Annotated in this window: 104 protein-coding genes, 1 other RNA gene and 2 pseudogenes (2 of these 107 cut by a window edge); 66 read left to right on the top strand and 41 right to left on the bottom strand. The window is 68.1% G+C overall.

Annotated features, from left to right (window positions below; all coding sequences use genetic code 11):
- Positions 1-191, bottom strand: the 5' end (the start) of a protein-coding gene (gene yczR, locus ABIB25_RS16780; protein WP_354529625.1) for a MocR-like transcription factor YczR. It extends 1,312 nt beyond the left edge of the window; the window shows 191 of its 1,503 coding nt (coding positions 1-191); its start codon is at positions 189-191; the stop codon falls past the left edge of the window.
- 192 nt (positions 192-383) lie between these two features.
- On the opposite strand from yczR, the gene yczE reads away from it, so the two are divergent.
- The 9 genes from yczE to ABIB25_RS16825 all read left to right on the top strand — a co-directional run bounded on the left by yczE (position 384) and on the right by ABIB25_RS16825 (position 9,487).
- A complete protein-coding gene (gene yczE / locus ABIB25_RS16785; RefSeq protein ID WP_354529626.1) occupies positions 384-1,064 on the top strand; it encodes a membrane protein YczE in 681 nt (226 codons plus the stop codon).
- Positions 1,065-1,171: 107 nt separating this feature from the next.
- The gene (locus ABIB25_RS16790) at positions 1,172-1,930 is read left to right on the top strand and encodes a YebC/PmpR family DNA-binding transcriptional regulator (protein ID WP_354529627.1); all 759 of its coding nucleotides are present in this window, start codon (positions 1,172-1,174) and stop codon (positions 1,928-1,930) included.
- Between the two features lie 249 nt (positions 1,931-2,179).
- Positions 2,180-2,779, top strand: a complete 600-nt coding sequence (ruvC, locus tag ABIB25_RS16795; protein ID WP_354529724.1) for a crossover junction endodeoxyribonuclease RuvC — start codon at positions 2,180-2,182, stop codon at positions 2,777-2,779.
- On the top strand, positions 2,776-3,387 hold the full coding sequence (gene ruvA / locus ABIB25_RS16800; RefSeq protein ID WP_354529628.1) for a Holliday junction branch migration protein RuvA: 612 nt from the start codon (positions 2,776-2,778) through the stop codon (positions 3,385-3,387). Before ruvC ends, ruvA begins: the two co-directional genes overlap by 4 nt.
- 41 nt (positions 3,388-3,428) lie before the next feature.
- A complete protein-coding gene (gene ruvB, locus ABIB25_RS16805; protein WP_502919834.1) occupies positions 3,429-4,436 on the top strand; it encodes a Holliday junction branch migration DNA helicase RuvB in 1,008 nt (335 codons plus the stop codon).
- Positions 4,437-4,800: 364 nt separating this feature from the next.
- Positions 4,801-5,232: a preprotein translocase subunit YajC gene (gene yajC / locus ABIB25_RS16810; RefSeq protein WP_354529630.1), complete on the top strand. Its 432-nt coding sequence runs from the start codon at positions 4,801-4,803 to the stop codon at positions 5,230-5,232.
- Between the two features lie 134 nt (positions 5,233-5,366).
- Entirely contained in the window at positions 5,367-7,355 is a 1,989-nt protein-coding gene (gene secD, locus ABIB25_RS16815) for a protein translocase subunit SecD (protein WP_354529631.1), read from the top strand.
- Position 7,356: 1 nt separating this feature from the next.
- Positions 7,357-8,922: a protein translocase subunit SecF gene (gene secF / locus ABIB25_RS16820; protein ID WP_354529632.1), complete on the top strand. Its 1,566-nt coding sequence runs from the start codon at positions 7,357-7,359 to the stop codon at positions 8,920-8,922.
- Positions 8,923-8,968: 46 nt separating this feature from the next.
- Entirely contained in the window at positions 8,969-9,487 is a 519-nt protein-coding gene (locus ABIB25_RS16825; RefSeq protein ID WP_354529633.1) for an adenine phosphoribosyltransferase, read from the top strand.
- An 83-nt stretch (positions 9,488-9,570) separates the two neighbouring features.
- Here the strand turns inward: ABIB25_RS16825 and ABIB25_RS16830 are convergent, their stop codons facing one another.
- Positions 9,571-10,257 carry a hypothetical protein gene (locus tag ABIB25_RS16830; protein ID WP_354529634.1) on the bottom strand — a complete coding sequence of 229 codons (687 nt, stop codon included), beginning with the start codon at positions 10,255-10,257 and terminating at the stop codon, positions 9,571-9,573.
- Here ABIB25_RS16830 and ABIB25_RS16835 point away from each other — a divergent pair.
- On the top strand, positions 10,238-12,487 hold the full coding sequence (locus tag ABIB25_RS16835) for a RelA/SpoT family protein (RefSeq protein ID WP_354529635.1): 2,250 nt from the start codon (positions 10,238-10,240) through the stop codon (positions 12,485-12,487). The two genes, ABIB25_RS16830 and ABIB25_RS16835, sit on opposite strands and share 20 nt — an antisense overlap.
- A gap of 283 nt (positions 12,488-12,770) precedes the next feature.
- Here ABIB25_RS16835 and ABIB25_RS16840 read toward each other — a convergent pair whose 3' ends face one another.
- A complete protein-coding gene (locus ABIB25_RS16840; protein WP_354529636.1) occupies positions 12,771-13,709 on the bottom strand; it encodes a peptidylprolyl isomerase in 939 nt (312 codons plus the stop codon).
- Between the two features lie 186 nt (positions 13,710-13,895).
- Here ABIB25_RS16840 and ABIB25_RS16845 point away from each other — a divergent pair, with 186 nt between their 5' ends.
- From ABIB25_RS16845 to ABIB25_RS16870, 6 genes are all read left to right on the top strand, one after another.
- The gene (locus ABIB25_RS16845) at positions 13,896-14,573 is read left to right on the top strand and encodes an MBL fold metallo-hydrolase (protein WP_354529638.1); all 678 of its coding nucleotides are present in this window, start codon (positions 13,896-13,898) and stop codon (positions 14,571-14,573) included.
- 97 nt (positions 14,574-14,670) lie between these two features.
- A complete protein-coding gene (gene hisS / locus ABIB25_RS16850) occupies positions 14,671-15,942 on the top strand; it encodes a histidine--tRNA ligase (protein ID WP_354529725.1) in 1,272 nt (423 codons plus the stop codon).
- A 79-nt stretch (positions 15,943-16,021) separates the two neighbouring features.
- Complete coding sequence (locus ABIB25_RS16855; protein ID WP_354529639.1) at positions 16,022-16,540, top strand: RNA polymerase sigma factor; 519 nt, start codon at positions 16,022-16,024, stop codon at positions 16,538-16,540.
- A complete protein-coding gene (locus ABIB25_RS16860) occupies positions 16,537-17,901 on the top strand; it encodes a sialidase family protein (protein ID WP_354529640.1) in 1,365 nt (454 codons plus the stop codon). The genes ABIB25_RS16855 and ABIB25_RS16860 overlap by 4 nt, the downstream gene beginning before the upstream one ends.
- A gap of 61 nt (positions 17,902-17,962) precedes the next feature.
- On the top strand, positions 17,963-18,406 hold the full coding sequence (locus ABIB25_RS16865; RefSeq protein WP_354529641.1) for a VOC family protein: 444 nt from the start codon (positions 17,963-17,965) through the stop codon (positions 18,404-18,406).
- An 80-nt stretch (positions 18,407-18,486) separates the two neighbouring features.
- Positions 18,487-19,545 (top strand): Rv2578c family radical SAM protein, encoded by a 1,059-nt coding sequence (locus ABIB25_RS16870; protein ID WP_354529642.1) that lies wholly within the window; start codon positions 18,487-18,489, stop codon positions 19,543-19,545.
- Positions 19,546-19,597: 52 nt separating this feature from the next.
- Here ABIB25_RS16870 and ABIB25_RS16875 read toward each other — a convergent pair whose 3' ends face one another.
- From ABIB25_RS16875 to ABIB25_RS16885, 3 genes are all read right to left on the bottom strand, one after another.
- The gene (locus ABIB25_RS16875) at positions 19,598-20,053 is read right to left on the bottom strand and encodes a tellurite resistance TerB family protein (RefSeq protein WP_354529643.1); all 456 of its coding nucleotides are present in this window, start codon (positions 20,051-20,053) and stop codon (positions 19,598-19,600) included.
- A 141-nt stretch (positions 20,054-20,194) separates the two neighbouring features.
- Positions 20,195-21,262: a D-2-hydroxyacid dehydrogenase gene (locus tag ABIB25_RS16880; RefSeq protein WP_354529644.1), complete on the bottom strand. Its 1,068-nt coding sequence runs from the start codon at positions 21,260-21,262 to the stop codon at positions 20,195-20,197.
- A gap of 156 nt (positions 21,263-21,418) precedes the next feature.
- Positions 21,419-23,380 (bottom strand): DEAD/DEAH box helicase, encoded by a 1,962-nt coding sequence (locus ABIB25_RS16885; RefSeq protein ID WP_354529645.1) that lies wholly within the window; start codon positions 23,378-23,380, stop codon positions 21,419-21,421.
- Between the two features lie 375 nt (positions 23,381-23,755).
- On the opposite strand from ABIB25_RS16885, the gene ABIB25_RS16890 reads away from it, so the two are divergent.
- Together ABIB25_RS16890 and ABIB25_RS16895 are read left to right on the top strand one after the other, a co-directional pair.
- A complete protein-coding gene (locus ABIB25_RS16890; RefSeq protein WP_354529646.1) occupies positions 23,756-24,112 on the top strand; it encodes a YciI family protein in 357 nt (118 codons plus the stop codon).
- 62 nt (positions 24,113-24,174) lie between these two features.
- Positions 24,175-25,389: an RNA polymerase sigma factor gene (locus ABIB25_RS16895; protein WP_354529647.1), complete on the top strand. Its 1,215-nt coding sequence runs from the start codon at positions 24,175-24,177 to the stop codon at positions 25,387-25,389.
- A gap of 18 nt (positions 25,390-25,407) precedes the next feature.
- Here ABIB25_RS16895 and ABIB25_RS16900 read toward each other — a convergent pair whose 3' ends face one another.
- Positions 25,408-25,626 (bottom strand): YdeI/OmpD-associated family protein, encoded by a 219-nt coding sequence (locus ABIB25_RS16900; protein ID WP_354529648.1) that lies wholly within the window; start codon positions 25,624-25,626, stop codon positions 25,408-25,410.
- 223 nt (positions 25,627-25,849) lie between these two features.
- Between ABIB25_RS16900 and ABIB25_RS16905 the strand changes: the two genes are divergently transcribed.
- Positions 25,850-26,350 carry an RNA polymerase sigma factor gene (locus ABIB25_RS16905; protein ID WP_354529649.1) on the top strand — a complete coding sequence of 167 codons (501 nt, stop codon included), beginning with the start codon at positions 25,850-25,852 and terminating at the stop codon, positions 26,348-26,350.
- Complete coding sequence (locus ABIB25_RS16910) at positions 26,347-27,402, top strand: PASTA domain-containing protein (protein WP_354529650.1); 1,056 nt, start codon at positions 26,347-26,349, stop codon at positions 27,400-27,402. Before ABIB25_RS16905 ends, ABIB25_RS16910 begins: the two co-directional genes overlap by 4 nt.
- An 18-nt stretch (positions 27,403-27,420) precedes the next feature.
- Here the strand turns inward: ABIB25_RS16910 and ABIB25_RS16915 are convergent, their stop codons facing one another.
- Positions 27,421-30,009 carry a glycosyltransferase gene (locus tag ABIB25_RS16915; RefSeq protein ID WP_354529651.1) on the bottom strand — a complete coding sequence of 863 codons (2,589 nt, stop codon included), beginning with the start codon at positions 30,007-30,009 and terminating at the stop codon, positions 27,421-27,423.
- Positions 29,993-31,069, bottom strand: coding sequence for a GDSL-type esterase/lipase family protein (locus tag ABIB25_RS16920; protein ID WP_354529652.1), 1,077 nt, complete (start codon positions 31,067-31,069; stop codon positions 29,993-29,995). The genes ABIB25_RS16915 and ABIB25_RS16920 overlap by 17 nt, the downstream gene beginning before the upstream one ends.
- Positions 31,070-31,505: 436 nt before the next feature.
- Here ABIB25_RS16920 and ABIB25_RS16925 point away from each other — a divergent pair.
- The 8 genes and pseudogenes from ABIB25_RS16925 to ABIB25_RS16960 all read left to right on the top strand — a co-directional run.
- Positions 31,506-32,198: pseudogene (locus tag ABIB25_RS16925) on the top strand (glycosyltransferase family 2 protein); the annotation flags it as partial.
- Between the two features lie 200 nt (positions 32,199-32,398).
- Entirely contained in the window at positions 32,399-33,622 is a 1,224-nt protein-coding gene (locus ABIB25_RS16930) for a glycosyltransferase (RefSeq protein WP_354529653.1), read from the top strand.
- Positions 33,619-35,673 carry a putative glycosyltransferase family protein gene (locus ABIB25_RS16935; RefSeq protein ID WP_354529654.1) on the top strand — a complete coding sequence of 685 codons (2,055 nt, stop codon included), beginning with the start codon at positions 33,619-33,621 and terminating at the stop codon, positions 35,671-35,673. Before ABIB25_RS16930 ends, ABIB25_RS16935 begins: the two co-directional genes overlap by 4 nt.
- The gene (locus tag ABIB25_RS16940) at positions 35,670-36,620 is read left to right on the top strand and encodes a hypothetical protein (RefSeq protein WP_354529655.1); all 951 of its coding nucleotides are present in this window, start codon (positions 35,670-35,672) and stop codon (positions 36,618-36,620) included. The genes ABIB25_RS16935 and ABIB25_RS16940 overlap by 4 nt, the downstream gene beginning before the upstream one ends.
- On the top strand, positions 36,617-38,029 hold the full coding sequence (locus ABIB25_RS16945; RefSeq protein WP_354529656.1) for a lipopolysaccharide biosynthesis protein: 1,413 nt from the start codon (positions 36,617-36,619) through the stop codon (positions 38,027-38,029). Before ABIB25_RS16940 ends, ABIB25_RS16945 begins: the two co-directional genes overlap by 4 nt.
- Positions 38,030-38,031: 2 nt before the next feature.
- On the top strand, positions 38,032-39,276 hold the full coding sequence (locus ABIB25_RS16950) for a glycosyltransferase family 4 protein (RefSeq protein WP_354529726.1): 1,245 nt from the start codon (positions 38,032-38,034) through the stop codon (positions 39,274-39,276).
- 279 nt (positions 39,277-39,555) lie between these two features.
- The gene (gene aspS / locus ABIB25_RS16955; RefSeq protein WP_502919829.1) at positions 39,556-41,460 is read left to right on the top strand and encodes an aspartate--tRNA ligase; all 1,905 of its coding nucleotides are present in this window, start codon (positions 39,556-39,558) and stop codon (positions 41,458-41,460) included.
- A 10-nt stretch (positions 41,461-41,470) separates the two neighbouring features.
- Positions 41,471-42,409, top strand: coding sequence for a DUF389 domain-containing protein (locus ABIB25_RS16960; RefSeq protein ID WP_354529657.1), 939 nt, complete (start codon positions 41,471-41,473; stop codon positions 42,407-42,409).
- Here the strand turns inward: ABIB25_RS16960 and ABIB25_RS16965 are convergent.
- The 3 genes from ABIB25_RS16965 to ABIB25_RS16975 are packed head-to-tail and all read right to left on the bottom strand — an operon-like array spanning position 42,406 to position 45,895.
- Positions 42,406-43,821: a pyridoxal phosphate-dependent decarboxylase family protein gene (locus ABIB25_RS16965; protein WP_354529658.1), complete on the bottom strand. Its 1,416-nt coding sequence runs from the start codon at positions 43,819-43,821 to the stop codon at positions 42,406-42,408. The genes ABIB25_RS16960 and ABIB25_RS16965 overlap by 4 nt on opposite strands.
- Positions 43,822-43,840: 19 nt before the next feature.
- Positions 43,841-45,643 (bottom strand): AfsR/SARP family transcriptional regulator, encoded by a 1,803-nt coding sequence (locus ABIB25_RS16970; protein ID WP_354529659.1) that lies wholly within the window; start codon positions 45,641-45,643, stop codon positions 43,841-43,843.
- A gap of 12 nt (positions 45,644-45,655) precedes the next feature.
- On the bottom strand, positions 45,656-45,895 hold the full coding sequence (locus tag ABIB25_RS16975; RefSeq protein ID WP_354529660.1) for a tautomerase family protein: 240 nt from the start codon (positions 45,893-45,895) through the stop codon (positions 45,656-45,658).
- 185 nt (positions 45,896-46,080) lie between these two features.
- Between ABIB25_RS16975 and ABIB25_RS16980 the strand changes: the two genes are divergently transcribed.
- From ABIB25_RS16980 to ABIB25_RS17005, 6 genes are all read left to right on the top strand, one after another.
- The gene (locus tag ABIB25_RS16980) at positions 46,081-49,455 is read left to right on the top strand and encodes a transglutaminase family protein (RefSeq protein ID WP_354529661.1); all 3,375 of its coding nucleotides are present in this window, start codon (positions 46,081-46,083) and stop codon (positions 49,453-49,455) included.
- Between the two features lie 187 nt (positions 49,456-49,642).
- Positions 49,643-52,258: a circularly permuted type 2 ATP-grasp protein gene (locus ABIB25_RS16985; RefSeq protein WP_354529663.1), complete on the top strand. Its 2,616-nt coding sequence runs from the start codon at positions 49,643-49,645 to the stop codon at positions 52,256-52,258.
- Positions 52,255-53,148: a transglutaminase family protein gene (locus tag ABIB25_RS16990; RefSeq protein ID WP_354529664.1), complete on the top strand. Its 894-nt coding sequence runs from the start codon at positions 52,255-52,257 to the stop codon at positions 53,146-53,148. Before ABIB25_RS16985 ends, ABIB25_RS16990 begins: the two co-directional genes overlap by 4 nt.
- 598 nt (positions 53,149-53,746) lie before the next feature.
- A complete protein-coding gene (locus ABIB25_RS16995; RefSeq protein WP_354529665.1) occupies positions 53,747-54,748 on the top strand; it encodes a zinc-binding metallopeptidase family protein in 1,002 nt (333 codons plus the stop codon).
- Positions 54,749-54,887: 139 nt separating this feature from the next.
- Positions 54,888-56,327, top strand: a complete 1,440-nt coding sequence (locus ABIB25_RS17000; protein ID WP_354529728.1) for a replication-associated recombination protein A — start codon at positions 54,888-54,890, stop codon at positions 56,325-56,327.
- 5 nt (positions 56,328-56,332) lie between these two features.
- On the top strand, positions 56,333-57,298 hold the full coding sequence (locus tag ABIB25_RS17005) for a quinone oxidoreductase family protein (RefSeq protein ID WP_502919835.1): 966 nt from the start codon (positions 56,333-56,335) through the stop codon (positions 57,296-57,298).
- Between the two features lie 34 nt (positions 57,299-57,332).
- Here the strand turns inward: ABIB25_RS17005 and ABIB25_RS17010 are convergent, their stop codons facing one another.
- Positions 57,333-57,863, bottom strand: a complete 531-nt coding sequence (locus ABIB25_RS17010; protein ID WP_354529667.1) for a hypothetical protein — start codon at positions 57,861-57,863, stop codon at positions 57,333-57,335.
- Positions 57,864-58,030: 167 nt separating this feature from the next.
- On the opposite strand from ABIB25_RS17010, the gene ABIB25_RS17015 reads away from it, so the two are divergent.
- The 7 genes from ABIB25_RS17015 to ABIB25_RS17045 all read left to right on the top strand — a co-directional run bounded on the left by ABIB25_RS17015 (position 58,031) and on the right by ABIB25_RS17045 (position 65,222).
- Positions 58,031-58,381 carry a hypothetical protein gene (locus tag ABIB25_RS17015; protein WP_354529668.1) on the top strand — a complete coding sequence of 117 codons (351 nt, stop codon included), beginning with the start codon at positions 58,031-58,033 and terminating at the stop codon, positions 58,379-58,381.
- A gap of 79 nt (positions 58,382-58,460) precedes the next feature.
- The gene (gene alaS, locus ABIB25_RS17020) at positions 58,461-61,139 is read left to right on the top strand and encodes an alanine--tRNA ligase (protein ID WP_354529669.1); all 2,679 of its coding nucleotides are present in this window, start codon (positions 58,461-58,463) and stop codon (positions 61,137-61,139) included.
- Positions 61,140-61,186: 47 nt separating this feature from the next.
- A complete protein-coding gene (gene ruvX, locus ABIB25_RS17025; protein ID WP_354529670.1) occupies positions 61,187-61,633 on the top strand; it encodes a Holliday junction resolvase RuvX in 447 nt (148 codons plus the stop codon).
- A 100-nt stretch (positions 61,634-61,733) separates the two neighbouring features.
- Complete coding sequence (gene mltG, locus ABIB25_RS17030) at positions 61,734-63,053, top strand: endolytic transglycosylase MltG (protein WP_354529671.1); 1,320 nt, start codon at positions 61,734-61,736, stop codon at positions 63,051-63,053.
- On the top strand, positions 63,050-63,922 hold the full coding sequence (locus tag ABIB25_RS17035; RefSeq protein ID WP_354529672.1) for a shikimate dehydrogenase: 873 nt from the start codon (positions 63,050-63,052) through the stop codon (positions 63,920-63,922). Before mltG ends, ABIB25_RS17035 begins: the two co-directional genes overlap by 4 nt.
- Complete coding sequence (locus tag ABIB25_RS17040) at positions 63,919-64,494, top strand: hypothetical protein (protein WP_354529673.1); 576 nt, start codon at positions 63,919-63,921, stop codon at positions 64,492-64,494. Before ABIB25_RS17035 ends, ABIB25_RS17040 begins: the two co-directional genes overlap by 4 nt.
- Positions 64,495-64,571: 77 nt before the next feature.
- Positions 64,572-65,222 carry a prepilin peptidase gene (locus tag ABIB25_RS17045; protein ID WP_354529674.1) on the top strand — a complete coding sequence of 217 codons (651 nt, stop codon included), beginning with the start codon at positions 64,572-64,574 and terminating at the stop codon, positions 65,220-65,222.
- 28 nt (positions 65,223-65,250) lie between these two features.
- Here ABIB25_RS17045 and ABIB25_RS17050 read toward each other — a convergent pair whose 3' ends face one another.
- The 3 genes from ABIB25_RS17050 to ABIB25_RS17060 all read right to left on the bottom strand — a co-directional run bounded on the left by ABIB25_RS17050 (position 65,251) and on the right by ABIB25_RS17060 (position 67,324).
- Positions 65,251-66,168 (bottom strand): metallophosphoesterase family protein, encoded by a 918-nt coding sequence (locus ABIB25_RS17050; RefSeq protein ID WP_354529675.1) that lies wholly within the window; start codon positions 66,166-66,168, stop codon positions 65,251-65,253.
- Positions 66,165-66,953 (bottom strand): HAD family hydrolase, encoded by a 789-nt coding sequence (locus tag ABIB25_RS17055; protein WP_354529676.1) that lies wholly within the window; start codon positions 66,951-66,953, stop codon positions 66,165-66,167. Before ABIB25_RS17055 ends, ABIB25_RS17050 begins: the two co-directional genes overlap by 4 nt.
- Positions 66,954-67,051: 98 nt before the next feature.
- Complete coding sequence (locus ABIB25_RS17060) at positions 67,052-67,324, bottom strand: GlsB/YeaQ/YmgE family stress response membrane protein (protein WP_354529677.1); 273 nt, start codon at positions 67,322-67,324, stop codon at positions 67,052-67,054.
- A gap of 165 nt (positions 67,325-67,489) precedes the next feature.
- Between ABIB25_RS17060 and ABIB25_RS17065 the strand changes: the two genes are divergently transcribed.
- Positions 67,490-69,262, top strand: a complete 1,773-nt coding sequence (locus ABIB25_RS17065) for an IS1634 family transposase (protein WP_354529678.1) — start codon at positions 67,490-67,492, stop codon at positions 69,260-69,262.
- Between the two features lie 600 nt (positions 69,263-69,862).
- Here the strand turns inward: ABIB25_RS17065 and ABIB25_RS17070 are convergent.
- Positions 69,863-70,768, bottom strand: a complete 906-nt coding sequence (locus ABIB25_RS17070) for an LLM class flavin-dependent oxidoreductase (RefSeq protein ID WP_354529679.1) — start codon at positions 70,766-70,768, stop codon at positions 69,863-69,865.
- Positions 70,769-70,872: 104 nt separating this feature from the next.
- Here ABIB25_RS17070 and ABIB25_RS17075 point away from each other — a divergent pair, with 104 nt between their 5' ends.
- Positions 70,873-71,709 (top strand): aldo/keto reductase, encoded by an 837-nt coding sequence (locus tag ABIB25_RS17075; protein ID WP_354529680.1) that lies wholly within the window; start codon positions 70,873-70,875, stop codon positions 71,707-71,709.
- A gap of 56 nt (positions 71,710-71,765) precedes the next feature.
- On the opposite strand, the gene ABIB25_RS17080 is transcribed toward ABIB25_RS17075, so the two are convergent.
- Positions 71,766-72,911, bottom strand: coding sequence for a Kelch repeat-containing protein (locus tag ABIB25_RS17080; protein ID WP_354529681.1), 1,146 nt, complete (start codon positions 72,909-72,911; stop codon positions 71,766-71,768).
- A gap of 302 nt (positions 72,912-73,213) precedes the next feature.
- On the opposite strand from ABIB25_RS17080, the gene ABIB25_RS17085 reads away from it, so the two are divergent.
- Together ABIB25_RS17085 and ABIB25_RS17090 are read left to right on the top strand one after the other, a co-directional pair.
- Positions 73,214-73,462, top strand: coding sequence for an RNA polymerase subunit sigma-70 (locus tag ABIB25_RS17085; RefSeq protein ID WP_354529682.1), 249 nt, complete (start codon positions 73,214-73,216; stop codon positions 73,460-73,462).
- 2 nt (positions 73,463-73,464) lie between these two features.
- A complete protein-coding gene (locus ABIB25_RS17090) occupies positions 73,465-74,010 on the top strand; it encodes a Clp protease N-terminal domain-containing protein (RefSeq protein WP_354529683.1) in 546 nt (181 codons plus the stop codon).
- A gap of 27 nt (positions 74,011-74,037) precedes the next feature.
- Here ABIB25_RS17090 and ABIB25_RS17095 read toward each other — a convergent pair whose 3' ends face one another.
- The 4 genes from ABIB25_RS17095 to ABIB25_RS17110 form a co-directional block, all read right to left on the bottom strand.
- On the bottom strand, positions 74,038-74,652 hold the full coding sequence (locus ABIB25_RS17095; protein ID WP_502919830.1) for a peptide deformylase: 615 nt from the start codon (positions 74,650-74,652) through the stop codon (positions 74,038-74,040).
- A 406-nt stretch (positions 74,653-75,058) separates the two neighbouring features.
- Positions 75,059-76,165: a glycoside hydrolase family 76 protein gene (locus ABIB25_RS17100; protein ID WP_354529684.1), complete on the bottom strand. Its 1,107-nt coding sequence runs from the start codon at positions 76,163-76,165 to the stop codon at positions 75,059-75,061.
- A 2-nt stretch (positions 76,166-76,167) separates the two neighbouring features.
- On the bottom strand, positions 76,168-77,256 hold the full coding sequence (locus ABIB25_RS17105; protein ID WP_354529685.1) for an SURF1 family cytochrome oxidase biogenesis protein: 1,089 nt from the start codon (positions 77,254-77,256) through the stop codon (positions 76,168-76,170).
- Complete coding sequence (locus ABIB25_RS17110; protein WP_354529686.1) at positions 77,253-77,744, bottom strand: low molecular weight protein-tyrosine-phosphatase; 492 nt, start codon at positions 77,742-77,744, stop codon at positions 77,253-77,255. Before ABIB25_RS17110 ends, ABIB25_RS17105 begins: the two co-directional genes overlap by 4 nt.
- Before the next feature lie 137 nt (positions 77,745-77,881).
- Between ABIB25_RS17110 and ABIB25_RS17115 the strand changes: the two genes are divergently transcribed.
- The 3 genes from ABIB25_RS17115 to ABIB25_RS17125 are packed head-to-tail and all read left to right on the top strand — an operon-like array spanning position 77,882 to position 80,705.
- Complete coding sequence (locus ABIB25_RS17115; RefSeq protein WP_354529687.1) at positions 77,882-78,763, top strand: Nif3-like dinuclear metal center hexameric protein; 882 nt, start codon at positions 77,882-77,884, stop codon at positions 78,761-78,763.
- Positions 78,764-78,768: 5 nt separating this feature from the next.
- On the top strand, positions 78,769-79,494 hold the full coding sequence (locus ABIB25_RS17120) for a zinc ribbon domain-containing protein (RefSeq protein WP_354529688.1): 726 nt from the start codon (positions 78,769-78,771) through the stop codon (positions 79,492-79,494).
- Positions 79,495-79,517: 23 nt separating this feature from the next.
- On the top strand, positions 79,518-80,705 hold the full coding sequence (locus tag ABIB25_RS17125) for a bifunctional RNase H/acid phosphatase (RefSeq protein WP_354529689.1): 1,188 nt from the start codon (positions 79,518-79,520) through the stop codon (positions 80,703-80,705).
- Positions 80,706-80,726: 21 nt separating this feature from the next.
- Here ABIB25_RS17125 and ABIB25_RS17130 read toward each other — a convergent pair whose 3' ends face one another.
- The gene (locus ABIB25_RS17130; protein WP_354529690.1) at positions 80,727-81,983 is read right to left on the bottom strand and encodes an ArsB/NhaD family transporter; all 1,257 of its coding nucleotides are present in this window, start codon (positions 81,981-81,983) and stop codon (positions 80,727-80,729) included.
- Between the two features lie 81 nt (positions 81,984-82,064).
- Between ABIB25_RS17130 and rnpB the strand changes: the two genes are divergently transcribed.
- An RNA gene (gene rnpB / locus ABIB25_RS17135) (RNase P RNA component class A) lies at positions 82,065-82,511 on the top strand.
- Positions 82,512-82,609: 98 nt separating this feature from the next.
- Here rnpB and ABIB25_RS17140 read toward each other — a convergent pair.
- Entirely contained in the window at positions 82,610-83,470 is an 861-nt protein-coding gene (locus ABIB25_RS17140) for an ATP-grasp domain-containing protein (RefSeq protein WP_354529691.1), read from the bottom strand.
- Between the two features lie 231 nt (positions 83,471-83,701).
- On the opposite strand from ABIB25_RS17140, the gene ABIB25_RS17145 reads away from it, so the two are divergent.
- Positions 83,702-84,508 (top strand): hypothetical protein, encoded by an 807-nt coding sequence (locus ABIB25_RS17145; RefSeq protein WP_354529692.1) that lies wholly within the window; start codon positions 83,702-83,704, stop codon positions 84,506-84,508.
- A gap of 32 nt (positions 84,509-84,540) precedes the next feature.
- Here the strand turns inward: ABIB25_RS17145 and ABIB25_RS17150 are convergent, their stop codons facing one another.
- A complete protein-coding gene (locus ABIB25_RS17150) occupies positions 84,541-84,792 on the bottom strand; it encodes a hypothetical protein (protein ID WP_354529693.1) in 252 nt (83 codons plus the stop codon).
- A 70-nt stretch (positions 84,793-84,862) separates the two neighbouring features.
- Between ABIB25_RS17150 and ABIB25_RS17155 the strand changes: the two genes are divergently transcribed.
- From ABIB25_RS17155 to ABIB25_RS17170, 4 genes are all read left to right on the top strand, one after another.
- Positions 84,863-86,374 carry an RNB domain-containing ribonuclease gene (locus ABIB25_RS17155; protein ID WP_354529694.1) on the top strand — a complete coding sequence of 504 codons (1,512 nt, stop codon included), beginning with the start codon at positions 84,863-84,865 and terminating at the stop codon, positions 86,372-86,374.
- Positions 86,375-86,378: 4 nt separating this feature from the next.
- Positions 86,379-86,585: a hypothetical protein gene (locus ABIB25_RS17160; protein ID WP_354529695.1), complete on the top strand. Its 207-nt coding sequence runs from the start codon at positions 86,379-86,381 to the stop codon at positions 86,583-86,585.
- Between the two features lie 7 nt (positions 86,586-86,592).
- Positions 86,593-87,594, top strand: coding sequence for a DMT family transporter (locus ABIB25_RS17165; protein ID WP_354529696.1), 1,002 nt, complete (start codon positions 86,593-86,595; stop codon positions 87,592-87,594).
- A gap of 64 nt (positions 87,595-87,658) precedes the next feature.
- Complete coding sequence (locus ABIB25_RS17170) at positions 87,659-89,407, top strand: alpha/beta hydrolase (RefSeq protein WP_354529698.1); 1,749 nt, start codon at positions 87,659-87,661, stop codon at positions 89,405-89,407.
- Positions 89,408-89,426: 19 nt separating this feature from the next.
- On the opposite strand, the gene ABIB25_RS17175 is transcribed toward ABIB25_RS17170, so the two are convergent.
- The 3 genes from ABIB25_RS17175 to ABIB25_RS17185 are packed head-to-tail and all read right to left on the bottom strand — an operon-like array spanning position 89,427 to position 92,480.
- Positions 89,427-90,674, bottom strand: a complete 1,248-nt coding sequence (locus ABIB25_RS17175; RefSeq protein WP_354529699.1) for an ATP-grasp domain-containing protein — start codon at positions 90,672-90,674, stop codon at positions 89,427-89,429.
- 13 nt (positions 90,675-90,687) lie between these two features.
- A complete protein-coding gene (locus tag ABIB25_RS17180) occupies positions 90,688-91,434 on the bottom strand; it encodes an esterase family protein (RefSeq protein WP_354529700.1) in 747 nt (248 codons plus the stop codon).
- A complete protein-coding gene (locus ABIB25_RS17185; RefSeq protein ID WP_354529701.1) occupies positions 91,431-92,480 on the bottom strand; it encodes an alpha/beta hydrolase in 1,050 nt (349 codons plus the stop codon). Before ABIB25_RS17185 ends, ABIB25_RS17180 begins: the two co-directional genes overlap by 4 nt.
- A gap of 97 nt (positions 92,481-92,577) precedes the next feature.
- Between ABIB25_RS17185 and ABIB25_RS17190 the strand changes: the two genes are divergently transcribed.
- The gene (locus tag ABIB25_RS17190; RefSeq protein ID WP_354529702.1) at positions 92,578-93,918 is read left to right on the top strand and encodes a glutamine synthetase family protein; all 1,341 of its coding nucleotides are present in this window, start codon (positions 92,578-92,580) and stop codon (positions 93,916-93,918) included.
- Here the strand turns inward: ABIB25_RS17190 and ABIB25_RS17195 are convergent.
- A pseudogene (locus ABIB25_RS17195) lies at positions 93,903-94,771 on the bottom strand (helix-turn-helix transcriptional regulator). The gene ABIB25_RS17190 and the pseudogene ABIB25_RS17195 overlap by 16 nt on opposite strands.
- Before the next feature lie 97 nt (positions 94,772-94,868).
- Between ABIB25_RS17195 and ABIB25_RS17200 the strand changes: the two are divergent.
- Together ABIB25_RS17200 and ABIB25_RS17205 are read left to right on the top strand one after the other, a co-directional pair.
- On the top strand, positions 94,869-95,237 hold the full coding sequence (locus tag ABIB25_RS17200; protein ID WP_354529703.1) for a glyoxalase superfamily protein: 369 nt from the start codon (positions 94,869-94,871) through the stop codon (positions 95,235-95,237).
- Between the two features lie 280 nt (positions 95,238-95,517).
- Positions 95,518-95,724: a YdeI/OmpD-associated family protein gene (locus ABIB25_RS17205; protein WP_354529704.1), complete on the top strand. Its 207-nt coding sequence runs from the start codon at positions 95,518-95,520 to the stop codon at positions 95,722-95,724.
- Between the two features lie 48 nt (positions 95,725-95,772).
- On the opposite strand, the gene ABIB25_RS29225 is transcribed toward ABIB25_RS17205, so the two are convergent.
- Together ABIB25_RS29225 and ABIB25_RS29230 are read right to left on the bottom strand one after the other, a co-directional pair.
- Positions 95,773-95,937: a hypothetical protein gene (locus ABIB25_RS29225; RefSeq protein WP_502919831.1), complete on the bottom strand. Its 165-nt coding sequence runs from the start codon at positions 95,935-95,937 to the stop codon at positions 95,773-95,775.
- On the bottom strand, positions 95,928-96,212 hold the full coding sequence (locus tag ABIB25_RS29230; protein ID WP_502919832.1) for a DJ-1/PfpI family protein: 285 nt from the start codon (positions 96,210-96,212) through the stop codon (positions 95,928-95,930). Before ABIB25_RS29230 ends, ABIB25_RS29225 begins: the two co-directional genes overlap by 10 nt.
- Positions 96,213-96,426: 214 nt before the next feature.
- Between ABIB25_RS29230 and ABIB25_RS17215 the strand changes: the two genes are divergently transcribed.
- Positions 96,427-97,836, top strand: a complete 1,410-nt coding sequence (locus tag ABIB25_RS17215; protein ID WP_354529705.1) for a glucose-6-phosphate dehydrogenase — start codon at positions 96,427-96,429, stop codon at positions 97,834-97,836.
- Here the strand turns inward: ABIB25_RS17215 and ABIB25_RS17220 are convergent, their stop codons facing one another.
- The 3 genes from ABIB25_RS17220 to ABIB25_RS17230 are packed head-to-tail and all read right to left on the bottom strand — an operon-like array spanning position 97,837 to position 99,334.
- The gene (locus ABIB25_RS17220) at positions 97,837-98,397 is read right to left on the bottom strand and encodes a TetR/AcrR family transcriptional regulator (RefSeq protein WP_354529706.1); all 561 of its coding nucleotides are present in this window, start codon (positions 98,395-98,397) and stop codon (positions 97,837-97,839) included.
- Positions 98,397-98,699, bottom strand: a complete 303-nt coding sequence (locus ABIB25_RS17225; protein WP_354529707.1) for a DUF2087 domain-containing protein — start codon at positions 98,697-98,699, stop codon at positions 98,397-98,399. The genes ABIB25_RS17220 and ABIB25_RS17225 overlap by 1 nt, the downstream gene beginning before the upstream one ends.
- Before the next feature lie 2 nt (positions 98,700-98,701).
- On the bottom strand, positions 98,702-99,334 hold the full coding sequence (locus ABIB25_RS17230; protein WP_354529708.1) for a DUF3043 domain-containing protein: 633 nt from the start codon (positions 99,332-99,334) through the stop codon (positions 98,702-98,704).
- A gap of 248 nt (positions 99,335-99,582) precedes the next feature.
- Between ABIB25_RS17230 and ABIB25_RS17235 the strand changes: the two genes are divergently transcribed.
- Together ABIB25_RS17235 and ABIB25_RS17240 are read left to right on the top strand one after the other, a co-directional pair.
- The gene (locus tag ABIB25_RS17235) at positions 99,583-99,984 is read left to right on the top strand and encodes a HesB/IscA family protein (protein ID WP_502919833.1); all 402 of its coding nucleotides are present in this window, start codon (positions 99,583-99,585) and stop codon (positions 99,982-99,984) included.
- 267 nt (positions 99,985-100,251) lie between these two features.
- Complete coding sequence (locus ABIB25_RS17240) at positions 100,252-101,196, top strand: carbohydrate kinase family protein (RefSeq protein ID WP_354529731.1); 945 nt, start codon at positions 100,252-100,254, stop codon at positions 101,194-101,196.
- Between the two features lie 223 nt (positions 101,197-101,419).
- Here ABIB25_RS17240 and asnB read toward each other — a convergent pair whose 3' ends face one another.
- A complete protein-coding gene (asnB, locus tag ABIB25_RS17245) occupies positions 101,420-103,342 on the bottom strand; it encodes an asparagine synthase (glutamine-hydrolyzing) (protein WP_354529732.1) in 1,923 nt (640 codons plus the stop codon).
- A 317-nt stretch (positions 103,343-103,659) separates the two neighbouring features.
- On the opposite strand from asnB, the gene ctaC reads away from it, so the two are divergent.
- The 3 genes from ctaC (at position 103,660) to ABIB25_RS17260 (ending at position 105,706) form a co-directional block, all read left to right on the top strand.
- On the top strand, positions 103,660-104,613 hold the full coding sequence (ctaC, locus tag ABIB25_RS17250) for an aa3-type cytochrome oxidase subunit II (protein WP_354529709.1): 954 nt from the start codon (positions 103,660-103,662) through the stop codon (positions 104,611-104,613).
- Positions 104,613-105,071 (top strand): cytochrome c oxidase subunit 4, encoded by a 459-nt coding sequence (locus tag ABIB25_RS17255; RefSeq protein WP_354529710.1) that lies wholly within the window; start codon positions 104,613-104,615, stop codon positions 105,069-105,071. The genes ctaC and ABIB25_RS17255 overlap by 1 nt, the downstream gene beginning before the upstream one ends.
- A gap of 182 nt (positions 105,072-105,253) precedes the next feature.
- A complete protein-coding gene (locus ABIB25_RS17260) occupies positions 105,254-105,706 on the top strand; it encodes a type VI secretion system tube protein Hcp (RefSeq protein ID WP_354529711.1) in 453 nt (150 codons plus the stop codon).
- Between the two features lie 197 nt (positions 105,707-105,903).
- Here the strand turns inward: ABIB25_RS17260 and qcrB are convergent, their stop codons facing one another.
- The 4 genes from qcrB to ctaE form a co-directional block, all read right to left on the bottom strand.
- Positions 105,904-107,517: a cytochrome bc1 complex cytochrome b subunit gene (qcrB, locus tag ABIB25_RS17265; protein ID WP_354529712.1), complete on the bottom strand. Its 1,614-nt coding sequence runs from the start codon at positions 107,515-107,517 to the stop codon at positions 105,904-105,906.
- Positions 107,517-108,653, bottom strand: a complete 1,137-nt coding sequence (qcrA, locus tag ABIB25_RS17270; protein ID WP_354529713.1) for a cytochrome bc1 complex Rieske iron-sulfur subunit — start codon at positions 108,651-108,653, stop codon at positions 107,517-107,519. The genes qcrB and qcrA overlap by 1 nt, the downstream gene beginning before the upstream one ends.
- Positions 108,650-109,477 (bottom strand): cytochrome bc1 complex diheme cytochrome c subunit, encoded by an 828-nt coding sequence (qcrC, locus tag ABIB25_RS17275; protein WP_354529714.1) that lies wholly within the window; start codon positions 109,475-109,477, stop codon positions 108,650-108,652. The genes qcrA and qcrC overlap by 4 nt, the downstream gene beginning before the upstream one ends.
- Before the next feature lie 115 nt (positions 109,478-109,592).
- Positions 109,593-110,210 (bottom strand): aa3-type cytochrome oxidase subunit III, encoded by a 618-nt coding sequence (ctaE, locus tag ABIB25_RS17280; protein WP_354529716.1) that lies wholly within the window; start codon positions 110,208-110,210, stop codon positions 109,593-109,595.
- A 249-nt stretch (positions 110,211-110,459) separates the two neighbouring features.
- On the opposite strand from ctaE, the gene ABIB25_RS17285 reads away from it, so the two are divergent.
- On the top strand, positions 110,460-110,879 hold the full coding sequence (locus ABIB25_RS17285) for a hypothetical protein (protein WP_354529717.1): 420 nt from the start codon (positions 110,460-110,462) through the stop codon (positions 110,877-110,879).
- Between the two features lie 3 nt (positions 110,880-110,882).
- The gene (gene trpD / locus ABIB25_RS17290; protein ID WP_354529718.1) at positions 110,883-111,938 is read left to right on the top strand and encodes an anthranilate phosphoribosyltransferase; all 1,056 of its coding nucleotides are present in this window, start codon (positions 110,883-110,885) and stop codon (positions 111,936-111,938) included.
- 83 nt (positions 111,939-112,021) lie between these two features.
- Here trpD and ABIB25_RS17295 read toward each other — a convergent pair whose 3' ends face one another.
- Together ABIB25_RS17295 and ABIB25_RS17300 are read right to left on the bottom strand one after the other, a co-directional pair.
- Positions 112,022-112,303 carry an Lrp/AsnC family transcriptional regulator gene (locus tag ABIB25_RS17295; protein WP_354529719.1) on the bottom strand — a complete coding sequence of 94 codons (282 nt, stop codon included), beginning with the start codon at positions 112,301-112,303 and terminating at the stop codon, positions 112,022-112,024.
- A gap of 563 nt (positions 112,304-112,866) precedes the next feature.
- A complete protein-coding gene (locus ABIB25_RS17300) occupies positions 112,867-114,633 on the bottom strand; it encodes a DEDD exonuclease domain-containing protein (protein ID WP_502919836.1) in 1,767 nt (588 codons plus the stop codon).
- A gap of 217 nt (positions 114,634-114,850) precedes the next feature.
- Here ABIB25_RS17300 and ABIB25_RS17305 point away from each other — a divergent pair, with 217 nt between their 5' ends.
- Positions 114,851-115,343: the 5' portion of an NYN domain-containing protein gene (locus tag ABIB25_RS17305; RefSeq protein WP_354529720.1), read on the top strand. It continues 806 nt past the right edge of the window; 493 of the gene's 1,299 nt are visible here — the first part of the coding sequence; the start codon lies at positions 114,851-114,853; the stop codon falls past the right edge of the window.

Genomic DNA, 115,343 nt, shown 5'->3' on the forward strand with positions numbered 1-115,343 from the left:
AGTTGCAGTCCGCTGGCCAGGTCGCGCTCGCTCGGCAGTCCCGAGGTGACGGCAAGACGGCCGTCCAGCACAGCGCTGCGAATCCGGTGGGCCAGCAATCGATAGGCCGGGCCGGCGGCATCCACCGGTTCCGGTCCGAGCCGCCTGGCCAGAGTGGCTGCGGAGATCCTGGCAGTGGACTCGGGGGTCATAGGGCCACTTTCCGCCAATTGGCTATAGAAGTCCAGGCCACTATCGGAAAGGCTTGCCCAGTGACACCACCAGAACACTCCAGCCCGCCGGACTCCGGCGCTCCGATTTCCTGCCCTCCGGACCCGAGTGCTGAGGGCTTCAGCGCCGAGAACTCACCGCCTGTCCGTCGACCGGGCCGCCGATTGCCGTCTTTGCTCATCCCGATCCCGGCCGACCGTCGCGGGCGTCGGTTCAGCCAGTTGATCGTCGGACTACTGCTGTACGGGTTGACCATGGGGCTGATGGTCAGGGCCGTCCTCGGTCTTGACCCGTGGGATGTCTTCCATTCCGGACTGACCCACGTGCTCGCCCGATGGGTCGACATCTCCTACGGCACGGTCATCACCATCGTGTCGGTTCTCGTCCTGCTGCTCTGGATCCCGCTCCGGCAGCGGCCCGGCGTTGGCACACTGCTGAACGCCGCGATCATTGGTTGGACCACCGATGCGACCCTGTCGATCGTGCCGCCGATGGACAACCTGAGCGTGCGCATCGGCCTGCTGGTGCTGGCGGTGCTCGGCAACGCCGTCGCCGGCGGCCTGTACATCGGCGCCGGGCTCGGACCCGGTCCGCGCGACGGTCTGATGACCGGGCTCGTCGCAAGGGGGGTGGGCTCGGTGCGGCTGGTCCGGACCTGTCTGGAGCTCTCGGTGCTCGGCGCCGGGGCTCTGCTGGGCGGTCAGATCGGTTTCGGAACCGCCGTGTACGCAGTGGCGATCGGACCGCTGCTGCAACTCGTGCTCCCCAGACTGACGATCGGTACGGTGCCGATGGACCTCGTCCGGAGGGTGCGCAGGTCTCGGCGGACCCGGCCCGAGCCGTCGGAGACGTAGGATTTCCGGGTTCGGCCGTGGTGACTGACTCACCGGCCGGCTCCATGACCAACTCGCCGGTGATCGATGCTGATCACCCGCACAGATGCGCAAGGGGTACTTCGCACATGAGCGGCCACTCCAAATGGGCTACCACCAAGCACCAGAAGGCGGCCAAGGACGCCAAGCGGAGCAAGGCGTTCGCCAAGCTGATCAAGAACATCGAGGTCGCGGCCCGGATGGGCGGCGGTGACGTCGACGGCAATCCGACGCTGTTCGATGCGATCCAGAAGGCGAAGAAGACCTCCGTCCCGATCGACAACATCAACCGAGCGGTGAAGCGCGGGTCCGGCGCCGAGGCCGGTGGCGCCGAGTACCTGGCGATCACCTACGAGGGATACGGCCCGAACGGTGTCGCCATGATGATCGAGTGCCTCACGGACAACAAGAACCGTGCGGCCAGCGAGGTCCGGGTGGCCGTGACCCGTAACGGCGGTAACATGGCCGACCCTGGATCGGTGGCATACCTGTTCTCCCGCAAGGGACTTGTCGTCGTGCCGAAGGCCAGGGACCTGACCGAGGACGACCTGCTGCTGGCCGTCCTCGATGCCGGCGCCGAGGAGGTGCTCGACTCCGGTGACGTCTTCGACGTCATCTCCGAGGCCACCGACCTGATTGCCGTCCGGACCGCGGTCCAGGACGCCGGCATGGAGTACGACTCGGCCGACCCGACGTTCATCCCGTCCCTCAACGTCCCGCTCGACGCCGAGGGCGCCCGCAAGGTGATGAAGCTGATCGACGCCATCGAGGACCTGGACGACGTGCAGAACGTCTACACCAACGCCGAGATCCCCGACGAGGTACTTGCCGAACTCGACGAGGACTAGGCGCCGCAGGACGAGGCGCTCGCAGCCCCTCAAGCACGTCGGCTGCGGCGGGTTCGTCGCGCTTGTCAACTTCGCCGGCGCTCATGAACGGGTTGACTCGCGTCCCACCAGGCAAATTGTCGGCACCTTCGTCAGCGCATTCGATGTTGATGAGCGCGGGCGTGGCGCGGGCGATCCGGCCGGGCGGGCCGGGTAACGTCCCTCGGACAAGTGTTCGGGCGGGTGCGCCCGACGGTGAGGGTGGTGTCTGTGCGAGTGCTCGGTGTCGACCCAGGGCTGACCCGGTGCGGAGTCGGGGTCGTCGACGGCGGGCCCGGCAAGAAGCCGACCCTGGTCGAGGTGCTGGTGGTCAGGACCCCCGCCGAGGACGACATCGCCCACCGTCTACTCGCGGTCGCCGTGCGGATCGAGGCGATGATGGACCTCCATCGACCGGACACCGTCGCGATCGAGCGTGTCTTCAGCCAGTCCAACGTCCGGACGGTGATGGGGACCGCGCAGGCTGCCGGGGTGGTGGCTCTGGCCGCGGCGCGGCGCGGCATCCCGGTCGCCTGGCACACGCCCAGCGAGGTGAAGGCGGCGGTCTCCGGCAACGGGAATGCCGACAAGGCACAGGTCACGGCGATGGTCACCCGCCTGCTCCGACTGGACGCCGCCCCCAAACCGGCTGACGCGGCCGACGCCCTTGCCCTTGCCATCTGCCACCTCTGGCGGTCGCCGATGCAGGCCAGGCTGGCAGCCGCACTCGCCGGCCCCGCACTCGCAGCGCGGCCCGCCGGACTGTCGGGGCGGACTGGACCATCGGGTCGGACCGGACTGTCGGGCCGGACCGGAATGATGGGCCGATGATCGCCTCCGTCCGCGGCACCGTCACCGCCATCACCCTCGACCATGCCGTCATCGAGGTGGGCGGCGTCGGACTGGCGATCCGGGCGACGCCGTCCACCCTCGCCGGCCTGCGCCGCGGCGAGCAGGCCCGACTGGCGACGACGCTGGTCGTCAGAGAGGATTCGCTGACTCTCTTCGGGTTCGCCTCCGATGCCGCGAAGGAACTCTTCGAGCTGGTCCAGTCGGTCTCCGGCGTTGGCCCGAAGATCGCGCTCGCACTCATCGCCGTGCTCGAACCGGAGGAGTTGCGCCGTGCCCTGGGCTCCAGCGACTACCCGACCCTGATGCGTGCGCCCGGGATCGGTCGCAAGGGCGCCGAACGGCTGGTCCTGGAGTTGCGCGACAAGGTCGGCGTCGTGGCCGGCAGCGCCACTACCAGCGGCCCCGGGCCGGCCGCGGCCTGGCGGCCCAAGCTGTCGGAAGCGTTGGTAGGACTGGGTTTCAGTACGAAACAGGCCGACGACACGATGGCCGTCCTGGCCTCCGATACCGAGGATCCCGCCGTGGTCGACGGCGATGTCGGGCTGCTGCTCCGTCGTGCCCTCGGGCTGCTCGGGCGGCATCGGTGACGGTTCCGGAGGAGGGTGAGGGGCAGCTCGATCCGGGCCGGCTGCCCGGTGACGCCGAGGTCGAGGCCTCGCTCCGCCCGCGGACGTTGGGGGAGTTCGTCGGTCAGGTCCGGGTGCGCGAACAGCTGGAACTCGTGCTGTCCGCGGCCAAGCTCCGCGCCGCCGTGCCCGATCACATCCTGCTGGCGGGCCCGCCCGGTCTCGGCAAGACCTCGCTCGCGATGATCATCGCTGCCGAGTTGGGCGCTGCCATCCGGCTCACCTCCGGCCCAGCGCTCGAACGGGCCGGCGACCTGGCTGCGATGCTCTCCAACCTCGTCGATGGCGACGTCCTCTTCATCGACGAGATCCACCGGATCGCCAGACCCGCCGAAGAGATGCTGTACCTCGCGATGGAGGATTTCCGGGTCGACGTGATGGTCGGCAAAGGCCCCGGAGCCACGTCCATCCCGTTGGACATCGCGCCCTTCACCCTGGTCGGCGCCACCACGAGGTCGGGTCAGCTGACCTCGCCCCTCCGGGATCGTTTCGGTTTCACGGCGCACATGGAGTTCTACTCACCGGCCGAACTGCTGCGGGTGATCACCCGGAGTGCCGGCATCCTGGGCATCGACCTGCCTGCCGACGCCGGTGCCGAGATCGCCAAGCGATCGAGGGGCACCCCCCGGATCGCCAACCGTCTGCTGCGTCGGGTTCGGGACTTCGCGCAGGTCAGGGCCGGTGGGGTAGCCAATCTGCACGTGGCCCGCGCCGCGTTGAAGGTCTACGACGTCGACGAGCTCGGACTCGACCGCCTTGACCGTGCTGTCCTGACGGCCCTGTGCCGGTCGTTCGGCGGGGGACCGGTCGGCCTCACCACGCTCGCAGTGGCCGTCGGCGAGGAGCCGACCACCGTGGAGGAGGTGTGCGAGCCGTTCCTGGTCCGCCTCGGAATGCTGGCCCGCACGCCTCGGGGCCGCGTCGCCACGCCGCTCGCCTGGTCGCACCTGGGCCTCAAACCCACCGGCGCGACTGCCTTCACGGGTGTGCTGTTCGACGACGAAGGTTGATCCGGGCAGGTCAGGCCGCATGACGATGAGCGATTCCCGCTGTGAAGGTCGGTCGCGGCTGCACGCTGACGTGATCTGCATCGGCTACCCTGGCAATAGTCCGGATGTGGCTGTCGGCTGCGTGTGGTCGAATTGTTGCTGGGCGTCGCCCGGCGGAACTTCGTCCGGACGCCGATCGTTGGGTGTGCACGCTCGCCGTACGCCGGCCCTCGTGTACCTCGCGATCCAGGCGCGGGCGGGGGAACCACCCTCAGATCGACAACGGGCCGGGTCGGCCCGCAGTTCGTGACTCACAGCTCTTCAGCAGTTCCAGAAGACAGCGGCCCCTCGGTCGTCGTCAAGGCAATCTCTTGCAAGGAGAAGCATGCAGAACTTCGCGCTCTTGATCCTGATGTTCGGCGCAATCGGCGTGATGATGGTTTTCGGCTCCCGCAACAAGAAGAAGATGGCCGCCAAGGCCGCCGAATTGCAGGCCTCCATGGTCCCGGGCACCAGGGTGATGACCACCTCGGGCATGCATGCGACCGTCACGGCGATCGCCGACGACACCATCGAGCTGGAGATCGCACCCGGTATCTACACCACCTGGGTGCGAGCCGCCGTGCGTGAGATCGTCGTCGCCGCCCCCGAGGACCTTGAAGATGCCGATTTCGCCGAAACCGAGTACAGCGAGCTCGACGAGGCCGACCTGAACCAGCTGTCCGGCCAGGACGTCGAACCGATCCACGACGATCACCCCTCCTTGGAGAAGCGCACCAACGCGTCGTTGGAGAAGCGGACCAACGACGTCGGCTAGGCTTCCCGACCGCACCGAGCGGTGCCGGGTCCGACAGTCGGGATTGCATCGACAGTGGGGCGCCGGTCTGACGAACGACTCCCGGCTGGATGGCCGCTGGTCGCGAACTAACGCATTGAGGAGATTGGCGCGACGTGGCAAGCCCTGCTGGTCAGTTCCGACCATGGCGGTTGATCACCGCTTTTGTGATCGTGACGGCCGTTCTGTACGCCCTGGTGTTCTTCACGAAGGGCTCCAACGCTCCGAAGCTCGGCATCGACCTCCAGGGTGGCACCCAGATCACCCTGACGGCAGAGACGTTGGACGGGAAGGCTCCGTCGTCCTCCTCCATGCAGCAGGCGCAACAGATCATGGTCAGGCGGGTCAACGGCTCCGGTGTGGCCGGCGCCCAGGTGCAGATCGACGGGTCCAACCAGCTTGTCGTCACCGTTCCCGGCAACAACGATCTGCCAGGACTGACGGCATCAGCGCGGCTGAACATCCGCCCCCATGTGGCGCAGGGCTACGACTACGCGCTCGTGTCGGCGGCTACGGCCACCACCACGGGTGCAAAGGCCAGCGGAGCAGCGACGTCGGGGGCAGCCTCTTCGGTCCCGGCCCTATCGGGGGCTGCGACCTCCAAGGCCGGTGAGACGGTCGCGGGTCAGTCCGCCCCGGCCACCTCGGCCCAGGGTCTCCGTGCTGGCGCCGCTGCCACGACGGGTGCTGCGACCAAGCCTGCTGCGACCAAGCCTGCTGCGACCAAGCCTGCTGCGACCAAGCCTGCTGCGACCAAGGCCGCGACCGCTTTGGCCACTCCCACGACTGCTCCCTCGACCCCGAAGTCGGCGGGCGCTGCTGCGTCGTCGGCACCGGCGTCCTCCGGCGCTGCCGCATCGGGCGCGGTTTCGTCGGGTGCCGTGTCGTCGGGTGCCGTGTCCTCTGGCGCTGCGGCATCCTCCGCAGCAGTGCCGCCCAAGTCGGCCTGGCCGATCGCCGGTAGTGACCCGGCGAACCCGAACCAGCCCCTCGCCAAGGACGCGACCGGGTGGACGGCCTGGCTGACCGCTGCGCAGACGGCTGTCACCAACAGCACCGTCAGCTGCGCGGACATCAAGAAGAAGGAGGGCCAGGACGATCTGTCGCGCCCCCTGCTGGCCTGCGGCTCCGACTCGGATACGAATCTGAAAGCTGCGGTCTTCCTGCTCGGACCGACACTGATCCCGGGGGACCAGATCTCGGGTGCCACGGCGGGGCTGGACCAGACCGGCAGCAGCGGCTGGGTCATCAACGTGACCTTCGATTCCGCCGGCTTCAAGACCTGGTCGACCTATACGGCCAACAACGTCGGCAAGCAGACCGCGTTCACCCTGGACGGCGTGGTGATTTCCGATCCGTCCATCAGCGGCCCGATCAACACGGTGACCACCCTGATCACCGGCACCTTCACCCAGGCCAGCGCCACCAGCCTGGCCAACTCGCTGAACTTCGGCGCCCTTCCCTTGAACTTCGTGCAGGGCACCTCGACCAGCATCAGCGCCGAACTCGGATTCCAGTACCTGCAGGCGGGTCTGATCGCCGGAGGCATCGGGTTGCTCCTGGTGATCGTCTACTGCATCGCCTACTACCGGCTCCTGGGCCTGATCACCATCGGCTCGCTGGTCCTGTCGGGTGGTCTGGTCTACGCGATCATGGTGCTGCTCGGACGCTGGATCGATCTCAGTCTCGACCTGGCCGGGGTCGCCGGTCTGATCGTGGCCATCGGTATCACGGCCGACTCGTTCGTCATCTACTTCGAACGATTGAAGGACGAGGTCCGGGAGGGCCGCACCTTCCGATCGGCGGTCCCGCGTGGTTGGGAGCGGGCGAAGCGCACCATCCTGTCGGCCGACGCCGTGTCGTTCCTGTCCGCCATCGTCCTGTACCTGGTCGCAGTCGGCGACGTGAAGGGTTTCGCCTTCACGTTGGGTCTGTCCACGGTGCTCGACCTGGTGGTCGTCTACCTGGTGACGCATCCCCTTGTCGCGCTGGCGTCCGGTAGCAAGATCTTCAACTCGGCCCGGTACTCCGGGCTGGGCGCCGTGGCTGCCGCCGGTGCCCGTCAACGAGCCGCCACTGCGCGACTGACCGCGAAAGAGGCCTGAGATGGCACCCGAGGCCACCGCCACCAAGCCCGGTGAAGAAGTCAGCCACGACGAGATAGTCAGGCTGAACAAGGCGATCCACACCGGCAGTTTCATCTCCCGGCTGACCACCGGGACCGGTGCGTTCGACATCCTGGGCAAGCGCCGCTACTACTACATGTTCTCCGGCTTCCTGGTGGTCGCCTCGATCCTGGTCATCATCATCCGGGGCTTCCATCTGGGCACCGACTTCGCCGGCGGTACCAAGTTCACCTTCATCCCCAGTTCCAACGTGGCGGGCGCGAACACCGAGCGGGTGACCGAGGTGCTCGACAAGGCCATCGGATCCGACCTGGTCGAGAAGGTCCAGACTCTGGGCGGCAACACCGTCCAGGCCACCCTCAAGGCGCTGACCGGCCAGCAGGTCATCGCCGGCAAGGACGCCCTCAACACGACGTTCACCCCAGTGGGTGGAGTGTCCGCGTCCGATGTCTCGTCAACCTGGGGCGCCCAGATCTCAGACCGGGCAATCCTGGCCGTCATCATCTTCCTCATCCTGGTCGGGGTGTTCATCTGGGTCAGGTACGAGAAGCGTGCCGCAGCGGCCGCAGTGCTGTCCACCGTGCACGACGTCCTGGTGACAGCAGGGATCTATGCTCTTGCCGGCTTCGAGGTGACTCCTGCCACCGTCATCGGCCTGTTGACCATCCTCGGGTTCTCGCTCTACGACACCGTCGTCGTCTACGACAAGGTGCAGGAGAACGCCAAGGGCCTCACCTCGCTGCTGCGCCGCAACTATGCGGAGTCGGCGAACCTGGCCTTGAACCAGACCATCATGCGATCGCTCAACACCTCGCTGATCGCGCTGCTGCCCGTGGCCGGTCTGCTCGTCGCGGGTGTGGCCGTGCTCGGCGGCGGCACGCTCAAGGATCTGGCGCTCGTGCTGCTGGTCGGCATGCTGGTCGGCGCCTACTCCTCGATCTTCGTCGCGGTCCCGGTCGCGGTCGACCTGAAGATCCGGGAGCCGGTGATCAAAGCCCACACCGCACGGGTGCTCGCCAAACGCCGGGCCGACGGCACCATCGTCGACGCCGACGGAGATCCGGTGGGACACAAGACGTCCACTGGTACGGAGCACGTTCGGCGTTCCACCGTTGTTGCTCCGCCCGTGGTGCCGGGGATGAAGGCCGGAGCTCCGCCCAAGCCTGGCGTCAAGCCGCAGCGGGCCGGTCGTCCGGTGGTAGCGAAGCCCCTGGTTTCACCGGTGGCGCCGAAGATCGCCTCCAAGCGGCTTGGCGCCAAGCCCGCAGGTCCGTCCGGTGCGGCTGCGTCGACCTCGTCAAACTCCGCGGCCTCTGCGCGAGCCGAGCGGCCCGCGCACGGAGAGGCATCGGATGCTTCGGCGTCCCTCGTCGATACTGCCCCGGCTGTAGGCGCTCCGGCTGTCGACGCCGCGACCGATACGGCGATCGACGCGGCCGTCGGCGGATCGGTGAGCAGTCGTAGCCCGGGTTCCGCCAAGAGCACCGGCAAGGTTGCCCGTCCATCGGGCAAGGCAACTCGGCCCACGGGCAAGCGTGGTCGCTGATCGACCGGGCACGTCCGGTCGCCAGGCCGCGACCGGTGTTGGTTCGGTGAGCGCGGGAGAGGCGATCGATCGGCTGACCCGCGTCCAGCAGGATTTTCCGGTACCGGGCGTGTTGTTCCGCGACCTGACTCCGGTGCTCGCTGACGCCGCTGCCCTGCGGGCCATCGGGGCCGAGCTGCCGATCGGTTTCGGGCCGGTCGACGTGGTGGCCGGGCTCGAGTCGCGAGGATTTCTGCTGGCCACCGCGGTGGCGATGACGCTGGGGACCGGCGTGCTCGCGGTCCGCAAACCCGGGAAGCTGCCGGGGGTGCTGCTGCGCGAGGAGTACGAGCTCGAGTACGGCACTGCTGCGCTGGAGCTCAATCCGGATGACGTCGTTTTCGGCTCCAGGGTCCTCGTGGTCGACGACGTGCTCGCCACCGGAGGAACCGCCGCCGCCGCCTGCCGGCTGCTGCGGGCTGCCGGCGGGACTGTTGTCGGGGTGGCGGTGGCCATCGAGTTGGTCGGGTTGAAAGGTAGATCCCAGCTATCCGGAATTCCGGTGCATGCCCTCCGCGTGTGCTGAGCACGGTGGGTACCGGCGGGGGGGTTCCCACGCTGCGGAATGGTCGGTCACCCCGGCGGCGTTAAACTCGACAAGGTTCTCGTTCATCCGACGGGTCCGTTCGAGGGGGGTGTCCCGATGAGTTCCGAACCGGTGGAAACCCCGAAGCCGGGCCACCCCGCGCCCGCGCTTGCGGTGGTCCCGCCGATCCGGAGGGCATGGCCTGACGGCGCGGCGACTGATGCTACGACGCTCGACGTCGTCGAAACCGAGTCTCCCCCTCCCGAACTCGCAGGTGCTGCGTCGCGGGCACCCGCCCCGAAACCCGCACCGGCGCCCCTGGTGCCGCCGCGTTCTGCCCCGACGGCCGCTGCGCGGTCGAAGACCGTCGCGACGCCCCCGGGGCAGCCAGCAGCGCAGTCGGAGACCACGGCCGCGCCGTCGGAGACCACGGCCGCGCCGTCGGAGACCACGGCCGCGCCGTCGCGGGCCATCGCGACGCGGTCGGAGGTGACGGCGCTGGGGTCGGAGACCGCGGCAGGTCCGTCGCGGACCACCTCACCGTCCGGCTCGGCGCTGACCTCGGCAACCCCGGTCGTCCGGACTGCTGCATCCGGGTCGGTCGTCGCGCGATCGTCGACGCACGCGCCCGTGGCGAAGGCCCCGCCAACCGGGCCCATCGTGTCGGCAGCGACCCGGCCGCGCCCGGGAGCCGTGCCGGTGAAGGTGGCCGACGAGGTCGATCCGTCACCGGACAGTCCACCACAGGCGATGTCGGCCACGAGACGCATGCGGTCCCGGCTGACGCGCCGTATGAGCGGCCAGCGCACCCCGGCTGCGACCGGCCGTACCGTGCTGGAGCCCTTGTTCGCCGTTCATCGATCGCTACACCCGAAGGCCGACCTGAAGGTCATCCAGCACGCCTACGAGGTCGCCGAGGTGGCGCACCGCGAGCAGTTCCGCAAGTCGGGCGACCCGTACATCACCCATCCACTCGCGGTCGCGACGATCCTTGCGGACCTGGGCATGGACACCACGACGCTGGTCGCCGCGCTGCTGCACGACACGGTCGAGGACACCGACTACACGCTAGACATGGTCAAGAGCGATTTCTCCGAGGAGGTCGCGCACCTCGTCGACGGCGTCACCAAGCTCGACAAGGTCCACTTCGGCGATGCAGCCGAGGCTGAAACCATCCGCAAGATGATCATCGCGATGGCGCAGGACCCCCGGGTGCTGGTCATCAAGTTGGCCGACCGTCTGCACAACATGCGGACCATGCGTTTCCTCGCGCCGGACAAGCAGGCTCGCAAGGCGAAGGAGACCCTGGAGGTCCTGGCCCCGCTGGCCCACCGTCTCGGCATGGCGACCGTCAAGTGGGAGCTCGAGGATCTGGCGTTCGCGATCCTGCACTCGAAGCGGTACGACGAGATCGTGCGGCTGGTCGCCGATCGTGCCCCTTCGCGTGACACCTACCTTGCGGCGGTGACCGAGGAGCTGAATGCCGAGCTCGGTGCGGCCAAGATCCCGGCCGAGGTGGTCGGTCGCGGCAAGCACTACTACTCCATCTACCAGAAGATGCAGGTGAGGGGTCGTGAATTCGACGAGATCCACGACCTCGTCGCCGTCCGGATCCTGGTCAGTACGGTCCGGGAGTGCTATGCCGTGATGGGTGTCGTCCATGCCATGTGGGCGCCGATGCCCGGCCGGTTCAAGGACTACATCGCCCAGCCGAGGTACGGCGTCTACCAGTCGCTGCACACCACCGTCATCGGACCGCAGGGAAAGCCGCTCGAGGTCCAGATCCGCACGCTCGAGATGCACCACACCGCCGAATACGGGATTGCATCGCACTGGCGGTACAAGGAGACGAAGGGGACGCATACCGGCGCCGGGGCCTCGGTCGACGAGATGGCCTGGATGCGTCAGTTGCTCGACTGGCAGCGGGAGGCCGGCGACGCCGGCGAATTCCTGGACAACCTGCGGTACGAGATCGCCTCGAACGATATATTCGTGTTCACGCCGAAGGGCGATATCCATACCCTCCCGGCGGGTTCCACGCCAGTGGATTTTGCGTACGCGGTGCACACCGAGGTCGGAAATCGATGTATCGGCGCAAAGGTCGACGGTCGACTCGTCGCATTGGAACGCACGCTGACCAATGGTCAGATCATCGAGATCTTCACCTCGAAAGCTGCCGGCGCCGGACCGAGTCGGGACTGGCTGAACTTCGTGGTGTCGTCCCGGGCAAAGACGAAGATCCGTCAGCATTTCGCCAAGGAGCGGCGGGAAGAGGCCGTCGATCTCGGTAAGGAAGCGATTACCAAGGCTGCCCGCCGCGAAGGACTCCCGGTGCAGCGGCTGATCTCCCACGATGCCCTTGCCGCAGCCGGGCACGATCTCGGATTCAAGGACATCGCTGCCCTGTACGCGGCCGTCGGTGAGAATCACGTATCTGCGAAAACTGTTGTCGCCAAGGTTGTGTCGATTCTCGGCGGGGCAGAGGAGGCCGGCGACGCGATCGCCGAACGTTCCGTTCCGTCGGTCGCGCGACGACCACGGCCGACCACCGACGTCGGCGTCCTCGTCAAGGGAATTTCCGATATCCAACTGAAACTCGCACGCTGCTGCACCCCGGTGCCCGGGGACAAGATCCTCGGATTCATCACCAAGGGTGGGGCGGTATCGGTGCATCGCGTCGATTGCACGAATGCCGATGCGCTACGGGCCGAATCCGCCCGTCTTGTGGACGTCAGCTGGGATCCGAATTCGGCATCCGTTTTCCTGGTCACCATTCAGGTTGAGGCGCTGGACCGCCATCGTTTGCTGTCCGACATCACCAAAACCTTGGCCGATGAGAAGGTCAACATCCTGTCTGCCAATCTGTCCATGTCGAAGGACAGAATGGCGATCTCGAGATTCTCATTCGAGATGGCCGACCCCAAACACCTGGGGCACCTGCTACGGACCGTCCGCGGTGTCGAGGGCGTCTACGACGTCTACAGGGTCACCAGCGCCTGACGCCCGGCCGGGGCCGCTCGGCGCCAAGTCCGCCACTCCGGTCCCTGTCCAGACGGGTGCTCCGGTCCGTTGCGGACCCACAATCGCCCGGCGCATACCGAAGTGACCGAAATAGGCCGTTTTGGTGCACATTCGGTCACTTCGGTATGCGCCGGGCAGTCCGGTATGCGCCGGCAAGGCATGAATGCCCACCTGGCCTGTATGCGCACCAGGACGCGCAACGTCTGTCCCGGTCCTGACCCGCCGGGCGGCGGGGTTGGTCGATACCGTGCGCCCGGCGGTGCTACTTGGTGGCAGCAGTCACCGGAGCAGTGGCAGCTGTTGCGGGGGCGGTGGCACCAGACCCGACGACCGCCGTCTCGGGCGCGCCCGCGCTGGAGGACGTCACGTACGTCCCGGTGGCGGTCAGGGCGTCGGACGGGACCGTCACGGAGTCGATGACGGCTTTGCCGACCGGTGCGCCGTCCTGGGCGTTGTTCTTCACGCCCTGGGCGGCGATCGCCTCGACCACGGCCATGCCGGCGTCGGAGACCTTGCCGAACACGGTGTAGTTGGGCGACAGCGTCGAGTCCTTGTAGACGATGAAGAACTGCGATCCGTTGGTGTTCTGACCGGAGTTCGCCATCGCGATGGTGCCCTTGGGATAGGTCTTCGTCTTGGTCAGCTCGTCGGCGAAGGTGTAGCCAGGCCCGCCGTTGCCGACCCCGGACGGGTCGCCGCACTGCAGGATGTCGAGGGCCGAATTGCCGGTCAGGCGCCAGCACGGGGAGTTGTCGTAGAAGCCCTGCGAGGCCAGGGAGGCGAACGAGTTGACGGTGCAGGGAGCGGCCGCGCGGTCGAGGGTGACGTCTACCTTCTGGCCGTTCACGTTGATGGTGGCGGCCAGGGTGCCCGTGTTCGCGGGGGACAGGTTGGTCGGCGCCTTGACCGCCTTGGCGGCCTTGCCGGCGGTCGTGTACGTGCACGGCGTCTTCGGCACGGCCGCGCTACTGGACACGGTCGGCGTCGTCGTGCCGCTGTCGGTGTTGCCGGTCGCGGTGTTGTCGGTGTTCCGACTGGTGAAGTACCAGATACCGCCAGCCACCACGAGGACCGTGGCGACGACACCGATGACGATCAGGCGCTGGCGACGGCTCTGCTCCCGCTCCTGGCGGCGGACGAGTTGGCGCTCAAGCTTCCGCTTGGCTGCTTCGCGTCGCTGCTGGTTGCTCGGCACTGTCATCCTCCTGCGAAGTTCACGTCAGCCTGGTCGAACGTGACAGGCCCCGGCGGGTGAGTCTAGGTGACGCGCAGACAGGGCTCTGGCGCAAACCGATGTGAACCGGCTGTGCGTGGCTGCACCACCAGCGGAAAATGCCTCCCGCCCACCACGGGCAAAGCCGTTGAGCAGCCGCGTTAGGGTGGAGCGGTGTTCATCGCAGGGTTTCCAGCTGGGTCGTTCCAGGCCAACTGCTACGTCATCGGTACCGACCGCGGCGGCGACGCGCTGGTGGTCGACCCAGGCCAGGACGCCTTCGAGCAGCTGACCGCGGTCCTGGCCGAGCACCGGATGAGGCCGGTCGCTGTGCTGCTGACACACGGTCATCTCGATCACACCGCCTCGGCGGCGCAGATCTGCGCGAGCCTGGACATCCCGGCCTACCTGCACGGCGCCGACGAGTTCATGCTCGACGATCCGCTGGCCGGCCTGTCCCCCCAGGCGAGGGTGATGCTGGTTGATTTTGACCTCACCGGTCTGCGCCCCGACACCGTGACCAGCCTGACCAGCGTCGACGAACTCCAGCTGGCGGGCCTCACCATGGCGGTGGATCACACCCCGGGCCATACCGGTGGCTGCGTGACCTATCGGTTCGCCGCCGCCGATGGCCGCCCCGAGGTCCTGCTCACCGGCGACACCCTGTTCGCCGGGTCGGTGGGTCGGACCGACCTGCCCGGTGGCTCGACCGACCAGCTGATGATCTCCATCGAGCGACATCTGCTGACCCGCGCCGACGACGCCGTCGTGCTGCCGGGTCACGGGCCCACCAGCACCATCGGCGACGAACGCCGCACCAACCCCTTCCTGACCGGCCTGGCGCTCAGCTGACCGGACGGCAAACGGCCGGCCGCACAGCTGACCGGCCGGCACCGAACAACCGGGGCCCGCGAACGGGCCGCCACCGAAGAAACGACGGATGACGAAGATGGCAGTCAAGAACGCTCTCACCGCGCCCAAGGGCGTGCCCGACTACGTGCCACCGGCCTCTCGGACGTTCGTCGCCGTCCGCGATCGGTTGGTGGCAGCGGCCGACCGCGCCGGCTACTCACCCATCGAACTGCCGATCTTCGAGGACACCGCGCTGTTCACCCGCGGCGTCGGCGAATCGACCGACGTCGTCTCGAAGGAGATGTACACGTTCGCCGACCGTGGTGACCGTTCGGTGACCCTCCGGCCCGAGGGCACCGCCGGCGTCATGCGCGCGGTGATCGAGCACGGCCTCGACCGCGGTTCGCTGCCCGTCAAACTGGTCTACTCGGGGCCGTTCTTCCGGTACGAACGACCACAGGCCGGTCGCTACCGGCAGCTGCAGCAGGTGGGCATCGAGGCGATCGGGTCCGATGATCCTGCTCTGGACGCCGAGGTCATCGCCGTCGGGCACGAGGCCTTTCGTTCGGTGGGTCTGACCGGCTACCGGCTGGAGCTGACGTCGCTCGGCGACTCCGGGGACCGTCCGGCCTACCGGGAGAAGCTCCAGGCCTTCCTGGCGGACCTCCCGCTGGACGAGGCCACGCGGCAGCGTGCCGCGTTGAACCCGCTCCGCGTGCTCGACGACAAGCGTCCGGAAGTCCAGGCCATGCTGGTCGACGCGCCGCTGATGCTCGACCACCTCTCGGTCGAGTCCGGCGAGCACTTCCGGGAGGTGCTGGCGATCCTGGACAGGCTGGCCGTGCCCTATGTGATCAACCCGCGGATGGTTCGTGGCCTGGATTACTACACGCGGACGACCTTCGAGTTCGTGCACCCGGGACTCGGCGCGCAATCAGGCATGGGCGGCGGCGGTCGCTACGACGGGCTGATGGCCGAACTCGGTGGACAAGCGTTGTCCGGCATCGGTTTCGGGCTCGGCGTCGACCGGACGGTGCTGGCTGCGAAGGCCGAGGGCCTGACGGTCGGCGACGAGGCGCGGTGCGAGGTCTACGGGGTACCGATGGGTGCCGCTGCCTCCCGGGAGCTCGCGGTGATCGCCGGGCAACTCCGGTCCGCCGGCATCCGGGTCGACCGCGCCTACGGCGGGCGTGGTCTGAAGGCGGCCATGAAGTCCGCCGATGCCTCGGGTGCCCGGGTGGCGCTGGTGCTGGGGGACCGGGACCTCGAGCAGGGCACCATCATGGTCAAGGACCTCCTCTCCGGCGACCAGCAGCCGGTGGCGCTGATGGACGTCGGTGCAGCGGTGGCGCAGATCCTCCTCCGGTAGCCGGTCTCGGAGTTCGGGAACCTTTCGCGACCGCGGTGACTCATGTGGGGAGAGGGTCGAACCCGGGAAGGGGACAGAGGTGGCGGATCGAGCGTGGTTCGACGAGCTCTACCGATCCTCGCGGGACCGGCTTCTGATGATTGCGCTGGCCTTCACCCGGGATCTGCCGGAGGCCCAGGACGTCGTGCACGAGGCCTTCGTCCGGGGTTGGGCCGCTCGGGACAAATTGGCCCGGCTCGACAAGCCCGAGGCGTGGCTGTGCACGGTAGCGCTCAATGTCGCCCGGCGGCGCGCCCGCCGGCGGGCGATGCGCCGCCCGTTCGCCGGGGCCGCCGACCCGCTCGAGGGCGAGTCCGGCTTGGACACAGCTGACCTGATCGACCTGCATCGTGCCGTCGATTCCTTGCCAGCCGACCAGCGCACGGTGGTGGTACTGCACCACCTGGCCGACCTTCCGCTCGAAGAAGTGGCTGCCGCCCTTCATGTCCCGGTCGGAACGGTGAAATCCAGATTGTCCCGCGGGCGGGCTCAACTACGACTGGATCTGGACCTGCCGAGCGATCAGTTCGCGACCGTCACCGAGGAGGGCCTGACATGAACGAGGACGATCTGGACTTCGGCCGCCTTCGCCGTGGTTACCTCCTGTCGGCACCGCCGCGACCTCCGGTCCAGGAACTCATCGACCGGGCGGAAGGGCGCCGGACCCGGCGCCGGGCCCAGAGCGCGGTGTTTGCCGTGGTGTTGCTGGTCGCGGTCGCGCTGCCGATCTGGGTGGGCGGCCGGCACCGTGACGCGACGCCGGCGGTGCCGCAGACCCCGACTGTCTCGGCAAGCCAATCGGTCCTCCCGCCCCGCACCGCCGCAAGGACCACGACGACGCGCGGGACGGTGACGTCGGCGCCCGTCGTGGCACCGACGACGACGTTGCTCGGCCCGTGGGACATCGCCTACCCGGCCGTTCCGGTCAGTTCCAACGACTGGTATGTCGCCGGCATCAGTTTCATCGACTCCACCCATGGCTACGCCCTCCGCAAGAACTGCACCGAAACACTCTGCCGCACCCAACTTCTTCGAACTACGGACGGACGGACCTGGACCCGGCTGAAGTCCCCGGTCCCGGACCGCAGTCCCCAAGGCCCCAGCAGCGTCGGGGTGGTCGCCCTCGACCGAACCAGTGTGCTCGTGGCCGGCGAAGGTATCGGATCGGCCGGCCCGACCTGGTTCAGCGGTGACTCCGGCGCCACCTGGGCGTCGGTACCGGCGTACGCCACAGCGGTGGTGACGGGCGCAGGGGTGAACGAGCGATTGTTCCTGCAATGTCAGGTCGTAGAGCAGGGCATCGACGTCTGCGATCGCAGGGTGGCGGTGTGGTCCACGGCAACCGGACGCCCGTCGGTGTTGGCCGATCAACCGCCGCTGACCGTCGCCCAGGTCGACCCGCCGCGGCCGGACGGCAGCATCTGGGTCACCGGCACGTCTGCAGATGGCCATGAGTCGGTGGCGGTGACGAAAGACGGGGGCCGGACCTGGACCATGACCGAGTTGGGACAGTTCCCGGCCGGCACCTTCGGGACGACGATCTCCGGGAACGGCAGGTACCTGTACGCCCTCGTCAACGGCCAACTCGAGGGGGTGAAGAACGGACTGCTCGCCCTGTACCGCAGCAGCGACAACGGGTCGACGTGGTCACAGACCTGGAAGGCCCATGGCCAGGCTCAGCCGCGAGCCGCACTGGGTCAGCTGTTGGTCCGACCGGACGGCTCGTTCATCCTGTTCGGCGAGACCAACCCACCCCTGCTCAGTGCCGATGCTGGACTGACCTATCGGCCGATGACGGAGGCCTCCGCTTGGGGTCTGGCCTGGGACTCGGGTGCCACACTCGTGCTGAACGGCCCGGGACTGATCCGGGTCAGCACCGACGGCGTCAGCTGGCGCACCATCGTGTTTCCCGCCGCCTGAGACGTCGTCCCGCCACCTTCAGGCAACAGGGCTGTCGGTGTCCGTCGGTAAGTTCCCCGCCATGAACATTCGAGAAGTTCAGGTGACGTTCGACTGCGCGGACCCTGCGGCGCTGGCAGGGTTCTGGTGCGAGCTGCTCGGCTATCAGGTGCAACCGCCGCCGGCCGGTTTCGACAGCTGGGATGCCGCGCTCGATGCCTGGGGCGTCGACGCGAAGGAGCGCAACAGCCGCTCGGCTGCCACGCCGCCCGACGGTGCGTCCGGCCCCCGGTTGTTCTTCCAGCGGGTACCGGAAGGGAAGGCGGCCAAGAACCGTGTCCACCTCGATGTACGAACGGCTCCCGGCATCGCGGGTGACGAACGGATGGCCGCTCTGGAGGCCGAGGCGGACCGGCTGCTCGGGTTCGGCGCGACGCGTGTGCGCCGGGTCGATCCGGACGGGCGGATGGAGACAGGCTTCGTGGTCATGCAGGACCCTGAGGGCAACGAGTTCTGCCTGGACTGACCAGGCCGTTGCGGGCGTGGTCGTCGATGCAGGTCGTGCAAACAGGTTGCCCGTTGGTCAAACGTATGTTCGAATGAACTATGCGATGGAACAGCCAGACGCTCGACGCGGATGACGAGTCGGCACTCCCCGGGCTCGGGCGGATGGCCGGATTGGTCCGAACGGTGCGGACACCGGAGTTCGCCGGGGTGACCTTCCACGAGGTGCATTCGAAGTCCGCGCTGAACCGCGTGCCGAGCACTTCGCCGATGCCGTTCCCGTGGACCATCAATCCATATCGGGGGTGCACGCACGGCTGCGTCTACTGCTTCGCCCGCGGCACGCATTCCTACCTCGACTTCGATACCGGTCACGACTTCGATACCCAGATCGTCGTGAAACTCAATGTGGCACAGGTGCTCCGGCGTGAGCTGGCACGCAAGAACTGGGCGCGAGAGCACGTCGCGATGGGGACGAACACCGACCCCTACCAGCGGGCCGAGGGTCGCTACCGCCTGATGCCGGGGATCATCGACGCCCTCGTCGACAGCGGCACGCCGTTCTCCATCCTCACCAAAGGCACCGTGCTGTCCCGGGACCTCCCGCTGCTGACGGCGGCCCAAGAGCGGGTGCCGGTCGGGCTGGGCATCTCGCTGGCCCTGCTCGATCCGGAGCTGCAGGCACTGCTCGAGCCGGGCACTCCGACACCGAAGGCTCGGCTGGATCTCATCAGGCGGATCACCGACGCCGGCCTGCCGTGCGGGGTCCTCGTGGCGCCGTTGCTACCGCACCTGACGGACAGCACCGAGCAGCTCAGGGACCTGGTCGGGAAGCTGGCCGACGCGGGCGTCACCGGGGTCAGCGCGGTGGTCCTGCACCTGCGTCCCGGGGCCAGGGAATGGTTCTTCCCTTGGCTGGCGCGGACTCGGCCGGAGTTGGTGCCGATCTACGAGCGCCTGTACGCACGCGGCTCCAGCGCAGCCCCCGGGTTCCGGAAGATGCTGTCGGAGCGGTTCCGGGCCGTGCGCGCCGAGTTCGGCCTGGACAAGGGCGATCCGCCGACCCTGCGGGGGCTACCGGGCGACCCGGGCGCGTCGTTCCCAGCCGGGAGCCTGCCGGCACCGGCCACGCCGGCCGTCGACCAGCAATCCCTGTTCTGACCGCACAGAACCGTCCGACGGCCGAAGGTGGCCGGTGAGCTGGGCCGGACCTCTACAGGTCGAATTCGGTCGGGGCGATCCCGACGGCGTAGCAGGCATCGCGGACGGTGGTCCGCTCGTGCTCGTCGAAATTGCCGTCGGCCCCGCCGATGATGATGCCGATCTGGATGACGGCCCTGGCCTGCTCGGGCTTGGACTTGAGCTTCCCGATGGTGGCGATGGCCTCGACCTTGCCGAAGTCGTAGTCGCGGGTCAGCTTGTCGCAGTAGAAGTTGAACTTCTCCTGCAACTCGGCCGGCGGGAAGATGGAGAGCACGTCGTTGGCCACGATCAGGCCGGCGGTCTTCTGGCGTTCCGTCGGGTCGATGGTGCCGTCCGCCGCTGCGATCAACGCGCACATGGCCATCGAACCGGCCGCGAACTCCTTGTTCTTGAACTGCCCGGCCTTGAGCTTCAGGGAACTGTTCATCTCCTGGGTCTTGGACTTGAGCGAATCCCAGAATGCCATCGTGTTTCCTCCAGTGAAGAGAACTGCTCGCATGCACCTCGCCGGTCCGGCGGTGCCCTCGTTCAACGGTCGGCCCTGCTGATCAGTTCCTGGCCGTTGTCCGTCCCAACCTAGGGGATCGCTGATCCGGACCGCGGTCGGTCAGTAGAACTCTCCCGGTTCGACCACGTTGAGCAACCGTTCGCCGGCGAGGAACAGCTTCATGTTCTTGGCAAACAGTTCGGCGATCCGCTGGTCCTCCTTGTCGTTCAACGCGGCTGTATGGGGCGCGAGGACGACATTCGGCAGGTCCCAGAGCGGCGAGTCGGCCGGCAGCGGCTCGACGGCTGTCACGTCGAGGTAGGCCGAGCCGAGCGGGCCGGTGGTCAGACCGTCGATCAGGGCGGGTTCGTCGATCACGGTGCCGCGTCCCACGTTCACGATCACCGCCCCCGGCTTGGTGGCCGCGATCAGGGCCGCGTCGTAGAGTCCCGCGGTCGCCTCGGTGCCGGGGAGCGTGAAGACGATGGCGTCGGCCCTACCCACCAGTTGGGGCAGAGCGTCGATCGCATGCACCTCGTCGACGTGGTCGACCGGACCGACGGTCCGCTTGACACCGAGCACCGTGGCCCCGAAACACTTGAGCAGGCGGGCGGTCTCGCCGCCGATGCCGCCCAGCCCGACAATGAGGACGGTCTGCTCGCCGACCTGGTTCATGGCCCATCGCTCCGGCCACTCGTGGGCACGCTGCAGCGCCTGCAGCCGGTGAAGGTCCTTGGCGGCGGCCAACACAGCGAAGACGGCGAACTCCGCGAGGGTGCCACCGTGCACCCCCGCGGAGGTGGTGAAGATCACCCGATCCAGGTCCGGCGCGGAAAGGTTGGCGGCCTGCACGCTGGCCCCGCCGCCAGCGGCCATCGTCTGCACCCAGCGGAGCTTCGGGTTGGCAGCCACCGCGTCCGCCAGTAGCGCGGCGTCGACGTCCGGGATGCCGTAGAGCACGTCGGCCCTGGCCAGCAGCGCGTCGAACGCGGCCTGCTGCGCCGGCGTCCGCCGGTAGTCGGGGTCTCCGCCGTGGTCACCCGGATACCGTTGTGGTGGAAGGAGTTCGTCGTCCACCAGCAACTCGACGCGGGGGTCGGCGTCGGTGATCAGGTGCCGGAGGTCGGGGGCCAGCGGGGTGGCCAGCACGACGGTGACGGTAGTGGCGGGGCGGGAGGGTAGGGACACACCGAAGACAATACGAAAGACCCCCGGCACGCCTTGCGGCGCATCGGGGGTCTCTCATCGGGGTCTCTGCGGAGCGGACGTCCTGCAAAGCGATCGCTATGGCGAGCACTTTGCAGGACGTAACGGTCCGGTCCCAGGACGCAACGGTCCGGCGGGTCAGTGAGCGGCGCGATAACCGGTGCGGGCCGGACGTTCGTGGCCGGGGCCCGAGCGACGGGGGCCGGAGCTGGCGCCACCGGCGGTGTGCGGGGTGTTGTCGAGCTGGATCTTCAGCGACTGCCCGCTGACCTTCGCCGCGGAGATGCGACCGAAGGCGGCGGGGGAGATGTGCCCGCCGATCTCGACCAGCGAGTAGGTGTCGAAGATGTCGATGCGACCGAGGTCGCGGCCCGTCAGGCCACCCTCCGCAGTGATCGCACCGACGATGCCGGCCGGACGCACACCGTGGGCGTGACCCACCGCGACGCGGTAGCGGGGGCCGGCCGGGACGGCGTCGCGCTTGCGCGGACGGTCCGGACGGTTGGTCTCGGCGCGCGAGTTGGTGAAGTCGTCACGACCGCTGCTTCGCGGATCGCCACGACGGGCGGCGTACTCGCCGCCGCGCTCCGGGCGCTCGGCGGCGAAGGACGCCGTCGACTGCTTCGGGGCGACGACGCCGGTGTCACCGGCGGCCAGGGCCAGCAGGGTCGCAGCCAGTTCGGCGGCGGTGAGGTCCTGCTCGGACAGGAAGGTGGCGACGGCCTGGCGATAGTGGTCCAGGCGGCCGACGGCCAGCCGCTCGGCGGCGTCGGTGAGCACCTTGCCCGCCTTGTGGGCGGCGACGTCGGACTGCGACGGCGGGGTGATCTGCTGCAGCGTGGTCTTCGTGTAGCGCTCGATCAGCCGCAGACGGCCCATCTCGCGGGGGGTGAAGAAGGTCAGGGCCTCGCCGCTGCGACCCGCGCGACCGGTACGGCCGATGCGGTGCGTGTACGACTCGACCTCGCCGGGGGCGTCGAAGTTGACGACCAGGTCGATTCGATCGACGTCCAGCCCGCGGGCCGCGACATCGGTGGCGACCAGGACGTCGAGCTTGCCGGAGCGCAGGCGCTCGATGATCCGCTCGCGTTCCTTCTGCGGGACGTCACCGTTGATGGCGGCGGCCGACACTCCGCGGGCGATCAGCTCGGCGCCGACCTCGTCGCAGGCGCCCTTGGTGCGGACGAAGACGATGGTGGCGTCGCCCTCGCTGACCTGCAGGATGCGAGCCAGCGCGTCGACCTTCTCGCGGAACGGCACCACGGCGTAGGTCTGCCGGATGCTGACCGTGTTGCCGGCCTTCTTCGCGACGGTGATGTCGACCGGGGAGTTCATGTGGCGGTTGGCCACATTGCGGATCGCGGAAGGCATGGTCGCCGAGAACAACGCCGTCTGGCGGTCTTTCGGTGCGTCCTGCAGGATGCGGTCGACATCTTCGGCGAAGCCCATGCGGAGCATCTCGTCGGCCTCGTCCAGGACGAGGAAGCGGATCCCCGTCAGGTCGAGGGTGCCGCGCTCGAGGTGGTCGATGATGCGGCCGGGGGTACCGACGACGACCTGCGCGCCCATCTTCAGTGCCTGCTTCTGGGGCAGGAAGCTGGAGCCGCCGTAGACGGGGACGACAGTGAGCTTCGGCATGAACTCGGCGAAGGTGCTGATGGCCTCGGCCACCTGCATGGCCAGCTCGCGGGTCGGGGTCAGGACCAGGGCCTGGACCTGACGGAGTGACGGATCGATGGCTGCCAGCAGCGGCAGGCCGAAGGCGGCCGTCTTGCCCGTGCCGGTCTGCGCCACGCCGGTGATGTCGCGACCGCCGAGCAGGGCCGGGATGGCCTGCTCCTGGATCTCGGACGGCGTGGTGAAGCCGAGCTTGGCGACGGCGCGCAGCAGCGCCGTCGGGAGATTGAGGTTCTCGAAGCCGAACCCGGGGGCTTCGTCCTCGAGTTCGGTGTCGGCGAGATCGGTGTCGGCGAGATCGCGAGCGGCGAAGTCGGACTCGCCGGCGTCTTCTGTTTCGTCGAGGTCGAATCCGGCAGTCAGCTCGGAATCAAGCTTCAGAATCGATTCAGTAGTCGGGGCAGGGGCAGCAACGGGTGCCATGGGGGCCAATCACTTCGAGGCAGGAGCTTCGGGAACCCGCCCGGTTGGCAGGGGTTCCGGTCGCAGCCATCGATTGATGTGACATCCCGGCGAAACTTCCACCGTCGAGAGCGCGCGACACACTCCAAGAACAATGATGATCTTATCAGGTGCGGTGGCGGTGCGGGCTGGTGAGTTGGCGCACAGCTACCGCAGACATCCGCACGGTTACCCAGAAGTCTCGGAGGCGACGAGTGAAACCGCACGCAGTACTTGTCGGCTGCCGTCAGTGGCAACAAGTCCGATGGAGCTGTCGAATTCTCCCGCATCGGTACGTCTTGATCAGACAGGGTCCGGGTGGAGCACCCGTCCCGCAAGCAGAACAAGGAGCAGCACATGCCCAAGTACCTCTTCTCCATCGTCGAGTCCGAGGCCGCCTACGCCGAAGGGGGCCAAGCCAATTTTGACGAGATCATGCAGGCCCACGGCGATTTCACGCAGGCGGTCAAGGCGGCCGGTGCGTCCGTGGTCTCCGGTGAGGCGCTGCAGCCAACGGCGACGGCGACCTTCCTCCGTGGCACCCGGACCGATCACGTGAGTGCGGTCGACAACCCCTCGCCGGAGGCGAAGGAGGTCATCGGCGGCTACTACCTCGTCGAGGCGGCCGATGACGCGCAGGCGCTCGAGCTGGCCAAGCTCTGCCCGGCGCCGTTCGGGTACATCGAGCTCCGACCCATCTGGGACATGGGCTGAGCGCCCTCCCCACCGAGGTCGCTGCAGCGGCCGCCGCCGCCCGCCGGGAACTGTCCGGCCGGGTGCTGGCGGCCACCCTGCGGACCGTGCGCGATCTGGACATCGCCCAGGAGTCGACGGCGGACGCATTCCTGCTGGCCCTGCAGAGCTGGCCGACCACCGGAGTGCCGACCTCGATGGAGGCCTGGTTGATCACGGCGGCCAGGCGGCGGGCCGTCGATCGGGTCCGCCGGGCTCAGGTGGCCCGGCGATCGCTGGTCAGGATGGCCGGCGGGTGGTCGGGCGTCAGCGCAGGGGCGGACGTGATCGCCGAAGCCGCTGTCGTCGGGGACGACGAACTTCGAATGGTGGTGCTCTGCTGCGATGCGCGCCTGTCGCAGGACGATCAGGTGGCGCTGACGCTGCGACTGGCCTGCGGCGTCTCCACGGCCGCGGTGGCCGCCGGGTTCGGCATCAATACGGCGTCGATGGCCGCCAGATTGACCCGGGCGAAGGCGAGGCTGGTCAGGGGCGGACCGTTGCTCGACCTGCCGGACGATGCCACGGTCGACCTGCGACTCCCGGCGGTTGCGAGGGTCATCCATCTGGCTTTCATCCTCGGGCACACCTGCGCGGACGGCGCCGAGTTGATGGACGAGGACCTCGCCGACCGCGCGCAGTACCTGGCCGGCGTGCTGCATGCCCTGCGGCCCGGCAGTCCGTCGTTGACCGCCCTGCTGGCCCTGATCCTGCTGACCAGAGCTCGAGCCGGCGGCCGGTTCGACGACACGGGGGAGCAGGTGCTGTTGGCGGACGCCGATCGCTCCCGTTGGGATCGTGCCCTAGTCCGCGCCGGAACAAGCCTGCTGACAATGGCCGTGCGGGCAGCGGAGGTAGCGACAGCAGGCGGAGCAACGGAGGATCCGATGATTCTGCAAGCCGCGATCGCTGCCGAGTGCTCGACGGCGACGTCCTTCGCCGAAACTGACTGGGGCCGTGTCGTCGACCTGTACGGACGTCTGCTGACGCTCGACCCGTCACCGGGGTTCGCGCTCGGCAGATGTGTTGCGCTGTCACACCTCTCCGGGCCTGCCGTGGGCCTCGCCGATCTTGACGGAGTGCTGGCCAGCGGACTGCTGGACCGCTCGCCGTACGCCCCGGCCGCCCGGGCGCAGATGCTCGAGCGGCTGGGCCGCAGCGGGGAGGCCAGGGGTGAGTGGTTGTCGGCGCGGGATCGCGCCGGAACGGGGGCCCAGCGGGACTACTTCGCCGCGCGGATCAGCCCGCCGGATCAGTAGCTCCCATCGCCGGTCGGATCAGTCGGCTGCCGGGGAATGGTGCTTGTGATTGAGCACGTGCGCGGCCAGTTCGCCCAGTCTTTCCTGACGGGATGACGCACCGGGCTTGGCCAGCCAGTTCACGTATGCCCGTTGGTCGTCGGCCCGCAGGGCCTCGAAGGTGGACAGCGCGGTCGGGTCCTGCTGCAGGGCGGCGACCATGTCCTCGGGAACGGCAATGCCGGTGGTGGTGATCATTTCTCTGACTCCTCACGTCTTCGGGAAGGTGTCGTCCTATTCTGCGCCTCGCGGATCGATCCGTGACTGTTCGGCCACCAGGTGTCGTCGACCGATGTGGGGGGACCGGTGTCCTGCCACCGGTATTTCGGTGGCGGTTCCAGGTCAACCTTCTGGCGAAGAGCCCGTCAAGATGGTGAGGGCAGCGGGAGACAAGCCCTCGCGAGGGAAGCGGGCGGATGTGGTGACGATCGACGCGGGACCGGTCTGGCAACAGCTCTACCAGGACAGCTACCACTCGTTGCTGCGGTTGGCGGTGCTGCTGACCAGTGATCGGCTGGCGGCCGAGGATGCCGTGCAGGACGCGTTCATCGGCTTCTGGCGTCGTGTCGAGGCCCTGGACGATCCCGGCGCGGCCAGGGGATATCTGCGGACGGCCGTGGTGAACAACTCGCGGTCCGTCCTCCGGCGCCGGCGGACCGCCGGCAAACATCTGCGTGATCTCCATCCGCCGGACCCGCCCGGTGCCGATCACGCACTGATGACGGACATCCGCGATCAGGAACTGCGGGCCGCCGTCGAGGCACTGCCGCGTCGTCAGCGGGAGGTCGTCGTCCTGCGCTACTGGTCCGAGCTCTCGCTGGCCGAAGTGGCGCAGACCCTCGGAGTCTCGATCGGAACCGTCAAGTCCACGGCAAGCCGCGCGATGGATCGTCTGGAACAAGCGTTGGGAGACACCAGATGAACGAGCCACTGGAAGACCGGTTGCGTCGGGTCCTTTCGAGCGCCGCGCTGGCGGAGGTGCCGGACACCACGCCTGTCCCGCCGCTCCGGCCGGACGATCTTGCGCAGACGCAAGGCCGGCCGGTGCGTCGGCTTCGTCGCTGGCTCGCGCCGGCGATCACCGGGGCGGCGGCCGCAGTCATCGCGGTGGTGGCAACGGTGATCGTGGTGAGGCATTCCGACAACCCGATCGCTGCGACACCCACACCGACGGTCGGCGTGTCGTCATCAGCCAGTGCGATTCAGGCGCCGACGCCCGCTGGCCGAGAGTCGACGTCGCCGATCGTGACATCGCCCGAAAAGCCATCCCCTGCCTTCACCTCGGTGCCGACGAATCTGGTCGGAAAATCCTTCGACCAGGCGGCTGCGGAGCTGAGGAGCCATGGCCTCACCGCGATCCGCCAGACAGTGGACAGCACGCGACCGGCGGGCGAGGTCATCGCCCTCGCAGACATCGCACCCGGAGCCTGGGTCCAGGCCGGGACGCCGATCAGGATGCAGGTATCCAAGAACAATCTGTTCACCGTGCCCGATGTGTCGGGCCTGACGCCGACCCAGGCGGAGCAGGCGCTGAATGCTGCCGGGTGGACCGGGAAACGGGGCTCGCTTCGCCTCTTGACCTCCGAAACCACGGATCCTGGCGTCATCGGCACGATCCCCGCCGGGTCCGCGAGGGTCGTCGACCAGAGCACCCGCGCTTCGCTCCTCCGCGGACACCAGACCCCCGCCGCGAAATCGACGGTGGAGAAGACTGTGCTGATCACCGTGATCGTCTACGCCAAGCGGCAGGTCGTCATCCCGGAGTTCCAGGTCGGTGTCACCACGGTCGACCAGATCCAGGCCACGATGCGAGATCTCGGGTTCACCAACGCCAAGTTGATCGTGAAGACGCCGGCCATCGCGCCGGCCGTACCGTTCACCTTCGTCTCGATCTCGCCGAATTTCACTGGGGCACCGGTCGCCTTCGACACCCCCATCACGATCACTGCCTGGGGAGCGGCACCGCCGAGATGAGACCGGACCGAGGCAGATCTACTGCTGGGCGACAACTTCCGGCGTCGTGACGGGCGCCAGGCCGCGGGTGGCAGCGAGCCGGGTGGCAGCGAGCCGGGTGGCAGCGAGCCGGGTGGCCGCGAGCCGGGTCGCCGCGGCGGGTAGCGGCCCCGACAGCTGCACCAGCACCTCCGGATCGCACAGCGAATTCATGGCCCGTCGGACGGCAGTGGGGTCGACGACGGAGCCGTCGAAGGTCGCGCTGATCTCCATGTGGTCACGGAGTCTGATGGCGAACACGCTCATGCCGAGCCGTCCGACCGGAAAGCCGACGCCGCAGTAGCGCTTCGGGCCGGCGCCGGTCCACGGTACTTCGGCCAGACCCGGCAAGGTCGGCATCGACACGAACGAGAGGGTCACCGGACCGGCGGAATCTGTTGCATCCCGGTGGGATCCACGTCGGAGGGCCGTGGCGAGCGCACCGATCATGGTGGCCGGGATGACCCGAGCGGATGCGATGACGGCGTCCATCGCGTCGCCGATCGATCTCGGATCCGTCATGTCGGCCTCCAGGTGCACGCTCTTGGCCAGGTTGCCGAATCGGGCGGCACCCGACGGGAGGTACCGACGCAGGTCGAAGAGGCTGTAGTAGCCGGTTCCGCTCATCGGAATGCCTTCGCGGGCCAACGCGCAATACGTCGAGGCGGTCAGGATGGAGGTGAGCGAGACCCCGCGGAAGTGGGTGTTCCGCCAGCGGGTCAGTTCGCGGAGGGTGCCGTTGCTGAGAACGGACTCGGCGAAGGCGACGCTGGGCGGAGTCGAAGGAACGTGCGCGACCGGTGCCGGCGGACCGGTCTCCGCCGCCTGACCTCGGAAGGGCCGCAGCGCAATGTCCGCCCAGGCTCGGTAGCTGGAGCGTGGCTGGCCGAGCAGAGCCTTGACGGCCAAGGCCATGTCGGCTCGTGGTTCCATCGTCACCACGGAGTCGAGATCCCCGATGGCGAGGTTCAGGACGAGTTGGGAGAACGAGGAGGCATCCCCGAACATGTGGCTGTGGAACAGGACGATGGACGCCTTGCCCAGGACTACCAGAGGCAGTCGGGAGTCCAGCGCCGGCCGGTGACGGTCGATGTGATCTGTCATGCAAGCGAGATCCGGATCGTCGCCCTGGACGATGATCCGTCGGACGTACTGCTCGCGTTCGTCGGCCGGAACCGGTACCCAGCGGCGGTTGTCGGCACTGATCACCCCGGCGAACTGCGCCGACGGGTTCTCCTGGATGTACCGCAGCATCCGCTCGCGCAGTTCGTCAGCGGACGGGACCTCCACCGGTGCCATCGCGATGGCGGTCCAGTGGCCCTGCCAGGCACTGTCGAGTAGACCGATCCGACGACTGTGCGGCATCGGAGGGGTGATCTGGGGCGACCTGCGACGCGACGACTTCATCTTCATCTGTCCTGTCGTACGAGGGAGTGATGGCTCGCGGTCGTAGATCTCGATGGTGCGCCGGGCAACGTCGACCCAGTCGGGGAGTTCGAGGTCGACGCGAGGTCCGGGTCTCAGCTGGGCCCGGATCGCATCGCTCACTGCGGCCTCGTCGCGACCGGGGACGAGGACGGCGGCGGCGCCCAGGAACAGGCGGGCGATCTCGCGGTGGGCGGGGATGTCGGAGAGAACGACCCTGGCCCCGGCGCCGGCGGCCTCCAGCGGCACCATGCCGAACGCTTCGTGCTCGGACAACGACACGAGCACCCCGGCGGTGCTGAGCCAGCGGTGCATCTCGGGTGTGTCGATGAATCCAAGGAATCGGACGCGGTCCGCGAGACCGATTTCGGAGCAGAGCTTCTCGAGGGACTCACGTTGCGAGCCTTCGCCGACGATCACGAGTTGTGCCGGGTGGGGCACGGAGCCGAAGGCGCGGAGCAGACCAGCCACGCCCTTGTATTCCTCCAGTCGGCCGATGCTGAGAACGGTGGGTGGTTCACCGTCGAATGGCGCCGCCGTCGACAGCGCCCGGGTGTCGATCCCGTTCGGGATGACCTGGATTCGACTCGCCACGAACGGGAAATCTGCGACCACGGCGTCTCTTTCCGCTTCGGACACGCAGATCACGATGTCGGCGGCGCGAAACATCGACCGTCCCAGGTACCGGTAGAACACATGCAGCGCCCGGGCAGCGGTCGTGTGGCCGGCTCCGTGGTAGTGCGGGGTGAACACCACATGGGCATTCCGGCCCCGTCCCAACAAGGCGGCGGCATTCATCGCGTGATAGCTGTGCACATGCAGCACACCGGCCGTCCGCGCCGACTTCACCGCTGCGAGCAAAAGGCGAGGCGAAACCGACATGATGCTCGTGCGCCAGGCCGGAAAGGTGTTCACCACCATGCCATCTCGGCGCTCGATGGCGGCCTCGGCGGCAGCTTTGGCTGTGGAGCGCCGGGAGGTCAGCACCTGCACCGGAAGGCCAGCTGCCACGAACTCGGCGGCGAGCCGGCCGGTGTGCTCCTCCACACCCCCCCGCGACGGCGGGAAGCCCGGTGTCACCAGGACGACGCCGCGGGCGGCTCTACTGGAAGGCGCAGTACTGGAACGCGCAGTACTGGAGGGCGCTCTACTTGAATACGACATGGCTGATGCTCTCCGCGATCAACTGGTAGCCGACGGTGCGAGGATGGATGTCGCCGTACTGGCAGTAGAAGGTCAGCGTGCAGATCTGGGCGATCGGACGCGGGATGCTGCCGTACGGCGCCACTTCGACCCTCTGGGTGACGTCGCCGTAGGCGCCGGTGGCGGCGGTGATGTCCAGGAAAGTGGCACCGTGCGCGGCATAGAGCAGGTTCAGCGCCGGGTTCAGGTAGTCCTTGAACAACAGGAGCGAACGCTCCGCCAAGGTGATGGAGGCGCTGGTGCCCTTCAGCGCGTCGCCGAGGAATACGTCCGGATAGGTCAGGCCGACGATCGGGACCGCAGATCCGACCGCCGTGCGGATGGCGGCCAGCAATGGCTCGAGATTGCGCCGCAGGACAGGGATCGCACCCTCGATGCACTTCTGCGGGCTGGCTGCGGTCACGCAGTCCTTGACATCGTTGCCGCCGATGACGACGGTGACCAGACCGATCCGACTCCGCTGCGTCGAGAGGAACTCGATGGCCGCGGCGGCCTGGGTACGGCCGGCGTAGGAGGGCGCCCCTGGACCGAGAGCACCGGCCTCGCAACCCTTGGTGGTGACCAGCGCTGTCGAGGTCACCCCCGAGCAGGCGAAGTTGACGAGTTGCAGTGGTGTGCTCGTGCTGCGGGACCGGGTCGCGAGCTGGTAGGCGAACCCGTTGCTGGTGGTTCCGCCGTCGTCGGGGCCGGACGGCTGGTAGCCGGCTGCGTAGGAGTCGCCGATCGAGACGTAGTACTTGTCGTCGGGGCCAACCGTGGCGCTCCTGGTCGGGGTGCCCGATGTTCCTGGTGAGGTGCCCGAGGATGCGGCTGTCGGGGCGGGGTCGGTCGAGGCGGAGTTGCCTTGGGACGAGTCGCCTTGGGACGAGTCGCCTGAGGACGACTCGGCCGGGGAACTCGTCGCGGACCCGCTCGTGGACGACTGGGTCGTACACGCTGCGATGGCGATGGCGATGGCGACGAGCAGAGCCCCGGTGACGACCGAAATTCTGCGTCGGTGCCGATGATTCCTGATCCTCAACGCAGAATCCTCCCCAGTCTGACCGTCAGTGTGATCCGCTGCCGCGAATCAGTTGTTCGCTCGGGCCCGACGAATCGGGATACTACCAACTCCAGGCAAAAGAGAATCGATTCGTTCTGCAGTGGATATCAGTGACCCACGCCCACTCTGCGTGTTTATCCGTATCCGCAAACCACTCAATTCCTGGTGCACCGGCCGGTGATCGAGCCCGACACGCCCGGATCCCGAAAATCTGTTCACCCGTTGGACGCCGGCCCGTTACCTGGGTGAGATGAGGCGTTGAACCGAGCCTGTGGCGCATCACACAACGTGACGATGGACTGTGGTGCAAGCACCCGAACGGGTGCTACCGTCCCATTCGACACGATCGGTGGACGCCGACGGTCACTGTCCGTACCAATGGCGTGTAAGTTTTGTGATTTCACGGGGAGCCCTCATGGCGTCGTTGTCCATTGTGATGCCAGTCTTCAATGAAGGTCGGACTATTCGCTCCGCGATCGAAAGAGTACTCGCCGTCGACTATCCCTGCCCGGTAGAGCTGATCGTCGTCGACGACGGCAGCAACGACGCCACCGGCCAGATATTGGAGACGTTTGACAAGCGCGGGCTGATTCTGATCCGCCACCGTCGCAATCAGGGCAAGGGTGCGGCGGTCTGCACCGGTGTGGAACGAGCCACCGGCACGCACCTGATCGTGCTGGATGCCGATCTCGAATATTCCCCGAACGATATATCCGCAATGCTCGCCCCGGTGATCGAGGGCAAGTCCGACCACGTCTTCGGGACCAGGGTCTTCGGCATGAACACCAGGTTCACCTCCTTCCGATTCGCGATGGGAGGCCGGATGACGACCCTCGCCGCCAACCTGCTCTTCGACTCCTGCTTGACGGACATGCATACCTGCCTGAAGCTGCTGCCCGTCGACGACTTCCGGGCCCTCCGTCTCTCCGAGGACGGATTCGGGCTGGATACCGAACTGACGGCGCGCCTCCTCCGCGCCGGAATCCGGCCCTACGAGGTCCCGATCTCCTACAACGGTCGTTCGATGGTCGAAGGGAAGAAGATCTCGTGGAAGGACGGCGTCCGCTGCCTGCAGATCCTGGTCAGGGTGCGTTCCGAGCGTCACCCCCAGGCGCTACCTTCGGCGGTCGTCATCACCGCCCATCCCATGCCCGTCCCTGATGCGAAGGTCGATGTGGTGCACCGCGTCTCGGCGCCGGTAGAGCAGAAGCCCTTGCTGGTGGAGCATCCCGTCGCCGCGTTGCACGGGGGACTGCCCGAGGCGGCGGCCGACGAGGTCCGCCCGGTGGCGTCCGTTCCGGTGGCGATATGACGGAGGTCATCTCGGTTCAGGGGACCGACGACGGCCAGGTGTCTTCCGGTCGGCGGAAGATCTGCCTGGTTGGCCCCGGATTCCACTTCCTGGGCGGACTCTCGGTCTACACCTGTCGACTGGCGAACGCGCTCAACGAGAATCACGAAGTCTCGGTCCTGCTGCTCCACAAACTGCTGCCAACCCGGCTCTATCCGGGTGGGCATCGGGCCGGTCACGACCTGACCAGTCTGCGGTACCACCACGATGTACGGAAGGTCGGTGATCTGAACTGGTACTGGGGAACCCAGATGTGTCGCGCCATGGCCTATCTCCGTCGTGAACGGCCCGAGATCCTGGTGCTGCAGTGGTGGACGGCAGCGGCCCTCCACAGCTACCTCGCACTGGCGATCGCCGCACGTCGACTCAGGATCCCCGTGGTGCTGGAATTCCACGAGACCCAGGATCCGGGCGAGGCCGAGGTGCCACTGATGGCGGCATACTGCCGCCGGTTCGTCCCGCGACTGCTCGCGCTCGCCTCCGGTGCGCTGGTGCACAACGAACACGATCTCGCACTGCTCAAGGCCACCTACGGCTCCGCTCCGATCGAGCGGCTTGCCGTCGAGATCGCGCCGCACGGCCCGTACGACCACCTCGCGGACATCGCGGGCCAGCCCGAGGCCGACGCCGAGCAGGGTCCCGCCGGAGCGGGCGTGACGCGGCTGCTGTTCTTCGGCCTCATCCGGCCGTACAAGGGTGTCGAGGACCTCGTGTCGGCGTTCAACGGTCTCACTCACGAGCAGGCATCCAAGTTCACCCTCACGGTGGTCGGCGAGACCTGGGAGGACTGGGATCTACCGGCTCGCCTCATCGAGGACAGCCCGCACCGGGACCGGATCACCTTCGTGAACCGGTACGTCAGCGACGCGGAGGCGAGTGCCTTCTTCGCAGAGGCCGACGCGATCGTGCTGCCCTACCGTCGTGGGTCGGCAAGTGGCCCGTTGCAGATTGCCATGAGTGCCGGCCTCCATGTCGTGCTGTACGCGGTCGGCGGATTGGTCGACGCGGTCAAGGACTATCGGGGAGCGGTGCTGGTCACTCCGTCGGACACCGGGGCCCTGCAATCGGCGTTGCTGGACCTGGTGGGGCGGGCCGAGGAACGCTTCGAGGACCCCCACTCGTGGGCAGCGACCGGAGCCGCGTTGGAAAGGGTGGCGGCGGCGCTCAGTTCGGCCTCATGAGCCTGGTCATCGAGAACCCGTCCGTCGCGGTCGACCCGACGACGGAGGATCGCGGTCGGAGATCCGGTGGACGCCGGTTTGCCGGCTCGCTGCTGACGTGGCCCGCGATGGTGTCGGTCTCAGCTCTGGGGATCCTGCTCGTCGGGCTGTCCTTCCGGCTGTCGGCACTGGGTGCGTCCGCCGACCTCTACTACGTCGTGTTCTGGGCCGGGATGCTCGGCGCAGTGCTACCGATCGGGACAAGGCTGGCCCAGCGCGGCACGCGCCGTCTCGACCGGTTTCTCGCCGTTCTGCTGCTCGGCGCCATCACCGCGGTACCCAAGTACCTGCGCAATCCCGACCAGCCGCTCTACCACGATGAATACGCCCACTGGCGCGAGGTCGTCGACGTCCTGTCCACCGGGCATCTGCTGCGTCCGAACTCGCTGATCCCGATCGTCGAGTTCTTCCCGGGCACTTCCGCGCTGACTGCGGCCATCGATCGTCTGACGGGCCTCTCGCCGTGGTCCTCGGGGCAGATCCTGGTACTGGCCGCCCACCTGCTGGGCCTGTTCGGCGTGTTCGTCCTGGCCGAGGTACACCTGCGATCGGCCAGAGCCGGCGCAGTGGCCGCCCTGGTCTACGCACTCAACCCGTCGGCGATGTACTTCGACACCCAGTACGCCTACGAGAGCGTTGCGATCGGTCTGTTCCTGTGGGTGCTCGCCCTCGCGAGCCTGGCCACCAAGGCCCAGGAACGCCGTCACCGCATCGGCTTCACCCTTGCCGCGATCGCCTGCAGCGCAGGCTGTGTCGTCACGCATCACCTCACCTCCCTGTTCCTGGTCGTCGTCCTGGTGGTGGTTAGTGCGACAGCGGGTTTCCGTCGGCGACGTTCGGCGCGCCGGGAGCGCCGCGGCCTCGTGACGCCGGCCGGGAAGGAACCGCAGGACGTGGCGCCGGCCGGGAAGGAAGCGCAGGACTTGGCGCCGGATCATCCCGGCGTCTGGTCGATGGTGCTGCTCGGCACCGTCGTCCTCGGCGGCCTGTGGCTGATCGTGGCCTGGCCGACCATCAGCTACCTCTCGCCCTACTTCGGCGGCTCGGTCGAGCAATTGGCGTCGATGGCCAGCACCAAGGGCGGCGGTGGCCGCGAGATCCTGGCGGCCAGTGTCCAACCGCTGTGGGAACGTGGCCTGACCGCGTTGGCTCCCGTCTGCGTCGGGGTGATCTGCCTCCTCGGCATCATCCGGTGGCGTCGGGCGCGGATGGTGCTGCCGTCGATGACCATGGGCCTGATCCTCTTCGGGCTGATCTACTTCCCGTCCGTCCCGTTCGTGCTCGCCCCGTCCGGGGCCGAGGGTGCGCGGCGCTCGTGGGGTTTCACCTACGTCGGCATCTCCCTCATCGTGGCAATGGTCATGCTGCACAGGAAGTCTGATGGCAACAACCAGTCCGACGCCAACGAGCAATCCGACGACGACAAGATGTCCGCCGGCACCCGCTGGCCGTGGCCCAGGTGGCGTGGTCTGGTCGGTCTGATCGTGCTGACCGTGCTCCTGGTGGGGAACGTCGGCGGCGGCCTGAACGACCCGTACCGGTTCCCCGGCACGTTCAAGTGGGGTTCGGACACCGACTCGGCCAGTGATGAGGCACGCACCGTGGCCAGGGTGCTGGCGGCCCAGACCGGCCGTGTCCGGGTGGTGAGCGACGCCTACACGGCACTGCAGCTGGTCGCCTACGGCGGTCTCGACGTCGCTGCCCCGTCCACCGGGTTCCCGGCCTGGAACCTGGTCCAGACCGACGACGACCCCACGCCCGATCTCGCGCGGATGCTGACGACCTCGCAGTACAACTACCTCGTCGTCGATATCCGGATGGGGGAGGAGCCCGCCTTCAACGGCAGCAACTTCGGCCCGGACGACCCGCTGCTCGGGCAGGCCACACCGATGGCCAACCTGACCCGCCTCGATCGCGTGCCGTGGGCCAACCGGATCGTCGCCACCGAACACCTTCGCGTCTACCGGCTCGACCTCGCCCGAATCGCCGCAACCGTCAGGACCGGATCATGACCCTCACCACCGAAGCGCCGACCGGCCGTCCGGGCGGGACCACCCAGGCACGTCGCGATGTCGCCATCGGCGCGGCGCTGGTCCTGGTGGCGCCGGTCCTGGTGGTCCTGCCGGTCCCGGTGCTGATGCGACTGCTGGTCGTGCTGCCCGTGCTGCCCGTGCTGGTGCTGCTTCCCGGACATCTGCTGACCGTGCTGCTGCTGGGTTCTCGTCCGGCCCGGCAGACACCGATCGACAGCACGGAGAACGGCACCGGCGCCGACCCGCTGGTGCGTGGCCTGCTGACCGTCGTCCTCGGCATCCTCTGGCTGCTGCTGTCGGTCCTGGTCGTCGCCGTGGTGGGAGCGCGGATCAGCGCGACGAGTTGTGCCGTCGCGTTGGCGATCGGATCATCGCTGCTGCTGATCGCCACCTGGTGGACCGCGCGGCGCGGCGCGGCGCGGCCGGATGGATCAACCGGTCCGGCCGTACGACCGGCGCTGTTCCCCACGTCGTGCGATTCCCGGGCCGTGAGATCGGCAGCCGGCATCCTGGCGGGGGCGCTGGTCCTGGTCGGCGCCCTGATCGGAGCACGTGCGATGCAGCCTCTGGACATCGAGCGCTACACCGTGATCGCGTTCGACGATCCGCGCATGCTGCAGGCCGCACCCCTCGAAAGTGCCGCAGCCGCGACAGTCATACTGCCGTGGACCTTGCGGAGCTTCGGGGAGGACCTGGCCGACACCACGCCGACCACGGCCGTCACGGTCGGTGGCGAGCGCGCCGCCGATCTGGTGACCAGGGTCGATGCGGTCCGCACCGCCGACGGGTCCGGTTCCACCAACGAGCAGTCCGCATCCGTGAGCTTCAAGGCCCCCCGGCAGAGCGGGTTGTACGAGGTCCTGGTGTCCGTCGTAGGCGCCGGCGAGACCTATCTGCTGACCGTCCATCTCCAGGTGACCTCGTGAAGGCCGGCCCGGAGACGGCTGAACCCGGCACACAGGTGACCCCACCTGACGTGAGCCTGCTCGAGGTGATCGGGCCCGAGGTGATCGAGCGCGAAGTGGCCGAGACCGGAAGTCGTCTGAGCCGACTGCGCAGCGACCCGGTCATGCTCAACACGATCGCGATCATGGCCAGCACGGTGGTGACATCGGTGCTGGGCTATGTGTTCTGGATCATCGTGGCGCGCAGTCTCGGTTCGGAGACGAGCGGCACCGGGGCCGCGATCACCAGTGCCCTCCAGGCCACGGTCCTGGTGGCGGCGGTCGGCGCGGCCGCGGCGATGATCGAATGGTTGCCGCGCAGCACCACCACGCTCCAGTGGCGTCAGCGGGTGACCGCCGGCCTGATCGTGACGGTCGTGGCCGCGACCCTCGGCGGCCTCCTGGTGCCGGCCCTGCTCGGATTCTCCTTCGGTGTGCTGCCGCAGCTCGGTACCGCGACCGGGGCCGGCTTGTTCTGCCTGGCCTCGGTGTTCTTCGCGCTCGGCATCCTGATCGACTACATCGCGATCTCCGAGCGTCGCGGTGGAGTACTGTTGCTGCGCAACGTGATCCTGACCGGACTGCGCATCCCGCTGCTGTTCGTCCCACTGGCTGCTCTCGGCGGGGACAACAAGATCCTGGCGGCGTGGACGATCGCGGCGTGCGCCTCGCTCGTCGTCGCGGTGGCCACCTTTCGGCGGAACTCGGGCGGGCGGACGTTGCGACCCGCCTTCGGTGAGGTCCGCGCACACCTGAAGGAGATGGCCGCATCCCTGCTCGGTCAACATCTCATCACGGTGGCGGCGATGATGGCGGGCTACCTGCTGCCGATCCTGGTGGTGGCCAGGCTCTCGCCCAGTGACAATGCCTACTTCTACGTCACCTGGATGCTCGGCTCGGTGTTCTTCATCATCAGCCCGGCCGTCTCGACGGCCCTCTTCGCCGCCGGTGCCGCCGATCCGTCGGCGCTCGGGGCGCTGGCTCGCCGGAGTGTGTTGATCAGCGCCGCGCTCCTGGTCCTGCCGATGCTGGTCTACCTGTTCGGCGGCGGCCTGCTGCTCGATCTGTTCGGGGACGGCTATGCCTCGCGCGGCCGACTTCTCTTGATCCTGCTCACGCTTTCGGCGATTCCGGACGCGATCACCAACATCGCCGTCTCCGTCCTCCGCGCGACGAATCGACTGGGGGAGGCGCTCCATCTCAACGCGGGCATGCTCGCGCTGTGCATCGTCGGATCGTGGTTCCTGTTGCCGTACTGGGGCATCCTGGCCGCCGGCATCTGGTGGTTGGTCGCACAGAGCGCCGGTGCCATCTGGGTGGTCCTGTCGTGGCATCGGATCGGACGCATTCCCCCGAACGACCAGATCCCGGCCGAAAGTCTTCCGGCTTGAGGGTGCTGCAGGTCAGTGACGGGTATCCACCCGCGGTCGGTGGCCTGGAACGAACGGTGAAGGCCTTGGCCGACGAACTGGCGCACCGTGGGCACGAGAGCAGGGTGGCCACCCTGGAAACTCCTGCCACCACGGAGGCAGGGGTGCCGGCCGTCTCGCAGGAGGGCTCGGTCACCGTTCACCGACTCCGCGGGTGGACCCGTCACCTGCAACGGTTCTCGGTCGATCCGCACCATCAGTTCCACCCGACCGCGCCCGATCCGCAGCTGGTCCGCCGGCTGCAGGAATTGGTCGACGAATACCGCCCCGATGTCGTCCACGCCCATGGCTGGATTCTGAATTCCTGCCTGTCACTTCGGCTTCCGCCGGAAACCTCCCTGGTCGTCACGCTCCACGACCACGGCCTGGTGTGCGCGAAGAAGACCCTCATCCGCACCGATCAGTTGGATACCCCCTGTGGTGGACCGAGTTTGCGGCGCTGCCTGCCGTGCGCATCCGACTTCTACGGTCCGGTCAAGGGAGTGGCGCTGACCTTGGGCCTGCGCGAGAGCCGGCGGCGGCTGGACCGCATCGCGTTGTACCTGCCGCTCAGCGAGTCGATGGCACAGGCGAATCTGCCCGGTGTCTCCGGCGATCGATATGCAGTGACACCGCCTTTCGTCACCGACGACGTCGTGGCCGCACCGGACGTCGAGCGGCCGGACTTCCTGCCAGATGGTGGGTTCGTGATCTTCGTGGGCGCACTCGGCGAGCACAAGGGAGTCGGGACGTTGGCGTCGGCGCATCAGCAGATGTCCGCCGCGCTACCCCTGGTGGTGATTGGTTCGGGATCGGCTGACGTCGGCCGGCTCGCCGGATCCGAAGAACGACCGGTGATCGCCAGATCCGGTGTGCCGCATGCGGAGATCATGGCCGCGCTGTCGTTCGCCACGGTGGCGGCCGTACCCTCCCGGTGGGCCGAGCCGTTCGGTCTGGTGGCCGTGGAGGCGATGGCCGCTGGGGTGCCGGTGGTCGCCAGCCGGGTGGGATCGATGGCCGAGATCGTGCTGGACGAAGTCACCGGGCTGCTCGTGAAACCCGGTGATGCACAGGGGTTGTCGGCCGCATTGGACCGAGTGGTCAACGATCCGGCACTGCGGTCACGGCTAGGACGGGCCGGGACCGATCATGCCCGGAACTTCTTCGCCTCGGCCGTGATGCCGAAGGTATTGGCGGCCTATGGACGTGCGCTGGCGTCATCCGTCTGATCGATCGGGCCGTCTGCGCTGGAGCGAAGAGCTGAGGAGTCATCACGAATTCTTCCTCGTGCGTCGGTCGCCACTGGCGATGACGGTGTTCGGGCACTCCTCCGCGGCGCGCGCCTTCCGGTCGATGAGGGACGTCCGCGGCCGGTCCGGTTCCTGAGACCCGCACGAGTGCAGACGGGAAAAGGCGAAACCTGCCCGGCCGGTGGCACCGTAGGATCACGGTCTGCCTGATGAGCTCACAATCGGGCTGCCCTGAACCCCTCGACCGAAGGAATGCCTGTGCTTCGCGACCGTCTTGCCGGCTCACTCCGTCCCACCGATGCCGCTGCGGCAGAGGTCGGCAGTGCGAACGGTAGCGATGAGATCGGTACTGCGAACGGCACCGTCACGTTGGCCGGTTGGGTGGCCCGACGTCGTGACCATGGCGGCGTCATCTTCATCGATCTCCGTGATTCGAGCGGGGTCGTCCAGGTGGTGTTCAGGGAAGGCGAGATCCTGGAGCAGGCGCACCGTCTGCGCAGCGAGTACTGCATCCAGGTCTCCGGCGCCGTCGAGGTCCGACCGGAGGGCATGCAGAACGCCGAACTCGCCACCGGAGCGGTCGAGGTCAACGCCTCGGTCCTGACGGTGCTCAGCGAGGCCGCGGCCCTGCCCTTCCAGATCGAGACCGACTCTGGAACGGCGATCGGCGAGGAGACCCGGCTCAAGTACCGCTACCTCGACCTCCGTCGGGCCGGGCCGGCGGCGGCGCTGCGCCTGCGGTCGTCGGTGAACAAGGCGGCCAGAACCGTGCTGGACGAGCACGACTTCGTCGAGATCGAGACCCCGACCCTGACCAGGTCCACTCCCGAAGGCGCCCGCGACTTCCTGGTGCCGGCCCGGCTGCGGCCCGGATCGTGGTACGCCCTGCCGCAGTCGCCGCAGCTGTTCAAGCAGTTGCTGATGGTGGCCGGCATGGAGCGCTACTACCAGATCGCCCGTTGCTACCGGGACGAGGACTTCCGCGCAGACCGGCAGCCCGAGTTCACCCAGCTCGACATCGAGATGTCGTTCGTCGACCAGGACGACATCATCGCCCTCGCCGAGCAGGTGGTGAGCTCGCTGTGGAAGTTGATCGGCCACGAGATCCCCACGCCCATCCCGCGGATGACCTTCCGCGACGCCATGGACCGCTACGGGTCGGACAAACCCGACCTCCGCTACAAGGGTGAGCTCACCGAGCTGACCGACTACTTCTCCGGCACGCCGTTCCGGGTGTTCCATGCACCCTACGTCGGTGCCGTCGTGCAGCCCGGCGGTGCCTCCACGCCACGTCGCGGGTTCGACGCGTGGCAGGAATGGGCCAAGCAGCGCGGCGCCAAGGGTCTCGCCTACGTCACAATTTCCGAGGACGGCACGCTCGGCGGGCCGGTCGCCAAGAACATCTCCGAGTCCGAGCGTGACGGTCTGGTCGCCGCGGTCGGCGCGAACCCCGGCGACGCCATCTTCTTCGGCGCCGGCGGCCGCCGTGGTGCGCAGGAACTGCTCGGTGCCGCCCGGCTGGAGATCGCCCGCCGGGGTGGACTGATCGACGAGAAAGCCTGGGAGTTCGTCTGGATCGTGGACGCGCCGCTGTTCGAGCTGGTCGCCGAGTCCTCCGACGACGCCGCGACGGCCGTCGGCGGCGCGAACAGCACCTGGACGGCGGTGCACCACGCCTTCACCTCGCCCAAGCCGGAGTTCCTCGACACCTTCGACACCGACCCGGGCAGTGCGTTGGCCTACGCCTACGACATCGTCTGCAACGGCAACGAGATCGGCGGCGGGTCCATCCGTATCCATCGCCAGGATATCCAGGAGCGGGTCTTCGCGATCATGGGCCTGTCCGAGGCCGATGCCCGCGAGAAATTCGGATTCCTCCTGGACGCCTTCACGTTCGGCGCTCCGCCGCATGGTGGGATCGCGTTCGGCTGGGACCGGATCGTGATGCTGCTGGCCGGTGCCGACTCGATCCGCGAGGTGATCGCGTTCCCGAAGTCCGGCGGCGGCTACGACCCGCTGACCGCGGCCCCGGCACCGATCACCGCCGGCCAGCGGCGGGAGGCCGGCGTCGACGCCGTTCCGGTCAAGAAGGTCGAGACGCCGAAGGCCGAAACGCCGAAGGCCGAAACGCCGAAGGCCGAGACGCCGAAGACCGACGGCTGAGCGAAAGTCCGTGCTGCATCTCCGATTACTGGTGCCGACCGAGCTCAGCGCTGCGGTGCTGGCGTTGCTGGGCGGCTATCCGGGGGTCGCGCACCTGAGCAGGATCACCGGCGCAGCCCTGGAGCCGGCCGGTGACCTGATCGAGGTGGAGGTAGCCAGGGAGGTCGCGGACGAACTGATCGCCGAGCTCCACACCCTCGGACTGACGACGTCGGGTGCGATGTCCGTCAGCCCGGTCGACCTGTCCTTGTCGGCCGCCTCGGCGCAGGCGCTGGCCGAGGCGCCGGGAAATTCGCCGGACTCGGTGATCTGGGAACAGGTGGAAGCCAGGATGGGCGCGGATTCGGCTCTGTCCGGGACGTTCCTGGCCTTCTTGACCATCGCGGCGTTGCTGGCGGGCATCGGCGTGGTGCTGGATTCGCCGATCACCGTGGTCGGAGCCATGGTGGTCGGCCCGGAATTCGGCCCTCTGGCCGCGATGTCGGTCGGAATCGTGAGGCGACGACCGGTGCTGATCCGTCGCGGGGCGATTGCGCTGGCCGTCGGATTCCCGTTCGCGATGCTGGTGACCGCCGCCGCCGCCTGGGTAGGGGCCAGGACCGGGCTGATCAGCACGGCCGACCTGACGAGCAATCCGCAGACCGAGTTCATCTACGAGCCAGGTGTGCTGTCGCTGGTCGTGGCATTGCTGGCCGGTGCTGCCGGGATGCTGTCCACCACCAGTGGCAAGTCGGCCGCTCTGGTCGGGGTCTTCATCTCGATCACCACCGTGCCGGCGGCCGGCTATGCGGCGGTGGCCACGGTGCTGGGCGAATGGCACCAGGTCGGCGGGTCGGCCCTGCAGTTGCTGATCAACCTCATCGGCATCGTGCTGGCGGGGGTGGTCACGTTGATGATCGTGCGGCGGATCGACGTGTACCGGGCCTCCCGGCGGGTGCCGGCAGATTAGTCGGACATCACCACTTCTGACGTCATCACGTCGGACAGGGCGGTACGGACGGCCTCGACCGACCGGCGGACGTCTTCGTCGTCGGTCGCCCAGTTGCTGACCGAGATCCGCAGCACCGCGCGGCCCTGCCATCTCGATCCCGACATCCAGACGGTGCCGGCCGCCAACAGAGCGGCGGTCACGGCGGCGGTCCGCCGGTCGTCGCCGAAGGCGATGCAGACCTGCGTGTAGACCACCTGGTTGAGCACCTCCGCCCCCTCGATGCCGTCGATACCGGTGGCCAGCGACCTGGCCGTCGCGCAGAGCCGGTCGACGAGACCTGCGACGCCCGCCCGACCCAGCGACCGCAGGACGGCCCAGACCGGAACGCCTCGCGCGCGCCGGGACAGCTCGGGTACCCGCTCGAAGGGGTTCCCCGGGCCGTCCGCCTCGCTCGGCAGATAGCTGGTCTGCAGTCCGAAGGTCGCCCGCATCGCCCTGGCGTCCCGCACCACGGCGACCCCGCAGTCGTAGGGGACGTTGAGGGTCTTGTGCGCGTCGGTGGCCCACGAGTCGGCGTCGGCGAGACCCTGCGCCAGGAAATGCATCCCGGGTGAGGCCGCGGCCCAGAGCCCGAAGGCCCCGTCGACGTGGACCCAGGCGTTCCGTCGGTGGGCCGCGGCCACCGCGGCGGTGAACGGATCGAACGCGCCGGAATGCAGATTGCCGGCCTGCAGGCACACGATGATCGGCTCGCCTCCGGGTATCCCGTCCAGCGCGGCCGTCAGTGCGTCGACGCGAATCCGGCCCTGGGCGTCGGCAGCGACCGCGACGGGGCGGCCAAGGCCCAGGTAGCGGAGGGCGGCGTCGACGGTGTCATGCCGCTCCGCGCCGACGAGGACGTGGATCCTCGGTGCTCCGCACAGGCCCTGCGTTCCGACATCCCACCCGACGCGATCGAGGACGGAGAAGCGGGCGGCGGCGAGGCCGGTGAAGTTGGCCATCGTGGCGCCTGTGACAAACCCGACGTCTGCGCCGGAGGGAAGTCCCAGCAGGGCCAGCAGCCACCGGGCAGCGGACTCCTCGATCGCCGACGTCGCCGGCATCGGCGTCCGCATTCCGGCGTTCTGGTCCCAGGCGCTGACCAGCCAGTCCGCGGCCAGTCCGGCCGGCAGCGTTCCGCCCATCACCCACCCGAAGAACCGGCCGGAGCCTATCGCCATCAGTCCCGGCTCGGCGCCGGTGGCCAGTTCGTCGATGACGTCGGCCGGGTTCTCGCCGTCCAGCGAGAGCGGCCCGCCGAAGGTGGCGCCCAGTTCGTCGATGCCCAGTCGCGGCCCGACCGGTCTGCTGTCGAGCCCGGCGAGCCAGTTCCGCGCGTGCCAAGATGCCCGATCGAGTGCCAGGGCGTAGTCGTCGCTGCGATCGGTCATCGTCGTCCTTCGGTCGGTGTCATACGTCGGTCAGCAGGGAGAGACGGCGCTGCAGCAAGGGATTATCGATCCCGTTTGCGATCACCACGGCTGACGGGAGGTCGGCGCGATCGCCGATCCCGGCGCTGTGCACGGTCGCCCAGACCTGGAATTCGGGCAGGTCGTACCGGACCGCCTCGGTGCGAAGGCGGTCGGCCAGCGCCCCGACGAGCGCGGGCTCCGTATGCACCGCGAGCTCCAGCTGGGCCAGGCCCACGTAGGCCGAGACCCACACGTAACGGTCCGGTACCCGGTCGCTGCGCCGCCTCGCGTCCACGATCCACTCCCAGGCCGAGGCGGCGTCGCCGCTCTGCTGCGCCGTGATGCTCAGCACCCTGGCCGCCATGCCCTCCCAACACGGATCGCCCAGTTCGCAGCCGAGGGCGAACGCGTGCTCGGCCTGGGTCCTGGCCTTTTGCCATTCACCCTGGTGCCCAAGGCATTCGGCGCGGAGGGCCTCGGGCCAGGGTAGGAAGGCGTTCCAGCGGAGCTGCTGCGCACGTTCGATGCTGGCCTCGGCTGCGGCGACCGCCTCCGGGGTCCGGCCGGAGAGCATGAGCGAACGGGCCAGGACGCCGAGGCTCCAGATGCCCTGGCGGTGCCGGTCCGCGGTGTCGGCGATCCGTACCGACCTCGTCAGGAGCCTGACTGCGGAGAAGTGTCGTCCCTGGTCCGCCTCGTTCATGCCGCGCAGCGCAAGGATCCCGGAAGTCAGCCCCGGTTCGTCGTCTCCCGCCAGTTCGGCGAGAGCATCGTCGAGGGCCAGAAGGGCGGAACCGTGCCGTCCGGCCTGGATGTCGACGAAGGCGAGTTCCCGCAGGATGTCCGCGGCCAGTGCCGATCGTCCGGCTGCGCGTGCGGCACGCAGTCCACGGTGCAGGACCAGGGCGCCCTCACCGTCGAATCCGCGCACCGAGTGGACCAGGGCGGCACCGAGTGCGTGCAGCACTTCGGCCAGCAGCGCGGAGTCGTGGGCGCGCTCGGCGTCCGCGGCCGCCCGTCGCAACGTTTCGACACCACCGTCGGCGGCACCCGCGTCCAGCGCAGCGCGTCCCGCCTGCAGCAGCGCCGCTGCGACCACTCCCGATCTCACGCCGACCGGCGGCGGCAGCGTCGGATCCTGCGCAGCGGCACGCAGGGCCGGAGACAGGACGAGGCCCTCCCGGGCGAACATGCCCTCGCAGGCCGCCAGATGCAAGGTGGCCACACCGCTGCGGCCATCAGTCACCAGAGCCCGAAGCAGCAGCTCCTGTGCATGTTCGTCGAGCGGATCGAGGCGGGCGGCGGCCTCGGCGACCGTCACCGCGCGCTCCGGTTCACCCGCAGCCAGCAGCCGCAGGACGGTGGTCCGCAGCTGCTGACGGCTCTTCGCCGCGTAGTGGGAACGGGTCAGCAGCAGCCAGGTGTCGAAGGCGGGGGAGTCGCGGAGCTCGACGCCGTCGAGCAGGTCGCCGGCGACATCGACGACGTCCAGCTCACCGGCGTCCAACTGCCACACGTCGACCTCCAGGCGCCCACGGTCCAGCACCACGGGATCACCCCGCAGCAGGTCTGCGCGTCCCAGCGATCGCCGGAGGTCGGCCAGGGCCCACCGCAACGCGGCGGCCGGATCGTCGGCCTCGCCGAAGAGCTCCATCGCCAATTCGGTGCGCAGTACGGGCCGCTCCGCCAGTGCGATCCTGGCGAATACGGCCCACGACTTCCGTCCGCGGGCGGACGGGTGTGGCCCTTCGTCGGTGAACTCCGGACGAGGGCGGCCGAGCAGCCGCACCCGCACCGTCATGGAGCGGCCGGCTCAGACGGTCGCCGAGGCGAGGTCGACCCGGCCCTGCAGGCCCTGGATGTCGGCAGTGCGCAGTCCCTGCCCGCCGATACCCCAATCACCACTGCGGACCTCCTCCACGACGACCCAGGTGACCCCGCGAAGGTTCTCGCCCTCGACCGCCACCACGGCGTCGGTGATACCGGCGATCATGTCCTTCTTCTGGTCGGATGTGAAGACACCCTCGATGACCTTGACGTTGACAAATGGCACGGTGAGCTCCCTGCGTCGTGGTGAGTGCTGACGGCGATCACCATCACCGGGCACCGTGTGAGGATTCGTGTGAGCGGCGGAGCCCGTTCCACGTTGGAAACACGCACTCCATAGAGTTGGCGACTGGCGTCCGGTCGTGCCGGGGCGCACGGTGCACCGATCGCACCATCACCGAGAGGATCTACGTGGGCATCAAGGTCGCGCTGGAACACCGGACCACCTATCGGTTCGACCGGCTGGTCACCATCAACCCGCACGTCGTCCGCCTGCGCCCGGCCCCGCACTCCAGGACCAAGATCGAGTCGTACTCGTTCACCGTCACCCCCGAAGACCATTTTCTGAACTGGCAGCAGGACCCGTTCGGCAACTTCCTGGCCCGGCTGGTGTTCCCCGAGCGCGCCACCGAGCTCTCCATCACCGTCGGGATCGTCGCCGACCTGCAGGTCTTCAACCCGTTCGACTTCTTCATCGAGGACTACGCCGAGCACTACGGGTTCAGCTACCCGCCGGAGCTGGCCGCCGATCTGGAGCCCTACCTGCACCAGGTCGACGAGGGCGCGCCGGGGAGCGGCCCCGGTGCCGTCGTCACGGACTGGGTCGAGCAGCTGGTGATCGCGCCGAACACGCCGATGATCAACTTCCTGGTGCAGGTCAACAGCGCAGTGCGGGGCGACGTCGGGTACTCGGTCCGGATGGAACCCGGTGTCCAGACGCCGGACCACACGCTGACCACCGCGATCGGCTCCTGCCGTGACTCGGCCTGGTTGCTGGTGGCAGTGCTGCGTCAGCTCGGTCTGGCCGCCCGCTTCGTCTCCGGCTACCTGGTGCAGCTGTCCTCCGACATCCCGTCTCTGGACGGACCGTCCGGCCCCGTCACCGACTTCACCGACCTGCACGCCTGGTGCGAGGTCTACGTGCCGGGTGCCGGCTGGATCGGGCTGGACGCGACGTCCGGGCTGTTCGCCGGCGAAGGGCACATCCCGCTGTCCGCGACCCCGCACCCGGCCAGTGCCGCGGCGATCACGGGGTCGACGGGGATCACCGGGACAACGCTGGAGTACTCCAACACGGTGATCCGGGTGCACGAGGACCCACGAGTCACGTTGCCGTACACCCCCGATCAGTGGTCGGCCATCCAGCAGCTGGGGGCCGATGTCGACCGACGGCTGGTCGAGGGTGACGTCCGGCTGACGATGGGTGGCGAACCGACGTTCGTCTCCATCGACGACTTCGTCGCACCGGAGTGGACCGTGGCGGCTGACGGCCCGGCCAAGCGGGAACGCGCGGGCGTGCTGGCCGCCAGGTTGGCGGAGATCTACGCGCGGGGCGGGCTGGTGCAGCGCAGCCAGGGCAAGTGGTACCCGGGCGAACCCCTTCCCCGGTGGGCGATCTCGCTCTACTGGCGTACCGACGGCGTCCCGTTGTGGCGGCAACCGGCCCTGCTGGCCGACCCGTGGGCGATCCCCACCGGGCACAAGGCGACGGACCCGCTCGCGCCCAAGGTCACGTTGGCGCCGCCCACCCCTGGCCAGCGCTCGATCGCGGAGAAGTTCACCGCGGCCGTGGCGGCCGGATTCGGGCTGCCGGTGACCCAGGTGCGTCCAGCGTACGAGGATGCGGTCGCCCGCCTGGCGCAGCAGGTGCGCCTGCCGGCCGGCGCACCACCGGTCGATCTGGACCCCGGCGCCGACGGGACCGATCAGCGGGCCGAGCTGGTGACGGCCCTCGAGAAGTCGGTCGGGGATCCCACCGCCTTCGTCCTGCCTCTGATCCGGTTCACCCCCGAGCACGCGCCGGAGGCGGCGGAGGGCTGGGGGAGCCCCGACTGGTCGCTGCGGCGTGGTCGCATCGTGCTGCTGCAGGGCGATTCCCCGGCCGGCCTGCGACTGCCACTGGATTCCATCTCCTGGGTGCGGCCGGAGCCGACGGCGCAGCCGGACCCGCTGCACCACAAGCCTCCGCTGGATCCCGAACCCGGTCGCGCCGTCGTCCTGCCCGACCCGGAGGGCCTGCCGACCACCGCGCTCGTGGTCGAACAGCGTGGCGAGTACCTGTACGTCTTCCTGCCGCCGATCGAGGAGCTCGATGCCTTCGTCGAGCTGATCGCGCTCATCGAGGATGCCGCGCGAACGCTGCGGACGGCGGTCGTCATCGAGGGTTATGCACCGCCGGGAGATCCTCGGCTGACGAGCATGTCGGTCACGCCGGACCCGGGCGTCATCGAGGTGAACGTCCAGCCGACGTCGACCTGGACGCAGCAGGTCGAGCTGGCGACGACCCTCTACGAACAGGCCAGGCAGACCCGCCTCGGTACCGAGACCTTCGCCGTCGACGGACTGCACGGCGGGACCGGCGGTGGCAACCACATCACCCTCGGCGGAATCACCCCGGCCGAGTCACCGATGCTGCGCCGCCCCGATCTACTGGTCTCGCTGCTGACCTACTGGCAGCGTCATCCGAGCCTGTCGTACCTGTTCTCCGGGCGCTTCATCGGTCCGACCTCGCAGGCACCGCGGGTCGACGAGGGACGGCCGGAGACGTTGTACGAGTTGGAGATCGCCTTCTCGGAGATAGAGCGACTGAGTGCGGAGGACGGCACGGCGCCACCGTGGGTGGTCGACCGGGCACTGCGGCACCTGCTGACCGACCTCACCGGCAACACCCACCGCGCCGAGTTCTGCATCGACAAGCTCTATTCACCGGATTCCGCGCGTGGCCGGCTCGGGCTGCTGGAACTGCGCGGGTTCGAAATGCCGCCGCACGCCCAGATGTCGCTGGTGCAGGCCCTGCTGGTGCGCTCCCTGGTGGCCAAGTTCTGGGAGAAACCGTTGCAGGCCAGACTGATCCGGCACGGCGAGAATCTGCACGGGCGACATCTGCTGCCGCACTTCGTGATTGCCGACATCGCGGCGGTGGCAGCGGATCTCCGCTCGTACGGCATCGACTTCGCCACCAGCTGGCTGGATCCGTTCTGCGAGTTCCGCTTTCCCCGGATCGGCACGGTCAGCGTCAGCGGCGTCGGGATGGAGTTCCGTTCGGCGATCGAGCCGTGGAACGTGCTCGGCGAGGAGGCCACTGCCGGCGGGATGGCCCGCTACGTCGATTCTTCGGTGGAGCGGATGCAGGTGCGGGTGGACGGTGCGGACAACGGCCGTCATGTGCTGACCTGCAACGGCTACCCGGTGCCGTTGATGGACACCGAAACCCCCGGCCGGCAGGTCGCCGGCATCAGGTACCGGGCCTGGCAACCGCCCAGCGCGCTGCATCCCAGCATCCCGCCGCACTCACCGCTGGTCTTCGACCTGGTGGACACCGACACCGGGGTCTCGCTGGGCGGCGCCACCTACCACGTGGTGCATCCCGGCGGCCGGTCCTATGACGCGCCGCCGGTCAATGCGCTCGAGGCGGAGGCGAGGCGGACCAACCGCTTCGAGGCGGCCGGCCACACCAGCGGCCACGTCGACGTCGCCCAGATCAGGGAGCGGATCGCTCGGCTTGCCGTCGACGCTGCGCCCACCGGGATGCTGGATCTCCGACGCGCCACCGCAGTCTGTCGGTGAAGCCGCCGCGGCGCGCCGACTCCTTGCGAAACGATTGCACGAAGGCGTCCGGGGGCGTGAATCGGTCGGATCGAGGCCCCTCGTGCCTCACAATCGGTGGTGTGAATTCCTCGACCGGGTGCGGTGCGGCGTGTGCTGACGCCGCGCGTGCCGCATCGCAACGCGCGTTGGCGGCGGTGCTCTGCTGATGACCGCGGGAGTGCAGACCGGCGCCGATTCGCTGGTCGAGGACTATCTCGGCCGGTCCGGCATGCTGCCGCCGGCCGGTTCGCAGTTGCGCCGGCGCTACGACGAGTTGACCGGCGCCACCGGGAACCTGCTGCCGGGCTGGGCCGAGATCGCGGGTGGCCTGGACTCGATCGGCCATGCCGGGCTGTCCGGTCTCACTTCGCTCGTCGACCGGTTGCTCGAGGACGACGGTGTCACCTACACGCCGGTCAGTGCCGGCCAGCGGACGGCCGTCCCGGCACAGCGCTGGCAGCTCGATCCGGTGCCTCTGCTCATCGAGGCGGCCGACTGGGCGCGGCTGGAAGCCGGGCTGCTGCAGCGGTCCACCCTGTTGGACGCAGTGCTGACCGACATCTACTCCGCACGCAGCGTGCTCACCAGCGGCCTGCTGCCGCCGGAGCTGGTCTTCGAACACGAGCACTACCTCCGGCAGGCGCACGGCATCACCATTCCCGGTGCACACCAGCTGTTCTTCCACGCGGTCGACGTCTGTCGCGCTCCGGACGGTGGCTTCGAGGCGCTCGGCGATCGCACGCAGGCGCCGTCGGGGGCCGGGTACGCGATGGCGGACCGCCGGGTGGTGTCCCGGGTCCTGCCGGACCTGTTCCGGCGCAGTGCACCCCGCGGCCTGGCCAACTTCTTCCACAGCATCCTTGGATCGCTGCACGCCGTCGCGCCGAACGGTGTGGAGAACCCGAGAGTGGTCGTGCTCAGTCCCGGTACCCACTCCGAGACGGCGTTCGACCAGGCGTTCCTCGCCTCGCTCCTCGGTCTTCCGCTGGTCGAGAGCGCCGACCTGACGGTCCGCAGCGGGCGCCTCTGGATGCGGGCGCTCGGCCGCTACGAGCCAGTGGATGTGGTCCTACGGCGGGTGGACGCTGCGTGGTCGGACCCGCTGGACCTCCGTCCGGACTCGCAACTGGGTGTCGTCGGCCTGACCGAGGTCTGCCGGCGCGGCACCGTGACGGTGGTCAACAGCCTGGGCAGCGGCGTCCTGGAGAACCCAGGGTTGCTGCCCTACCTGCCGGCGTTGGCCCGCGAACTGCTCGGCGAGGATCTGAAACTGCCGTCCGTGCCGACCTTCTGGTGCGGCCGGCCGGCCGGCCTGTCGCACGTGCTGGCGCACCTGGACGAGATGGTGCTGCGACCGACCGGCCCGGGGAGTTCGGTCGTGCCGGCCATGCTCGGTTCGGCGGACCGCGCGACGTGGCGACTGCGGCTCGCCGCCGAGCCGACGAGGTGGGTGGGTCAGCAGCAGGCGGCCTTCTCCGAGGCGCCCGCGGTCGGACCGCGCGGACTGTCGGCCCAGCGGGTGGGCATGCGCCTGTTCACCGTGGCGCACCAGTCCGGCTACGTGGCGATGCCCGGTGGGCTCGGACGGATCGTCGGTGACAGCGGTGTTTCCGGGTTCCCGCCAGCGGCGGAGATCATCCCGACCGGACCCTCGGTGGCCAAGGACCTCTGGGTTCGTTCGCTCCGTGTCGAGCCGTCGTCATCGGTGGAGCCGGTCGGCGTCTCCGACCAGGACTCCGGCCCACTGGTGCAGCCGGTCGAGATGGCTGCTGCCGCGTCGCCGCGGGTGCTGGAGGATCTGTTCTGGCTCGGGCGCTACGCCGAGCGGACCGAGGACCTCACCCGGCTGCTGATCACCACACGCGGGCTCGCGGACACCTATCGCTACCGCCGGTACGACGAGGGCGCCGGGTCCGTCCCGGTCCTGCTGTCGGCGGTCAGCGCCGTGTCGGCCGCCCATCCGTCGCTGTCGTCGGCCGTTGACCCGGTGGCACGGATGCGTCAGGTCGTCCTGGACGTGGACACGCCGGGCACGGTCGCCCAGTCACTGGCCGGTCTCCAGGAGACGGCGCGCGCGGTGCGTGACCAGCTGTCGGGAGACACCTGGATGGTGCTGGCCGGGGTCGACCGGGCCATCGCGGAGCTGGCCGCCACCCCGGACGACACCGGCGCCGTCCTGCAGTCGACCCACGCCGCCATCCTGTCCGGCATGCTCGCGCTCTCCGGGCTGGCCAGCGAGAACATGGTCAGAGACCCCGGCTGGCGCCTGATGGACATCGGCCGACGGGTGGAACGGGGTCAGCAACTGGCCGCCCTGCTGCTGGCCACGTTGACGCAGGCCCACCGGGGAGCGGTGGAGTCGATCGTCATCGAATCCGTGCTCGCGGTGGCCGAGTCGGGGCTGACGTATCGGCGCCGGTACCGCGGGCGCGTCCAGGTCGGCACCGTCCTGGAACTGCTGCTGCTGGACAGCGGCAACCCGCGCTCGCTCGCCTACCAGGTGGGCCTGATCGCGGAGAACCTGCGCCTGCTGCCGGACGCCTCCGGGACGAGCCGGCCGGAGCGACTGACCGAGGAACTGGCGGCCACCCTGCGCCGGGCCCGCCCGGCGGAGATGGACGACGTCGACGCCAGCGGTGACCGGCCGGAACTGGCCCAGTTCCTGACGAGCGTCAACGAGGCGCTCCGGAATCTCGCGGATGCCGTTGCCACGGCACACTTCTGGCGTTCGCGCCCGATGCTCCCGCTCGGTCAGCACGTCGGGGACAAGGTGCAGCTGTGACGGACATCGGAAGGGCGGACGAACCCGTGACGCGTCGCTATCGCATCGAGCACCGGACGGCCTACCGTTACTCCGACAGCGTGTCCGCCTCCTACGGACGCGGATATCTGCGACCGCGGGTGCTGCCCTGGCAGGACCTTCAGTCGCACACGCTGGTGATCGAGCCGGCACCGTCGGACGCGGCCGAGTCGACCGACGTCTACGGCAACGTCGACAGCTACTTCCACGTCACCAAGTCGCACACCGAGCTGGTCGTGACCGGAGTGTCGATGGTGGTCGTCCGGCGACCGGAGATCGACGTCGTTGCGGCCGAACGTCCGTGGGAGGACGCCCGCATCGGTGAGGTCGACGCCGAGGGCATGGAATTCCTGCTGGCCTCGCCCTACGTCCAGATCACCGAGGAGGTCCGCGAGTACGCCGCGAGCAGCTTCCGTCCGGGTCGGCCGGCGATGGATGCACTCGTCGATCTGGTTCGCCGCATCCATGCCGACTTCAAGTACTCGTCGGGGTCCACCAAGGTGGGGACCTCGGTCCCGGAGATCCTGACGAAACGGTCGGGCGTCTGCCAGGACTTCGCCCACCTGATGGTGGCCTGCGCCCGGTCGCACGGCCTCCCGGCCCGCTACGTCTCCGGATACCTGGCGACCAACCCACCGCCCGGCCGCGAACGGATGGTCGGAGTCGACGCCAGCCACGCCTGGGCCGCGGTCCGTGTGCCCGGCGGTCACTGGCTCGCGCTGGATCCGACCAACGATCAGCTCGCCGACGAGCGCTACACGACGGTGGCGTGGGGTCGCGACTACGGCGACGTCCCGCCCCTTCGCGGGGTCATCTTCACCGACGCCGAGACCAGCACCATGAAGGTCGCCGTCGACGTCGCCCCGCTCTGACGGGGACTTTCGGGTGCCCCGCGTTGCCGCGCTCTGACCGGGTGTGCTCCTGGCACCGAGGCCCCGTGTTCCGCGCTGACAGAAATGCCGCGGTTTCCGCGCATACAGGAATGCCGGGCGCATACAGTTCTGCCCGTTTTCGGCCTCCGCGGCGCTGTTTTGAGCGCATCTGTATGCGCGGGCTCCGAGCGTGCTGAATATCTAATCAGCTGGGCTCGCGCGGATGAACTCGTTGAGTCCAGTCACCCGGATCCCATTCGGCCCAGTTGATCCGCGCCGCGGTTGTTGATCCGCGCACATCAATGCGCCTGCCCCGGCGGGACCGGCGACGGACGACGGGGGCGGACGACGGGGGCGGACGACAGGAGCGGGCCGAGGCGGGCGGCCGGGGCGGGTCGAGGCGAGCGGATGGGGCGGCTCGGGGTGTACGGGACCGTGAGGTGGGCCTCGTTTGGGGCCAACCACCTCGGGAACAGTGGAGACGGCGAGTTCGTGGACAGCCCGGCCGGACCGTTAGGGTTCTCAGCGGGCGGAACGAAAACGCCTGCAAGCAATGTCGAGAGCGCTGACCCCTGCGCCGAATGAGGATGGATCTTCCATGCGTGACTTCCTGTGCCCGAAATGCGGCCAGCGATTGGCTTTCGAGAACTCCGTCTGTCTGAACTGTGGCAGCAACCTCGGATTCGACCTGCAGGCGAGGGATTTCGCGCTGGTCGGCCCTAGCGGGATGACGAACCAGCAGCCACCGCAGGTGATGTGCGCGAACCTCCACATCGCTGGCTGCAACTGGCTGGTGCCGTCCGGCGTTCCGGGTGGACTGTGTCGTTCCTGCGCGTTGACCAGGACCCGCCCCGCCAACAGCGACCTGACCGGACTACCGGAGTTCGCGGCGGCCGAGGCGGCCAAGCGCCGGCTCGTGTTGGAACTGACCGAGCTCAGCCTTCCCATCAACGGCCGGGACGTCGACCCGCAAACCGGACTGTGCTTCGACCTGCTTTCGAGCCAGCATGCGCCGGTGATCACCGGACACGACGACGGCGTGATCACGCTCGACCTCGCCGAGAGCGATGACGTCCACCGCGAGCAGTTGCGGGTGTCGATGGCCGAGCCCTACCGCACCCTGCTCGGGCACTTCCGTCACGAGACCGGCCACTACTACTTCTCCGTGCTGGCCGAGAACTGGCCGGCCCGCGGCGAGTTCCAGACCCTCTTCGGTGACCCGGAGCTCGACTACCAGCAGGCGCTGGACCGCCACTACTCGCAGGGTGCCCCGATCGGGTGGGAGCGGACCTATGTCTCCTCCTACGCGACCATGCACCCGGCCGAGGACTGGGCCGAGACCTTCGCCCACTACCTGCACATCCGCGACACCATCGACACCGCAGCGGCTTTCGGTATTGCACCGGCCGGAGCGACCGTCGACCGGCCGATGGCCGGTGACGCCGGGTTCGACCGGATCATCGAGCTGTGGCTGCCCCTGTCGTGGGCGTTGAACATGATCAACCGTTCGATGGGCCACTCTGATCTCTACCCGTTCGTCCTGCCGCCGGCCGTGCTGGAGAAGATGCGACTGGTCCACAAGCTGGTCGCTGCCGCCTGACCGATCTCACCAGTGGCCGACTGGGTGCGTTGCGCACCGTGCAGTCGATGACGTGCGCACCGGCCGGTAGCCTGCCTTCGTGACCGACTTCGAGCCCGGCCTGTTCGGGCCGGCGTCCGGACCGGACGGCGATGCCTCAGTGGTGTCGCCGGCTACGGCCTACCAACGGCCGCGGTTCGACCCGCAGGCACCGCTTGCCGTCCGGATGCGGCCGATCAACCTGGATGAGGTGGTCGGTCAGACCCACCTGCTCGGGCCTGGGGCCCCCCTGCGTCGACTGGTGGAGGGCGGCTCGCCGTCCTCGATGCTGCTCTACGGTCCGCCCGGAACGGGCAAGACCACCCTGGCCACCCTGGTCGCCGGGGCCACCGGACGACGTTTCTCGCAGCTCTCGGCGCTCTCGGCCGGCGTCAAGGAGGTGCGGGCCGTCATCACCGACGCCTCGAACGCCCTGCGGCGCACCGGCGAGCAGACCGTGCTGTTCATCGACGAGGTCCACCGGTTCTCCAAGACCCAGCAGGACTCGCTGCTGGGCGCGGTGGAGAACCGCACGGTGATCCTGATTGCCGCGACCACCGAGAACCCGTTCTTCTCGGTGGTCTCCCCGCTGCTTTCGCGATCCCTCGTGCTGCAACTGCAACCGCTCACCGACGACGAGATCGGCGACCTGCTCGACCGGGCCGTGGTGGACGAGCGCGGATTGGCCGGCGCACTGGTGCTGGACCCTGCGGCCAGGGCGCACGTGCTCGCCCTGGCCGGTGGTGACGCCCGGCGGGCGCTGACCGCGCTCGAAGCGGCGGCCGACAGCGTGCAGAACGAGAACGGCACGGTCATCGACCTGACGGCCGTGGAGCGCGCCGTCAACCGGGCGGCGGTCCGGTACGACCGCGACGGCGACCAGCACTACGACGTCACCAGTGCGTTCATCAAGTCGATCCGGGGTAGCGATGTCGACGCCGCGCTGCACTACCTGGCCCGGATGCTGGAGGCGGGGGAGGACCCCCGGTTCATCGCCCGCCGCCTGATGATCCACGCCTCCGAAGACATCGGCATGGCCGATCCGACCGCTCTGCCCGTGTGCGTGGCGGCTGCGCAGGTGGTCCAGCTGGTGGGTCTTCCCGAGGCCCGGATCGGGTTGGCCCAGGCCACCATCCACCTGGCCACCGCGGCCAAATCCAACTCGGTGGTGATGGCCATCGACGCAGCCATCACCGACGTCAGATCCGGACGGATCGGTTCGGTGCCGCCGTCGTTGCGGGACGGCCACTATCCGGGGGCCGCACAGCTGGGCAACGCCCAGCACTACGTCTATCCGCCGGACGTGCCGGGTGGGGTCGCGCAACAGCAGTACCCCCCGGACGAACTGGTGGGGCGCGACTACTACACCCCGGTCGGTCGGGGTGCCGAGCGTCCGGTGGCAGAGCGGCTGCCCCTGATCCGGCGGGCGATCCGGGGCGGGCCTGCGGCTCGCGCCGACGATGACAAGGGCGGCAGGGGCCTCGAGAAGGACCCCCAGAAAGGCCCCGAGAACGACCCCCAGAAGGACCCGGACAAGACAGCCAAGAAGGAGCGCAACTGATGTCGATCGCAGCGATCAGAGTGGCAGCGGCCGGTGGACCGGAGGTCCTGACGATGGGCGAGGTCGACCTCCCGTCGCCGGGTCCGGGTGAGGCGCTGCTCCGGGTCGGCGCTGCAGGCATCAACTTCATCGACATCTACCGACGCAGCGGCGTCTACCCGATGTCCTACCCCTACACCCCCGGGAACGAGGGGGCCGGTTCCGTGCTCGCCGTCGGCGATGGTGTCACCGAGGTGGCCGTCGGCGACCGCGTTGCCTGGTCGGATGTGCCGGGATCCTATGCAGCGCAGGCCATCGGGTCCGCAGCCAAGCTGATCCCGGTCCCCGACGACGTCGATGACCAGCAGGCCGCGGCTCTCCCGCTACAGGGCATGACCGCGCACTACCTGGCCTCCGATTCCTACCGGATCGTCGCGGGCGACACCGTCCTGATCCACGCCGGAGCAGGTGGGGTCGGGCTGCTGCTCACCCAGATCGCAAAGATCAAGGGCGCCACCGTGATCACCACCGTCTCCAACTCGGCCAAGGGCGAGCTGTCCACCGGGGCCGGTGCCGACCACGTGCTGGTCGGCTACGAGGGATTCCCGGAGGCCGTTCGTGAGCTGACCGGCGGCACGGGCGTACTGGCCGTCTACGACGGCGTCGGCAAGGACACCTTCGACGGCTCGCTCGCCTCGCTGGCACGGCGCGGAACCATGGTGCTGTTCGGCGGATCCAGCGGTCAGGTGCCGCCGTTCGACCCCCAGCGACTCAACAGCGGCGGGTCGCTCAGCCTCACCAGGCCGACCCTGGTCGACTTCACCGTCACCAGGTCCGAGATCCTGGGCCGCTCGCAGGAGCTGTACGGCTGGGTCGAGGACGGCCGGCTGGACGTGCGCATCGGCGGCACCTACCCGCTGGCGGACGCCGGAGCTGCCCAGGACGATCTTGCCACCCGTCGGACGACCGGAAAACTCCTTCTGATTCCCTGACCGGCGACCGATCCTGTCAGGGCGACCGATCCTGTCAGGAAGCCGGGCAACTCTGGCCAACGGCGATCTCGACCGCGCAGAAGTTGCTCGACCACGCAGCTTTGGCGCCGGCATCGCCGATTCGATAGGCCTGGACCACCGCAACGGCCGCGATCGCCACGGCGAGGACACCGACGGCGATCTGTGCGCCGGTCGAACCGAGAACCGCCGGACCCTTCGACCGACGGACGAGCACCGGCAGACCCCAGGCGGCCAGCGCCAGGACGAAGAGGCCGATGGCCCAGGGGGTCAGTCCATCTCCCAGTCGGATGTGGGTGAGGATCAGCTGGCCGTTGGGGGTGGCGGGGTTGATGTACACGTGCCGCTGCAACCACTCTCCGGCGTTGGTCGTGATCGGGACGCAGATCAGCGCCAGCAGCGCGATGATCGGGGTGCTGATGCCGAGACGCCGGCGGGCCGCCGGCCAGACCGCGGACAGGACCGTCATGCCTGCGGCCACCGGGATCCCGATGACCACCAGATGGATGAGCAGGATGTGCGCGGGTAGTCCGTTGATCTCATTCACCCCCACAGCATGCGGTGTGCCGTCTGACGGCGCGCGGGCGGGGACGGCGCGCGGGCGGGCGGGCCGGCGCGGGACGAGAAGGGCATCTGGGTGCGCGGGTACGCTGTGATGCGGCGAGCGGACACCGAGACTGCACTCCAAGGACCTCCGAAGGGACATCGTCGACCGTGAAGCGCATCTATTACTTTTCCGCAGGGGTGGCCCTGGGGGCGATGGCAACCCGTCGCACCCGCCGGGCCAAGGAAGCGGCGCGCGCTGCGCTGGCCGCCAAGCTGACCCCGTCGGCCATCGCGTCCGACGTGGCCGACGCCATCGCGGAACTCGGCAATGCCGTCGGATCGTTCGCCCAGGACGTCCGTCAGGGCGCAGCCAACCGCCGCGCCGCCTACCGGCCGATGGTCGACAACAACACCGGTGTGGTCGCCATGCTGGCCCCCGACCAGGTCGGGTTGGCCTACCCGCTCAGCTCGGTCGACACCGTCCACACCATCACCGTCGCGGACCCACGTTCCGCCTGACGGCACCGTCCGCTGCCGTCGACCCGCCCGGGTCGTGCCGTCAGCCGATGCAGATCAACGAACGTAGAAGAAGGACACCTTGCAGACCCACGAGATCCGACGTCGATTCCTGGAGTACTTCGAGCGGGCGGGACACACCTACGTCCCGTCGGCCTCGCTGGTGTCCGACGATCCGACGCTGCTGTTCACGGTGGCCGGCATGCAGCAGTTCAAGCCGTACTTCCTTGGCCAGACCACCCCGCCTTTCCCGCGGGCGACGAGCGTGCAGAAGTGCGTCCGCACCCTGGACATCGACAACGTCGGCATCACCACCCGGCACAACACCTTCTTCCAGATGGCCGGCAACTTCTCCTTCGGCGACTACTTCAAGGCCGGCGCGATCAAGTTCGCCTGGGAGTTGGTCACCAACTCCCAGGACGACGGCGGCTACGGCTTCGATCCCGAACGCCTGTGGATCACGGTCTACGAGACCGACGACGAGGCCCACCGGCTGTGGCAGGAGATCGCCGGTATCCCACCGGAGCGAATCCAGCGACTTGGCATGGTGGACAACTTCTGGTCGATGGGTACGCCGGGTCCCTGTGGTCCTGACTCGGAGATCTTCTACGACCGTGGTCCGGAGTACGGGCCGGAAGGTGGACCGGCGGCGTCCGACGGTCGCTACATCGAGATCTGGAATTTGGTCTTCATGCAGGACCAGCGGGGCCCGTCCGATGCGGCGGGCGCGTTCGAGATCCTCGGCCCGCTGCCGCAGCAGAACATCGACACCGGCATGGGCATCGAGCGTGTGGCCTTCCTGCTGCAGGAGGTCGACAACGTCTACGACACCGATCTGTGCCGTCCCATCATCACTGCGATGGAAGACGCCTCCGGCATCAAGTACGGCGCGTCCACCGAGGTGTCCGATGACGATGTAAAGATGCGGATCATCGCCGACCACAGCCGGTCCGCGGTGATGCTGATCTCCGACGGCGTCACGCCCGGCAACGAAGGCGGCGGCTACGTCCTGCGGCGGCTGATCCGGCGGGCGGTCCGGTCCGCGCGGCTGCTGGGGGTTACCGATCCGGTGATGAGCAAGCTGGTCACCGTCGTCTCCGAGCTGATGAGTGATTCCTACCCCGAGATCGCCGACGACCTGGTGCGCATCGAGCGGGTCGCGGTCGCGGAGGAGAACGCCTTCCTCAAGACCATCGCATCGGGGTCCAAGCTGTTCGAGACCGCGGCCGCGCAGACGAAAGCAGCTGGCAGCACCCAGGTCTCCGGCTCTACCGCGTTCGTGCTGCACGACACCCAGGGCTTTCCACTGGATCTCACGCTGGAGATGGCGGCCGAGGCCGGATTGACCGTTGACACAATCGAATTCGACCGTCTGATGCAGGAGCAACGCAGCCGGGCCCGTGCGGATTCCAAGGCGCGCAAGGGCGGTCTGGAGGATCTGACGGTCTACCGGCAGCTGCTCGACGTCGGTCCGACCGAGTTCACCGGGTACGACGAGCTCGAGTCCGAGGGCACCGTCCGCGGCATCATCTCGGGCGGCAACCGGATCCCGGCGGCCGGCGAAGGCCGGACGGTCGAGATCGTACTGGATCGCACGTCCCTGTACGCCGAGTCCGGCGGCCAGGACTCGGACGCCGGAACCATTGTGGGAGATGGTTTCTCGGCCGAGGTGCTGGACGTCCAGAAGATCGACCGCAGGCTGTACGTGCACAAGGTGCGGATCGTGCACGGGGAACTGACCGAAGGTGCGGGGGTGCTGACGAAGGTCGACCCGGACTGGCGTCTCGGCGCGCGGCAGGCGCACAGCGGCACCCACGTCGTGCACGCCGCCCTGCGGCAGGTGCTCGGCCCGGATGCGTTGCAGGCCGGGTCCTACAACAAGCCGGGGTACCTGCGGCTCGACTTCTCCTGGTCCGGTTCGCTGTCCGCGGAGACCCGGAGCGAGATCGAGGAGGTCTCGAACCGGGCCGTCCGCAGCGATCTCGGGGTACGGGTGCTCTACGGCACCCAGCAGGAGGCCCAGGCCATGGGCGCGATCGCGCTGTTCGGCGAGACCTACGACGACACCGTCCGCATCGTCGAGATCGGCGGCCCCTGGTCGGTCGAACTGTGCGGCGGCACGCACGTCGAGCACTCCAGCCAGATCGGTCCGATCGCGCTGACCGCCGAGTCCTCCATCGGCTCCGGGGTCCGGCGGGTCGAGGCAGCGGTCGGGATCGAGGCGTTCCATCGGCTCGCCGCCGAGCGCACCCTGCTGCACGCCGTCGCCGGTTCGCTCAAGGTGCAGCCGGCCGACCTGCCGGCCCGGATCGAGACTCTCGTCGAACGACTGAGGGTTGCCGAGAAGGAACTCGAGAAGTTTAGGGCGACAGCAGCTCTGGCGTCAGCGGGCACGCTCGCCGACGCGGCGATCCCGGTCGGCGAGGTCGACCTGGTCGCCGCGTCGATGCCCGAGGGCACCTCGGCCGCGGATCTGCGGACGCTGGCCACGGATGTCCGCGGTCGCCTGACCGGACGTCCCGCCGTCGTCGCACTGTTCGCCCCCTCGGGGGAGACGGTTTCCTTCGTGGTGGCATTGACCCCGGAGGCCACGGCTGCCAGGGGGCTCAAGGCGGGCGATCTGGTGAAGTCCTTCCTGCCGCTGATCGGCGGTCGGGGCGGCGGGCGCCCCGACCTGGCGCAGGGCGGCGGTACCAATCCAGCGGGGACGGCGGACGCCGTGTCCGCGTTGAAGGGGGCTCTCGGCGGCCCGGCCCAGTGACGCCTCCGGTAGACAGCACCGGAGGCCGTTCGTCGGACGGCTCACAGGTGCCCGTCAGGGGTGTACGTCTGGGTGTCGACGTCGGTAGCGTCAGGGTGGGCGTCGCGAAGAGCGATCCCCACGGCATTCTGGCCACCCCGGTGGTGACCCTGGCTCGGGACGAGTCGGGCCAGACGGATCTGGACGCTCTCCGCGACCTCGTCCTCGAGTACGACGTGGTGGAGGTGGTCGTGGGCCTGCCGAGAACGTTGCGTGGTGCGGTGGGGACTGCTGCCACCGCCGCCCGCAGCTACGGACAACAGTTGGCCGCGAGGGTGGAGCCGGTGCCGGTCGTCTACGTCGACGAACGGTTGACGAGCGTCACTGCCAACCGTGTCCTGGCGGAACGAGGCATCAGGGAGAAGGCCCGACGGTCGGTCGTGGACCAGGCCGCCGCCGTGATGATTCTGCAGATGCGCCTCGACGCTCTGTCATCCGCCCGGGGTGTCCGATGAGCGCCGGGGAGCGACGAGTGCGTAGTGAGCATCGCAGCGAGGGACGAGCGAGGAGCGGAACGCAGCGAGTGATGAGCACTTGCGCGAAGAGGCAGAAGCAATGAGCGACCAGCTGGGAATCTTCGACCGCGGCCGCGACGACGAGACCGGTGAGCTGAACCTCAACGAACTGCGGGCCGCGCTCACCCAGACCGCGTCGGCCGCGCCGCCCCCGCCTGCGAAGCGCACGCAGGCGCGACGTGAACAACGCGCGATCCGCAAGGCGGCAGCCAAGCGCCGCAAGCGCCGGATCCGGCACACCGTCATCGCGGTCCTGGTCCTCGGGATCATCGCCGGCGGCGTCTTCGTCGGCTTCAAGGTGTGGCGCAAGGACTCGACAGCGATCCCGAACTTCACCGGCGACGGCACCAGCGAGACGATCGTCCGGGTGGGCAGCGGCGACTCCCTGACCGACATTGCCGACACGCTCGCCGCGGACGACGTGGTGGCCTCGGCCCAGTCGTTCCTCGATGCTTCGGCCGAGAACGCCGATGTGCGCAAGATCAAGACCGGGTACTACAAGGTGCGACTGCAGGCTTCGGCGGCGGCGGCGGTCGATGCGATCACCGACCCGAGAGCGCGGGTCGGGCAATTGCGGTTGATCCCGGGACGACAGCTCGCCGATGTGACGACCAAGACGGGCGGCGGCGGGGCGGTGACGCCCGGGTTCATCACCGAGATCACCAAGGCGGCGTGCGTGCCGCTGAACGGCGTCAACAACTGCTTCACCGCCGACCGGCTCTGGCAGGTGGAGGAGACGGCCGATCCGGCCACGCTGGGTGTGGTGTCATGGGCGGTTCCGTCCGTGCTGAAGGCGCCGGATCCCAAGAAGCGGCTGGAAGGCATGTTGGTGCCGGGCGACTACGACGTCCCGCCGGGGTCCACTCCGGCCCAGGCCCTGCAGTCCGTGATCCGCCAGTCCACCGCCAACTGGAATTCGATGGACATCGTGGCCGCTGCGAAGGCGATCAGGAAGTCGCCGTACGAGGTGGCGGTGGTGGCCTCGCTCGTCCAGCGCGAGGCCGGAATCGCGGACATGCCAAAAGTCGCCAGGGTGGCCTACAACCGGCTGGCCCGGAACATGAAGCTCGAATTCGACTCGACGGTGAACTACTCCCTCGACCGGGCGCAGATCTCCACCACCGCAACGGAACGGGCGAACACGTCGCCCTACAACACCTATGCGACTGAAGGTCTGCCGCCGACGCCGATCAGTTCGCCCGGTCCGAATGCGATCGATGCCGCCCTGAATCCGGCCGACGGCAACTGGTTGTTCTTCGTGAAGATCGACCTCGACGGCAACTCCTGCTTCTCCGAAACCCTGGCTGCCCACAACATCTGCGTGGCCCAGGCGCGCAAGAACGGCGTGTTCGGCCGATGACGGCGGGGTCGCCACCCCCGGCGGGGTCGCCGCCGCACCGGGCCGCGGTGCTCGGTTCCCCGGTATCCCACTCCCTGTCGCCGGCCCTGCACACGGCCGGGTTCGCCGCGGCCGGACTCAGGGGATGGACCTACGAGCGGATCGAGTGCGACGGGGAACACCTGCCCGAACTGGTCCGCGCCAGTGGCCCGGAGTGGGCCGGGTACTCGGTGACGATGCCGGGCAAGGGGGCCGCAGCCGCCCTGGCGGATGTGGCGAGCGACCGGGTGGCCGTGCTCGGCGTGGCCAACACCCTGTTTCGCGGGCCGAGCGGCTGGCACGCCGAGAACACCGACGTCGACGGCGTTCTCGGTGCGCTGCGGTCCGCTGGAGTGATCCCGCACCGGGTCCTGGTGCTGGGCGGCGGCGGCACGGCCCGGTCCGTGGTGGCCGCGCTGGCCGAACTCGGTGTTGACTCGCTGGTGCTGGCCGGACGTCAGCCGTCCAGCACCGCTGACTGCGTCGAACTGGCGGGCAGGCTGGGCCTTGCGGCTCGTACCTCCGACCTGAGCACCGACCAGATCGCCTCGTGCAGCGCAGAGGTCGACCTGGTCGTCTCCACCCTCCCGGTCGGGGCCGCCGACCACCTGGCCGGAACTCTCGCGGGTGTACCCACCCTGCTGGATGTCCTCTACCATCCGTGGCCCACCCCGCTGGCCGCGGCCGGCCATGCAGGGCGGGTCACCGTCACCGGGCTGGACATGTTGCTGCACCAGGCATTTCGGCAGTTCGAGTTGTTCACCGGGCAACCAGCGCCGATGGCGGCGATGCGGTCCGGATTGCTGCGCGCCACCGGTGCCCGGATCCCGTTGGCGCTCGGGACCGGATGAGTGGTCAGCGAGGTGTTCAGAAGACGGCATCGACCACCGATCGCCGCCGGACCACGCGGTTGGTGGTCGCCCTCTGCGTCGTGCTGGCCTCGGCCGGCTGCATCGGCGCCTCGACGCTGGTCTGGTTCACCGTGCCGGGCGGGGCGTCCATCTCCGGGTGGGGGCACATCTCCGGTGGCCAGGCGGACGGCAACGGCCAGAACATCAACGACGTGCTCGCCGGGCTGACCACTTCCACCTACCGTCCGGGGGTGCTCGCCGTCGTCATCGGGGTGCTGGCCCTGCTGGCCGGCCTCGGCATCGCGCTGGTGGCCAGAGGCGAGAAGCCGCACCGGATCCCGGCCGCCCTGCTCGCGCTGTGCGGTGCGGGCGGACTGACCTGGGGACTGCTGCGGGCACTGTCGCCCGGCGACCTGGCCGGCCTCTATCCCGATGCCTGCAATGGCAGTGGTCTCGGCCCCTGGCTGACGGCGGCGTCCTCGGTGGTGCTGCTCGCGGCTGCCGTCGTCGTGTTTCTCGGGCTGCTCGACCCGCCGCCCCCGGTAGCCCGGCGCGGGATCCAACCGGGCTGACCCCGGGAGCTGCTCTCCAGCGCGTCGGTTGTGGACAACGTCGCCGCGCTGAGGTGCTGTCGTGGGAGGGTGGCGAGGTGCGGGGGCTGGAAGTGCTGGCGATCGCCGGGTCGGTGCTCGTGGGCGCCGCTGCCGGCGGTGCCGTCCGTCTGCTGCTGGCACGGCTCCGGCGCGGGGTGGTGCTGCGTCCCGGACCGAGCGAGGCCGGACTGGCTCTGTTGAACGGTCTCGGGACCTGGTTGTGCTGGGGCCGGCCGACCGTCGGGTTGACCTTGTTGGCCGGTCTCCTGCTGGTCACCCTCAGCGGGGTCGACCTCGTGCACCACCGGCTCCCGGATGCGATCACCCTGGGCGCGCTGCCCACGGCTGCGGTCGCCGTTGTCCTGACGGCCGTCCTCGTCCCTGGGTCCGGATCGCTGCCCTCCGCAGCGATCTCGGCTGCCGCACTGTGGGCAGTCTTCGCCGGGATGTCCCGGATCTCGCGGTCCTGGATGGGCCGGGGCGATGTGAAGCTCATTCCCACCCTCGGTCTGCTGATGGGCTACTTGTCGCCCGTCGCAGTACTCCTCGGTCTGCTGATCGCGTTCGTATCGGGATCGCTCATCGCCCTGGTCGGGCTGGCCATCCGTCGGTTGCACTGGAACTCGGCAATCCCGCTCGGGCCGTCCCTGCTCCTCGGCTGCTGGGTGGTGCTGCTCTTCCCCGGTGCGTTCGTCGGGCGGCTGTGAGCGGGCGGACGTGATCAGGAGGGTGTGATCAGGTGGATGTGATCGGATGTGCGCCGACGACGGCCGCGCAGTCGGCCGGATCGAGGTGGAAGATCTCCGGCGCATCGTCGACCGGGATCACCGACACGCTGAGCTCCCCGTCGGGATACAGCCGCACCAGATTGAAACCTGAGGATCCATAGGTCCTCTCGTGACCCGGCGGAGCGAGCGGATCGGTGCGGATGGCCGTCGACGCTGCCACGGCGACCGGGATCCCACCGAGCAGGCCGGACCCGGCGAGGTGGTGGTGCCCGGCCAGGATGATCCTGACGTCGGAGCCGCGGACCACCGCTGCGAGGGCGGCCCGTGACGGGCGATCGAGGGCGAAGTAGGTCAGCAACGGTGACGGTGGAGGGAGCGGAGCGTGGTGCAGGACGAGGACCGTTCCGCCCGGATGGGGCGTTCGGAGCTCGGTGGCCAACTCCTCGAGGTGACCGGGTTCGAGCACGCCGTGGCCGGCCAGTACCACGGTGGAATCGAGTACCACCACGCGGACCTGGGGTAGCGAGTGGACCTGGAGGATCGGGCCGGGATGGTCGGTCCGCCCGAGCAACTCGGTGTGGAATACCGCGCGGACGTCGTGGTTTCCGGTCGCGTACACAACCACCGGGGCCAGCGGCTCGACGGTCGCCCGCAGCCGGCGGTAGGCGTCTGGATCGCCGGAGTCGGTCAGATCACCGGAGACCACGACGACATCGGGTCGCCGACCGTCGCCGGCTGCCCTGACCACTGCCGCTGCCACCCGGTCGAGGGCGGCGGCCGGGTCGATCACCGCGTTGTAGAGCACGCCAGTGGTCGTCAGGTGGGTGTCGGAGAGGTGGGCGATGACGAGGTCCGGAACCTCCGCCGGCAGACCGTCGGGCGTTGGCAGTCCGGCCGGATCGAAAGGTGGGCCGAATGCCGTCATCGAATCTCCCTGCTGATCGGTGCTGAACGGCTCGTCGGTGCTGAAGGGCGGTCGCGCAGCGGAACCGAGTCGGATGCAAGCGCTCCGTGCTGCCTCGCCCAGTCGGTGATGCCCGGAAGCAGACCGGCCAGCGTCCGCGCTCGTACATCCGGTTCACCCACCCCGCGGTCGAACCGGTCGACCATCGCGGTCCGGGCTCCGGCCAGCTGGGCCGCCGCCAGGTCGTGGAGCCAGCGGTCACCGACGGCCATCAACCGGGTGGGGTCCGAACTCGCGCCGATGCGGTCCAGCGCGGCCGCGACGATCCGCGGCAAGGTGTCGGGTTTGCCGGCGTCGGTGACGACCTCGTCGACGAGTTCGGCCAACCCGATCGCATCGATCACCTCGCGGACACCGATGCGATCGGCGTTGGTCACCACCACGACGTGCACCCCGGTCAGTGCACCGAGCAGTGCGGCGAGGCCTTCCGGCGCGTCCAGGGCGAATGCGGAGGCGGCCAGGTCGACGCGGGAACGCCGATACGCCTCGTCCACCTGGTCTGTGCTCAGACCGGCTGCCGCAGCGAGGATCTCGACGGCCTGGCAGCCGTCCTCGGCCGTGCTCAGATCGACCGCCACGGTGCCGATCGCCTTGCCCTCCAGGAAATAGCGGATCCCGTCGATCAAGGCGGTGGCCCCAGCATCGTCGAGGTGGGCCGCGCAGTGCCGGGCATACGACAGCACCGGCAGATCACCCTCGTACAGGGTGCCGTCGAAGTCGATTAGCAGGGCGAGTGGGTCCGGCACAGGTCGAATCGTAGGGCCGATGCTGACTGCGGAGACACCGAAGCCCTCCTCGCCGACCGGATTTGGTGGGCGGGGAGGGCTCTGGTGGAACAGGTGGGTCAGACGCGGGACTTGCTGCCGAACCGGGTCCAGAGGAACAGCACGATGATCGCGCCGATGATGGAACCGACGATCCCGGAGAGCTGGAAGAACCCGTTCTGGCCGTCTTTGTGGAAGAGCAGGTAGCCGAGGAAGCCGCCGACGAACGATCCGATGATGCCCAGCACGATGGTGGCCGGGATCGAGAGGTTCTGCTTGCCGGGGACGACGAGTCGTGCGATGGCGCCGGCGATCAGGCCGATGACGATCAGACTGATGATGAGGCCGAGCATGTTTTCTCCCTAGGGGTGCGCGCGGAGTCTTTCTCCGAGCCCTAGCGGGAGTTTCCCGGATAGGGAGATTCTGATCGGCTGATCGCAGCGACCCGGGGTGTCTGATCTGGGACGACACGGCGTGTCGACCACGATTGTGGAGCCGATTAGTGTATGACCTAAAGCATGGCCAGTTTGTACAAGAAGATCATCAACGGCAGCCCGTACTACTACCTGCGGGAAATGGCCCGGGTCGACGGCACACCGAAGATGGTGTCGGAGCGTTACCTGGGATCGGCAGCGGACATCGTCGCCGCGATCGACGCGGTGGACGCGGCGATGCTTCCGCAGCGGATCGGACATCTGAAGTTCGGTGACCTCGCCGCGGTGTGGACGCTGCTGACCGACCTGGACGTGATCGGTGTGATCGACGAGGTGGTCGGCGGGCGGCGCAGCGACGCGGGCGCCTCCGTCGGGCAATACCTGGCGCTGGCCGCGTTGGGCCGACTGGTGGCGCCGGGCTCGAAACGTGCTTTCGCGACCTGGTGGGCCACCACCGCCGCCGACCGGTTCACCAAAATCAGCACCAAGGTGTTGGACCACCGGAAGTTCTGGGACGCCATGCACCAAGTCGATGCCGCTGCCCTGCAGGACATCTCGACCCGGCTGGCGAGCAAGATGATCGGCAAGTTCGACCTGGACGTCTCCAGCGTCGCCCTGGACATGACGAATTTCGCCACCTACATCGACACCACCAACGACAAAGCGCCGATCGCGCAACGCGGCAAGGCGAAACAGAAACGCACCGACCTCCGCCTCGTCGGACTCGGGATGGTCGTCACCCGCACCGGCGGCGTGCCCCTGGTCTGGCACGCCTACCCCGGGAACCGGCCCGACGTCACCCAATTCCCCGCCCTGATCGACCACCTCGCCGGCGACTACACCCAGCTGGCCGACACCGCCGACCGCACTGCCGGCGCCGACGGTTCGGGTGGTGTTGTGGGTGTGGGCGGCGGTAGCGGCGGCGGGAACCTCGGATCGATGACGGTGGTGTTCGACGCCGGGCAGAACTCAGAAGCCAACTTCGAACACCTCACCGCGTCGGGATTGCACTACGTCGGGTCCGTCCCGCCCTCGGACTGCCCCGATTTGTTGGCGCTGCCGGCAACGGACCGCGCAGCCGTCGACGCCGACCGGTACCCCGGCGTCACCGCGATCGACACCCACCGGAAGGTATACGGCCAGGACCGCCGGGCGGTGCTGATCCATTCCCAGTCGCTGCACGAGGATCAGGCCCGATCGTTCACCGGTACCACCCTGGCCAAAGTCGGACGGTTGTTGGACGAGTTGGCCGCGACGTTGGCCCGCGGGAAAACCCGCCGCACCGTCGAGCAACTGGACGCCGAAATCGGGAAGATCACCCACGACCACTGGGTGAAAGCGGTCATCGACTGGGAATTGTCCGGGGACACCCCCGCCGAGCGGCGACTGACCTGGACCGTGAACGAGCGGAAACGGAAAGCGTTGGAGGAAAGGGTGTTCGGCAAACGGATCCTGATCACCGACCAGCAGGACTGGCCCGTCGTCGACGTTGTTGCCGCCTACCGATCCCAATCGGAAATCGAATTCGGTTTCCGCCAACTCAAAGACCCCCACGACGTGTCGTTCTCCCCGATGTTCCACTGGACCGACAACAACATCGCCGTGCACACCTTCACCTGCGTCCTGGCTCTGCAAATCGCCCACCTGATGCGACTCACAGCCCGCCGCAACGGCCACGACCTATCCGTCAAGGCCCTCCTGGACACCCTCGGCGGCATCGAGGAATCCGTACTGATCTACCCCTGCACCGGCGGCCGACCCAAAGCCCGCCGCATGCTCACCACCATGACCGGTGACCAACAAGCCCTCCACGACCTGTTCGACCTCGCCCGCTGGGCACCAAAGGCAGCGACTTAGGTCATACACAAACCCGGCCTCAGAACCATCCCTGACCAGCACAAACAGCGCCCACGCTCAACCTAGCCGGGAAAGTCCCGCTAGGTGCCCAGGAAGTCGCAGGGCCAACCAAGATTGTGCAGACCGATTTTGCGAGTTCCTTACTTCCGGCCGCGGCCGGGACTGCGGCTCTGCTCTATCTGCAGTTGGTTCAGGCAGGTGGCGGCAGCGACGATCGCGTCCGGTTCGAGGATCACCACTGCCTTGCGTCCAGCGATACCCGCCTTGATCTAGTTGATCAGGGCCACGTAGGCGGCCGCAGTGGGTTCGCCGCCGCTGGATTACGAGTTGCAGTCCCGATTCGTGATGGCGTAGGGGGTGAAGACGGGAACCCCGCCGGCTGCGCTGGCGGCGGACTGGATCGTGTTGACGTAGCTCAGGTTCAGGATGTCGGGGCCAGCGCCGTGCTGCCGACGATCGTCGCAGGGGCCGTCATCACAGAAAGCAACGTTCTGGGATGTCGCAGAGAGCGACTGGTGTGGGACATGGGTGCTCAGGAAAAGGCTCCGACCGGCACCGAGAACGCTCACTTTCCGTAGTCGTCAGCAGATACCGTGCCGACTATGACGAGTGGTAGTGACCCTTGGTGAGCAGACCGGCGATCGCGTCGAGGACGGTCTCGTCACCGGCGAACGGGCCAGCCGGGCGTGGCCAGTGGAGGACGACGTCGGTAAAACCAAGCGCCTGGGCACGGTCGGCCGAGGTGGTGAACGAGTCGAGCGAGGTGAACGAGTAGCCCGGAGCGGAGTCCATGGAGAGGTACCGACGGATGGCGGCCGGGTCGCGACCAGCGCCGGCCGCCGCGGTTTCGAAGATCTCCACCAGTTCGGCCAACCGCGCCCACCAGCCTTCCGTGCCCAGGTCCAGGTCGGGCCCGGTGGTGGCCCAGCCGTCGTATCCGCTGGCAAGACGGACCGACCTCGGCCCGTTGCCGGCCACCACCAGCTGGATCCGGGAGCGGGTGCCAGCCGGTTGCATCCGGGCGCGATCCGCGGTGAAGTACTGGCCGACCTTGCTGGTCTCGGGTTGGCGCAGCAGCAGATCGGTGAGGGCGACGAACTCGGTCAGCCGGTCGACCCGCTGCCCTGGGGTGAGCTCCGGGTGGCCGAGCACCGTCGCATCCCAGCCGAGGCCACCGGCGCCGATGGCGGCGATCATCCGGCCGCGCCCGGTCCGGCCTGGTGCGTCGCCGGCGAGGTCGTCCAGCGAGAGCAGCTCCTTCGCGTAGGGCACCGGGTGGCGGAAGTTCGGCGACGTCACCCAGGTGCCAAGATCCAGGCTGGTCGTGGCAGCCGCGGCGGTGGCCAGTGTGGTGACGGTCGCGTACCAAGGCTCGTCCGCCAGGTCCCGCCAGGCCAGGTGGTCGTAGGTCCAGCCGTGGGCAAAACCCCTGTCCTCCAGGGATTTCCACCGCAGACGCGTCTCGGCCGCTGGGAACTGGGGAAGGATGACGACGCCGACCTGCATGGGTGCGAACCTACCGGGTACTGGTAGTACTGGCTGGTCACACCAGAAGGCGACCGGCATTGGACAACGACGTGACGAACAAGTCACACAAGAGGAGCTCGCAGATGAGCGCAGTACCCAACGTCCTGCTGAACAACGGCGTCGAAATTCCGCAGCTGGGTTTCGGCGTCTTCCAGATCAAGCCCGCGGATACCGTCGAGGCGGTCACCAAGGCTCTGGAGATCGGCTACCGCCACATCGACACCGCTCAGATGTACGGCAACGAGAAGGAGGTCGGCCAGGCCATCGCGCAATCCGGCCTCGACCGCTCCGAGATCTTCGTGACCAGCAAGCTGAACAACAACCAGCACGGCTATGACGACGCCCTCACCGCGTTCGACAAGACCCTGTCCGACCTGGGCCTGGAGAAGGTGGACCTGTTCCTCATCCACTGGCCGCTGGCCACGGTGCGGAACTTCGTCGACACCTGGAAGGCGTTCGAGACCATCTACTCCGAGGGCCGCTCCCGGTCGATCGGTGTCTCGAACTTCCAGCCGCACCACCTGCGCAGCCTGCACGAGCAGACCACGGTGCCGCCGGCCGTCAACCAGATCGAGGTGCACCCGTACCTGACGCAGGAGCCGCTGCGTGCCTTCGACGACGAGCACGGCATCAAGACCGAGGCCTGGTCGCCGATCGCGCAGGGCAAGGTGCTGGACGATCCGACCATCACCGCCATCGCGAAGGAGTACGACAAGACGCCGGCCCAGGTCGTCCTGCGCTGGCACGTGCAGCACGGCAGCATCATCTTCCCGAAGTCCGTCACCCCGGAGCGGATGAAGGAGAACTTCGAGATCTTCGACTTCGAGTTGGCGCCCGCCGACATGGGGTCGATCTCCGCGCTCAACAAGGACGAGCGGACGGGTCCCGACCCGGACGTCTTCGACTACGTTCCCGCCTGAGCCATCTGATCCATCGCCGTTGTTGCTGACTTCGGGCGGCTTGCTGCCGCCCGAAGTCAGCCGGTGAGTTCCAGACCTGAGGTCCGGAACCGTGTCTTCCCCGTGTTGGCCGTCTTCGGCTCGTACATCTCGCCCCATTCGAGCAGAGCCGATCCGGTCCACGTCGAGAAGCCGGCTCCGGCCAGCGGCGCTGAAGGCAACGCCCGCCACCCTCTGGTCGCGGGGTCGTATGTCGAGGCGCCTCCGGGGTAGGTGGCCCTACCGCCCGGCGTGGTGGTGCAGGTACTCGTGTCGTAGGCCAACAGGGAGTTGCCGGTCCACAGGAAGTCGGCACTCAGATCGTCGTCGGGTCCGTGGGGGAGTTCCGTCAGCGTTCCGGTGGCAGGGTCGGCCAACACCGAGTGCAGATTGAAGCGGTAGGGCCCCGCACAGAACCCGCAGTAGGGCTGTCCGGCCGGGAAGAGCAGGTTCGATCCGGAGGTCGATCCCAGGGCCAGGATCCTGGGGGCCACCGTGCCCGCCTTCGATGCCAGACGGTTCGAGGTCGACTGTCCGTTTCCGTCCAGAGTGAAGCCGTCAGTACCGAAGGTCGACTCGGTGGTGTTGTTGCCGACCGGATGGCTGTCGAGCCAGTAGACGAAGAGATAGACCGAAGATCCAATGGCAGCACTGGTCACCAGTTGCGCATGATGGTGCGGATCGAGTCGGACTGCTGTCTCCGCGGTCCAGGAATTCGTCTGCGGATCGTAGAACCGGACAAATGCGGAGGTCTCGCCATCGAGGACGACGACCAGCGCCACGCGTGACCCGGTCCAGACCGCCTGTACGGACAGTCGGTGCGATGAATCTGCGCGCGGGAGGTTCGGCGGCGTAGCCACCCTGATCCAGGAGCGTGTGCCAGGCGTGTACAGCGCGCCGTCCTCCAGTGGGCCGCCTGTGGCGTCCTGACCTCCCCAGACGAAGAGGGAGGTGCCGGTCCACACCGATACGGCGCCTGATCGCGCACCGATCGGCGCCGTAAGCAGGGTGGTCCAGGCGCGAGTCGCCGGATCGTAGGAGGCGCCGTCCGCGAAATATTTGCTGGTCTGCATGGTGTTGCCGCCCCAGATGATCCACGCCGTGCCGGTCCAGGCGCTGGCCCCGTTCTCCCGTCCGACGATCGGCGCGTCCGGGAGTGCCGACCACCGTGGGTGCCGGAACACCGGTCGTGGCGTGTTGGTCGTACCTCCGCCGGATGCAGCGAGAGTGCTTGTGCTACTGGTAATTCCACTACTCGCGCCGGTGGTTGCAGTACTTCCGGTCCTCGCGCTCTGCCCCGCACAGCCGGCGACCAGTGCAGCGGTGGCAAGGAGAGCCATGGCTGCCCGGCCATGACGTCCGGCCCGTCGCCGCACCGTTCCGCGTCCGTCCATGACGACCAGACGGCGCACGGCGGGCCAGGGGTTGCGCGGATCAAGCGTCAATCTGCATTGACAGATCCGCATTGTCAATCTACATTGACAACATGACGGACAACACGACAACAGGAACCGACCTCGCGCAGGCGGCGAGCAGCGGCGATCCGGCGGAGGGGCTTCGCGCGGTGCGCGCGCTGCGCGAGCTCGCTGACCGGCTCGAGACGTTGCAGGTCGGGCAGGCCCGCGATCTGGGCTGGTCCTGGCAGGAGATCGCCTCGCACATCGGGGTCAGCCGTCAGGCGGTCCACAAGAAGTACAGCCACGCCGAGCGTCACTTCTTCGGAAAGGAAAGGTAGCCATGTTCGAACGATTCAGCCACGAGGCCAGGACGGTGGTGGTGCTCGCGCAGGAGGAGGCCAGGACGACGCGGGAACCGAACATCGGAACCCACCATCTGTTGATCGGGCTCGCCGGCCCGGGGGACGACACCGCCTCCCGTGCGTTGCGGGCAGTAGGTCTGGATGCAGCCACCGTGCGCAGGCATCACACGATGTCGGCCGGCCGTGCACTCGACGGTTCTGCCTTGGCCGGGCTCGGGATCGATCTCGAGACCGTCCGGCGGGCCGCGGAGGAGCGGTTCGGGGCGGGCGCCCTCGATGCACCGCCGGGTCGACGTCGGCTGCAGGGTCACATCCCGCTCAGCTTCGGCGCCAAGCAGTCGCTCGAACTCGCACTCAGATCAGCGGTCGCGCTGCAGTCGAGCGAGATCTCGACGGGTCACCTACTGCTGGGCATCATCGACGAGGGCCGTGATCGAGGCGCCGGCCTCCTGCGTGACTGCGGTATCGACCTCACCTCCCTTCGTGCGGGGGTCGTCGCCCTCCTGACGCCCCGCGCCGCCTGAGCCCAGCGAGGTCTCGCGGTGGCCGGGTCAGAAGCCGAGTTCAGCCCGAGCCGCAAGCGGTGTCGGCGTCGCCCAGCGGCGCAGGTAGTTGTCGTTGGTGGTCAGTGAGCGGGTGAAAGCCTTGTCCAGGTAGAGGGTCCCGTGCAGATGGTCGGTCTCGTGGGCAACGATCCTGGCGGCCCACCCGCTGACCACCTCGTCGACGGGGGCGCCGTTTTCGTCGGTGGCAACCAGGTGGACGGCGCTGGGCCGCTCGACCACCGCCTGGTAGCCCGGCACGGACAGACACCCCTCGTAGAACGCCGCGACGTCGTCACCGACGGTGCGGTAGGAGGGATTGACGAGCACCCGGAACGGCAGCGGCGACCGATCACGAACGCGGGCGGCCTCGGACGGGAGGGTGGCCAGGTCCTCCAGGACGGCCAGCTGGACGCCGAGCCCGATCTGCGGGGCGGCCAGCCCGACACCCGGTGCAGCCAGCATGGTCTCGCGCATGGCGGTGATCAGATCGGCCAACACGTCAGCGGAGAGGCTACCGTCGTAGGGCTCCGCCCGCCGACGCAGCACCGAGTCGCCGGCGGCGACGATGGGCAGGGGACGGGGGCCGGACAGCAGTTGCTCGACGGCAGAGTTCAGTGGCACCCCTGCAGGTTAGTGGGCGCTGGCCGGCTTGCGGGCACGCCTGTTGGACCCCCGGGTGCGGATCATCGAGACGTCAGGCTGCGTCACCGACGGCCGAATTGTCGCTGAGCTGTCCTCTTTCGCTGCCTCACTCCATTCAGAACGATAAGTATCGCCTCGGTTCGCGGATTGGCTGGACGCTGGTCAGGAGCTCCACGCTCCGTCCGTCCTGCCGTACAAAGTCGCCAACGTCGGCCTACATCTGCCTCGCGCAGCGCCTTCGGACAACGGCTTGGACGCTGGATGGTGCACTGCCTCGCAATGCTGCCGATCACGGACTTCCTGTCCGGCTTGTGTCCTGACCGCCTGACTCGGCTACTGCGGTTCGTCATGGCGAGGAAACCTGTGGGTTGCAGGGAGAGTGCAGTCATTCCGCAGCAACCCGGCCGGTGCGCTCGAGAAGCGCGGCGGCCTCCATCAGCATCCAGCCGGAGAGTTGGACCGACAGGTCCCGTTCCGGCTGGTCGGACTCCTCGACGGTCGCACCCGAGGTGCGTCCGGCGCGCCCGCGGCCCGGGAGTAGGGCTGGGATGCGCCAGTCAGGTCCGAACAGTGGGCCAGCCGGGGCCGAGACCCGTTGTGCCCAGGCCGCTTCCGCCGAGGCCAACACCAGGTGTCCAGCCATCTCACGGGTCTGGACATCCTCGACGTCCCGGCCCGGCAACGAGATGGCAACCTGAGCCAGGTACCGCATCAGGATCCCGGTGAAGAGTCCGCCGTTACCACCGCCATGGCCCAACAGCACCCCGGCAACCGCCAGTTCCCGATCGATCGCCGCCACGAGACGGTGGATCCGTGAGTGGTCGCTGGAATCGTCCTGCTGGACGAGTTGCAGTTCGGCGCCCAGCACCACCCCCTGGCAGTAGGTGAAGTAGGTGGGTTTGAGCTGCTCCCCGGGATGAAATCCGTCGGCGATCAGGTCACTGCCCGGTAGTCGCAGGTTGGTGTCCATCCAGTCGGCCATCTGCTGCGCACGATGCCGGAATCCCGTCCGGGCCAGCAGGATCGCCGCCGGACCGTTCGCGGGAGCGTTGAAGAACTCCTCGCCGGTGCGCCACGGAATGCCGCCCATCGGCGGCGACCAGGCATCGAGGATTCTGGTGCAGATCACCCGCAGCGCAACGGCATCGCCACTGCCCGCCTTCTCGGCCCGCAGCAGAGCAAGCCCGATCCAGGCCATGTCGTCGTAGTAGTCGTTGGTGAAGCGGCCGAGGTTCCGGAGTCGGATGGAGGCGACGACCCGGGAGATCCGGCGTCGTCGGACGGGAGTCGGATCGCGCATCCACGCATCGATCAGCACGTCGAGAAGGTGGGCCTGCCACCAGATGTGCCATCGCAGGAACAGCAGGTGCCCTGGGGTGGCGGGCCAGAGGACCACACCCAGAGCGGTACCCGGCAGGCCGACCAGTCGGCGTAGATGCCGCCGGGTGACGGCGTTCTCCGCCTGTTCGGCGCGGGATGCCCAGTCGGCCACCGTCAGTCGAACAATTGCGATCGGTCGAAACCGTCGCGGGCGGGACGCTTGGTCTTGCCCCGGCGCGAGTTCTTCTCAGGGGCAGCGCGTTGCGAGCCGGCGGTTTCGAGGCCCGCCGTTGCCCGGGCGGCCGCAGGCGCGGCCGGGGCGGGGCGCGCGTCAGCGGAGGATTGTTCGGGCAACCCGTCCGGATCGGGTCGAGGCAGAACGGCGGCCGGCTCCAGATTCCCGGGCGGCGGGCTGATCTCGTCCGGATAGCGACTGCGATCGGGGTAGGAGACGTTCCGCTCGTCGGGCCCGCGCGGGTCGGTCGCCTCCCGGAAGATGAAGTAGCAGATTGCCAGCAGGGACATCCCGCCGAAGGCGCACCATTGCAACGCATACGAGAAGTACGGGCCGACATCGGTCTGCGGCAGCCCGATCTCGACCAGCACGCCGGGGGAACCGGCTTCCAGCTGGATGTACCCCTGCAGGATGTTTCCGTCCGGGCCGGTGGTGCCCACCATGCCGGCCAACGAATCCGCGTCGACGGCCCAGGCCTGGTTCAGGCCGTCCTGGAGTTTCGGCGTCCGGCCGGCCGGGTCGGTCTGGTCCTGCTGCACGCGACCGGTCACGGTGACCTGCCCACTGGGCACCGGCGGAAGCGGCACGTTCGCCTTGATGTCGCCGAACGACCGATACCCCCGGTCGACCAGCAACACCGTGCCGTCGGTCAGCCTCATCGGGAGGACCACCTCGGACACCGGGTTGCCCTGGCTGTCCTGCCGCAGCCGCACGTAGTAGGTGTTCTGCGGATCGAAGGTCCCGGTGGCGGTGACCGGCTTGTAGACCGCCTCGTCGTCCGGTTGGGTAGTGGTGGACAGCAGCTGTCGCACTGCGACAGGTGTTGCCGTGAGCGCCGTTCTGATCGAGTTGTTGGTGGCGGTGTTCTCGGCGTTCCGGCTGAACTGCCACGGCGCGAGAACCATCCAGCACGCGGCGGTGAAGGCCAACGCGGCCACGACGGCGCCCAACCAACCCGGCTTGAGCAGGAATCGGAACCGTGCGGGACGAGGCGCTGCCGCGCTGCCCTTCTCGATGGTCGCCGTCATGTCAGTCGCCGCCTGATCTCGGCCAGGACGCCGGGGATGGCCGCAGCCGTCATGGCAACCACCTCGTCGAATTCTGCGTCCGGACCCTGGTAGGGATCGGGGATCTCATCCGCCGATGCGCTCGGATCGAAACTCCGCAGCAGGCGCACCTTGTCCGGTTCAGCAGTCATCCGCTGCAGCGCACGCAGATGCCCGCGATCGGCGGCGAGCGCCAGGTCGATGGTGGTCAGTTCGTCCTCGGTGATCTGGTGCGCCCGGTGATCGGACGAGTACCCGGCCCGCCGCAATGCCGCCTGGGCCTGCCGATCGGCCGGGTGTCCGATGTGCCAGTTGCCCGTCCCGGCGCTGGAGACCTGCACTGCATGTTCGAGCCCGGCGTCCTGCACCGCGGCCCGCAGCATCTGTTCACCGATCGGCGAACGGCAGATGTTGCCGCTGCAGATCACGCTCACCTGCAGCGGCCGGGTCCGGGTGTCGCTTCCAGTCACCGCTCCATTGTCACCCACCCGGCCGGCATCGTCCGGCCCGACGGCGGGACCCGGCCGGTCCGGACCCGTCCGTTTGCGATGTGGTGCAGGATGCGGGGGTTCTGAAGGGACAGCACACCACAGACCAGGAGGGCCCCATGACGGTTCGACTCGGCGACCTGATCGCCGTGCTGGAGGCGGCGTACCCGCCGGCGCTGGCCGAGAGCTGGGACACCGGAATAGGTCTGACCTGCGGGGACCCGGAGGCGGACGTCACCGGAGTGCTCCTCGCCGTTGATCTGGATCTGGCCGTGGTGGCGCAGGCGGAAGAGTTGGGGGCGCAGTTGGTGCTGACGCACCACCCGCTCCTGTTCCGTCCGGTCCAGTCCGTGGCGGTCGACACACCCAAGGGCGCGCTCCTGCACCGGATGATCGGCTCCGGGATCGCCCACTACGCGGCGCACACCAACGCGGACAAGGCCGTCGGCGGGGTCAACGACGTACTCGCCGCTCTGCTGGGACTCACCCAGGTGCGACCGTTGGTGCCCGATCCTCCGGACGCCCTGCCGGCCGGTCACCCGCAGGCCGGACGGACCGGCACCGGCCGGGTCGGCGAACTGCCGGAGCCGTGCACCCTGGCCGAGCTCACCGAGAGGGTGGCGAAGCTGCTGCCGCCGACGACGAGCGGCGTGCGGTCCGCCGGCGATGCGGACCGGGTCGTCCGGGCACTGGCCCTCTGCGGCGGCGCGGGCGACTCCGAACTCGACTCGGCCATCGCCGTGGGGGCAGATGCCTATCTGACGTCCGATCTGCGACATCACGTCGTCCAGGAACACCTGGCGACTCCGGGTGCACCGGCCGTCGTCGAGGTCGCGCACTGGGCGGGCGAGTGGCCGTGGCTCGCCGCAGCCGCATGCTTGCTCACCGGGGCTGTGGCGGACGGGACCCTGGCGGGTAGCGTCACCACCACGGTTTCCGCGCTGCGGACCGATCCGTGGACTGTTCATCGTCCGTCCGGACAAACTCCAGAAGGGTTCTGACGCCAGTGCCGAAGGCTGATCCATTCGCCCAGCGCCGTCTGCTGGACCTGGCCGGGTTCGATCAGTCGATCAACGCGGCCGAGCATCGCCGGGCGACCCTGCCCGAACTCGCCGTCCTGTCCGCCGGCAGCGAGAAGCTGGCCGAGTTGCGGAACACGAAGGTGCTCGCCGAGACCGAGGTCGGGGATCTGCAGCGGGCGAACCGCAAGCTGGACAACGAGATCGATCAGGTGCGTGCCCGGTCCGAGCGCGACGCGCAGCGCCTTGCGGCCGGTGCCGGCAATGCGAAGGATCTGGAGAACCTGCAGCACGAGATCACCTCCCTCGGGCGGCGTCAGGGGGTCCTCGAGGACGAAGCCCTCGAGTTGATGGAGCAGAAGGAGAACGCCGACGCCGCGCTCGCGGAGGTGACGGCGCAGTTCGATCTGCTGCAGGCCGAGGTCACCGCCGCGGCCGGTTCCCGCGACGACAAGTTCGCCGACATCGATGACGAACTCAAGACCCACCGCAGCTCGCGGGCCGAGTTGCTGGCCGCACTCCCGGCCGATCTCGTCGCGCTGTACGAGCGGATCCGCAAGTCCGGCAAGGTGGCCGCGGCCAAGCTGAACGGCGGCCGGTGCGAGGCGTGCCGGATGGACCTGGACCGGGTGGAGCTCTCCTCGATCGCGGGCGCGCCGTCGGACGAAGTCGTGCGTTGTCCCGAGTGCGGTGCGATCCTCATTCGGTGGTGAACCCGACAAGAGATCCGGCGCCGATGACCGACCAGGTGCCGGTGGACGGCGCTCTTCCGAAAGACTCGGCGATGGATGACGGGCCGTCGCATGCCTCGGTCGTGCTCTACGCCGACGGAGGTTCGCGGGGAAACCCCGGACCGGCCGGATACGGGGCCGTGGTCCTCGCCGTCGACGGCACGACCGTGCTTGCCGAGCGCGCCGCCTACCTCGGCAGGGCCACCAACAACGTCGCCGAGTATTCCGGACTGATCGCCGGCCTGGAAGCCGCTCGCGATCTCGGAGCCACGACGGTCGCGGTGCGGATGGACTCGAAGCTGGTGATCGAGCAGATGTCCGGCCGCTGGCAGGTGAAGCACCCGGACATGAAACCGTTGGCGGGCATGGTGTCCAGCCTGATCAGGAAGTTCGAGTCGGTGAGTCTGACGTGGGTGCCGCGGGCGCAGAACTCGCACGCGGACCGTCTGGCCAACGAGGCGATGGACTCCGGTGCCAGAGGGGTCACCTGGGAGGCGAACGCAGCCCCGCAGCCTGACGCTGCCGACGAGTCCCTGGGCACGCCGGACCCGGCCGCGGTCCTTCCGGGCCCGCTCCCGACCGGTGACACCAGGGTGGTGGTGGTTCGTCACGGTGAGACGACCTGGGGCGCCGACGGCCGATTCGCCGGGCGGGAGGACGTGCCTCTGACCCATCGCGGCCGCAAGCAGGCGTCCTCGGTGGCCGATCGGATCAAGCGTCTCCGCCCGGGCGTCGTCCTGACGTCCCCGTTGCAACGGTGTCGGTTGACGGCCCAGGCGATCGGCGCCGCAGCCGGTGCGCCCGTGGTGGTGCACGAGTCGCTGGTGGACGGTCTGCTGGGGGAGTGGACCGGTCTGCATCCCACTCAGATCGAGTCCGGATGGCCGCGGGAGTTCGCGGTGTGGCGGTCCGATCCCGACGCGGCGCCGCCCGGCGGCGAGTCGTTCAACGACATCCGCGAGCGGGTCGCTCCGGTGCTCGCCGAGGTGGTCCGGCTCTACCGCGGACACACGGTGGTGCTCGTGACGCATGCGGCCTGCACCAAGATGATCCTGACCAGCGCGCTCCGGGTGCCGACCGACGCGGCCTATCGACTGCGCGTTGACACCGCCTCGCTGTCCGGCTTCACCACCGACGGAAACGGCGCCACCGTCGTCTGGGCGGTCAATGAGACCGGCCACCTGACCGGGTGACACGCAGTCTCACAAGCTTTCTCAGATCAACGTGGCGGCCCACAGGACGGCCACCGCGGCGACGAGAGTCGTCGGGACGGTCAGCAGTCCGAGGCGGGTGAACCGGCCGAGCGACGGCGAGGTCGAGTGGCTCAGCAGCACCCGGCGCCACAGGAGGGTGGCCAGCGATCCGGTGTAGGTGAGGTTCGGGCCGATGTTCACCCCGATCAGGACGGCGAGCACCGGTGCCGCGTGCGGGTGGTCGCCAAGGGCGGCGAGCAGGACAAGGGTGGCCGGCAGGTTGTTGACCAGGTTGGAGAGCACCGCGGCGATGCCGGCCAGCACGAGCAGATCCAACAGCCCCTGACCGCTGGGCAGCAACGAGGTCAGCGCGCCCTGCAATCCGTGCCCCGTCGCCGCATCGACGACGATCCCGAGCGCGGCGACGAAGGCAAGGAACAGCGGATTGGCCTCCCGGATCACCGAGACGATCCCGACCTGGCCGCGGATCATCGCCCGTATCGCCATCACCACTGCGCCGATGGCGGCGACCAGCGCCGGCTCCGCGTGCAGGAGTGGGCCGGCGGCGAATCCGGCCAGGATCAGGGCCAGCAGGATCAGGGTGACCTTCGGTAGTTCGACGGCCTCGACCCGCTGTTCCTGTTCGGCCGGTTCAGGTTTCACCAGGTCCTTGGCGAAGAACAACCGGAAGACCAGGTATTCCACTGCGATCGCGGCGATCCAGGGTCCGACCATGAGACCGGCGAAGCCGACGAACGTCAGGCCGGACGCCTGGAAGGCGAGCAGGTTGGTGAGGTTGGAGACCGGCAGCACCAGTGACGCGGTGTTGGACAGGTGCGCGGTCGCGTAGACGTGGGGCGCCGGCTTCACCTTGAGTCGCCTGATGGTGGCGAGCACCGCAGGCGTCAGCAGGATGACGGTGGCGTCCAGGCTCAGTGCAGCGGTGGTCAGCGAGGCGACGACGAAGACGAGGACCAGGAGCCGACCGGGGTCGGACCGGCTGCGAGCGGCCATCACCCCGCCGAGCCACCGGAACACCCCGTCGACGTCGCAGAGGTGGGCGATCACCAGGACCGCGGCGAGGAATCCGATCGTCGAGCCGAGCCGAGCGACTGTCTCCCCGGCGCCGTGCCAGCTGATGAGCCCGGCAGCCAGCGCGATGGCGGCGGCCGGGACGGCGGCGACCGCCTCGGGTAATCCCTTCGGGCGGATGATCGCGAAGGCCAGCGTGCCGAGAAGTAGGACGACCCCGAGAATGCTCGCTGCGACAGGGCTCACCGTGGGCTCGTCGCGCGATTCACGAGGCAGGACACTACCGGCCGCTCGCCCGACGCGAACCCCGGTACAGTTCGGCCCGGACGAGTTGGTCGGGCGACCGCGTCGGGCTCGATCGGCTTGCCGATCGGTGTTCCGCCGAGGAAAGTCCGGGCTCCACAGGGCAGGGTGGTTGTCAACGGCAACCCGGCGTGAGCCGCGGGAAAGTGCCACAGAGAACAGACCGCCACGGGTTGTCGATCTTCGGGTCGGCGGCGCGGGGTAAGGGTGAAACGGTGGTGTAAGAGACCACCAGCGTGCCGGGTGACCGGCGCGGCTCGGTAAACCCCACCCGGAGCAAGGTTGAGAGCGCGACCCTTTCCCGCTGCGGCGGGCGGGGTGGTGTGCGCAGGCGTTCGAGGGCGGCCCGTCCGAGTCTGCGGGTGAACCGCTGGAGCGTGCCGGCAACGGCCCGCCGAGATGGATGGTCGCCGAACGGGATCGCCGAGAGGCCCCCGGGAACAGGACCCGGCTTACAGACCAACTCGTCCACCCATCTCCTGTGGGGCGAGTAGACGACCAGAAAACGATGCCGCGAAAGCGGCAATTCGGACACCGGAGCTCGCGGGCGAGTAGCTGCCGGGGCTGCGTCAGTAGCGGAGGTGCCGGTCCGGCCTCCAGAGCCAGCGGCCATCTGGTCCCGGAGCACCGGCCGAGTTGGCGGCGAGTACCGCGCGGAGAGCTCCTGCGGGGTCACATCCGTACAGACCGGCGCCCCAGGTCTGGTTGACCTCCAGGAGCACGAACCGGCCGTCGTCCAGACGCGCGATGTCGAGCACCGCCGCCGGGGGCACCGAATCGGCGTCCAACCCGGACAGGAACTGATGGGCCCATTCAGCGGCCTCGTCGTGGAACGAGGCGCGATGGGTGCGCAGGAGCGGCGACCACGGCTCGTCCTGCACGCGGTACGGCGAGGCCGCGGTGACCTCCCGAGTGACCGTGAAGATCCGGTACTCCGAGTCGATGGCCAGCCACTCCTTCGTGACCAGCAGTTCCACGTCCGGCGAGCCGCCGACGGCGGCGACCGCCTCGTCGAGGACTTCCGCAGACCGGAGCCGTCGGGCTGGGAAACCCGGGTGCTTGCCGTCGGCCAGTTTTACGAAGGTCGGGGAGTCCTGCACCATCGACCGGGCTTCGGTTGGGGTGCACAGCACCCACTGGCGCCCGGTGACGGCTGGACCGAGACTCGCGAACCACTCCGGGGTCGGACCGGCCAGCGTGATCACCGCGCCATCAGCTGTCACAGCGCTACCAGCCATGGCCGATGACACCAGGCCTCCGGGAGCCCGCACCGCCGTTCCTGGGCCTACCGCCGCGGCGACCGACGACGGATCCGCCGTCAGATCGACCACCGTCAGGCCGACGCGTTCGGCCGCCCAGCGGAGGCCCGCCCGGACGTCATCGCTTCGCGCGTACAGCGCCAGCCTGGTGAATTCCGGGTCCGGGCTCATGCCTGCATTGGCCCGCACGACGGACTGCGAGTCAAGCTCGACGTGGCCAGCTCAGTTCGCTCCACCCGAAAACGATGCCGCGAAAGCGGCAATTCGGACATCAAGGTGCAGGCAGCGCGGGGAGGGCTTGCCGGTCGGCCCGGAGGGTCGTGAGCGCCGTTATTCTGCAAGACAGGGCTCCGCAGCGGAGGACGACAACGACGGACCAGCAACGACAGGGGTGGGACAGCAGTGAATCGGTGGGTCACAGCGGGCAGCGGCACGAAGGTCGAGCGAGGTCGCGGGCGGTGGTTGGTCCTTGCGACGATCGCGGGAACTCTCGTGACGGCCGGCTGTGCCAGGTCGGTGGCCGGCGATGCCAGCCCGGTCGCCGGCGCAGCCATCTCCTCGACTCGGACCTCCGACGGCCGGACGCCTGAGAGCCGGCCACCCACTTCGGCGGCGGAAGAGTCGAGCACTCCGAGCGCGCCGTCCGTTTCGACCCCCACGCCAACCCCGACCAAGACCACGCCGAGCAAGACACCAACAGCCACCCCGCCCGCGATCAAGTGGCTGATCCCCGCCCAGAGCAAGGTCAAGTCGAAGATCAACTCGTTCGGGAACCTGGAGGCCGGGCTGGGCAAGCCGTACGAGATCACCTGGACGAAGGAGAAGACCACTGCGCTGCGGTTCGTCGTCGACTCGGCCACGATCAACGGGCGTTGTGAGACACCGACCAAGCCGGTGAACGGTCATTTCCTGATCCTCAGCGTCCGGGTGCAGCTCGGTGATGCTTCCGCCGACGACCTCGGCAATTCCCGGATCGGTTTCACCGGGGAGTTCTGGACGGCCTTCAACGCCAAGAACGTCGCCGAGGTCGGCACCACGAGCACGGCAGCCGGGGATTGCATCACCCGCACCACCGGCTTCCCGTACTCGGAAGATCTGGCGCCCGGGAAGGTGTACTCGGGCAAGATCGCGCTCGACGTCAGCTCCGTCAAGGGCACGGTGGTCCTCATGGACTCCGTCGGCGGCGGCTGGATCTACCACTACGGCTGACCCGAGCGACGCCGGCCGACGTCTGAGATCGATCATCCTGACCACGGCGTCCACTCCGGATGACGGGAGCACGGCGGTCTGGTCCAGACCGCGTCGCAGGTCCAGCATCGCCAGATGCGATGGCCGTGGCTGATGCACAGGCACGGGTGGGCGGCGACCAGCATGGTGTCGGGGCCGAGCGGGTGGCCGTTCGGGCAGATGGTCGGAAACCGTTCGATGACACCATGTTTGCCGGTGGCCGTGAAGTAACGTCGATCGACCTGGTACCTCTCCCATTCGATCATCTGTCCACGATAGTCGGAATCGCCTGCCAGGCGAGAGGCGACCGGAATTCGCGGCCAGTAGCCTGTGCCGGTGCCCAACCGTCGAGTACTCACCCCCTCTGGCGCGCCGGTCGCGATCGACTTCCAGGCCGTCCGGACGCGCCTCGGAATTCCGTCCGACTATCCGGCCGACGCAGTCTCCGAAGCGGTGGCCGCCGCGGCCTCGCCGCCCGTCCCGCCGACGGATCGGACCGATCTCCCGCTGGTGACGATCGATCCCGCCGGATCGATGGACCTGGACCAGGCCATGCACCTGGAGACCAGGGGCGACGGATACCGCGTGCACTACGCGATTGCCGACGTCGCCTCGTTCGTCTCGCCCGAGGGGCCGTTGGCGAAGGAGACCTGGCGGCGCGGAGAGACGCTGTACAGCCCTGATCTAGCCACCCCGCTGCACCCGCGGGAGCTGTCAGAGGGCGCTGCCAGCCTGCTTCCTGACCAGAACCGGCCGGCGGTGTTGTGGACCATCGACCTCGGGCCGGACGGCGAGCCGGTGGCCGTCGACCTCGGGCGCGCGCTCGTTCGATCCGTGGCCCGGCTCGACTACATCGGCGTCCAGCGCGATCTGGACGCCGGCACCCTCCACCCCTCCATCAAGTTGCTGCCCGAGATCGGGCGCCTGCGCGAGGAGGCGTTACGCACCAGGCACGCCATCACCCTGGACCTGCCGGACGCGGAGGTGGTCCCGGTGAGCGATGGAACCACAGGTCACTGGACCCTGGATCTGCGCGCGCAGACCGAGATCGAGAAGGCGAACGCCCAGATCAGCCTGCTCACCGGGATGTGCGCCGCGCAGATCATGCTGGCCGGCCGGATCGGACTGCTCCGCACTCTCCCGCCGGCCGCCGAGAAGGAGATCCGGCTGCTGCGGGCCTCGGCCGCCGCTCTGCAGATCGACTGGCCGGCCGGGATGCCCGCCGGGGACCTCATCGCCGGACTGGACGCCTCCGCGCCCGCGGTGTCCGCGTTCCTCGACGATGCGGTGCACCTGCTCCGCGGGGCGGGCTACACCCCGTTCTCCGGGCAGGTCCCCGATCAACCGCTGCACGCCGGCGTTGGCGCCGCCTACGCCCACGTGACGGCCCCCCTGCGCCGGCTGGTCGACCGATACGCGACCGAGGTATGCCTCGCGCTGCACGCCGGAACCCCGGTGCCGCAATGGGCTTCGGCTGCGCTCACCGAGTTGCCGAAGGTGATGACGGCTTCGTCTCGGCTGGCCTCGGAACTCGATCGCGGCTGCACCACAGCCGTCTCGGTGTTCCTGCTGGCCGGGCGGAAAGGTGACGAGTTCACCGCGACCGTGCTGCAGATCGACACCGACAAGGACCGCGCGGTAGTCCTGTTGCACGAACCACCGGTCCGGGCCCACTGCCCCGCGGCCGGGCTGAAGGAGGGGGAGGTCCACCAGGTGCGCCTGGTCTCGGTTGACCAGGACAACGGCGGGTTCGTCGTCACACCCCTGCTTGCGCCGGCCGTCGAGCCGGTCGGTCCCGTCACCGGGCCGCCCGCACCCGGCACGACGATCCGACCCGTGGCAGGCTGATCCCATGGGCGACGAGATCGGACAGAACACCGCTTTCTACTACAACCTCAAGACGCACGAGGTCGAGGAGGAGGGTCAGAGCAAGGCCAAGGAACTCCTCGGTCCGTACCCCGACCGTGAATCGGCGGCGAACGCGCTGCAGAGCGTCCGGGACCGTGAAGAAGTGAAGTCGACACAGGATCGGGAATGGCGGGACGGCGGCGAACGCTGAAGGCCGTGTGACGATCTTCGGTAGGCGGGCTCGCGATCTGACCTGGCTGGTGGCACTCGGCGCCGGCCTGTGGGGGACGGATGCGCTGTTCCGACGCGGGTTGGCGCAACAGGTGTCGGCCCCGACGCTGGTCTTCGCCGAGCACGTGGTGCTGGTTCTGGTGCTGCTCCCGTTCCTGCCGCGGTCGCTGCGGGCGCTGAAACGGTCGGACAACCGGACGCGCGCCGCCGTGGTGGCCATCGGGGCCGGTGCGTCCGCCGTGGCCACCACCCTGTTCACCCTGGCCTTCAAGTTCTCCGCCGAACACGGCGACTACGTCACACCGGTGGTGGTGCAGCATCTGCAGCCGCTGTTCGCGATCGCCGGAGCAGTCCTCCTGCTCGGCGAGAAGGTCCGGACCCGGTTCGTGATCTTCGCCGTTCCGGCCGTCGTCGGGGTCTGGCTGCTGGCCTTCCCCGACCCGTTCGACGTGACCATCTCGCGCATCGGCGTGGTGCTCCTCGCGCTCGGCGCGGCTGTGCTGTGGGCCGGCGGAACCGTCCTCGGGCGCTTGGCCGCCGCCAACCTGGAGCCCGTCGAACTGACCACCCTGAGGTTCCTTTTCGGCCTGCCGGCTGCGGGATTCATCGTGCTGTTGTCCGGGAACACCTTCTGGGTACCGGATCTCGGCAGCAGCGGGGCAGTCGTCGGGCTCGCCCTGGTGCCCGGTCTGCTCGCGATGGTCCTGTACTACATCGGCCTGCGCCGCACCGCTGCCTCCCGGGCGACGCTGGCCGAACTGGCCTACCCGTTGACCGGCGCGATGGTCGGGATCGCCCTCGGGTCCGGCACCGCGGGCGGCGTCCTCACCGGTACCCAGTGGTTCGGGGCGCTGGTGATCGCCGCGGCGGTCACCGGACTCTCCTGGCACGAGGCGAAGGCCAAGGTGCAGGCGATCGGCGCCGAGCCGGTGGCCCCGGCGGCTGCCCAGGACGAGAAAGCTACCCAACCGGCGCCCACGAAGGCCTGAACACCGGCGCGGCTCACGCAGCGGTCACGACCCGCCCACAGACCGCGATGGAATGATCGAGGGCATGCTCTCGTCGCGACGCAGTCGGTCCCGGTCCCGTCACACCGTCAAGTTGGTAGGCCTGGTGGGCACGCTCGTTCTGGTGGCGGCCTGCACCACCGGCGTTGCCGGTTCTGCACTCCCCGCCGGCACTGTCACGGCAGCGACCGGCACGTCCACCGGTGACCCCACCGGTCAGATCACCCAGCCGAGCGTGCTGCCGAGCCAGTCGAGCTCGGGGTCCAGCGCGACTGCCGCTCCCGGGACCACCTCGTCGGGGACCGGAGCGCCGAGCGCGGTGCCTGCAGGCCTGGAGAAGTTCTACAGCCAGAAACTGTCATGGGGCAGTTGCGGCGATTACGCCACGAACGCCTCGGACCTGCGTATCTATGCGTCGGCGGCCTTGCAGTGCGCCCGAATGACGGTGCCCATGGCCTACGCAGATCCGACCGGGCCCACCGTGCAGGTCGCCTTGCTGCGCAAGGTCGCCACCGATTCCTCGGCCCGGATCGGCTCGCTGCTGATGAACCCCGGCGGACCTGGGGTGTCCGGCATGTCGTTCGTCAGCCAGGTGGCCGCCTACGGGATTGCCAAGCAGCTCAACCAGCGCTTCGACCTGGTCGGCTTCGACCCCCGCGGTATCGGGTCGTCGATCCCGCTGATCCAGTGCCAGACCGACGCGCAGCTCGATGCCACCAGGGCCGACCCGATCCGATCCGAAACCGCCGCCCAGGTGGTGCAGGCCAACGACCAGTCGAAGACCTACATCAACGAGTGCCTGAGCGCGACCGCAGCCGGTGGGGTCGACGCCAAGAAGTTCCTGGCCAATGTCGGCAGCCGCGATGTGGCCAGGGACCTGGACGTCACGCGGGCCGCACTGGGTGACAACAAGCTGACCTACGCAGGCTTCTCCTACGGGACCCGCATCGGCTCGGTCTACGCCGAGGAGTTCCCCGGGAACGTCAGAGCGATGATCCTGGACGGGGCGGTCGATCCCGACGAGGATCCGGCCACCGATTCCCTCAACCAGGTCAAGGGTTTCCAGCAGGCCTTCATCGCCTACGCGACCTCCTGCGCCCAGCAGAGCACCTGTCCGCTCGGGACCGATCCGCAGAAGGCGACGGCTGTCTTCCAGTCGCTGACCCGGCCGCTGTTGGACAAGCCGCTGCCGCTGGCCGACGGCCGGGTGCTGTCCTACAGCGACGCCACCCTCGCGGTCGGCAACGTCCTCTACGACAACGCCAACTGGCCCGACCTGACGACGGCCGTCACCGCGCTGGTCAACGGCAACGGCGCCGGCCTGATGGCGCAGGCGGACGACTACTACGGCCGCACCACGGCCGGGAAGTACACGCGGAAACCCGACGCCTTCAACGCGATCCGATGCGTGGACGGACCCCGGATGACCGACCCGGGCGACGTGACCAAGCTCAATGCGGAGGAGGCGGCTGCGGCGCCGTTCGAGGACAGTGGTGATCCGCCGGCGAACATCCCGGACGTCTGTGCGTACTGGCCGGTCCCCCCGACCCTGGAGCCGCACATCCTGAAGGTTCCGGGACTGCCGAAGGTGGTCGTCATCTCGACGACCGGCGACCCGGCCACCCCGTACGCGGCCGGCGTGCACCTGGCCAAGCAACTCGGGGCCAACCTGATCACCTATCAAGGCACCCGGCACACGGCGTACCTGACGGCCGGTAGCAAGTGCGTCGACGCGGCCGGCAACGCCTATCTGATCGACCTGACGTTGCCCGGCACCGATGCGAAGTGCAGCTGATCGTCCCCGGCCGTGCCGGTCAGCGGTTGTCGCTGACCCAGAGGCTCATCAACCCGCGGAAGTGGGCCAGGAAGCGGTCGTGCTCGGACTGCGGGTAGGTCTTCTTGACCGTCTCCACCAGCAGGTCGTCGAAATCGGCGGAGTCGATCCAGTCGCGGACGAGCGCCGGTAGCGAGGCCAGCGAGGTGGAGCAGAACTCGCGGTACTCGTCGGCCTGGAAGTACTGGTCGGCGAGAAGTCCGTAACGACCGAGCTTGTCATTCCACGACAGGTCAGGGTCGTCGGCTACGTCGAACCACTCCCGTGACGTGGTGTCCACCCGTGGCCGCCGATCGCTGACGGCGCAGAACACCGACCAGGAGATCAGCTGGGTGATCGCCCACGGGAAGTAGTAGTGCAGCGAGGTGATGGCGATGTCGGGGCAGGCGTTGGCGTAGTCGATCGGCTGGACCCTGGTGCCCGTGACGAGGGCCTCGCAGGAGTTGAACTCCCATCGGAAGAACGCGTTGATGGTCCGGGACAACGTCAGGATCTCCATGCCTGCTTCGGGTGGCAGGAAGGAGTGGGCGACCTCGTACCGGTCGTGCATCGGCAGTTCCGGACGGAACTTCATGATCTTCGTTTCCGGGCCGATGGTCAGCGACCGGGCGAAGGCGTCGAACGGGGACACCGCGGCCTGCAGGTGCATCAACATCTGGCCCGACTCGTCATAGGCCTTGTGCAGCGCGTCGACATCGTCGACACGCGAGACGCCGCGCCATGCCCCACCGTCGAACGGCTTCATGTACATCGGGTAGCCGACCCGCTCGGCCACCTCGTCGAGTTCGAACGGCAGGTTGTAGGTGCCGGCCGTGTAGGCCCACTTCTCGTGGTCGAGCGGGTTCTTGTAGGGCACCAGCACGGTGCTCGGGATGTCGAACCCGAGCCGGATCATCGCGCAGTAGGCGGAGTGCTTCTCCATCGCCTGGAAGGTGAAAGGGTTGTTCAGCAAATAGGTGTCGTTGACCAGTGCGGCCTTCTTGAGCCACTCCCGGGGGTGGTAGTACCACCAGGCGAGACGGTCGATGATGACGTCGTGCCGGACCGGATCACGGAGGTCGAACGGTTCGATGGTCAGCCGTTCGGTGCTGATCTGGTGCTCCCGGCCGCGGTGGCTGACCGCGCCGAGCCGTCTGGTCAGCGTTTCGAACGCCTGCGGCCAGTCGTCCTCGGTACCCAGCAGCAGGCCGATCAGGTGGTTGGTCGAGTCGCGGCGAGCGGTCGTCATGGCCGCCATCCTCTCAGCCCAGAAGCGGGAGATACACGGCGGCCTGCGCTCGCCAGCTGGGCCAGTCGTGCGGCCACTGCGAGTCCCACACGTAGATCTCGTGGGCGATCTGCTTGTCCGCCAGCACAGCAGCGAGCCGACGGGTCGAGTCCAGCGACCCGGTGCTGTCCTCCCATTGCCCGCTGCCGACCACCAGCGTCAGGTAGAGGCTTGCGCGCAGGTGATCCAGGTGTCCACCGTAGGTGCGGGGCAGGAACTGCATCGGATTGGTGAGGTCGGTGTCGTCGTCCGAATCGCCCCAGGCATGCCAGTTCCATGGGTCGTAGCTCCCGGAGAAGGCCACCGCTCTGGTGAACACGTGGGCGTGACGCAACGCGAACAGGACAGCGTGGAAGGCACCGAGAGATATTCCAGCGGTCACGATGTCGTCCCGTCCGCCACAGCTGTCCCGGACGAACGGCACGACCTGCCAGATGATCCAGTCCTCGTACCGCCGGTGTGCCCTGGCCCGTTCGCCCTGCGGCTTGTCGCGCGCCGACCAGGACTGTTCGTCATAGGAGGGCACGCAGAACACCTTGATCCGGCCACCGTCGATGGCTTCGCGAAGCGCGTCGACCATGCCGTTGTTCTCGAACTCGTCGGCGCCCGCGCCTTCCGACGGGAACCACAGGATCGGACGACCCCAGTGCCCGTGGACGACGACCTCGCGGGTGCCCTTGATCGACGGGGAATCCAGCCGGTGGTGCTCGGTCCTTGTCATGGGGTGCTCATCAACTCCTCGAGGCCGGGGGACCAGGCGTCCCGCCAGCCGATCATGGTGTGGGCGTCGGGAACGATCTTGGACTGCACCCGATACCCCTGCGCGGCAAGCGCTGTCGCCATCAGCTCGTTGTTGGCCAGGTTCTCCTCCACGGCGCCGCACGTCATCAGCACCCGGTCGGACCGGACCGCCGGGCCGGTGGCCAGGACGCCGACGGCGGAGCAGATCCGGTCGAAGTAGTCGTAGCCGCTCTCCTGCGGGTCCAGCGCGGCGGTGAAGAACGACCCCGATTGAAGGGCGAGGGCGTGCAGCACGCCCGGGTGCCGCTGCGCGATCATCAGCATGGACAGGGCGCCGAGACTGGCGCCGAGCCCGACCGTCCGCCCGACGGCCACCTGCGCTCCGATCGCCGGCAGCACCGTCAAAGCGACGTGGTCGGCGTAGTCGGCGCCCGCGGCGTACCAGGCGTCGCGGAGACCGTGGGCCGGGTCGAGCAGCGCCACCCGGAAGGGTCCGTGTTCCTTGATCGCTGCGGTGGCCCAGACGAGCAGCGAGCCGCGCTGGGTCATGTCGGAGCCGTCGTTGGCCAGCAGCAGCGGGGCGGTGACACCGGAGTCGAGCCCGTCGGGAGCCCAGAGTGTCACGGGCACCGGGCAGGCCAACTTCCCGACTGCGGTGGCCAGCGGGCGGCACCGCCCGCCGTCGGACCCGGTCAGCCAGCCGGGCATTCGATATTCGGGGAAACGGATCTCCGACTTCTCGCCGAACGGATTGCCGACGCGCAGGGGGTTGCCCGGGTCGGGATGGACTGCGGTGCCGTGGGCCGCGCGTACCAGGAACTGGTATTCCATCCGGTCGACCGCCGGACGTGGGAGCTCCAGTTGCCACTGGCCGTCCTGCAGCCTGAGGTCCGGGCCGGTGTCGCCGAGCGGCCAGTCCACCTCGACTCGCACAGCCTGGACGCCGGGCGCGTGGGGGAAGCGGAAGACGACGCCGGCGGACGAGGTCTGCGTCACCCCGAGCAGCGGCGTTTCCTCCCAGGGCATCAGCAGACCGTACGGCAGGCATCCCGCTGTGCAGGCCTTACGCGCAGGGAGTGGGGTGGGCAACAAGTCAGAAATACGGCGTACATAGGGTGTGTCCATGGACCGTCAGCAGCAGTTCGTCCTGCGCACCCTTGAAGAGCGGGACATCCGCTTCGTTCGCCTCTGGTTCACCGACGTTCTCGGGTACCTGAAGTCGGTCGCAGTGGCACCCGCCGAACTCGAGGGCGCCTTCAGCGAGGGCATCGGGTTCGACGGCAGCGCCGTGGAGGGTTACGCCCGCGTCTTCGAATCGGACATGATCGCCAAGCCCGACCCCTCCACCTTCCAGGTGCTGCCCTGGGAGACCGACGACGGCAAGGTCTACTCGGCGCGGATGTTCTGCGACATCACCATGCCGGACGGCAGCCCCAGTTGGGCCGATCCGCGGCACGTGCTGCGCCGGGTGATGGGCGAGGCCGCGTCGATGGGCTTCACCTGTTACGTCCACCCGGAGATCGAGTTCTTCCTGATGAAGGACCTGCCGAGCGACGGCACCCCGCCGGAGCCCGCCGACCAGGGTGGCTTCTTCGACCAGTCCTCCCACGACGTGGCCCCGCACTTCCGCCGTCGGGCCATCGAGACCCTCGAGGCGATGGGCATCTCGGTCGAGTTCTCCCACCACGAGGGTGCTCCGGGCCAGCAGGAGATCGACCTCCGGTACGCCGACGCCCTTACGATGGCCGACAACATCATGTCGTTCCGGTACGTGGTGAAGGAGGTCGCCATCACCCAGGGGGTGCGGGCGAGCTTCATGCCCAAGCCGTTCCCCGATCACCCCGGATCGGCGATGCACACGCACTTCTCGTTGTTCGAAGGCGAGACCAACGCGTTCTACGACGCGGACGACGAGTACCAGATGTCGCCCACCGGCAAGGCTTTCCTCGCCGGCGTGCTCAAGCACGCGCCGGAGATCACCGCGGTGTCGTGCCAGTGGGTGAACTCCTACAAGCGACTGGTGCTCGGCGACGAGGCCCCGACGACCGCCTCGTGGGGGCAGGCCAACCGCTCCGCCCTGATCCGGGTGCCCAACTACTCACCGGGGAAGTCCTCCAGCCAGCGGATGGAGTTCCGCCTACCCGACTCCGCCTGCAACCCGTACCTGATGTTCGCCGTCGTCATCGCCGCGGGTCTGCGCGGGATCCGCGAGGGCTACGAACTGCCGGCGCCCGCCGAGGACGACGTCTGGTCGTTGAGCGAGACCGAGCGCCGCGCCCTCGGCTACGTGCGGCTCCCGGCCTCCCTGGAATCGGCGCTTGCCGTCATGGAACGATCGGAGTTCGTACCGGAGGCGTTGGGGGAGCACGTCTTCGACTACTTCCTGCGTAACAAGCGTGCGGAGTTCGAGTCCTACCGACGCCAGGTCACGCCGTTCGAACTGCGGCGCTATCTCTCTCTGTAGTCCGGGACTGTCACGTCGTATTCCGAGCCGCTCACGTCGCTGCCGGGGTCGACCTTCGCGTACCGGTCGGCGAGCAGGCGGAGATGGTCGATCAGCTCCGGCGGCTCGGTCACGGTGAAGTCCTGCCCGAGCATTCCGAGGTACACGGCGTGGGTTTCCAGGTGGTCGGCGCCGGTGCTCAGTACGCACCGATCGGTACCCAGCGGTTTGACGGTGCCCACCGTCGGGTCGATGCGGTCGGTGATCACCGCGGCCGGGGCATGTACCGCGATCCGGGCGTAGAACCTCCAGGATGCCGACGAGATCCGTTGTGAGACATAGGCTGCGACATCCTTCTCGGGAAGCTCCCGTGGCATGAACCGCGGCCCGTTCGGCGTACGTAGCCGCATCCGGTCGACCAAGTAGGTGCGCCAGTCCGTCCGGTCGACGTCCCGACCGACCAGGTACCACCGCCGTCCCCAGCTGACCAGCACACGAACTGCTGCAACGTGTTCACCCGGCGTCGCAATCGCGACGGCAGCACCCGTTCCACCTTCGACAGGGCGCGCAACGAGGCTTCCTCCAGACCCTGGACGACGTTGCCGGTGGCGGTGCGCAGCCCGATGGTGACAGCGACGGCCTCGTCGTCGTCGAGCAGCAACGGCGGCAACTGCGCACGTGCGCACCTGCGGTAGCCGCCGATCGATCCGCGGGTGGCATCGACCGGGTAGCCCAGCTCCCGCAGTCGGCCGATGTCGGCCCGGACGGTGCGACCGCTGACCTAAAGGCGCTGCGCCAGTTCCGCACCGGTCCAGTGGCGCGGCGTCTGCAGCAGGGAAAGCAGTGTGAGCAGCCTGGCCGATGTGTTCAGCATCTTTCCGATCCTGCCCATCCATGAGGAAGCAAACGTTCCTCATTCCCTCCTAGGCTGGTCTCGACAGCAACGGACATCACCCAAGAAGGAGAAGGTCATGGACTACAAGATCGAGCTGCTCATCCTGCCCGTCAGCGATGTGGATGCTTCGAAGGCGTTCTACGCCGACCGGGTGGGCTTCCAGGTCGACCACGATCAACGGGTCGGCGACGAGATCCGTTTCGTACAGCTGACTCCGCCCGGATCGGCCTGCTCGATCTCCTTCGGCAACGGGTTGACGGACGCCGAACCCGGCTCGGTGAAGGGGATCCAGGTGGTCGTGGCCAGTGCCGACCAGGCCTTCGACGAACTGAGCGCCCGTGGTGTCCAGGTCAGTCCGGTGCAGGATCTGGCGTGGGGGCGATTCGTCTATTTCGCCGACCCGGACGGCAATGCCTGGGCCCTGCAGGAGCTTCCGATCCGATAGGCGCCCGCGATGACCTCCTCGGTGGACGTCTTCCAGCCTGACTCCCGGGCGGCGTGGCGCGAATTGCTGGACGCCAACGGCGATTCGGCGTCGTCGGTCCGGGTGGTGATCCAGCACAAGAACAGTCCGCAGAGCACCTGGGGCCGGGTCAACCGTGATCGGGTCCGTGAGCTGACCGAGCTGGGGCTGATGAATCCGGCCGGTCAGGCCGTCATCGACCGGGCGATCGCCACCGGGACCTGGGACCTGGGACTCGCTCGCGGAGGCGCAGGACCTGGTCGTGCCCGACGATCGGCAGGTGCTGTTGGATCGGAACCCGTTGGCGCAGGCCTACTTTCTAGGATTTCCGCCGTCGTCGAGGGAAATCGTCCTGGAGTGGATCGCGAAGGCCAAGCGGCCGGCTACCCGGCTGCGACGTCTGGAGACGACGGTCGCGCTAGCGGCCGAGAACATCGGCGCCAACCATCCGAAGCCGCGGACACCCTGATCGCGGACACCCTGATCGCGGATCCGCTGATCGCGGGCCCGTGGTCGATCAGTCCCGAACGGCGCTGTACTCGCGGGCCCGTTCCAGCACCAGCGCACCGGCTCCGGCGACGGAACCGGCGTCGAAGGGCGGTTGCGGGTCGTACTCGGTGATGAGTTGGGCGGCCACCGCGGCGACGTCGTCCACCAGGTGGGCGATCACGGTCAGCGCCATGTCGATGCCGCTGGAACCCCTGCGCTGGTGATGATCCGGTGATCCCACAGCGGGACCACCCGTTCGCCGGTCGACACCGCGCCGAGAGTTGTGAGGAGTTCGTAGGAGCCCCAATGCGTGGCCGCGGGTAGTCCGTCGTGCACGCCCGCTGCGGCCAGCACCAGGCTGCCGGTGCAGACCGAGGTGGTCAGTCTCGTGCTCCGGTGGGCGTGTCTGACCCAGTCGAGCACCCGCTCGTCGCGCAGGAGCTGCCGGGTGCCGACTCCGCCCGGCACCAGTAGGACGTCGGGCTGAACCGCCAGTGCATGGCCTCCGACGTGCCGGACCTACAGCGGGTGGCCGTGACCCGTGGGGCCGCAGCGAGGCACCGAGACGATCGTCACGGAGGCGGCTGCGTTCGGTCGGGCGGGATAGGGAACAGTGGACTGGTCCGACTTGCCGGATCCGGGTCAGCGCACATCAGAGTCACCGCACAGATGGGAATTTGTCATGCCTTCCACCGAGCCCACCGTCTTCGTTCTCTTCGGGGCTACTGGCGACCTGGCCAAGCGCATGGTGCTGCCGGCGTTCTACCAGTTGGCCCAGCACGGCCTGATGCCGGAATCATGGCTGCTGATCGGCAACGGTCGCGGCGACCTGGCCCACGAGGACTTCAAGGTGCGGGTGCGGGGCGCCCTCGACGAATTCGGCGGCATCACCCTCGACGAGAAGGTCTGGTCGGATTTCTCCGATCACCTGCGGTTCGCCGGCGGTGGATTCGACGAGGACGACCCGGGCTCGCTGCTCGACGTCCTGAAGGAGGCGCACGAACTGCTCGGCGCCGACGCCAAGTACATCCACTACCTGGCCATCCCGCCGGTCGCCTTCGAGGTGATGACAAAGGGCCTCTCGGCGCACGAGCTCCTCGACGGCGCGCGTGTCGTGTACGAGAAGCCCTACGGCACCAGCCCCGAGTCCTTCAGGGCGCTGGACGAACTGGTGCTGTCGGTGATGAAGGAGGAGCAGGTCTACCGGATCGACCACTTCCTCGGCAAGGAGGCCACCCAGAACCTCCACGTGCTGCGGTTCGCGAACCAGATCGTCGGCCAGATCTGGAGCCGCGAGCACGTCCAGCAGATCCAGATCGACGTGCCCGAAACGCTCGACGTCGCCGATCGTGCCGCGTTCTACGACGCCACCGGCGCCCTGCGCGACATGGTGGTCACCCACCTGTTCCAGGTGGCTGCCGAGATCGCGATGGAGCCGCCGATCGACTTCTCCGCCGAGAACCTGCAGGACGCAAGGGAATCCGTCCTCTCGGCGTTCCGCCCGCTGGCTGCTGAGGACGTCGTGCTCGGCCAGGCCGACGGCTACCTGGATCTGCCGGAGGTCGCCGACAAGTCCACCACCGACACCTACGCCGCGGTGCGGCTGTGGGTCGACACCGATCGCTGGCACGGTGTGCCGTTCCTGCTGCGCAGCGGTAAGTACCTGGCCGAAAGTGCGCAGCGGGTCTCGATCCTGCTCAAGAAGCCGGAAGGTCCGTTGACCCAGATCCCCGGCGAGGGCACGGTGCTGAGTTTCTCGCTGGCCGGCTCCGGCTCCATGTCCGTGTCCGTCGTGGTGAAGAACCCGGGGCCGGGCATGGACCTGGTCGAGCAGACCATCGGCCTGTCGCTGGACGACGTCCCCGGCGGAGATCCGTTGCCGCCATATGTCTCGCTCATCCACGACGTGACGATCGGCGACCGGTCCCTGTTCACCACCAGCACCGGGCTCTCGCACGCGTGGGGGGCCTCCGAGTCGATCCTCGACAACCGCCCCGCCCCGCTGCCCTACGCACCTGGATCGACCGGCCCCGCCGAGGGCTCGGCCCTGCCCGGCCCACACGGCTGGTTCCTGGACGCTTCGAAGAAGTAGCTACAGGTCGAGCATCCGGGTGGCGAGCACGACGAGCGTGGCGGCCAACTCATCATCGGTCAACGCCGAGTCGAAGGTGCCGAGGGCGTTGAGCATGCCGAAGCAACCGTGCACGGTGGTCCGGACGACCTCTGGACTCCAGTCCGGGTGCACTGCGGCGAGCAGGGTCCGCCACTGGCGGACCAGCGCGCGCTGCCTCTCGCCGAGTTTCTGCTGGTGCTCGGCGGGCAGGTGGTGGACCTCGCGGACGAAGACGGCCATCAGTCGACGCCGGGAACCGACCGCACGGGCATAGACCTCGATCAGCGCGCGGAGATCGGCGGCGGGATCGTCGATCGTGCGTTCACCGGGTGGTACTGCCGTCACGGCGTCGATGATGCCGTCGAACACCGCAGCCAGGATCGTGGCCTTGGAATCGAAATGCCGGTAGATCGCCGGGCCGGTGATGCCGGCGGCTGCGCCGATCTGGTCCATCCCGGTGGCCGGGTAGCCGTCGGCGGCGAACAGATCGGCGGCGGCCCGGATGATGTGTTGGGGCCGGGATCCGCGCCGAGCCGTCATCAGAAGTCCACGGACCCGCCGGACCGCCAGTAGCGCCCGTCCCTGCGGTCCATCAGCCCGAAGTCGATCAACGAACGGCGCAGCGTCACGTAGTCGTCGTAGATCCCGATGAGCTCCCGGTTCACCTCGACCTCGAGGTAGTGCACGCCCGGTACGAACCGCGCAGCGATCACGTCCAGGACCGCGAGTTTGCGGGACTGCTTGCGCGGCATGGTGTGCAGCCGGCCGTCCTCGTCGAAATACCGCTTCCGGACCAGGTCCCGGTGCGCTTCCGCGGCACGGAGCAATTCGTCGCCGCTCACCGTCAGACGGCGTCCCCGCGACCGACCCTGGGGCGCGGTACCCGCCACTTGCGGATCAGGCAGGCGCGGTTGAAGGCGTAGAAGCCCAGCGAACGCGGCTTGATCGACAGACCCGAGGGATCGCCCTTCGGGAACTTCTCGGCCACCCGGCGGCTCAGCTGACGACCGAACGCGATGGAGTCGACTACGGCGGCCAGGATCGCGATCAGCAGGATGAACGGGCCGATCAGCTGCACCGTTGCGTTGTTGATCAGCAGGATGATGAAGGACAGCAGCGCCACTGGGAGCAGGATGCCGGCGATGTTGCGCCGCGAATCAGTGGCGTCCCGGACGAAGGCACGCACCGGACCGCGGTCACGGGGCAGGACGTAGGCGTCGTCGCCGCGCATCATCCGCTCGCGCCGCTGCACGGACGCCACCTTGCGCTCGTCCTTGGTCAAGGTCTTGCCGACCGTCTTGGACCGTTTGATCGCCTCGCGTTGCGTCTTGGGCGGGGGAGCGACCGGGCCCCGTCGGCCCTGCGCCTGGTTCTGCTTGGGTGTCGGGCGGCCCTTGCCGACCGTCGGCGCCTCGGGCTCGGCCACGACGGCGACATCGGATCCCTGGTCAGCCGACTTACGGCGAAGAAAACTCACCTCCGCAGGATAGGTGACGCGCACCGCCACCGACACCGCCGATCACGCCCCGCTGCAGCCCCGCACCCGGGAATGGTGCGGGAATAGGGCCAGAACGAGCGTGGTTGGAGGGAGAGAAGTGGTCGAGTCGACTCTTCAGCGCGCTTGTGGCGTGGCATCATCGAAGTAGAGCCGGTGCAGCAAGGCCGGTCAAGGACACCACCCCATACATCACGCCCGATCCGTCGGTCGCCGAGAGAGGGAGTCATATGACTACCGCCGATACGCAGACCTCCACGCAGGACGTCAGCCCTGTGACCGCCGAGGCCACCACCGAGGTGCGCGCCCACGGCGTGACGCTCTCCGACACCGCCGCCGCCAAGGCGAAGGCGCTGCTCGAGCGCGATGGAAGCTCCGAGATGGTGCTCCGTATCGCCGTCCAGCCCGGTGGCTGCTCAGGCCTTCGCTACGAGCTCTTCTTCGACGACCGCAGCCTCGACGGCGACGCCCTGGTCCACTTCGACGGCATCGGCCTCGCGGTCGACCGCATGTCGAAGCCCTACCTGGACGGCGCCGTCATCGACTTCGTCGACACGATCGAGAAGCAGGGCTTCACCATCGACAACCCCAATGCGGGAAACTCCTGCGCCTGCGGTGACTCCTTCCACTGACCTGAGCATTCGCGGGCGCACGAAGCTCGCGGGCACAAGAAGCCGGCCGTCGTACCCGTGAGGGTGCGGCGGCCCTTCTGTTTCAGCGTGTCGGTCGAGCCGTCGGGGTGCCAGTTGCCAGCAGTCGGTAGCACCGCGGAGACGGTAAGGTCGTCCTCGTCCGTCAGCGTCCGAGGTGGTAGCGGTGTCACAGCGCTCGCCCCGAAATGAATCGAAAGAGGCCTCGTGCCCATCGTCGTCACCGGCTCCATCGCCACCGATCACCTGATGCACTTCCCGGGCAAGTTCACCGACTCGCTCCTTCCGGACCAGCTGCACCGGGTCTCCCTGTCGTTCCTGGTGGACGATCTGGTGGTGCGTCGCGGCGGAGTGGCGGCCAACATCTGCTTCGGCATGGGGCTTCTCGGGGTCAACCCGATCCTGCTAGATGCGGTCGGTGCGGACTTCGACGACTACTCGAGCTGGCTGCAGCGCCACGGCGTCGACTGCTCCCACGTGCACATCTTCGAGGATGTGCAGACCGCTCGGTTCGTCTGCACCACCGACGACGACATGAACCAGATCGGCTCGTTCTACGCGGGGGCGATGGCCCGGTCGCGCGAGATCGAGATCGGCCCGGTGGCCAACGTGGTGTCCTCGATCGACCTGGTGATGATCAGCGCCGGCGACCCGGCCGCGATGGTCCGTCATGCCGAGGAATGTCGTCAGCGGGGATTCACCTTCGCCGCCGACCCGTCGCAGCAGCTGGCCCGGATGGAGGGCGTGGACGCCGCCAAACTGGTGGACGGTGCTGCCTTCTGGTTCTCCAACGACTACGAGCTCGGGTTGCTGCTGTCGAAGACGGGCTGGACAGAGTCGCAGCTGCTGGAACGTGTCGGGCACCGGGTCACCACACTGGGTTCCAAGGGTGTCGAGATCGTCGCTGCCGACGGATCCCACCTGCACATCCCGGTGGTGCCGGAGCTGGCCAAGATCGACCCGACCGGTGTCGGCGACGCCTTCCGCTCCGGCTTTGTCGCCGGTCAGTACCGGGGCCTTGACTTCGAGCGGTCGGCCCAGCTCGGATCCCTGATGGCCACCCTGGTGCTCGAGACGATCGGCACCCAGGAATACACGTTCGACCCGATCACCGCGATGGCCCGGCTGGCCGCCTGCTACGGCGACCCGGCAGCGCAGGAGATCTCCAACGCCATGGGCTTCGTCACCGTCTGACCCGTCCGTCCGACCCCTCCGGCGCATACAGAACTGCTGTGCGCATACGGATGTTCCTGGAACCGGCTCCAGAAGCCGGTTTTCGAGCACTCCTGTATGCGCAGGGCACTCCTGTATGCGCGGGGTACTTGGGGATGCGCGGGGTACTTGGGATGCGCGGGGTACTTGGGACGCGCGGGGTACTTGGGACGCGCGGGGTACTTGGGACGCGCAGGGGCCGGGGTCAGAGGAAGACGGGGTAGGTCGGCTCGGGGATCACGGGCTTCAGGGCGCCGGTCACGAAGATCTCGTGCCAGAGCTGGAACACCAGCACGGTCCAGATCGGGCGTGAGTAGTCGGCGACGCCGGCCCGGTGGTCGTCGAGCAGCTTCAGCACCGCCGCGGGGTCGATGTACTGCTCCGTCTGCGACGTGGTGATGATGTTGCGGGCCCAGTCGTAGGAGCCCTCCTTCAGGTAGTACCGGATCGGCACCGGGAAGCCCAGCTTCTTCCGGTTCAGCACGTGCGGCGGGACGATCAGCTCCATCGCCCGGCGCAGCGCCACCTTGGTCGCGTGGCCCTGCACCCGATACTCCGGCGGCACGCTCCTGGCCACCTCGAACACCCGCGGGTCCAGGAACGGGACGCGGAGCTCCAGGGAGTTGGCCATCGTCATCTTGTCGGCCTTGACCAGGATGTCGCCGCGGAGCCAGGTGAACAGGTCGATGTGCTGCATCCGGGAGATCGGATCCGACCCCAGCGATCGCGCGTAGATCGGGTCGGTCACGTCGCGGATCGACCGGGCGGGCGAGTAGGTCCGCAGCACCGGCGGCAGCTGTTCGTCACGGAAGATCCGCGCGTTGCCGTAGTAGCGCTGCTCCAGGTCGATTGCACCGCGCCGCAGCATGTCCTTGCCCCGGAAACCCTGCGGCAGTGCGCGTCCCACTGCGGCCAGACCCTTGCGGAGGCCACGGGGGAGCGACGTCATCGGAGCCAGCGACGCCGGTTCGCGGTAGATGTTGTAGCCTCCGAAGAGTTCGTCGGCCCCCTCTCCCGACAGCACCACCTTCACGTGTTTGCGGGCCTCGTTGGCGACGAAGTACAACGGCACCAGCGCGGGGTCGGCGACCGGCTCGTCCAGATACCAGACGATCAGCGGCAGGGTGCCGGTCAGTTCCTCCTCGGTCACCGTCCGGACGACGTGCCGCACCCCGATGGCGGCCGCACTCTCGGCGGCGACGTCGATCTCGGAGAAACCGTCGCGGTCGAATCCAGTGGTGAACGTCATCAGATCCGGGTTGTAACGCTTGGCCAGGGCCGCGATCGCGGTGGAGTCGATGCCACCGGACAGGAACGAGCCGACGGTGACGTCGGCCCGCATGTGGGCGCCGACCGAATCGTCCAGGACGTCGGCGATGCGCTGGTAGAGGGCCTTCTCCTCGGCGGCGCCGGAGATCCGGGACGGGGCGAACGTCGGGTGGAAATAGCGCTCGGCCTGCAGGACCCCACCCGGCTCCAGGCTGAACAGCGTCCCGGACTCGACCCGGCGGATAGCCGCGTCCATGGTGGCCGGCTCCGGGACGTACTGGAGCACCAGGTAGTGCTGCAGGGCCGTCTCGTCCACGACGGCCGGCCCGGTCAGTTCCCGCAGGCCCTTCTCCTCCGACGAGAACCCGATGCCGTCGGGCGTCGTCGCGGTGAACATCGGCTTGATGCCGAACGGGTCCCGCGCGCCGAACAGCCGCCTGGTCTCGGTGTCCCAGATCAGGAACGCGAACATCCCGCGCAACCTCGAGACCGCGGCCTTGCCCCAGTGGTGGAACCCGGCCACGATCGCCTCGCCGTCACCCTCGGTCCGGAACGTGGCGCCGAACTCGGCGGCCAACTCCGCCCGAAGTTCCAGATAGTTGTAGATCTCCCCGTTGAAGACGAGGGCATAGCGGTCGGGGGACTCCGGAGGCCCCCAGCGCAGCGGCTGGTGGGAGTGCTCGAGATCGATGATGGACAGGCGGTTGAACCCGAAGACGACATCGCCGTCGTTCCACGTGCCGGCGTCGTCCGGTCCACGGTGCCGCGCGCACCGCATACCGGCGGCCACCGCCCGCACCCGGTCGACCCGTTCGTCGGCACTGCCGGTGGAGGACAGGAAGCCCATCAATCCGCACACGAGGTCGGTCACCCAATTTCTGTCATCGTCGGTAGGCGCACCCAGTATCCGTCAGTGGGGGGACAGATCCGCCGCGCAGCGCCCCCTCGGCGACCGCTTTTTGCAGCGACTCGAACGTGCGCCCCGGCGCCTCGCGGGCCTATTCTCGAATCATCTTCGACAAGTTGTAGATTTGACTCACGCCACAACGGCCCTGACCGGGTCGAGGGTGTCGGAGTCGAGTAATCTCAGTGGTGTCAGAGGTTCTTGACATGAAACGTGCAGGACGGCGGCACCGCGTTCGGTGGCCGCCGAGGTTCTTCAAGGAGGGCGCCCGAGTGGCTCGGACTCGTAGTACTCGGCGGTATGTGCTGGCCGGCTCGCTCGCAGCGGCCGGTCTGCTGCTCAGTGGTTGTTCCGCGGACGATCTGCCCCGCTTCGGCTGGCCCGAAGGCGCGACGCCCCAGGCCCTGCGGATGCAGCACTTCTGGTCCTGGACCTTCATCGCGGCGCTGGCCATCGGTATCGCGGTGTGGGGGCTGATGTTCTGGACCTTCACGTTCCACCGCAAGAAGAAGAACTCGCCCCTCTACCCGAAGCAGACGAAGGAAAATCTTCCGCTCGAACTCGTGTACACCGCGGTTCCGTTCCTGATGGTCGCCGTGCTGTTCTACTTCGCCGTCACCACCGAGAACTTCGTGCTGAAGAACGTCGCCAACCCGGACGTGAAGGTCAATGTCACCGCGTCGAAGTGGCTGTGGGACTTCAGCTACGACGGCACCACCTCGCCTGACGACAAGACGCAGGAAGTACACACGGTCGGCACCGCCAGCGAAGTGCCGATCCTGATCCTGCCGGTGCAGAAGACGATCCAGTACACGCTGCAGTCGAAGGACGTCATCCACTCGTTCTGGGTGCCCGACTTCCTGTTCAAGCGGGACGTCTTCCCGGACCCGGCGGCCAACAACACGCAGAACGTCTTCCAGAACAGCATCGACAACCCTGGAGCCATGGTCGGTCGGTGCGCGGAACTCTGCGGCACCTACCACTCGGCGATGAACTTCGAGGTCCGCGGTGTTCCGCAGAACGTCTACGACGAATACCTCAAGCTCCGCCAGACCATCAACCCGGCCACCGGCCGTGGCTACACGACGGCCGAAGCGCTAAAGAAGACCGGCGACGAGATCACGAGCTGTGGCACCCTCTGTGCGCCGCTCTCGACGACGACCTACCCGATCGATCCCAACCGTCAGGCCAAGTCGGCCTCTCTGCCCCTGGCCGGAGGGAAGTGATGGCAGTCGATCACGCTGATCTCGAACCGTCGGCCCCCCCGAAGCGAGGGCTACAGGTCGAGGCCTGGATCTTCCTGGCGCTGACCGGCTTCTTCGCCCTCGCCTCGGTGCTGTACGCGATCTTCGCGGGCGCCACAGAGCCTGTCGGCGTCGTCGCGCTCGTCCTGACGACGGGCCTCTCGCTGATCATCGGGACCTTCCTGCTGTTCTCCTCGCGCCGTCTCGAAGCGGCCCGGCCGGAGGATCACGAAAATGCCGAGGTATCGGACGGTGCCGGTGATCTCGGCTTCTTCTCGCCGGGTTCGTACTGGCCATTCGGCATGGCACTTGCAGCGGCGTTCACCGCCGTCGCCACTGCCTTCCTCCTGGTCTGGATGATGGTCATCACGATTGGCTTCCTGCTGGTCACGATCTGCGGCCTGCAGTTCGAGTACCACCGCCGGCCGACCTCGCACTGACCGGCCTCACTCTTCGGGCGGCTGCAGACCGCCTCATTGCCTCACGAGTAAGGGCTGTCGTCTCCGGATGGCAGCCCTTCCTGCTGTCCGCGAACATCGTGGACTGGGACGAACGGGGCCACCGGTATCACCGTGGTATCACCGTGCCTCCGGAGTGCTCTGGATGCCAGGTAGCACCATCCGTGCTGCTGTCGTCCACGGAGAGGATCTACCGACATGTCCGAGCAGCAACGATCAAGCGACATGTCCGAGCAGCAACGATCACAGCGCGCTGTCCTGAAGGTGGGGCCATCGGCCTCGGCACGGTCGGCAGTGACGCGTTCTTCCCGTCGATAGCGGCAGCGGCTCCTGGTGAGGCCGCCACGGCCGTACTCCCGGCGAACCCCACGTCCCACTACTTACTCGAGATGTCGGGCATCCCGGGTGATTCCACCGACGTGACCTACCGCCATCAGATCGTGGTGGACGGTTGGTCCTGGGGTCTGACCAACCCGGGGACGATCGCCGCCGGCAGCGGTCGCGGCTCGGGCAAGTGGAAGCCGCTCGACTTCGTCTCCATCGCACCGTGGGGCGTGGCATCCCCGCTCACCGCACTGGCCGCCGCGACCGGCGGCACCTGGACCGCGCGGTGCTGACCGTGGTCGGGTCCGGTGGGCGGGATCGGTCTACCCGCGGAAGCCACACGGCAGCTCTGGTCCGCCGGTCGTCACCACCTTCGACTTCCGCACCCAGAGGCAGGTCTGACGCTTGTGCAACGGGTGAGCGACCCGAGCAGGACATGCACGAGGGCCCCATCGGAATCCGATGGGGCCCTCGTGGCTACAGCTGCAAGCTATCTGGTCGGGCCGACTTCTATGACGCCCTGCCCGGCATGCTCGGAGTTGTCGATGATGCCGGTCTCATCGTGCGCACTCCAGGTGCCCTTGACCGCATGGCCAGCCGAACCGAGCTGGTTCATCCGCTTGGGCACCGGAGCACCCTGATAGGCCAACGGGATGGGGTGACCATGATCGTCTACCGGGCCCAGCGGCTGATGGACCTCGATGAACTCACCGTGAGGCAGACGCTTGATGATGCCGGTCTCGATGCCGTGCTCGAGCACATCGCGGTCGGAGTGCTGCAGGCCGAGGCACAGGCGGTAGGTGACCACGTAGGCAAGGACCGGCAAGGTGATGGACCCGATCCGACCGACCCACGTCATCACGTTCAGCGAGATGTCGAACTTGAAGGCGATGATGTCGTTGGCGCCGTTGATCAGGTTGATGACGTAGAAGGCGATGAACGCGACACCCAGCGAGGTCCGGACCGGAACGTCACGAGGACGCTGCAGGATGTTGTGCATCGCGTTGTCCTTGGTGAACTTCTTCTCGATGAACGGATACGACAGGACCAGGAACAGCAGGACCGTCGCACCGCCGATGGCCGGGAAGAACACCGCCGGAACCATGTAGTGCCCGAACAGGTTTCGGATCTCCCAGGCCGGCCAGACGCGGACCATGCCGTCCAGGAAGCCCATGTAGAAGTCGGGCTGTACGCCGGCCGAGACCTGCGCCGGGTTGTACGGACCGTTCGTCCAGATGGGATTGATCTGGAACAGACCGGCCATGATCGCGATGATGCCGGTGACGACCGCGAAGAAGCCACCGCCCTTCGCGGCGAAGGTCGGCAGGACCCGGACGCCCACCACGTTGTTCTCGGTGGCACGGGGCCCCGCGAACTGGGTGTGCTTCTGGAACCAGACGAGGGCGACGTGCACCGCGATCAGCGCCAGGATGATCCCGGGGATCAGGAGGATGTGGATGGCGTAGAAGCGGCCGATCACGATGGTCCCCGGGTAGTCGCCACCGAAGACGGCCCAGTGCATCCAGGTCCCGATGACGGGGATGGAGAGCAGGAAGGCGGAAATGGCACGAAGTCCGGTGCCGGAGAGCAGGTCGTCCGGCAGGGAGTAGCCGAGGAAGCCCTCGGCCATGCCCAGAACCAGCAGAAGCACACCGATGATCCAGTTGGCCTCGCGCGGCTTGCGGAAGGCGCCGGTGAAGAACACCCGGGCCATGTGCAGCATCATCGAGGCCAGGAAGATCAGGGCCGCCCAGTGGTGGATCTGTCGGATCAGGAGTCCGCCGCGCACCTCGAACGAGATGTCGAGCGTCGACTTGTAGGCCAGCGACATCGGGACGCCGCGAAGCTTGTCGTAGACACCGTTGTAGACGACCTCGCCCATGGAGGCGTCGAAGAACAGGGTCAGGTACACGCCGGACAGCAGCAGGATGAGGAACGAGTAGATCGCTACCTCACCGAGCATGAACGACCAGTGCGTCGGAAAGACCTTGTTCATCGCCGTCCGCAACGGGCGGGCGCCGTGGTAGCGGACATCCGCTCCGTCCAGGGCAGCCTGCACCGGACCGTCTGTCTTCTTCTTGGTACGCGTGGTGAGACTGCTCATCAGGCTTTGCTTCCCTTCGGATGGGATCCCCATTTGGTACTACCCGCGTTGGACTCCCAGAAACCTGGGCCCACGGGTTCGATGAAATCGCTCCTGGCGACGAAGTACCCCTGGGCATCCAGCTCGATCGGCAGCTGCGGGAGCGGCCTGGTGGCGGGCCCGAAAACGGGCTTGGCGCCGTCGAAGACATCGAATTGCGACTGGTGGCAGGGGCACAGAATGCGTCCGGTCTGCTGTTCGTACAGCGAGGCCGGGCAACCGACGTGGGTACAGATCTTGGAGTACGCGTAGTAGTCCCCGTACTCGAAACCGTCCTGACCGTTGCGGATCATGACGTTGCTGTCCGAGCGCAGACGGAACAGGAGTACCGCCGAGTCGGACGACTTCGCGCCACCGTCGACACCGGGGAACACCGTGACGATGCCGCCGGCAGAGACGTCGGCCGGCCGGACCGGTGTCCCGTCGATCTGGGTGAGCCGGACCTTCTGGGTGGTCTTGTCCGGGAGCACGACCGGCTTCCAGAGCGTCACCCACAGGTCGGAATCGGCGCCTTTGGACCAAGGGCTCTTGATGAAGCCGCCGAGGATCGGGATGAGGGTGGCAAGGCCGAGTGCGCCACCGGCCAGCACGAGCGAGCCCTTGAGCACGCCACGACGCTTGACCATGCCCATCTTGTCGACGGTGTCGACCATCTCGGCGCCGAGCGTCTGGCGGTCGACCTCGTCGGACATCCCGACGTGACGCTGCTGGACGGCGACCTCGTGCGGCGCGATCTTCTTCGCCAGCGCGATGACGCCGATGCCGAAGAACAGAACGCTCGCACCCAGGGTGGCGCCGACCAGCGGTGTGTACAGGCCGTAGAGGGTCTGGCTGCTTCCGGAGTAAGCGGTCTGGTAGCCGGCCGGCCAGAAGACGAACAACGCCGCTGCGGCCACCCCGAAGATCGCGGTGAGCACGAACCACTTCGCCACATTGCGCTCGGCCCGACGGTCCGCCGGGGACCCCGGTACATACCGCTCGCCGTACTCGACCAGCTCGACGCCATCGAGGGCCGCACCCAGGCGGGTGAGCTCCTCCTTGGACATCTTCTTCATCTCGTCATCCGACGGGATTTCGACGTCCTCCCCGCCACTCATGCTCTGGCCCCCATCCACAGGGTCAGGGCCACGATCGCGCCCATGCCGACCAGGAAGGCGACGAGACCTTCGGGTGCGGGACCGAAGCCGCCCAGGGCGTAGCCACCCGGGCTGACGGAGGCCTTGTTGTTCTGGACGTAGGCGATGATCGCCTTCTTCTCGACGGGGGTGAGCTGCGCATCGGAGAACTTCGGCATGTTCTCCGGGCCGGAGAGCATGGCGGCGTAGATCTGCTCGTTCGTGGCCTGATCGAGGTTCGGGGCGTACTTCCCCTGCGAGAGTGCGCCACCCTGACCGGTGAAGTTGTGGCAGGACGCGCAGTTCAGGCGGTACAGCTCCCCGCCCTTGGACACGTCGGCAACGGCCTGCAGGTCCCCGCCGGGGACGGAGGGTCCGCCGCCGTTGGACTCGATGTAGGCGCTCAGGTAGCTGATCTGCTCGTCGTTGAACGACGGATTCTTGCGCGGGTTCTGTGCGCCGTTGGCCACGCCGGGCATACGGCCGGTCGACACCTGGAAGTAGGTGGCCGCCTGGCCGACGCCGATCAGCGACGGGCCGCGGTTGAGCACGCCCTGGAGGTTCGCGCCATGGCAGGTGATGCAGGAGACCTGGTAGATGTCCTTGCCCTTGGCGATGTCCGCGGTGCTGGCCGTGTCGGCGGAGGCGGTCTGCGGGTTCGGCTGCAGAGCCGAGTACACGAAACCCATGGTGATCAGGGCGAACATCAAAGCCAACCCGCCGGTGATTCGACGGACGGTCTTCGTGCGACGGCGTCCGCTGCGTCCCACCTTGCCGGCTTCGTTCTGCACCTTGCTCTTGGTCATGCGGGGCACCTCGTACTCGTCTCGCGTCGGTGTGTGTTGCTGGTCGATGCTCTATCTGGGTGATACGGCGGCGAACACGGGTTCGGACGCACTATCGCGACCAAGGTGACCGGGGTCATTGGATGAGGTAGATCGTGGCGAACAGAGCGATCCAGACCACGTCGACGAAGTGCCAGTAGTAGGAAACGACGATGGCGCTCGTCGCCTGGGCGGGGGTGAACTTCGACAGCTTGGTCCGGCCCATCAGGATGATGAATCCGATCAACCCGCCGATGACGTGCAGGCCGTGGAAGCCGGTGGTCAAGAAGAAGACCGTGCCGTAGGCGGACGACGAGAAGGTCGTGCCCTCCTCGACGAGGTTGTGGTACTCGTTCGCCTGGCCGAGGACGAAGATCGCGCCCATCACCAGGGTTGCCAGGTACCAGCGCCGGAGGCCGAACACGTCGCCCCGCTCAGCAGCGAACACGCCGAGCTGACAGGTGAACGACGAGGCCACCAGGATGATGGTGAACGTCAGGGCGTAGGGAACGTCGAGTGTCGTCGGCTTGGTCGGCCATTCACCGGTGGTGTTGGTGGCTTTCGCCGTGAAGTAGATGCCGAAGAGGCCGGCGAAGAACATCAGTTCGCTGGCCAGCCACACGATCGTCCCGACGCTCACCATGTTCGGCCGGTTGAGCGTATGGATCCGCGAGCTGATGGCGGGGGCCCCTGCTGGACCGGTCGCAGTCGTCACAGATGAATTATGTACCGCCCTCGCGCCAGGCGTGCCTGCGGGTCTACTCAATTTCGTAGCAATCTCGGCCAAACTTCACATCTCTGCAGGTCAGGGCCTTAAAAGATCTTCGACACGTTGTAAAAATTGGGTGTCTGCGGCGCGCCGCGCCCCGTGGACCCGGACCACCATCCGCGAGGGCTGAACCTCTAGGATCAGGCGCAGGTCGATTCCATCGCAGTTCGTCGAGGTCCGAAGGGGAAATACCTGATGAGCAACCCCGTAGTCGTGGTCTACAGCCATCGACAGGACGTCCGCGAGCGGATCATGAACGCCATCGGGCGACGCCCGGCGCCCGATGTCGGCCGTATCGACTTCCTCGAATGCGCCTCGGTGGCTGACGTGCTGATGGCCATCGACGACCAGGTTGCCGACCTCGTCATCCTCGACGGCGAGGCCCAGCCCACCGGTGGCATCGGGATCTCGCGGCAGATCCATCAGGAGGCGAAGATCATTCCGCCGATCATCCTGACTGTTCGCCGGGCAGCCGACCGCTGGCTGGCGACGTGGGCGAGGGCCGACGAGATCCTCGTCCACCCGCTGGATCCGGTGACGGCGGCCGAGACGGTCGCCTCGCTGCTGCGCCGGCTTCCGGCCAGGACCACCCCGGCCGCGGCAGGTTCGGTCTGACCGGTGGGTTCTGAGCAGGTTCCGACATTCACCTGGCCGCAGGTGCTCACCTCGTTGCTGGACGGCGTCGACCTGACGTCGGTCGAGACGTCGTGGGCGATGGATCGCATCATGTCCGGTGAGGCCAGCCCGGCTCAGCTGGCCGCGTTTGCGGTCGCGTTGCGTGCCAAGGGCGAGACCGCCCAGGAGATCGCCGGCCTGGCAGATTCGATGTTGGCGCACAGCGTGCGGGTGAGTGTGCCGGGTCGCACCGTCGACATCGTCGGCACCGGCGGGGATCGCTCCAACACGGTCAACATCTCCACGATGGCCGCGGTGGTGACCGCGGCAGCGGGAGCGACCGTGGTCAAGCACGGTGGTAGGGCGGCGTCCAGCAAGTGTGGGGCGGCGGATCTGCTAGAGGGTCTCGGTGTGCCGATCATGCTGGGTCCCGATGCGGTGGCGGCCACCGTGGCCGAGGTCGGCATCGGGTTCTGCTTCGCCCAGGTCTTCCACCCGTCGATGCGCTTTGCCGGCCCGGCCCGTCGTGAGCTGGGTATTCCTACCTTCTTCAACATCCTCGGTCCGCTGTCCAACCCGGCCCGTCCCGCTGCGTCGGCGATCGGCTGCGGGAACATTGCGATGGCCCCGGTGATCGCCGGCGTCTTCGCCGACCGGGGCGCGGACGTGCTGGTCTTCCGAGGTGATGACGGACTGGACGAGCTCACCACCACCACGACGTCGTCGGTCTGGGTGGTCAGCGGGGGTTCGATCACCGAGGCGGTCGTCGATCCGACGAGGTTCGGCCTCGTCCGGTCCGAGCCGGGGGACCTCACCGGCGGCGACGTGGCGTTCAATTGCGCGGTCGCGAACCGGGTCTTCGAGGGCGGCGCCGGTTCGGTCCGCGATGCCGTGATGCTCAATGCCGCGGCCGCGATCGCCGCCCACGCCGGGCTCACCGGAGATCTCGACGCGGACCTCGAGGCCGGCCTGGCTCGTGCCGCTGTGGCCCTCGATTCCGGCGCCGCCGCAGCACTTCTCGCCCGCTGGGTCGAGGTCGGGAGCAAGCTCGCCGGGTAGCACTCCTGGCCGGTGGCGTCGACTGGTGCTGCTTTGGGTCTGATGCTGGCTGATGTTTCCAGCTGGCTGGACCTGTTTGCCCGTCAGTCCTGCAATCCGATGGAGAACGCGTCCGCGGTGTCCCGCTGGGAGTAGGAGCGGAAGGCGATGTGGGTGACGGTGCGGACCACGCCCGGGATCTTCGAGATGTGGCCGGGCACCAATTCGGCGATCGCTTCGTGGTCGGCCACCGAGGTGATCGCGACCAGATCGACATCACCCGCACAGGAGTAGACCTGATCGACCCCGGCGAGATCGGCGATGGCCTGCGCGACCTCGACGATCCGGTCCGCCTCGACGTCGATCATCACGATGGCGGTCACCATGTGCGCACCTCTTCCTGCTCGGTGTTGTGACTCCGGGGTTGTGGGTCTGGGTGGTGTGGGTCTGGGTGGTGCGGGTCTGGGCGGTGTGGGTCTGGGTGGTGGGGCGATGCTAGCTGTCTGCGCGTTCCGCGGTGACGGTGCGCCTTGGGTCTGGTCCGCTCCCGTACTGACAGCTGGTCACGCGTTCGGTCCGCTTCACGTTCACCGGAGCCACAAGGACCTGAAACGCGATGCCCGAAACGCGATGCTGGGAACGCGATGCCTGAAACGCGATGCTGGGAAGGCGACCTTGCCTACCCAGGTCGTCCGGACCCGTGGATACCGCAGGTCCTAGTCGTTCGACTACGAACGACTACCACCTTCGCTATCGACCGCAGCGACATCGGGACCGACCGCACGCGACTAGTCGGCCGTCCCCGACCACCCCGGCGTCGGCGACCAGGCCCGTTGCGGCCATCTCAGCGCCTCGCCGTCCAGCGGACCGACCTTCTGAGCCGACATGCGGCCATGCCCACGCCACGCGCAACGCGGGGCCGTCAGTGGCACATCCAGATTGACTGCTGCTAGTAGCGCCAGGAGGCGGGAGCCAACTGGGCCTTGGCCAGCCCGACCGCGGCCATGAACGGTCGCCATCGGCCGGCGCCGGCGGCGGGGCTGTGCCAGGGCTCGGTGCTCTGTACCAGTCGGGTGCCGGCGCCCTCGACCCACCGCAGCAAGGTAGCCGTCTCTTCGGCGCTGGCCCCCGGCAGTGGACCGCCGGACGGGATCACCGTCTCGGCCGACGCGGTCAGCAGCTCGATCACCGGCATCGGGTCGATCCCCAGGCGCGCCCGGCCGGCCGCCGCCAGCCTTCCGTACCGGATGACGGCGAACTCCCACCCACCCGCGGAAGCCGGCTTGGCCGTCACGAGTTGTTCGATACCCGCGAACGATCCGAGCCGCTGACGGCGGTCGACAGCTTCGGCGAGCACGGACAGCCTGTCGCGCACCACGGCAGCCTGGTCGAACCGGCCCTGCGCCGACAGTCGATCGAGCAGTGCCCGCAGTCCGACCAGCACCTCGTCCGACGAGCCTGCGATCAGGCCGGCGATGCGCGCGGTGTGGACGGCGTAGCTGGTCTTGTCCTCACGGCCGTCACACGGCGCTCCGCACCGGCCCAGTTCGGCTAGCACACAGGCTGAACCCTTGGGGGACAGGGATAATCGCTGTGAGCATCGGCGCACTCCGACCACTTCCTGCAGGGCCTCGACTGCGGTGGTCGCTGCCGCCCGCGAGGTAAACGGACCCAGAGCGGTCGGCCGTCCGGCCTGCGGATTGTTCACGATGCTCAGGCGCGGGAAAGGCTCGACGGTCAGCACCACCCAGACCACCTTGTTCGGTGATCTTGACCGCCGGTTGTATTTCGGCTGGTGCGCGGCGATCATCCGCTGCTCTCGGATGTGCGCCTCGAGGGCGTGGGCGCACTCCACGTAGTCCACCCGTTCGGCCAGGGTGATCATCTGCTTGATCTTCCCGCGGGTCTCGCCGGCCCCGAAGTACGACCGCACGCGTTGTCGCAGGTTGACCGAGGTGCCGACGTAGAGCACCTCGTCGGACCGTCCTCGGAACAGGTAGACGCCGGGTGTGGTGGGGAGATGGTCGGCGAGTGTCCGTTTGCGTCGCCGGGCCGGCGAGACGTCGCGAGAGAGTTGTTGGAGCTCGGTGAGGCTCTGCACGCCCAGCGGACCGAGCCTCTCGAACAGCGCATGCAGTACGTCCACGGTGGCCCGGGCGTCCGTCAGCGCGCGGTGATCCGGGGCGACCTTGGAGCCGAGTAGCGGAGCGAGCAGGCCGAGCCGGACGCTCGGCGCCTCCTCCCTCGTCAACACCCGGCGGGCCAGTTTCACCGTGTCCACCACCGCATTTCCCGGCCAGGGAACCCCGATCCGGGCACAGGCCGCCTTCAGGAACCCGATGTCGAAACCGGCGTTGTGCGCGACCAGCACCGACCCTCTGGCGAACTCCAGGAACGACGGAATCACGGTGGCGATGGTCGGGGCGTCGAAGACCATGGCGTCGCTGATCCCGGTGAGCATGACGATCTGCGGCGGGATGGACCGACCGGGGTCGACCAGTGTGGCGAACTCGCCGAGTACCTCCCCGCCTCTGACCTTGACTGCGCCGATCTCCGTGATCGCCTCGGTCGCTGCAGAGCCTCCGGTGGTTTCCAGATCGACCACGACGAACGTGATGTCGCGCAGCGGGTCGCCCAGTTCGTCGAAGCTGTGCTGGCCGGAGGTGAGGAGAGACGCGGCACCCCTGGTGCTGCTGTTGCCTCTGGGACTGCTGATCACGATGTTGCTCACCGACATGACGCTAGAGGCGACCACCGACAGCGAGGCGGGCCGGAGGCTCGCCGGAGCTGTCGGGCGTGGTGCTGCTGGGTTCGAGTGGCTGCGGATGGGACCACAACGGGGGTCGCACCGGGAGAACCGCAGGTCGGTGGAACTCATGTACAAACGGCCGGCGTGGCGCCCTGAGGGTGCGCCGCGGTCGCACAATGGCCCTATGTCGGACACACCCGCCCCGCTCGGAGGCGCTGGCGACCCAACGCCGATCAGCGCCCTTCCGGCGGCAGTGCGGACGGTCATCGTCAGCTGGGCGGCGGAGGCCCTCGGCCGACTACTGCCGGTGCAGGTGCCAGCGGGGCTGGTCAGGGTGGCCAGGTTCACCCCCGTCAAACGGGCGCGTCTGGGCGCGGCTGCCCTGGCCCAGGCGGTGGATGCCGATCCCGGATTCCGAGCCGCCGTCGCCGAGCACGCCCGGTCCCTTGCCCGATCCGACGATGTGGCGGATGCCGAGGCCGCCGCGGTCGCCCACCTGCTAAAGCTGCCCACCGAGCAGGAGCTCATGGCGGCCATGGAGCGCAGTGCACCGGAAGGTCTCCGAGCCGAGGTCGCCGAACTGAAACGTTCGGTGCGGTCGTTGCAGCGAGACCTGCAGCAGGTCACGACCGAACGTGACGAGGCCCGGCTCCTGGGACAGCCCGGGTCGAATAGCG

Source organism: Nakamurella sp. UYEF19 (assembly GCF_040546275.1).
Taxonomy (GTDB): Bacteria; Actinomycetota; Actinomycetes; order Mycobacteriales; family Nakamurellaceae; genus Nakamurella.

Coding starts and splice junctions, on each gene's coding strand:
- ABIB25_RS16965 (WP_354529658.1), bottom strand. CDS start 43,821: ATGACCGATCGCAGCGACGACTACGCCCTGGCACTCGATCGGGCATCT.
- secF (WP_354529632.1), top strand. CDS start 7,357: ATGGCACCCGAGGCCACCGCCACCAAGCCCGGTGAAGAAGTCAGCCAC.
- ABIB25_RS17175 (WP_354529699.1), bottom strand. CDS start 90,674: ATGACGACCGCTCGCCGCGACTCGACCAACCACCTGATCGGCCTGCTG.
- ABIB25_RS17190 (WP_354529702.1), top strand. CDS start 92,578: ATGGACCGTCAGCAGCAGTTCGTCCTGCGCACCCTTGAAGAGCGGGAC.
- ABIB25_RS17105 (WP_354529685.1), bottom strand. CDS start 77,256: ATGACGGCGACCATCGAGAAGGGCAGCGCGGCAGCGCCTCGTCCCGCA.
- ABIB25_RS17150 (WP_354529693.1), bottom strand. CDS start 84,792: ATGATCGAATGGGAGAGGTACCAGGTCGATCGACGTTACTTCACGGCC.
- ABIB25_RS17125 (WP_354529689.1), top strand. CDS start 79,518: ATGACCGACCAGGTGCCGGTGGACGGCGCTCTTCCGAAAGACTCGGCG.
- ABIB25_RS16985 (WP_354529663.1), top strand. CDS start 49,643: ATGACCGCGGGAGTGCAGACCGGCGCCGATTCGCTGGTCGAGGACTAT.
- ABIB25_RS17200 (WP_354529703.1), top strand. CDS start 94,869: ATGGACTACAAGATCGAGCTGCTCATCCTGCCCGTCAGCGATGTGGAT.
- ABIB25_RS17255 (WP_354529710.1), top strand. CDS start 104,613: ATGGCAGTCGATCACGCTGATCTCGAACCGTCGGCCCCCCCGAAGCGA.
- mltG (WP_354529671.1), top strand. CDS start 61,734: ATGAGCGACCAGCTGGGAATCTTCGACCGCGGCCGCGACGACGAGACC.
- ABIB25_RS17170 (WP_354529698.1), top strand. CDS start 87,659: ATGCTCTCGTCGCGACGCAGTCGGTCCCGGTCCCGTCACACCGTCAAG.
- qcrC (WP_354529714.1), bottom strand. CDS start 109,477: ATGACCAAGAGCAAGGTGCAGAACGAAGCCGGCAAGGTGGGACGCAGC.
- hisS (WP_354529725.1), top strand. CDS start 14,671: ATGGCAGTCAAGAACGCTCTCACCGCGCCCAAGGGCGTGCCCGACTAC.
- ABIB25_RS17070 (WP_354529679.1), bottom strand. CDS start 70,768: ATGCAGGTCGGCGTCGTCATCCTTCCCCAGTTCCCAGCGGCCGAGACG.
- ABIB25_RS17185 (WP_354529701.1), bottom strand. CDS start 92,480: ATGCCCTGGGAGGAAACGCCGCTGCTCGGGGTGACGCAGACCTCGTCC.
- ABIB25_RS17090 (WP_354529683.1), top strand. CDS start 73,465: ATGTTCGAACGATTCAGCCACGAGGCCAGGACGGTGGTGGTGCTCGCG.
- ABIB25_RS17140 (WP_354529691.1), bottom strand. CDS start 83,470: ATGAGCCCGGACCCGGAATTCACCAGGCTGGCGCTGTACGCGCGAAGC.
- ruvA (WP_354529628.1), top strand. CDS start 2,776: ATGATCGCCTCCGTCCGCGGCACCGTCACCGCCATCACCCTCGACCAT.
- ABIB25_RS17075 (WP_354529680.1), top strand. CDS start 70,873: ATGAGCGCAGTACCCAACGTCCTGCTGAACAACGGCGTCGAAATTCCG.
- ABIB25_RS16830 (WP_354529634.1), bottom strand. CDS start 10,257: ATGCGTCTCGTGGCCGACATCGCCTGTGGTGGACTGTCCGGTGACGGA.
- ABIB25_RS17085 (WP_354529682.1), top strand. CDS start 73,214: ATGACGGACAACACGACAACAGGAACCGACCTCGCGCAGGCGGCGAGC.
- qcrA (WP_354529713.1), bottom strand. CDS start 108,653: ATGAGTGGCGGGGAGGACGTCGAAATCCCGTCGGATGACGAGATGAAG.
- ABIB25_RS17065 (WP_354529678.1), top strand. CDS start 67,490: ATGGCCAGTTTGTACAAGAAGATCATCAACGGCAGCCCGTACTACTAC.
- ABIB25_RS16840 (WP_354529636.1), bottom strand. CDS start 13,709: ATGACAGTGCCGAGCAACCAGCAGCGACGCGAAGCAGCCAAGCGGAAG.
- ABIB25_RS16885 (WP_354529645.1), bottom strand. CDS start 23,380: ATGGCACCCGTTGCTGCCCCTGCCCCGACTACTGAATCGATTCTGAAG.
- ABIB25_RS17240 (WP_354529731.1), top strand. CDS start 100,252: ATGCACTTCCCGGGCAAGTTCACCGACTCGCTCCTTCCGGACCAGCTG.
- yajC (WP_354529630.1), top strand. CDS start 4,801: ATGCAGAACTTCGCGCTCTTGATCCTGATGTTCGGCGCAATCGGCGTG.
- ABIB25_RS17050 (WP_354529675.1), bottom strand. CDS start 66,168: ATGACGGCATTCGGCCCACCTTTCGATCCGGCCGGACTGCCAACGCCC.
- ABIB25_RS17285 (WP_354529717.1), top strand. CDS start 110,460: ATGAGCAACCCCGTAGTCGTGGTCTACAGCCATCGACAGGACGTCCGC.
- qcrB (WP_354529712.1), bottom strand. CDS start 107,517: ATGAGCAGTCTCACCACGCGTACCAAGAAGAAGACAGACGGTCCGGTG.
- ABIB25_RS29225 (WP_502919831.1), bottom strand. CDS start 95,937: ATGGCGCTGACCGTGATCGCCCACCTGGTGGACGACGTCGCCGCGGTG.
- ABIB25_RS16875 (WP_354529643.1), bottom strand. CDS start 20,053: ATGGCATTCTGGGATTCGCTCAAGTCCAAGACCCAGGAGATGAACAGT.
- ABIB25_RS16935 (WP_354529654.1), top strand. CDS start 33,619: ATGAGCCTGGTCATCGAGAACCCGTCCGTCGCGGTCGACCCGACGACG.
- ABIB25_RS16915 (WP_354529651.1), bottom strand. CDS start 30,009: ATGTCGTATTCAAGTAGAGCGCCCTCCAGTACTGCGCGTTCCAGTACT.
- ABIB25_RS17295 (WP_354529719.1), bottom strand. CDS start 112,303: ATGGTGACCGCCATCGTGATGATCGACGTCGAGGCGGACCGGATCGTC.
- ABIB25_RS16865 (WP_354529641.1), top strand. CDS start 17,963: ATGAACATTCGAGAAGTTCAGGTGACGTTCGACTGCGCGGACCCTGCG.
- ABIB25_RS16790 (WP_354529627.1), top strand. CDS start 1,172: ATGAGCGGCCACTCCAAATGGGCTACCACCAAGCACCAGAAGGCGGCC.
- ABIB25_RS17160 (WP_354529695.1), top strand. CDS start 86,379: ATGGGCGACGAGATCGGACAGAACACCGCTTTCTACTACAACCTCAAG.
- ABIB25_RS16930 (WP_354529653.1), top strand. CDS start 32,399: ATGACGGAGGTCATCTCGGTTCAGGGGACCGACGACGGCCAGGTGTCT.
- ABIB25_RS16910 (WP_354529650.1), top strand. CDS start 26,347: ATGAACGAGCCACTGGAAGACCGGTTGCGTCGGGTCCTTTCGAGCGCC.
- ABIB25_RS16835 (WP_354529635.1), top strand. CDS start 10,238: ATGTCGGCCACGAGACGCATGCGGTCCCGGCTGACGCGCCGTATGAGC.
- ABIB25_RS16890 (WP_354529646.1), top strand. CDS start 23,756: ATGCCCAAGTACCTCTTCTCCATCGTCGAGTCCGAGGCCGCCTACGCC.
- ABIB25_RS16970 (WP_354529659.1), bottom strand. CDS start 45,643: ATGACGGTGCGGGTGCGGCTGCTCGGCCGCCCTCGTCCGGAGTTCACC.
- ABIB25_RS17180 (WP_354529700.1), bottom strand. CDS start 91,434: ATGACAAGGACCGAGCACCACCGGCTGGATTCCCCGTCGATCAAGGGC.
- ABIB25_RS16995 (WP_354529665.1), top strand. CDS start 53,747: ATGCGTGACTTCCTGTGCCCGAAATGCGGCCAGCGATTGGCTTTCGAG.
- ABIB25_RS17235 (WP_502919833.1), top strand. CDS start 99,583: ATGACTACCGCCGATACGCAGACCTCCACGCAGGACGTCAGCCCTGTG.
- ABIB25_RS17220 (WP_354529706.1), bottom strand. CDS start 98,397: ATGACGGCTCGGCGCGGATCCCGGCCCCAACACATCATCCGGGCCGCC.
- ABIB25_RS16860 (WP_354529640.1), top strand. CDS start 16,537: ATGAACGAGGACGATCTGGACTTCGGCCGCCTTCGCCGTGGTTACCTC.
- ABIB25_RS16870 (WP_354529642.1), top strand. CDS start 18,487: ATGCGATGGAACAGCCAGACGCTCGACGCGGATGACGAGTCGGCACTC.
- ABIB25_RS17035 (WP_354529672.1), top strand. CDS start 63,050: ATGACGGCGGGGTCGCCACCCCCGGCGGGGTCGCCGCCGCACCGGGCC.
- ABIB25_RS16900 (WP_354529648.1), bottom strand. CDS start 25,626: ATGATCACCACCACCGGCATTGCCGTTCCCGAGGACATGGTCGCCGCC.
- ABIB25_RS17215 (WP_354529705.1), top strand. CDS start 96,427: ATGCCTTCCACCGAGCCCACCGTCTTCGTTCTCTTCGGGGCTACTGGC.
- ABIB25_RS17115 (WP_354529687.1), top strand. CDS start 77,882: ATGACGGTTCGACTCGGCGACCTGATCGCCGTGCTGGAGGCGGCGTAC.
- ABIB25_RS17040 (WP_354529673.1), top strand. CDS start 63,919: ATGAGTGGTCAGCGAGGTGTTCAGAAGACGGCATCGACCACCGATCGC.
- ABIB25_RS17060 (WP_354529677.1), bottom strand. CDS start 67,324: ATGCTCGGCCTCATCATCAGTCTGATCGTCATCGGCCTGATCGCCGGC.
- ABIB25_RS16940 (WP_354529655.1), top strand. CDS start 35,670: ATGACCCTCACCACCGAAGCGCCGACCGGCCGTCCGGGCGGGACCACC.